Origin of the sequence: Mucilaginibacter oryzae, from assembly GCF_003148845.1 — a bacterium.
In the GTDB taxonomy this organism is placed as follows: domain Bacteria; phylum Bacteroidota; class Bacteroidia; order Sphingobacteriales; family Sphingobacteriaceae; genus Mucilaginibacter; species Mucilaginibacter oryzae.
The window spans coordinates 1-105,651 of record NZ_QGHA01000014.1; the positions used below are offsets into that span (position 1 = coordinate 1).

Sequence of the window (105,651 nt, forward strand, 5' to 3'; positions counted from 1 at the left end):
CATACATTTAAGAAACATCTCAAAAAAGTACTCTCCGTCTACAAGGGTGCCCCTAAAATTATAATTGTTTTAGACAATGTTGCTTATCATCATGCAAACAGGATAAGCAAATGGCTGGAGATGAACCCTGAGTTGGAGTTGTTTTTCCTGCCACCATACAGTCCCGATTTAAATGCTGTAGAAAGAGCCTGGTGGTATATGAGAAAAAAGATCACTCATAATCGATACCTTAAGACGCTCAAAGAAAGAAAGGCTGCGTTTTGGAAAATGTTCTCTCACTTTCTTAAGCCTAATGATGAACTGAAAAACGTTTGTGAAATAAATTATTAGACTTAATGTAAAGCTGTCTGATTTCAAATGACTTATACAAAAGTAGGAAATAAAGAGGTAGCCTAATGTTTCTGCCGAAATTTTTGACACCGGGGTTAACGCTTTCATCGCTAATTCCGGAGCTCCGTGAGATATTACTGGCTTCCCTTTCAAACTCACTAAAATTAATAACTGCCTTTAACCCACTCCAACTTTTAATACTTATCCGAAATATCTATAAAAACGATCGCTGTTGTTTTACAGAACAGCTTTGGGATGCTTAATTTACGTGGGAGTAATCTTTCCCTTTGCGAAATGCATTGTCATTTTTCAGAAGAATATCCAAACTTATCTTTGTATGCTTCTTCAAAATATAAGCGCAAAGTGCATATTCGTTCTGTGTCGATATGGTTGATATACCTGTGAAACATTTGCTCTGAACTGTGTCCGGTAGCTCCCATCAACAGCGCGGTGGGAATTTTTCCGTAGAAATTTGATGCAAAACTCCTTCTACCAATGTGGCTTGTTACTGCCTGCCATTTCGGGATTATTTCTGTGGATGCTCTAAAACCTGTTCTCTTGCCAACACTTACCAGGTTATCAATACCGGCTAAGCGCACCACTTCTTTGATAAGTTCATTATAACTTTTAGGAGAAATTTTTTTGGGGAAATCCTCGCCATTATTTGATTTGATTATCTGGACAGCGGGATGTAACGGAAGCACCACGTTTTGCTGCGTTTTCTTTTGTATAAACGAAATACATTCTTTTCCGGCTATGAACTGGATCATCGTTTTATTGAATTCCATAAAATCAGATACACGTTGCCCTGTATAACAGCTGATAATCAGCCAATCCCTTGCGGCCTGCAGGCGGGGAGCCAGCTCCATCCGTTTAATCTTCACCAGTTCGTCTTCCGTTAGCGTAATAAAGGGTTTTCTCTTATCTGGTTTAGGCAATTCAAGCTCATAGGCAAAGGTTCGGACGCCCCGTTTCTCCATGTGGTTGAGAACCGTTTTGATGAAGTTGATTGTTCGATAAGTGGTGCTATTGTTATATTCTTCCCTTTTACAAAAATTAATGAATTCACTAACGAAAGCTGCATTGACGTTTTCAATCTTCAGCGATCGCATTCTATCTCCTTCGTAACGCTGTAACAAATTCAGAAAAACGTTATATCGTTTAAGTGTTGATTTGCAAATAAGATGAGACCGGGAGGAAATATAATTTTTTATGTTCCACAAAAGACTTTCCGGCGAATCTTTTACTTCATTGGAATGCAACTCTTTCCTTATGCGGCTCGTTAAAGCCCTTACCGATACCTTTTCAAAAGCCCAGCCTATTGATTCAAGGTAAGTAGAAACACTTATCCGCAATCTGTCAAGGCGTTTATTGAGTGTCTTGCAAACTTTAAGATAAAGATTGTTAGGGCGTTGTTTTTGCTCGTTCCACAGTTCTTTCTTAATGCGGAGCGGGGTAAGTAACTGATAAACTTGACCTTCGGGGCCCAGGATCTGCAATAGAATATTACAAGACGCTGATTCGCCGGTCAACTTAAATGAAAATGTAACCATGAAGTCGTATCGTATTAATTTACAGCCAATTTAGGAAGAAAATTGGTCTATTACAGACTACTGAAGGATGGGCGAATATAGAATTTTATTTATTTATACAAAAGTTAAAACGCTCTTTCTTAGTTAATTTCATTAATAACGCTTTAAAGGCTTCCGCACACGTTTTCCCGGCATTTCAACAATTGTTAAAAATTAAGTGTCTCAATCACAAGTAATAAAAAGTGAAAAAAAGTCTGTAATAGACTACGACTTTTAATTGAAAGGAAAATAAATCAACAAAGGATAGGCGCCGGGCCCTAATCGGAGGAGGAGGCAGCAGGGCGTTGTAATGTCGCTATCCGACAAAAACTAATAAATAAGCTATTATTCATGGACAAATTTTGCCAGGGAAATGGTGTTGTAAACCAAACCTTTTCAGTACTTCATGTAGACAGCGATATGCTGATGCGAAAAATACTAAAAAAAACAGTTCCGGATAACTTTTTCCGGCTTGATTCTGCCGCTGATGGCAGGGAAGCTTTCCGGTTGCTGGATCAGAACCAATATGATATCGTCATTACAGAAATGCATATGCATTTTGCTAATGGGTATGAAATTGTTAACAGGATACTTTGCAATTCACCGCGAAGTACCGTGATTATAACCTCCAATATGAGCTTTTTTCATATTCGCGACGGGTTAGATATTCCGCGGGAAAATTATTTTAAAAAGCCCCTGGTGATTGGAAAACTCATGGAGCGCATAAAAGCTGTATTAGTACCCAAATATGAGCCGATTAACGGATCAGGATTGGAAAAGCTTTGCTATGAAGAAGTTCAAATCCCTGTTCCGGTGTTCACCGATGATGAAGTTTTTTCGGCCGTGAAAGGCCGCGTTACCAGTGTTATGGGAGTGCCGATTGAAATGGCGGTGCCCGAAGAAACTTCTCCGTATTATACATGGGCTGCGGAACCGGAGAAGGTAGAAGTAACAGCAGAGCTGCCCGTCGGTATCCCAGGCGAAGAGATAGTTATCCGGCGCCCCGTTCCAATCGCTGATCCCGCTATCTCCGGTAAGAGGTGGTGGTAAACCTCAAACTAAACAGATCACAATTAAAAATGCCAATATGTATACAACCCAATCCTTTCCAAGCCTTTTGCAAACAACCAATGCCTCACTAACCAACACAGCAAACTCTTTACTTAGCGGTTTAAAAATCCACTTTGGGCAGTCCTGGTATATTTGCGGTAACCTGGCCTTAAACGAAGGCCAAAACCCACGCAGGCCGCTTAACATTGGCCCCGCCACACCCGAATACCAACTGCTTTTCCAGGCGGCGCTGCTGATCGCGAAAAACGGAACAGCGATGCCGATGGCTGTTACCGTTGGCTTTCCCAACAGTACCTATCGCCTTTATAAAGATCTTGCACAGCAAAAACTTTTTGGCCGTCACCAAATTGAATGGGATCCGGGGGTTTACGGCGGAGATGCGACCGAGCCGGTTACTGTAATGGTTGACCAGGTAGAAGTATTGCCCGAGATTGTAAGCTGTATGATAGCCTTACGCAGGGGGCCTCATCAAATTAATGGCGCTTTCTTTGTGCTGAGCCTGGGGTTTGGTACGCTGGAAACAGGCCTGAGTACAAACGAGGGTGTTGTGGAGAGCGCGATGATGAGTGTGCAGGGAGTGCACTATGCTGTAAATATTATGCGGGAAGAGTTGCAGCAGACGCATGACCTGGCCTTTAAGAATGTACAACAACTGAACGAAGCTTTCCGTGACGGGTATCTTTTTATAAACCGGAAAAAGACTGATCTGAGCGGATTAAGAAAAAGGGCCATCCAGGCTTACTATACAGAGATCGTATCACCGGCCCTCCATATCGTTATCAGTGACAGAAATCTGAATAAGACCAACAGAATATTCCTGTGTGGCGGAGGTGTTTATTATAACGACCTTTTAGAATGCATTACACAGGAGTTTGGAGATATTGCTGATATCCGTGTTGCAGAAGAACCTGAAACACTGGCAGCGAAAGGTTACCTGCTTAATTCTTTACGTTTTACCGGAGACGGCTCCAAAACCCCTGTAGGCATTGATATGGGCAATATAGCAACGCGTGTAACGCTGCTTAAGCAAGAATAATTAGTTATTCCAAAAACATCAGCCCTTAAGATACATTTTCTATCATGACTACCCCTACTTTCTTTATCACTATTATTCAATACATCATTCTAAGTTCTCTTGTGGGGACGTTTGTTGTTTATACAGCTATTGCTGTAAAACGAAACCGGGACGCAAGGAATCAGCGCAAGCAGGAAGAATTGAATCAGTTAATTGTGGAGAAGATTTTGCCTCAATTTATTGATGAGCATTCTGACGACGAGCATGCGGCACTCTTTTTAGATCAATCCGTACTGGACGAGCTGTCTGGTATGGATAAAAGGAACAGGCAATTGCTGATAGATACCCTGATCAGGCTCCGCTGGCATGTAGCCGGTACCAATGCCCTGATCCTGCAAAAGATCTATGTATTGCTGGGGCTTAATGAGGATTCGCTCCGTAAAATAAGATCTAAGCGTTGGTCGGTTAATGTTCAGGGGCTTCATGAACTTACATTGATGGACTACGCCATATCCGATATCGATATCCTCCGCTTCAACCTGAGTGACGTATCGGAACTGCGCTCGGCAGCGCGAAGCGCTTTTATGCGTTTCAGCAAAAACGAACCTTTTCGCTTTTTTGATGAGGTGCGCGATCCGCTGAGTATTTGGGATCTGATCGGTTTCTTCCGGATACTCGACCAGTCAAACGATGCCGCCAAGTCTAATTTTGCCAACTGGATTCGCTATTCACGTAATAAAACGGTTGTTATTTGCTGTATGAAGCTTGCCGCGCACGAACAGAGCGCAGAAGCCATTGATAGTATAGAAGGGCTTCTGAATGTCAATGATCATACACTGCGTTCACATGCCATCAACGCGCTTGGACATTTGCAGGCTGTACATACGCAGGAGCACCTGATCAGGATCTACCCTAACCAACCCATCGAATGCCAATGCGAAATCTTGTTCGCACTGGGCGTATTCGGTACGCCAGCGGCTATTGAATTCCTGAAAGATCAGTTCCTGGAAACCCTTGATTTTGAAATTGAGAACCATGCGGCAGGTATACTGGCCAAACTGATACGAAAGGGACAACTGGCATGGCAAGCCCACAACCTCCAAAACCGCAAACAGCGCGTATTGAACTATTATTTAAATGAATGTTAATTAAACCAGGATATGATCCAACACATAATAGATATTTTTCAATGGTTTATCTTCTCCTATAGTACCGTCACAATGGCCGTTTATGTTACGATGGCGGTTCTCTCCTATAAACACATGCGGCTTTATTCGAGGAAGAATATTGGGTATTATACCCAGAACGTTATCTCAAGCCCCTTGTCTCCCGGAATTTCTGTGATCGCCCCTGCCTACAATGAAGGCCTCACGATCATAGACAATGTTTTTGCGTTGATGCACCTTAATTACCCTTTATATGAGGTTATCATTATTAATGATGGCAGTACCGACGACACGCTGGAGAAACTGATCAGCCGTTTTGATCTCCGGGAAGTTGATCTGCCCTACCACGAGCGGATCAAGACACTGCCCGTTAAACGTTTTTTCCGTTCAAGGGATAAGGCCTACGACAAACTGCTGGTGATTGATAAAGAGAATGGCAAGGGTAAGGCCGACGCGTCAAACGCGGGTATCAATGCATCAAAGTTTGACTACTTTCTCTGTACAGATGTGGATTGCATCCTGCATGAGGATACCCTGTCGCGCCTTATGCGGCCCATCCTTGACGAGAAAAGCCGGAACAGGCTTAAAGATATACAGGTTATCCCCGATACGGGCTATATCCATGTAGAGGATGGCCAGCGGCAGGTGATTGCGGTTGGGGCACCGTTGCGGATGATCAACTCGTCTGATGTGGATAACGGGGTTATTACCCGGTTTAGGCCGCCAAGTAAACTGCTGCCCCGTTTCCAGGAGCTGGAGTACATCCGGGCTTACCTGCTATCCAAAATGGCCTGGAGCTCGGTTAACTGTGTTCCCAACGTATCCGGCGGATTAGGCCTTTTCGACAAGCGTATCGCCGTAAAGGTAGGCGGTTATGATCCCCGCTCATTTGCCGAGGACATTGATATCGTAACACGCATGAGCGTATATATGATCCAGAACAACAAACGTTATGCTATCCGGTATATCCCCGTATCGCTTTGCTGGACCGAAGGCCCCCAAACGCTTAAGGTATTCAGCAGGCAGCGTGTACGCTGGGCGCGTGGCCTGATTCAGATCATGCGCCTGCATAGCCATGTTTTGTTCAATCCAAAGTTCAAAAGGCTTGGGATGGTTGTTTTCCCTTACAATTTCCTTTTTGAATTTCTTGCCCCGATGCTCGAAACAATAGGGCTGATATTTTATATCTACCTGATCGCCATTGGCGCCATCAACTGGAGAAACACCTTCATCTTACTTTGTTTCCTCTACATGTTTTCGGTGCTTATCAGCGCTATTGCCGTATTGTGGGATCAACTGACCGAACGTCATTATCGCAAAACTACAGAGGTGATAGGCCTTTGCCTTACGGCCTTTGCCGAACCGTTTATTTACCATCCCCTCATCGTTTTTTTTAGTTTGAAGGGCTATGTTCAATCCCTGTTCAGGAAAAAGCTGGTTTGGGGCAATATGCAGCGGAAAGGCTTCTCATCATCAACAGTAATAACAGACAAAGCATAAACCTACCCATATTTATGAGGCCTACCTATTTCTTTATTATTACAATATGTTTCCTGTTGCTGGGAAATATACTCTATGCCCAAACCTGGAACTCTGTAAAGGCTGAAAAGCTTTACCAGCAGGGCCTGGCCGAAAGCAAAACTAAACAGCAGGCAAAAGCTATCCCTTTATTGGAAGAAGCGGTAATGCTTAACCCAAAACATATCGACGCACAGGTTCTGCTTGCCAAATTATATATGAACGCGAAACGCTATGATCAAACTATAAAAACAGCGCAACTGGTTATCAAAGCATCTCCGAGGTATGAAGATGTTTATTATTACATCATCGGAGCGTGCCTTTCTACCAATCACAACGAGGATGCGCTAAAATACACCGACCTGGCGCTTACTTATTTTCCGCAGAATAAAGTTTTCGCTGTAAAAAAATTAAATATCCTCGATCTGTTGAAAAGTTTTCAGGATGGCGACTCCTGGGCGCAATCGCTGCTCCGGCAATATCCTACAGATCAGGGTGCCAGGCAATCGGTAGCCGGGCATTATGAGGCCAAGGCCGATTGGTATACCCGGAATAACCTGAGCGACATGGCCAGGAAGAACTATGAAAAGGCCTTAGAACTTGTACCTGCCAACAAGGACCTGGTAGATAAACTGAACGGCCTGGTTTCAAAGGGAGGCGACACCGATGCCAAGATTGCCAAGGCAAATGAGGCCCTGAACGCTAACAGTAAATCGTACCAGGCCCTTTATTATAAGCTTGGTTTATTACAGGAAGCCGGCCGTTACGCCGAAGCGCTCGACGTTTTGCACACCATCTTACGGTATTATCCCAATGATAAAAAGGCGAATATACTGAACACTTCCCTCCGTAAGGAAGCCGCATCACATTACCAGAACACCCAGGCTTATGCTTTATATCAATCTGTTCTTGATCAAAACCCGAATGATCAGGAGGCTTTGCAAAAGGTGATCGGTCAGGCTACCTCAATGGGCGATTTGAACCAGGCACTTTACCGGGCAGATCGCGCTTTACAGCGCGAACCCGGGAACAATCAGTTGTTAAGACAAAAGATGGCACTGGAATATCAACTTCATCATTACAAAGCTGCAGCCGACCTTGCCGCCAGGCTTTATAATGCAAACAGTGACAAAACCTTCAAGTCGGAGGTGATGCAGACCATTAATTCATGCGGTAATTATTACTTACAGCAGCAATCGGCAGATAGTGCGCTTATCTATTACAAGCGGGCACTTTTACTGGAGCCCGGAAACCAGACAGCCTTACAGGGGCGGATTAATGGTTTCATGCTAAAGAATGACCTGAACCTCGCCTTAAAGGAACTTGACGGAGCAATTGAACTTTATCCGGCCAATGCGGCCTTTAAGATCAAGAAGGCAGGTATTCTTGCCCAGGCCGGTAAGATCCGCGAAGCTGCCAAACTCAGCGAACAGCTTTTTAAGCAGAACCCGGACGATCCGGAACTGCGTTCATTATACCTTGACCAAAGGCTGGCCGCGGCGAATGCCTGCATCCTTGCCGAGGCATATGACGAAGCCGAAGGTTATTTACGTGAGGTGTTGAAAGAAGACACGGGCAACAGGGATGCACTGAATTACCTTGTCAATACACTTGACCTTCAAAAACGTTATACCGAAGCGCTCACTACTGTAAACCTCGCATTAACCCGCTATCCCGATGACAGGGATTTTCTGCAAAAAAAGGCATCTGTACTATATAATGCCCGGCAATATGCATCTGCTGGCAAACTGGCCGGAGCACTTTACGGGGAGTTTCCGTTTAATGTTAAGTACAGGCAGATGGCAGGCGATGCCTGGATGGCAGCCGGTCAGGACTACCGCAAAAGGAAGCTCGCGGACAGCGCGCTTTTCAGCGTTGAGCGTGCTATAGCCATCAAGCCTGCAGATTCGGTGGCGTTGCTGTTGAAAACAAATATACTGATAGAACAGCGGCGGTTCGGGCAGGCACTTGGCACCGCGGATGAAGCGCTGCGCCGCTACGAGTATGCCGAACCATTCTTATTGCGAAAGGCGATTATACTGGATAGCCTTAAACGGTACAGCGAGGCAGCAAACTATGCCGACACCTTAAATAAGCGCTATAATACTGTTAAGAACGAAGATTACGCGGCACTTTTGCGTGGCAAAACCCTGTACAATTCATTTGGGCTATCGTTGTTGAACAGCTCGTTTTCATCGGTGGATGGCGCAAGCGCACCCACTGCTTATAACATAGCTATGCTGGACTATAACCGCAGCGATACCGGGAAAATCAGTTACGGCGGTGCCGTCACCTTTCTTGGCCGTCAGCAGGGCACAGGCGTTATGGCGGAGGGCAACCTAAGTTATAAGTACAGCAAAACACTTTACTGGACTGCGAGCCTGGGCTTATCCAACAACGTGATCCTGCCAAAATACAGGATAGCTTATTCGTTATTGCCAACGTTTGGCAATGGAATAGAGACGGAGTTCGGTGCCCGCTATTTTGAAGTTGCCGGCATTAGCGTTTTATCTGCAGTAACCGGCCTGGGTAAGGAATTCGGGCCTTTTGGTGTTAATACCAGGCTATTCGGCATCTTACAAAAAAGCAACGCGTACTTTGCATTTACTGCCCTTGCCCGGTATAACCTGACCGAGCAGGATTTGCTGCAAGCGAATTTTGGGTTGGGTTCATCGCCAGACGATATCAACAGGCTGATCACTTTCCCGAGACTTCGCGGAATACTTAGCCGAACCGTAGGGGCATCCTACAGGCGAACATTCAGCTACCGCACCTCTATCGGGCTGGCAGGTAACTACACCAATCAGAAGATCACCGATAATTCTTTTTATAACCAATATGATCTGCAATTATCGCTTCGCGTCAAATTCTAAACGTTGAACATCATGAAAAATACAATTCTGATCTTAGGTGGAGACGGGTACCTGGGCTGGCCTTTGGCCATGAAACTGGCCCTGAACTATCCGGACCAAAAGATTATCATTGTGGACAACCTGTGGCGCAGAAATACTATCGGGAAAATGGGGTTTGAACCCTTGTTGCCTGTTCCTGAGCTGCCGGAGCGCATTTCCGCCTTTCGGAAGCGTCATGAAGCCGCCAACCTTTATTATCGCTTTGCCGATGTCTGTTCGGCCGAGTTAGATGACCTGATTGCCGCTGAACGTCCGCATACCATTTACCACCTGGCGCAGCAATGCTCTGCTCCTTATTCGATGATGAGCATGGAGAGCGCCCTGTATACGCTGCGAAACAATGAAGAAGGTAATATGCGCCTGCTATGGGCTGTGCGCAGGCATATTCCGCTGGCTCATATCGTTAAATTAGGATCTTTCGGTGAATATGCCAAAGGAGGTATCCCCGTTGCTGAAGGCTATTTTCAACCGGATTACCGGGGGATGTCTTCCGGCCAGAACATGCCTTACCCACGCGCGGCCAATGATGTATACCACATATCTAAAATCAACGACTCTAATTATGTCGGGATGGCTTCGCGTATGTGGAATTTGCGTATTACGGAAGTGATGCAGTCTACCGTGTTCGGTGTGCTGACAGAAGAAATGGCGTCAGACCCCCAGTTGCGTACGCGCTTTGATTACGATCCTGTTTTTGGTACCGTTACCAATCGTTTTATTATGCAGGCGGTGAGCGGGAGCCCGCTTACCATTTATGGCCGGGGCCACCAGCGTACCGGCCTTATGGCCCTGCGCGACGCTATCAATTCATTGGCCCGTTTTGTATTGGAGCCCGCGGCTCCCGGGGAACACCGGGTGATCAACCATGTTACGGAAACCCATTATTCGATCAATGAACTTGCTGCGGATATCGCCGGGATTGCCCTTGAAGCCGGAATTGTAGCACGATTGGAGCACATTGAGGATCTGCGTAAAGAAGATGTTGATACTAAAGCCGTTTATGAGGTAGAAAGTTCATTGCAAGCTAACGACGCTTTTCATAGCGACTTTCGCAGCGTGATCCGGGAGACCATTGAAGTACTGCAAAGCTGCAAAAAGCCGTTGCCCGAGGATTATTTTATACCATCAATTAGTTGGGCAGATATGTTAAAGCCGCATGAAAATAACGTAGCTAAAGCATCTGAAGGTGCTGATGAGTGGTATTGGGAAAATATCCGCAAAAAGCATTTTGATTCGCCTCAACTAAATCTTAATCCAGGCTGCCTGGGTACATTAGCTGATTTCGGCAGCGGTAAGTTCCTAAACGTAAATTCCGGTAAATTAAGGGGGAATCCCCTGGCGCAATATGCCGGTTCGCGTAACGCCTATAAAAAGGTGAGGAAGGAATGCGAAATCCTATGGCCGTCGCCCGGTTATCGTTTGACGGTCACCTACAGTACATCGCAAATGATGAACCTGGTTGCGCTCACTATCCTGCGTAAATTTCAGGAGAGCAGAAAGGGGCCTTTTATTGTAGTAACCAGTATGCATGAACATCCAGGCGGGATAGGCCCGTTTGAGCAATTGCCGGAGTACGAGGTTCATTATCTTGACGATGCCACGCTGGAAAACCCTCGTTGGTTGCTGCCGCAGCTACAGTTAATGCAGCCTGATATCGTACTGCTGTCACATACCTATTATGATACAGGCAAGCAGGCGCAGGATAACCAAAGTTTAAAGTTTATTAAAGATGCTGCGCCCAACGCATGGCTTATCCTGGATGTTGCCCAATCACTGGGTATTCATGAGATACCAATCGGGGTAGCCGATCTTATCACCGGGAGCGCGCATAAATGGCTATTTGGCCCGAACGGAAGTGGTTTAACCTGGTTAAAACATTCGTTTGCCGATTGGCTGGGTGCATTATTCTGGAACGGCCAGCAACTTTTTGAGGAAGAAGAGAGCCATGGGTTCAGTTTGCCTGGCGGGCAGGATTTTCAGCTTTATGCCCAGTTACACCAAAGCCTTGAGTTGTATCGTAAAACCGGCCCCGAAGCCATATGGTTAAGAAGCTGCGAACTTAACGGTTTTGTAAGAGTTTGGATGAGTAAGATTTTTACAGATGCAGGTATTGATTATTACTTTCCTGAGGATGGTCCGCTTCCCTGCCTGGTAATCGCATTCCCTGATTATGATCCGTTTCCATTATATCTCTACCTGCATAGCATGAACATCCATATCAAATGCATTAAACGCCGCCGGCTGAGCAATGGCGAAACTGTAAACATGCTGCGGATAGGCATACCCTATTATGAAACGCGCGAACGCCTGAGCCGGTTTTTACTGCAGGTTGAAGCATTTTTATATTCTTCATTGCCAGCGTTACCACAACCTTCCCTGATTGCCGATCAATGCTTATGATAACATCCCGAACACTCTTTGCCCCGCTGTTCCTTTCAATAGGTTTATTGATACAGGCCTGCCATGCCGGTAACCTCCAACTGGTTATCGGCGGAAAGCCGACGGCAGACATCGTGCTGCCGACAGCGCCTACGCGGGTCGAAAAAACCTCGGCCCTGGTTCTGCAGGATTTTGTAAAGCGTATAACCGGCGCTACGCTGCCAGTATTATCTGCACCAGGCAGCAGCTTTTCGCATCATCTGTTTATCGGCGATGCGGCAGTACGGGCAAATCCGGAAAAGGTTAAGGCTTTAAAAGCCGAAGGTTATGAGATAGTTGCGCATCAGGGCAGCCTTTACCTTTACGGAGGTTCAGGCAAAGGTATTTTGTATGGTGCTTATGAATTGATAGAGCAACAGTTCGGCGCCAGGAAGTACGACCAGTTACCGGCAACGGTTACCAAAAAAGCGGATCTGGATGTACCTCCAGACCTGCATATGCGTTATGAACCCGCGTTTGTTTACCGGGAGTCTTTTTACCCGCCCTCGGCTGATAAAGAATACCTGGATTGGCATCACCTTCAGCGTTTCCAGGACCTTTGGGGCGTATGGGGCCATACTTTTTTTAGGATGGTTCCCCCTGAACGATATTTTAAGGATCATCCAGAGTATTTCGCCTTAAATAATGGCCGCAGGCAAGCCACTCAGCTCTGCCTTAGTAATCCGGATGTACAGGCCCTGGTGATAAAATACCTGAAAAGGGAAATTGCCGGGCACCCGGATGCTTTGTACTGGTCTATCGCGCAGATGGACGGCGGAGGGTACTGTACCTGCGGGCGCTGTGCAAAAGTTGACGCGGAAGAAGGCGGCCCCCAGGGTTCAATAGTTCGGTTCGTGAACGGTGTAGCCGCCCACTTTCCCGATCAGTTTTTTACAACACTTGCATACGGTTATTCTGCCGAAGCACCGAAGCTCACCACTCCCGCCAAAAATGTTTACGTGATGTTGAGTACTATTGACGCTACACGGCAACAGCCACTGGCTTCCGATCCGCGGGCTGCTGCATTCCGCCGGCAACTGACTCAATGGTCAAAGCTTACATCCAACCTTTTTGTTTGGGATTACACCACACAATTTACAGCCTACCTGTGCCCTTTCCCTATTTACGATCATTACCAGGCCAATATTCAGTACTTTTTAAACCATGGTATCAAGGGTGTTTTTGAACAGGGTAGCGGAGAAACACTGAGCGACATGTCGGCCTATGCGAGTTATATGCAGGCCAAATTACTATGGGATCCCTCGGTTACGGCTAAGAATGTGGAAGCGGATTTTTTGCAGGGATATTACGGAGCAGGCGGAGTTAAGGTTAAGCAATATATCGATCAGTTGATTGCAGCCCGGGATGAAACTGAAACCCCGCTCGATATCTACAGCAACCCGGTAGCGCACCGGAACGATTACCTCTCGGCGGAAATGATGAGGCAATATAAAACATCCTTAGCCGGAGCACTGGAGGCAGTGAAGGGAACCCCATTATTTACGCAGCGTATCAATACCTTACGTTTGGGCTTAGAATATGTTGACCTTGAACAGGCCCGCGCATATGGCGTTCACGAGGCTGGCTATCTGACAAGGTTACCTGATGACACCGGGCAGGTAAAGCCCGGATGGATGGAACGCGTACAGCGTTTTGTTGATGACGTGCAAAAAGCAGGAGGCACTGAATTCTCGGAGACCGGCGGGACACCGCAAAATTATATACAAAGCTGGACGGACCTTTTGCGTCAACCCCATCACGCCTCATTAATCATGGGCGTAATACCGGTTTTGTCGCATCCTTTCATACCGGATTATCCGGCCAACCGCGCGATGACACTAACAGACGGAGTACCCGGCGGAAGGGATTATAGCTATAACTGGTTGCTGTTTGAGAAAGGCCCCCTTGTAATCACTTTTCCGGTTAAGCACACTATAACTCCGGCAAAAGCGGGAATAAATTTTTTGTTCGACCCTGCCCACTATATCTTTTTGCCGGATGAGGTCCGTTTGGAAGGTTCGGCGGACGGCGAAAAATACACACTTATTGCAGAACGACAATTGAAAGCCGCCGTTAACGAGCCAATTAGACCTGAAATACACCCGGTCGATTTTATGTTGAAGGGACAACCGTTTTCCTACCTGCGGGTAACCATCCGGTTTCCCGACCGCCTGCCCGACTGGTTTAAAGGAACGAGGCAAAGAAAACCCCTGATTGCAGTGGATGAAGTGAGCGTAGAGTAAAAAGCGCTCAGGCAAAAGAATTAATTATTTGACCTATTGATTGATAAACCATTTGGATAGCCAATGTAAAATTTTCCCGTTGCTAAAAAATAAGCATGCGAAAGTGTTGTGCCGTAAATGTAGTTCCGGCATGGATAGAATTCGCCGCCCGGCTTTGGCAAGAAAGTTTCTGTCTTGGCTACCGCTACGACGATACTATTGCTACACATGTAAGCGCAAAAGGTGGGCAAAGTTGCCAAAGGAAAACAGCTATTCATAGCTTACTGTTAACATTTTAGCTACAGGAGATGATTGCCGATATGCTGGATTTTTTGAAAAGGACTCTAAGTGTTGGCAGCGTTGGTCAAAACATCGGCTTTTATACGGTTATTGTAATATTAGTTAAAATAATCGTCTCACAGCATAAGCTGTTAAAGAAAAAAAACAAGCGGTAACAGCCCCGGATACGCTACTGTCTTTTAATTTATATTTAAAGAATGTGTTATGCTTAAACCTAAAAAATCACTCATTGCCATCGTAGACGATGACCAACTATATCGCAAAGTATTACACTTTGTACTGATCAAAGAAAATTACAAGCTGGCTTTCGAGGCGGTAAACGGGGCTGACTGTATTTATATGTTGAAACAAACATTTAACTATCCCGACCTGATCATCGTTGATGTGGAAATGCCGGTAATGGATGGATTTGAAACGGTTAAAGCAATCAGATTAAACTGGCCGTTTATTAAGATCATCAGCCATTCATCAGTACTTGATCCGGGTGTTAAAGATAAAGTGATCGGTTGCGGGGCAGATGCCTTTGTTATTAAAGGCCAGCAAAGTATGAATATTTGTGAAGCGATTGAGAAAGTGCTTGGAGGCGCATGATATACCGGCAGGTTTTGAAAATATTAAATAACTTCTGCATCTGATAATAATGATTATTTCTGGAGACGTGGCAGAAACTCGTGTTACAGGTGGCACCTGTATTTAGCCCTACGCATAGTTGCTACACGTTCAGGATTAGGGGGAATTTAGAATAAGGTAATCGGGTTAATGATTATTATAATTACGATCATTAATAGATCCCAACTTTTCTCCTTGATCCTGAAAATCTATGCAAGAGTGAGCACAGCCGCACCCATCCCCGGGGACAGTATTTGTTTTAGGCACCCTGTATCAGGAACGGGGTGGTTTTATGGTCGCGGCGGTCTATCAGTTCCAGGCCATGGGCGACGCCGACGCCGAAAACCTGAAGAACCTGGCCAGATTCTTTTTCGCCAGCCTGCTCGACACCGAACTTTATGTCCTGGAGATCCCGCGCGGTTCCGCGTTGTTTCCCCAGGAAGCACAACGTATCTTTGGAACCGCAGGATATGAACGAGCCGTTTAATCTACCCATCAATTACCAGGGCGAAGAACTTGAACTCAAAGCCCGCTTCGAGCGCTGGGGTTATACCCACCGCATGGCCGTGCTCATCGGCGAAACGACCGTGACCTTTGAACCTGATGAAGAAGGGGGGACCGGGCGCTGGGTAGCGGCGGGGTGGAAACCGGTTTGCTGCAGGCGATCGCCGCGAAATTACAGCAGCTTGGCTGACCATCACCTCAAATAAGCGAACACATCGGCCGCGATCTCTCCATCGCTCGCTGCCACCGAAAAACGCCAGAGATCGAACTGCTCCGGGTCATACAACAGTACTGACGCTTCATGCGGCCTCCGCTCGGTCGCAAAAGGCTTCAGATCGCGGATCATCAGCAGTTCATAGACCCGGCTTCCGCTGCCCACCGAAAAATTAAAAACTTCCTTCCTTTTTTCGATCGCGCTATCCCGGCTGAACACCTGGAAACTTTTGATCATGGTTGCCAGCATCCCGCGGATCAGCGTGTCGGGGATATTCAGCTTCTCCAGATCAGCTACTTCCTGAAAGTCATGCCAGTCGCCCTTGTCGGTTAGGGCCAGACCAACCTGTTGCAATTGCGGCCCGTAAATAAAGAGCTCGATAACGGCGCTGGTGTCTGCGTAATTGATATCTGCATGACCAATGATCAGATTTTTTACGACCAGGTTGTAAGAAATCAACCGGGGGCTTTTTTAATGTAATATTTCCATAAGCAAAGGTGAGCGACTTATGACTGACTGAAAAAATATTTTTAAAAATATGATTTTGTTTATGAAAATATTATATTTACCACCGTAACCGGTTATTTATTAATCGGTTAGCGACCTTAAACTTGTCATATATGAAAACACCCGTTATGATTCGGGCTGGCGTTAGCACTGTCGCGCCGGTTACCGCTTTCCGCCAAATTTCAGGATCCCAAAGTCTTACCCTTTTAATTGATCGGCCATGCAACTGAACGCCGGACTCGACGATCAGATCGGACTGGTCAGCCCCGGGACGATGGGTTCGCTGGCACCCAGCTACCCGGTCGAAAGACAATTGATGCATAACTGGTGTTGGGCGGCCACAGCGGTTTCCCTGCGCCGATTCTACCGGGATATGAACATACCTAACCAGCAGCAGTTCGTTGCGCAGGTAACGCAGCGGGGGATCTGTGCCTCGGGGCCGCTTAATCCGTACTGTGACCTGACCCATGATCTTGGGGATGCCGTCTATGCCAGCGGGCATTTGAGCAATCCCTATCCATCTGCATTGATTCCGAATGATGTGATCAACTTTATTCAGGGAGGTGCCAGACCGATCGTTTGCCAGATGTACCTTCCCCAGGGGAGCCTGGGTATAGGCATCGGACACGCCGTGTCGATCATCAGCGCCCAGCCGGACAACCAGGGCGGCCTCAGCGTTTGGGTGGCTGATCCGGGAGACGCCGCTATACTTCATATGAGTTATAACCAGCTGCGCAGTAACTACCGGAACTGGGGCGGGCAGTGGTTGCGTAGTTATACCACACATTGATCAACATGTCAAAACTTACGACCCATAAAGATAAGACCGTTACCTGGCGTCTGTTGCGCCAGGTCAAACACCTCATCCGTACCGGACGGCTAAAAGTAACAGATATAGAAGAAGATCAGCTGCGCGTCGCGGCGGTCGTCCGCAGTTATCAACTCGGGTCCGCCGGAACCGACGGTAGGTTACCGAACGCTCCGGACGGCTTCCGGCTTTTGCTATCCCAGGGGCAGGAAGTTAAAGCGGCGCTGGACTTTCATTACAAAGGCGCCCGTTTGTTCTTTACCCACATGGTCATCGGTCATCAACTCGATGAATTCGTTACTGCACTTAATTTGCTGGAAGAAACCTATCGTTCGGAAAAAAAGGTCTTTGAAGTGGCACATGTCGATATCCCGCTTGCACACCAGATCCACCTCATCGCTTCCAGCGCATCAAAGCAACGTTTATACCGGCTGGCTGATGGAGCGATCCATAAGATCTCAGACCGGCACTTACAAAAAGAGACCGATCGACTTCAAAAACGCAGCCAACCCATCACCGCTATCTCACATACCATGTCATGAAAACCGCACGCACCTTCATCCTTATCACCTTGCTGCAACTGATCTGTTTAGGATCGTCATTTGCTCAAACCACCATTGCGAAACAATCCGCTGTTTATGAAGCTATCGCTTTGCTGAATGCCAGACATCACATTAAAGGTGTTATCCTGCCTGACGTTACCGGAATGGCAGGGAATTCCTCCTACCAGGTCATCGACCCGTTGACCGGTCACGTAGACAGGGGACTGAGCGGCGCACTGCCTGCTGCCTATACCTGCGATGATGCCACAGCAACCGACATCATCCGCCAGATACTGGCCCGTAACGCCGGACTGCCGACAACAGCGACACCGGCCCAGGTACAAACGGCCTACCAGAACAATCAGTTTTTTACAGCGCTATTGACCGGAACGACCGTTAACTTTGCTGCTAACAGCAACAACCTCGCTGCAAGCATGACCGGGGTTTATGTTGATCCGCGGGCCGGCAGTGTGGGAAGCAATTTGCTGAACAATCTGGCTAATGGCACCGCTGATTTTCTGATCAAGCGCGCCGGTGAAGAGCTATCGATAGCTGTTTTTCAAAAACTAAAGGATTTTTTAGCCAAATACCCGGAGTTCGCGGTGTTGTTCCCTAAGACGACCGCACTGATCAAACCGGTCATTCCCTATGAATATGCCAAGACCTTGAATGCATTGAAAGCAGCACTTCAGGAAGATCTGAGCAAATTAACGGGTAATGTGCAGTACCTTTATGGGATACCGCGTTACCAGCTGTTGAATGAACAAGTGCCGGCGCTGACCCTCGTATTTTCTTCAACGGCGGTGATCAATGAACTGCACGGCAGGAATGGCCTGAGTAAAACCCTGCATGACCTGGACACCTGTACGTTTCTGAATGCCGCCAACAATTATGCGAGCTTTGTAAAGGTCTTGAGCCTGACTTCTGATGCCCTGCGCAAAAGAGCTGTTACCGATCCGGACAATGGCGATTACAACTATATCAGCCTCTCGGAGATCGACCAGTTAACGGGTAAAAATACCGCTAATAAAGCCGAGCTGCTCCGTTACCTGCTCGGTTTCCTTTATCAATCGGGACAGACCATCCCGGTTTACAGCGCAACGGGCAGTCAAACCGCGGGCCAGCTGATCAGCAATTGGGCGACAGCGAGCGATATCAATATTGCCGCCCTGCTGGATAAAGTAGGTGCCAGCGCAGGAAAATTACAGGAATTGACCGACCAGTTGGCGGCATTGAAAAACCAGGATGCCGGCACCGGTCAGATCACCGGTAAAGCCGTGTTTTCAACGGAAAGGTTTACCGCCTACAACCAGTTGCTCATCACGGCGCTCCAACTGTGCGAGCCTTATGTAACGAACAGCGCTGCGCCGACACAATTCCAGCAGGACTTCAAACTGGCCTGTGATTACTGGCCGCCGTTCTCCAGCGGCGGCGTGGACCTGATCAACGCGATCTCCCAAAAGAACTACAGCCTGGCCGCGAAGGATCTGGGTAATTTGCTGGACGTGGTTACCCAATTTTTAGATAGCAAAAAGGATGATAAAACGTATGTGAATACGGTAACGACCGCGCTGCAAACCGACCTGAACGGTCGTGTCGCGACAATTACAGCCAGCATTACAACGCTTAACCAACAGATCGCCAATCTTAAATCAACAGCAGCCCCGGCTGGCGCTAACCAGAACACTGTCAATTCGCAGATACAGCAATTGCAGGTCAGCCTAAAAAAACTACAGGACCAGCAAACCATAGTGTCCACCGAGAGTAAAGACGCTAAGAATGTCATTTTTGCTTTATCGAAGGTGATCGAATACTACCAATTATTGGCTGCATTGAGTGAAGCCAACAACAGCCAGGAGGTAGAAACCTTACTCGAAACTTACGCACTTCCGGCCGGCAGTTCGCGCGTAAAAAAAGAAACAGACTTCAATATTGCGGTTAATGCCTATGTCGGCGGTTTCTTTGCGCGGGGATCGACCTTAGGTCAGGGCTTTAGTAACCAGTATGGCTTCACCGCGCCGATCGGCTTTACGATCAGCCATGGCATGGGCAAGGTCGGGAGCCTCAGTTTGCTCGCAGCACCATTCGATATCGGCAGCGTGATCCAGTATAAACTAAATAACCAGGGTGCTTATGAGCAGGATATCAACCTTGCCGGATTGGTATCCCCCGGTGCACATTTCGTCTATGGATTCCCATTTTACTTTCCGCTTTCCTTTGGGATCGGTTGCCAGTGGACCGCGCCGCCCACCACACCGGTCAACCAGATATCCCTGTCCCCGCATTTTAACGCTTTTATTGCGGTAGATATCCCCTTATTCAACTTAAGTGTAATTAAAAAGAAACCATAAAAACCGGCATAAAACAATGGCAAAGAAAAATGATGGACCGGAGCAGCCGGTTACTGGAGATGAGCAGGTAGCAGCAGCCCCTCCGGCGAAAGCTGCGGGTGCGCCGGCCAAAAAAGGAGCGGCGAAGACCCCATCCGACACACCGGAGATCCGTGCCCTGCAGATCCGCTTCAATTTTTACAAGTGGTTTCTCGGCACTTTTCTGATCGGTGCTTTTACCACGGTGACGACCTTTATCTTAAAGGAATATGAATTTAAGTTAAAGACCCGGCAGGCGGAAAGCACCTACCTCAAACCGTACCTGGATAATTACATGAAGTTGTTCGGGAAGAACCTTTTAGGTTATGATCGCGCGGCCGATATGGCCAAATTCCTTTCCTGTTCGGTGGTCGATAAAGACTATAAACAAGGCTGGAACGATCTTTTTGAGTACTGTCAAAAAAGGACGACCGAGCTGAAAGCCAAGAATGATTCGATCACCCGGGATAGTATCGAAAATTCGAAAAAGATCATGATCCTGAACACGCAGGCGCAAAAGATCAATGCGGCAACCGGTAATCCCTCGCCCAAGGCAGAAGCGCAACTACGCCACATACAAGACTCGCTTACTTCGCTGCGCAAGGAACAGGCTTCTTTGGTCGCTGAAAAAACCGGGAACCTGAACAAGATCGATCCCCAGCTCACCAATCAGGCCGTTACCGCACAGGGAACGCATGTCGTTCCAAACCCGGTGCCGCCGATCACCGCCCCGGCGACCGATAACTATGTCAGCATTTCCGACACGAGTAAATTTATCTCGAAGAACTATGCCCAAACGTTCGGCAAGGTGTTCCAGATCGGTGTGAATAGTGTGAGCCCGGGCAAGGAAACCTGTAATATCACCTTATATAGTTTAGAAAATGGTAAGTTCAAAGTATTTAAGGACGATGTTGATCTTGACCTTCTTTCACAGACGTCTTACTATTCGCCGGACCGTCAATACCGGTTCGATGTACAGGTTGTTAAAATGTACTCGTACAGGCTAAGAAATTACGCGACCTTCCATGTGATCGTTTCCAAAAAGGCGTCATGACGCGTGGGGAATTTGCGTTTTCCGATTTTATTTCCCTAACTTCGGAAATTAGCCCCATGTGTCATGCCCCGTCTTCGTACCCTGAGCGATGCCGAACTGACCGATCTGCTCCGGTCGGGTGACCATCTCAATTAAACAGCGACATATCTTCGATATCATCCCAGCACCCCAAGCAGGATTGCAGCTCCTTTCCATAATACAACCATATGCTTCCCTCAGCTTCCCTGGTGGATGATAGGTTAAATGAGTATTAGAAATAACGTTTGTTCTTAAAGATTAGTCTCGCCAATAATCAGATTGGTGTAATAAACTGTACTATTCTGGCCGCTTGAACTACTTTTATTAAAGCAGCCAATTGCATTTCATAACATCATGACTTCTATTTCCCAGGGCGCTAACAGCCCGCTTTTTTTGCCGTCGGATGCCCGCTTTTGTGCGCAATAAAATATGAAAAGAATGATCGCTCAATCTTAAATATCAATTTATAGATCAAGATTTTGTTGTACAGCAAAGGCGTAACCTGAAAAGCCTATAGAGTAAGGACAAACTTTTAAAACTACAAAAAATGAAAAATGAAAAACCTATGGAGATCAATCCATTACAACTTGACAAAGAAACCATTGCTAAACTAGATGAAATGCAATTGCAGGAAATCGCTGGTGGCGTTGGCGTTGAAAGCGTGGGCGTTGTTTCCTGCGGTGGCGTGGGAAACTCATGCGCTGCCGGGACCAGCTGCCAACGCGGTGGTTCTTGCTAATTACACTTTTTTAATATGTCCGGGATGGTCCTCATTGGATTATCCCGGCATATTATTTCTTAGCTTGATCGGCGGGCGGTTTACTGTGCGATTGACTATTAAAAATCTGAAAATACACTCGGTAGCAACTATTCAACATAACCTGTGTTTCGGGTTTTACCTGTAACGCGAACTACCCTGGTATTCATGATGACAATCAACAACCGTCGCCTGATAAAAGATGCGCGGAAATATTTTTTGAAAAATTCAGTGACCGGTTCCGGGGTTTTCATTTATCGCTATACCATGAATCAAAGCTATAATTTCTATCTATTGAGAACCCCTTGCTTCTCAATGAACAAATTAAGAATTTTAAATGAAACAATAGATAATGCCCATATCCTTAATGATTTTGATTGTCTGAAATCTTTTTTTTCTGACGATCTGTTTGTTGAAGCTATCTATCTGGCATCAAAAGACCTTTATGATATACTAAATCAGTGGCTTGATGGTCATCTTGATGATGCCAGGAAAGTTTTCAGCCTGATGCTAACTCTGCATAAATATTACGTTAGAATGTGCACCAGGCCTGTACCTTATGGTACGTTTGCATTAATTAGCAATGGGGTAATTGATGGGAACCCCACAAATATCGATTATTCTTCTCGAAAAATTATAAGGAGATCAAGAGTCGACAACGGGATCACCGGTAAGATCATAGCCGGCCTTAACTCCATACCTGCTGTAAAAAGGCACGTACTGTTTTATCCTAATGATACCATATTAGCCATTGACGGGAAATACCGATATAATGAGTTCAAATATAAGGGTAACCGCAGAGAATATTCATTATCTGCCCTGAGCATAAACAGCTATATTGAAGTGATCTATCAAGCAGCAAAGAAAGGAAAAACCTTTGATGACCTTGGTGCTGTTCTACAGTCTTTAAATCCTAGACTGGATTGGAAAGACATTGCAGTTTTTTTGGATGGATTGATAAAGAACCAGTTTCTGATAAGTGAAATCGATATAAAACCGACCCTTAACAGTCAGATTGATTATCTGATTGAAAGGCTGTCCTCTGTAAGTGAAATAGCCGAGACTATTTCAGTTTTAAAAAGGATACAGATTGAGTTGATTAACAACCAAGGGATATCCACTTATAAAAATGTAGAGCATTTGCTCCAAAAAATCGGCTGGGATCTAAAAGGCGCAATAATTCAGACCGACAGCTACGTTAGTGTTCCAAACACATTGAATTCTTCCCTTTGTGACGAAATAGTAAAAACCGCGGAAGAGTTATCGCAAGTGGCGCCATTGTATAGCATGCCTGCCCTGGAAGAATTTAAAAAGGACTTCATTCATAAATATGAGAACCAGGAAATCCCTTTACTCGAATTAATGGATCCGGAGATCGGTATCGGTTATGGACTGGCCAAAAGCGGATTGATTGAAGATCTGCCACTATTAAATAAACTCCAGGTTCCTGTTCTCAAAAACACTGCTAAAGGCACTTCTGATGCAATGGATTCGTTTGCAGACATGAAAATAAAGCAATATTATAGGTCAGGAGCCTACGAACTTGAAATAACATCTGATGAAATAGAAATTCTAAAAAAGCAATATCGGAATCAAAGCCGCGCTACATCATCGATAATAATAGGGAACCTGATTGGTGCTTCTGCTGAGGCGGTTGACCGGGGAGAATACCAATTTTTGGCGAAAAGGATTAATACTCCTCATGTAACTAAAATCTTCGGCAGATTTGCTGTGGATGATGCCGTATTGACAGCCAATCTTAGAAAATGCGCAGCAGATGAACAGGCTGCAAATCCTGATCTGTTAATGGCGGAACTCATCCATGTACCTGATGACAGGTTGGGGAATATTATTCAAAGACCAGTAATTAGAGAAATGGAGATACCCATACTATCCCCATCGTCTTTACCTGAAGAGGGACGGATCGCGCTCACCGATCTTGTCGTGAAAATCAAAAACAACAGAATTATATTGAGGTCTCTAAGCCGGGATAAAGAAATTTTTCCACATATATCAAACTCGCTGAATGCAACCAATACGCTTGCTGTTTATAAATTCTTGCAAGCATTGCAATATCAGGATCTTCAGTCGGGATTTGACTGGGAATGGCGCATCTACGAAAATGAGCCGTTTCTACCAAGAATAAAGTACAAGAAATTTATTGTGAGCAGGGCCCAATGGTTTTTAGGTAAGCTTGGTACCACGGAATTAAAGCAAAAGGACTCAGACCCTGCTTCAGTCATCAATAGGTTGAGAATCTCTCATAACCTCCCACGTTTTGTTGTACTTCAGAATTTCGATAATGAACTGATTCTGGATCTTGACACATCTTTCGGTATCCGACACCTTTATGACAGTGTTAAGCTTCAGGATACCAAAATTCTGGAATACATCGGGAATCAGGAAGACTGCATCATCAGCGATAAAAATGAAAAGTATTTTAGTGAGTTGTTGATCCCTGTAAAAGGACAACAACTACAATACAGCAATCCGTCTGGTTTCCGCAAAACCGGGTTTCCCCAGCATTCCGTCGGACTGCAAAAAAATTACCCGCCAGGTAGTGACTGGATTTATTTCAAAATATACATGGGGAATTCTACAGCGGACAGATTACTGGTAAGATCAATTAACCCGATAATCGAAAACCTGATAACTGAAGGACTGATCGAAAAATGGTTTTTTATTCGATATCACGATCCATACCCGCATATACGGCTAAGGTTTTTTAATGCTCAAAATATGAGTTTTTGGCACGCAGTTGTTGACGCAATCAACAATGGTATCAGGGTATTAACGGAAAATAGGGTAATCAATAATTACACGCTGGAGACTTATAAACCGGAATACGAGCGGTATGGCACAGAAACGATGCCTTTAGCGGAAAGCTATTTTTTCAGGGACAGCGAAACAGCACTTCAGGTGATCGCAACCGTCGACCGATTCAGATCTGAAGAATTGCGGTGGATCGCCTGCATCTATAGCGTCGATCAATTACTGACAGATTTTGGCTATTCAACTATTACAAAAGTGAAACTCTTAGAGTCGCTTTACAATAGCTTTTTTGAAGAGTTCAACCACGCTAAAACATCCAAAGAAACGAAACTGGAAATGTCCCTGAACGATAAATACAGGATCAACAGACGACTCATCGGAGAGGTCTTTGACGATCTGGCTAGCAGTGACGGCATAGCCGAACTTAAACTGATTTTTCTTAACCGAAGTAATACCACCGCAATGGTGATTGGAGAATTGAAAAATGCCATTTCATCCTGTGAAAACTATACTCAACTCCTTGATAGTCTTGTTAGCAGTTTTATACATATGTCGTTAAACCGCATACTATTAGCCAGGCAAAGAAACCAGGAATTAGTGATCTATCATCATTTATTTAAGTATTACAAAACAGCTTCTATACTACATAACGAACAGGTACGGATGCCTGCATAATTTAATTTTTGTTAATGCGTATGGGAAAGTTCAAATTTTACAAGCAATTCGATAACATGGATTGCGGCCCTACATGTTTAAGAATGATCTTAGGTTATTATGGCCGGTCTTATCCGATCGATCATCTGCGGGCTTTATGTGGAATGAATAAAACGGGGGTTACTTTCTTCGGTCTTCGATCAGCGGCCATGAAGCTGGGTCTTAAAGCGGAGGGTTTTCGTGCGACGACTGATATACTTTTCAATTTAAGTTCTCCCTTGATCATCCATTGGAACGAACGACATTTCGTTGTATTGTACAGGATCAAGCGCAAAACGGATGATGTGAAGAAATGGAAGTTTATGGTCGCAGATCCAGGACATGGCTTACTATCTCTTGATTACGAAGAATTTATCAACTCCTGGATTGGCAACAAGATGTCAGGATTTATGCTGGTTCTAACGCCCGAAACAGATCCGAAGATCGGTGGATTTGAGAACAATAAGCTGAATATCGGGGCTGCAATAAAGAACTACCTGGGACCTTACAGGAAACATTTCTTCCACGTCCTGTTAAGTATGCTTCTCGGAAACGCGTTGATCCTGGCGTTACCATTATTGACTCAGAAGCTTGTTGATATTGGTATTTCCGGTCAGAATATCAATATTATAACATTGATATTGATTTGCCAACTCTTCATATTTATTGGAACGGCGTTATTTGATATCATCAGGAACTGGCTTGTATTGCATATCAATATCCGGGTTAGCCTAACGGTAATTTCTGATTACCTTAATAAGTTAATGCGCCTGCCCATGATGTTTTTTGACACCAAAAATATAGGTGACGTAACCCAGAGGATTAATGATCATAGTAAGGTCGAAGCATTTCTAACCGGCTCTGCACTCAGTACTTTTTTTTCCCTGACCAACCTGGTCATTTTCGCCATCATGCTCTGTCTGTATAGTGTCAAACTATTGATCATTTTTTTATTGGGCTGTACACTATCTGTGCTTTGGATCGTATATTTTTTAAATAAGCGCAAAGAATATGACTACATCAGGTTTCAATTCCTCCGTGAAAATCAAAATGCTGTATACGAAATCGTCGAAGGCATTCATGAAATAAAAACAAACACCTGGGAACAGGGAAAAACCAGTAACTGGGAGAACATTCAAGGGAAGCTGTTTTTGATCACTTCGAAGATTCTCGCCCTCGAACAGATCCAGGAAATAGGGTCTAACACACTGAACCAGCTTAAAAATTTCTCGCTGTCTTATATAGCGGCCATTGCCGTCGTCAAGGGCCATCTGACCATTGGTGAAATGTTAAGCGTTTCGTTTATCATCGGTCAAATGAATAACCCCTTAAGTCAGCTGATCAACTTTTTTAAGAGTATACAGGATGCAAAAATTTCGTTTGAACGGCTAAATGAGATACAGTATCTGGACGACGAGTATACCCTTACACAAAAACATTCAGCGCGGATGACTCAAACCGGAGATATTTCCCTGAATATTCCCGATATAACCGAACCCGGCATCACCATCAGCGGTGTTGGTTTTCGTTATGGGCTCGACAGTCTTCCAGAAGTCATAAAAGGTTTTAATTTGTTGATTCCAAAGGGAAAAACAACAGCCATAGTGGGCTCCAGTGGAAGCGGAAAAACTACTTTGTTAAAACTTCTGCTTAAGTTCTATGAACCATCTTCCGGATCGATCACGATTGACGGACAGGACCTGATTACCATTGACCCATCTAAATGGCGGAGTAAATGCGGCACGGTTATGCAAGATGGCTATATCTTTTCTGACACGATCTCCAGGAATATAGTTCTGACTGCGGATCCATCCGAGATCGATCTTCAGAAATTAAATCATGCGATCAAAGTCTCAAACCTTGAAGAATTCATTAGCAGGCTTCCCCTTGGCCTGCAGAGCATTATAGGTAACGCGGGGATGGGTATAAGTGGCGGACAAAAACAGCGTTTGCTGATCGCGAGGGCTGTATATAAAGACCCTGAATATCTTTTCTTCGACGAAGCAACCAGTGCGTTGGATGCCAACAACGAGTCAATTATCATGGATAATTTCAGAGGAGTGTTCCACGGTAAAACCGTGGTTATCATTGCTCACCGCTTAAGTACCATTAAGAATGCGGATCAGATTGTCGTGGTTGAGAACGGGGAAATCATGGAAAAAGGGAATCATTTTGATTTATTGGAAAAAAGGGGGAGATATTACGACCTGATTAAAAACCAGCTTGAAAACGATGTCTTATTAAATCAATAATCATTTACTATGCCTGAAGTACTTATATTCGATAAAGTCAACAACCTTAAACCTAATTTCATTGTCAGATGGGGGCTTTTCACGATGATAATTATCGTCTTGATTGCGATGCTTATCGCCTGGAATTTTGATTGCGTGTTTCAATTGGCAGGTGAATGTCAATTGAAAAACAACACTCAACAAGGATCAATAATTGAATGCATGGTAGATAGTAAAACTTTAAATCGTTTTGGATTTGAGATGATGCATCGCAAGGTAAGTTTCACCGAAGACAAAATCATGTCACAAAAGTATTCAGGAAAAATCATTGGAGCAAAACAAAATTTATTACTGGTTAAGATGGACTCCATTGGCAATAATACCACAGGTATTCTGAACGGCTCACTCTTCCGGGATGGAAAAAAAAAGATAATTCAGATCTCCATAGAAGACTTAAATCTATTTCAGATCCTATCCCTTAAAGCAAAAAGCAAATGACAGATAAAAGCTTTCAAAAAGAACATATGTTCAAAACGATCTCTAAAATCGCTCTTTCTCTGAACTCAAATTTGGCGCTTTTTAATAACAATATGTCGCTGGACTCGGGGAGGACAGGTGCAGCTCTTTTTCATTTCTATTATGGACTGTTCCTTGAAGACAGTCAATATTTGGATTCGGCAAGGGAAGTATTCACTGCAGGCATGGCTGCATTTGATATAAAACAGTTCGTTAAAGTATATTCGTCGGATTCTCTTGATAACCACCTGGCGGGTATCGGTCGTTTCGTAGAGTTCTGCAACAGGCATAAACTCTTGGAAATAAATGTCAATTCCTACCTCGAGCAATTAGATAATGCGCTTGCCGGACTCATGCGCAGCAAAATCACTATAGGGGACTTCGATTATAACAGTGGGGCAGTAGCGTCAGGATATTATTTCCTAAGCAGGTTATCCTCAAACGACAAAGTGAAGGTAAATCTCTCTGAGCTGGTTCATGGTATTGCTGATAAGGCCATTCAGGATGACGAGGGACACTGGTATTGGGAAAGCCCGACGTTATACCGAAATACCTATTTCGGGATTTCACATGGTTCAGCGATGATCATTTCAATTGTGGGAAGTCTGGCTGAAAAGGGGATTGAAACAGCTTTGTGCCTGGAAATACTGGAAAAGTCAGTTCCTTTTGTGCTGAAACACAAAAGACAAGTAAAATACGGGCATTTTCCGATAAGTAATGGCGATGAATCATTCGACGAAAAACCATTCTGCATATGTTATGGCGACCTTAGTGTTGCGTTATCATTGGTGAAAGCACGGCGATTCATAAAAAATGATGACTTGGATGATATAATTCATAAAATCCTTAAAGAATCCTATGAACGAAAACCTGGTATTTACCCGAGGGATGCAAGTATAACTTATGGCGCAGCAGGCCTGGCAGAGATGTTCAACGCGCTTTTTGATTTAACAGATGATCAGGAATGCCATAAAGCTGCCGGGTATTGGTATCAGGAAATTCCGCGATTTGCGAGTTACGAAAATGATTTTGCTGGCTTCTATAGCATGACTACCAAGGAAAAAGATTTTTGGAACCTTTCATTCGGCTGGGGAGTTGCAGGTATTGGCATCACTTTAATGAGATATTTAAAGCCGGAGCTTCCGGCATTCAACGAACTATTAATGATCGCGTAATATGACCATTCATCAACTCTTAGATCAATTATCGGAAAATTTTAAATCATTTCCGCCATCTTCTACTAAATCCACCATGCTTTATGATAGCGTTAAATTACAACGCATTCTTTTAGGTAAGGAAGCAGCCGGAGTCTTTAGTGATAAGGAACATGTGAACAAATTGGACACGATCAGCGGCAAATTTGGAAGCCTGACATCTGTTATGCATAAAAATCCGGAGGAAGGGTACGCCGAATACAAATTATTTGAACAAGCCGACCTACACCAATTAGAAGAATACGATTATTTATATGTAAAACAATGGGTTTTATCGGTTGAAGCATTATATTACTATAAAATAAAGGATTTTAAAAGGGCATTTAATCTCACTCTGGAGTGTATTTCACTTTGCGATATGATGATCAGCATGGGCATGACCACCCTCGTTTTAAGACTGATTGAGCAAAATAAGAACCTTGCCAGGATATATCTTGCGGGAGGAAATTTGCAAAAAAGTTGGAAGTTCGAATTTGAGATCCTGAATTACCTTTTCAACGGCGAGCAAACCATGCTATTCGGAATGACTATCCGGGAACCACGAATTTGGACTTCTATTGAATATATCCGTGAAGGGTATGCTTACGAATATGTCAGAGGACTTATCCACTCTATAGTTAATTCAAAGCAAAATGAAAATGATAAAGCAGCAATGTTTTACGAAATTTTCAACGACCTGACATTTGTTGTGAATACCCCGGACCGAAAGATCATCAGGGAATGGCTGAACTTGTTTGCGTCATATTATGCAGAAGACTACCTAGCTTTTCTGACGGAACTTACTGAGTTGTTGCAAGCAGAAACAACTCTCATTTATGATATCCTGAAGATATTAGCACTTATTCAGGTTAAAACCATCATTGAAAAATCCAACTACCTGCTTTCAGAAGAATTATACAGCAAGATCAATCATTACAGTGAAACGGCTATTACAGCTTATGATTACCTCAAGCCCTTGATCTACAAACCGGGAAAGACAGCAAAATCTCATGGGAATCAGTCAGGGATCCTTTTTCCCGAAAGTGTGTAACATTTGCAGTTACCTTGCCTTTAATTAAATGTATCTTCAGATCCGTATGTCTTTCGGAATACATCGTTTACAGGAAATCACCGAAGAAACATCTTCGGTCACTTAATAGTTGTGAATGTCCGGTCGCAACTCATGGCCCCGGATATCCGCAGCTGAATGCTAACTCTTAAGAATGCCTAATATGCAGTGGCGGAAACTCGCTTTGTAATTTGTAATAGTTTTGTAATAATGTATTGTTACATCTATTGCCGTACTCCGTTGAGAAGACAAATTTCTTAATCTCAACGGAGTAAATACTATCGTTTTTTACAGATCATCCTGGCAGACTACCAAATCTTTCAAATCCGCCCGCTTTCCGATCCAACATAACACATTATTTAATAACTACTTATACCTTCCAAAATGTGTGACCGCTATTGTTGTGACAGTGATAGGGTCAGTCTCATGCTGGCCAGCGCCGGAAAAATTGGTTTGATATTGTGCAATAACCTTGATCTTTAAGTTTTTCAATTTTTTTGTTTTCATAATTTGATTTGCTTAGCTTTCAAGTTTATTTTATTAGAGTTAAATGAAAAATAATATTACACCTACTCTGATATAATAGATACCAAAACCGATAAACAATTAATGAAAGCAATACCAGCTAAAACAATCAGAAATCATCTCATTTGCTGGGTGTTATTTATAACATATGAAGTTCTTGTAAGCTATTCATTCAGTAAAAAGCTGTCTAATTTTTTTGATTATTCGGGTCATTATCTGATTAATATTCTGCTATTTTATTTCAATACATATGTTATACTCACCAGGGATTCAAGAAGATCGACAAAGGGCAAACTATTGATAACCATCATCTATGTTTTGCTGGAAATCGGCGGCTACATCATTGTTAAATACCTGCTTTATGAGCTCTTACTTTATTTTCAGATCTATAAAAACAGGCAAGGGCTGTTTGGATATTTTTTCATTGCGGAAAGCATATGGCGGGCCATATATTTTATCGGTTTGAGCACCGGTTACTGGTATTTCATGTCGGCCCTGAAACAGCGTGCGGAAATATCTAAGTTGATCGAACAACGACTCCTGGAGAAAATTGAATTTGAGGAATTGGAAAGAAAGCTGCTGGAAACCGAGAACAGTTTTCTTAAAGCGCAGATCAACCCCCACTTCTTTTTCAACGTACTTGGCTTTATACATAATCAGGTCAAAAAACATTCTGGTCAGACTGCAGAAACGGTAGTTTTATTAGCTGATATCATGAGATATGCGTTGAAGAAGCCCGAAGAAGACGGTAAAACACCTATTGAGAAAGAAATCGAACATATTGAAAATTACATTGAGATAAATCGCTTACGCTTCGACCACAAAATCAATATCGAATTTGTTCATCAGGGAGAACTTTCCGGTGTTAAAATAATCCCGCTGCTACTAATCACTATAGTAGAGAATGTTTTTAAATACGGAGATCTTGCAGACCCGAAATATCCAGCGATGATCACCCTTAGCTCAGAAGACGGAAATATTCTTTTCCGGGTCAGTAATAAAAAGAATTATGCAAAATATCAATTTTCCCATGGTATAGGAATGGATAACGTGAGGAAAAGACTATCTCAAAGTTATCCCGACACTTTTGAGCTGAATGTTGACGACAATGCCCGGGAATATACCTTAACCTTATCTATCAAATCCCAATGATTAATTGTATTATTATAGATGACGAAGCCTACTCCATCGAGACCTTAACAGATTATATAGACAAAACTGCTGGTTTTAATTTGATCGGGGCATTTACCAATCCGATACAGGGCGTAAACGAAATCGCGAAAGGGTTGAATCCGGATCTGATCTATCTTGATATCGATATGCCGAAACTTACAGGCTTTGAACTCGCTGGGCTGCTACCTGAGGGGTTGCCCATCATTTATATTACTGCATTCTCAGAATATGCGCTACCTGCCTTCGAGACGAATGTTTACGATTTCTTGCTAAAGCCGGTATCCTACCAGAAATTTTTAAGATCGGCCATGAAGATCAAAGAACGCATAAAGCCGATCGCCCATAAACAGCTCGCTAAACCCGATTACTTTTTTATCAACCCTGGAACAAAAGGAAAGATGATAAAATTATCATTCAGCGAAATCGTGTATGTCGAAGGCCTAAAGAATTACATTATTATCCATTCCGGACTAAAAAAACATACAACCTATCTCACAATGGCCGAAATCGAATCTGCATTGCTGGATGGACCCTTTCTCAGGATACACAAATCTTATATTGTTAACCTAAATAAGATACAGTCAATTGATGGAAATATGGTGGCCGTTAAAGATGCTGTTTCTCTTCCTGTCGGGGCGAATTATAAAGCCAGTCTAATGCAGGTTATCAATGAACATGCTATTATCTCCAAGAGAAAGGACAATTAACTTTTGTTTCTTGACAACATCATCGTATAATATTTTTCCAGCAAATAATAAATTACAAACTCCTGCCGGCGTTGTTCTTCCATGAATAATCGGTTTAAATGCATGTGGATAATATCCGTGAACAAGGATAGTCTCATCTGTGAACTCTCCCCGGAAAGGCTGACATTCAATGATCTTATCTGATTGAGCAAAAGGCCGAACTCTAATTTGTTCAACAGTTTCGTCTCTCCGGCCCCTTCGAGGGCGTCACTTATCAGCCCCTTACATTTTCGGAATTTCTGATTTAAAAGAACACGATGTGGTTTGTCAATAAATTCTTCCGAAAATCGGCATACGATACCATGGGTGATTTTTTGCCGCTGCGGTAGGTCTGGTGATAAGATCAGCAATATATGATGCACCATCAACAGTACGGTTCCCAAACTAAAGTTGTCGATCCGGCCATTACGATAATGCCGCGCGAATTTCATTGCGCAACGACTACTTGATTGAAATATATTTTCCACCATCGGATAATGGTCAATTCCATACCGTTCCAACTCCGGGCTATAGGTATCGAGCTGTATTAAAGACAAAGCCCCGGATTGGTACAACTTATTAAAAATAGCATTAAAAATGGGTATGGCTCTCCCCAAATGCTTCCGGTCTAAGCGTATCCGGATCCTCAAATGTGGCATAGGGTCATAATAACGGATAAAAAACCATTGATTGAGCAATTCTGACCTGGAAAGTTTTCGAATCAAATCGTATAGTGGCTTTTCAATAATCTTTGTCAGCGTAACTGGTGCCCCGTATAATTTGTAGTATAACCATTCATCTCCCGGGATATGGCCTCTTCCGATCCTTTTCGGATAACCTGTTGGGGGAGCGGGGACAGGACTGTAAACATTATCCCGATTAATGATACAAGCGACCATCTCGTTGGCCAATGACCTACCGTTCATATCCTTGATCATGGTAGATTCAGGCAAAATAGCCTCCTTTAATGTCAAAGATGTTTTATTCTTGATCATACTGATAAAAAGAGCAGTAGCCCCCACCCATTTTTGATCAAAAAAAATTTCGTTATCCTGATCTGATATTGTAAAGCGGGTGGCCAGATTGATTTGGGACCAGAGTTGTTTACATGCTATTTCAGGTTCGGGGCTATAAAAAATCAAATTCAGTTCGGAATGCCCGATAACCCAGGTTGCCCTGCTGATAATGCAAAATTTATAGACAAGACGTGGATAAAAACTAAGGCCAGGGAACAACTTTAAAAAGCTGAATGAAAAGTCACTTTTAACCGATTGGTACTGAAGGTCGCATAAAAACCGGAATATCGATAGATCATGCCTGTTGTAATTAAATGCGCTGCTGAATCTTGGTATTATTACTTTATTGAGCTTTCTGGACCGTAATATGATTTTATCGTCCACTACACTAATATACAGGTCATCTAAACCAATGTTTCTATGTGACTCAACCGAAGGCGCTAACAGGATCGAGATCTCATGTTCATATGTTTTATTTCTGGTGACCACATTGGCCGCTTTTCCGTCTATCATAGCGGAAACCTCTGCGAAGACCACCTGATCGTTTATCTTTTGCTCTTGACTGACTATCTCATTTGTATAGGCCTCCAGATCCTTATTGAACACAGCGAATCTTGCCGGCAAAGCGGCCCCGGAAACACCGCCAACCTTCTCCATAACAACAAACTCCCCTTTTAGCTGGAAAAGCACAGAAAAACTTGGTGGGAACAAGGAATTGGGAAGAGGCAGCATGTCGAGATCGTTATCGTTAAGGGTAATAGATTCATATGGCTGCGCCTGCTGTAATTTCTTCACCAGGAGCTGATGTAGCGGTCCGAAGGTCGGATTACCCTCCTGATAAACTGGTTCATGATGAAGATCTTCCAATAAGATATTGTCTGAGATTTTAGCAGCCAGGTCAGCATAGCCAATGCCCAACTCTGGATCAAGAGCATTTGCCAAAGAAACGACCTGCTTATCAAAACGAGCTAAAAAATCTTTTTTGAATTTTTTTAACGCCGGCGGCTGATCATTAGATGAAAGTCTATCAAGGCACATTAACCCCTCCATGATTTTTGCCTGGTACTCTTCCGGGAGGCAATTATTAAAAGTTGCAGTGGAATTTACATAGAATTTATTGAGCGGATGCCGAGGGCGAAAATTCCGCCCAATCTCCAATATCTTCATCAGCGGAATATTTCCCTGCTTATATGGCCGGCTAAATAAATCGATAATTTCCATTCGCTGGCTATCCGACATCCCGGATCTGTCAAGTAGTGTAAATAATTTCAAAAAATAGGGCTCGCCAACATGGCGCGGTACTAATCCTTGATAAAATAAATTGCCGTCGATCGCCTGTTTAATAAAATAGGCTGCTTCATTGCTGTCGACACCCTGATCGACGCAATATTGAACCAACTGCTGCTTCGTCCTTTCTTCCCGGCCATATATCAATATTTTCGAAAGAAAAGAATTCCGCTCAAGTGAATTCAATTGAAATCGGTTTCCATTAATATCCTTTATAAAACTGATGTAACGATAGCCATTCGATACTCTGTAAATGGTGTTGTTTGCTAGATAAGTCTGAAGGTCGTGAACGCGCGTTGCCTCATCCCTATATATATTTAATAATAATGGGAAGTCGGGGTAAATGTAAGCACTACGACTTAGAGTCTGAACAGATGCGCCATGGTTTTTCCCCCAGCTTATGATGCCCGTCGAGGCGAAAAGCCCGAAAGGTGTGGCACGGAAACATAAACGATTATAATACTTCTTTAAACTTGTTCTTACCTTTTCCGGAAGATCATCGTAAACAAAATCCCGTTGGTGAAGTTCGCTGTGCAACGTTTCGCTCGCAAAAAAAATAGCGTGTTGAAATCTCCGTTCTTTGATGATCACGCGCAAATCGTCGTAATTGAAATCGTCAAAGGACTCGTTGGCCGTTCTGACGAAGATCTGCTGATGAAAACTTAAATTCATTTCTTTAGCTGAGAAATAGCACTTGGTTTAGGGAAAAATAACGGAAATGTTGATAGCTACATGAAGGCTTTTTTTTAACATTTCATGATATAGCTGGTATCGAAGTCCGGAACTGGGACGCCCTATCATAAGAGATTAATCATATTCGGAACCATTAATAAGTTCCAGTTGATTGCCGACAGATCAAAGCCTTCCTGTTGCATCATCGTTTCCTAATTTCTTTTTCACGTCTTTTATTTGAGACTTTCCAAACGAATAGATAAGACCTACCCTGATCCGACGGCTATCCGACGAGGTGTATACTTCGCTGTTTAGCAGTCCGTAATCACTCATCGAGTGGTATTTTAGCCGTTTAAGTATTTCTTCACCTGATAACGTAAATTGGAGCTTCGAAGAAATGTTAAATATCGCACTCGCATCTAAATTCCCATATGCTTTAAGCTTGGTCAAACCTACATTACCAGCAGAAACGTAGTACGCGTTAAGAGCAAACTTTATTTTTTTTGAGAAGTTAAATGTCTGGCTGTTATTTGCGATAAAAAAATAAGAGTTCAAGCTTGATCGCCCTGACAGCACAGTGCCTGATGCGGAATTATGCCCGGTTGAAATGCTTTGTCCCAAATTCCACCATTTAAAAATGTCAAGGGAATAATAAGTATTCAGTGAAAATTTGTTCGCCGAATTTAGATTTTCAAAAGCAAAGGTAGTAATTTGATTGCCTGCATCTTCGTCGACAGGTAACTGAAAAAAAGGAGCGGTAGTATGGGTATACTCAAGGGATACATTGAGATTTTTGATCCTGACATTTCCAGTAAATGTGTGATCATAACTCGGTTTCAGGTTTATATTTCCCTGCATGATCGTATACTGATCGGTAACGACCTTGTAAGGCAGTAACTCTTGATATGGAGGGCGATTGATGAATTTCCCATAGGACAAAGACAGCGAATAGTCGTTATTATATTGATGGTTCCATTTAGCATTAGGGAAATAATTAATATAATTATAATTCTTCAAAGAGAAACCAGAAGTAGTTGTGTTTTCTATCCGCATTCCAAAGCTTAAATTGTCCTTTTTCCAATTTTTACTGTATATGCCATATCCTGCGATTATCGTCTCCCGTAAGTCCGTGTTCGTCGTGTATCCGGCGATGCTGTTTACGCTGGTCATTTCGGAAACGCTATAACTTTGAAGATTATGGGAATCGGTGTTTTGAAATTTACCGCCAGCTTCAAGGGTTTGATTACCATTAAATTTCCTAACATAATCTGCTTGCCCGATATAGATCTTTACTAACGAGCGCCCATAAGTTTGATAAGGACTGATGTCTTTCTCAAAAGCGCCTTCGCCGTCATACAATTTAGGAAATGCCGACTGATTTAATGTCAGTTTGTATGGAGTATACGTAAAGAGCATCGAGAGGTCGTTCTTTGCTGAATCTGTAAGTAGGTGATAATTTATATTATAATTAAAAGTGTAACCGTCATTTTTAAATAAACTATTCGTTCTGACTATTGAATCGGGAACTACGCTAACGCTTCTGAATTTAGCCATTGCGTCAAAATTTCCCGGTGTGTGATTAAGACGTCCATAAATCTGGATGCCGAGGGTCTGATCCGAATTCAACTTATAATCAGCTCCTAACTGGACGGAATAATTGTTATTTTTATACAAGCGTCTTGTACTATCCTGAAGCCTCTGAATTACCGGGCCGCTACTTTCCACCCTATTGTTATCATCCAGATAATATTCGTTAGTATGTCCGTATGAAGTCCGGCCAGTTATGGTGAATTTCTCGCTTTTGTAAGTTACGTTCGCAGATACTGAACCTGAGTTATAAATACCTTGGGAATCGTCTCCGATCAGATTACCGGTAAAGCCCACAGTCTGCCTTTTCTTGGTGATAATATTAATGACAGCTCCATAGTTGGCGTCATATTTAGCGGAGGGTTGGGTGATCAACTCAATCTTTTCAATATCATTGACTTTAAGATTGTCTAAAATATCAGAAGTTGCAACGCCGGGAACCGGCCTTCCATCCAATAGTATCAGCGTGTTCTTATCTTCGAGTTTGACCTCTTTAGCTGGCGTCACCCTGACAAATGGCAGAACTTTCAACAATTGCAGTGAACTTGAAGTAGCCATTGTACTATTGGAAACGTTGACGACATAACGATCTCCCCGGTTCTCTATTGGAGGGATTTTTGCTATTACAGTTACCTGGTCCAGCTGTTTGGTTGAAATAGTTACAGTGATGTCGGGCAACTGTAGCACCTTTCTGTTGGAAATTGTCAACGGGATTGACAGGCTGTCCATTCCTACCTGTGTGACGTTTAACAGGTACGCCCCTGCTTCCTGCACAGTAAGATTGTAAACGCCCATCGTATCCGTATGTGTTGACTGTATCACCCGCCCGAGTTCCGGCTTTACGATACTTACGGTCGTGTAGGCAATGGGTTTGTGGTTGACGTCGACGATCCTGCCTTTGATCTGGTAATTTATATCCATCCCGCTCCGTTCGAGAAGAATGTTATCACCGATTTGCCGAAAGGAAAGAGATGTGTTCTTTAATAGTTCCTCCAGCGTTTGCGCGATAGTCCTCTTCCTGTTTGGAAGGTTAAGCTCGGTTAAGGTTTTGATATCTTCTTTGCGATAATAGAAACGAAGGGTTGTTTGTCCTTCGATTTTTTTCAATCCAGTTAAAAGGCTTTCATTATCCAACCCCAAGGTAACCTGATCACTATTCATATTCTGACCTTTTGCAGAATTTGCCAACAGCAATTGAATACTACTTAATATGATGAATGTTATGAGTACACTTATACGCATTAACTGACAGATGATTTGTTTATTTTGTATTTTCCAGGCGAAAAGGAGATCGCATAATCTCCCCTTCTTCCGCAATTTTGCAGAAATATTCATATTTTTAAATGTTTTAAGTGACTCAGATTCTTTAAAACCCCGATTTTCTCGGGTAGCCCGTAGACCGATGCCAGTCGGCCTGCGGGCTATTTTATCCTGCCTTGAAGATAAAACATGGTATAGATCGTTAGCGCTTTTTCATTATTGCTGTTGTTAGTTACATCCGGAACCCTCTATTATAATACTGCCATCCGGCTTGGTTTCAAAAGTTGCATGATTAAATGCACAGATCACTTTTAAAATTTCATCCAATCTGTCGCCCTTAATTGATGTTCCGGAAAAACGGCAATTTTTCAATTGCTCATTCCGAAAACCGATCTTCACATTAAAATGCTTTTGTAATTTCAGCGCTGCATCTGCAAAACTTATATCATCAAAGTTGAAGGAATTTTGTTGCCAGGCGACTACGTTACCGATATCCACATTTAACCTAACAAGCTCATTTTTTAAGGTATTAAATTTGATCTGCTGGTTAGGTGTAAGTACGCCTAGTAACTTATTTCCGTTTGCCACACTTACTTTGCCGCTATGTACGGTCACCTCGACAATGTGATTACGTTTATCTTCCTTGACATTGAATGAAGTACCCAGCACAGTTGTTACAACATTCCCCGTATGAATGATAAACGGCCTGGACTTGTCGTGTATAATATTAAAATATGCTTCTCCTAAAAGATAAACTTCCCTTACTTTTCCGTTAAATATCTTTGCATACCTTAATGCGGAACCGGCGTTCATCCATACTCGGCTTCCATCAGCAAGGATTATTTGTTTTTTTGTCCCGTTAGGTGAGTAAATTGTAGTCAATTCCACCGGATGGCGTCTGGACTGGAGTAAAGGCCAGAATAAATAGGTAAAACTCGCGATTACCAGAATAGCCGCCGCCACTGCTGTCCCAAACCGAGACCACGACCTTTTTAGGTGTACGACATCAGGTGTATGAACTGTATTATTGATATCGCGAAATACGCTCGAAAGCCATTCGGCTTTTGAGACAGAATTTAGTCGCGACCATTCTGAATGAAAGTCATTGCTTTTATCAAGCCAATTTTCTATTTGCGCATTTTCCTCTTTAGTGGAAGTTCCGTTAAGATAGCGATCTAACAATTTATTTGCTTGTCCACGACTCATTTTTCACCTGTGATTTGCCAGTAGTCGTTTGGACAGCTTATTAGTACTATATAAAAATAAAATATTTTTAGTCTTTATTGAAGCGACCAAAATACAAGGGCGATTGACGACGCCGCAGCGAGCGATTGACGCAAATGTTTTAACGCTGAAGAAAGTTGGTTTTTAACCGTTTGCTCAGAAACTCCCAGACGTTCCGCAATTTCAGGTATAGTGAGATTATCTTCACGGCTCATCATATATACCTCTCTTACTCTGGGCGACAATTCCTTCAGAGAATACTGGATTCTTTCCTTCAATTCTTCAGCTGCGATTTTTTGTTCTACCGGTGTATCCGTATAATTTTCAAGCCTTTGCAGCATCGCAGCATATTCTTCCCGGGTTATATTTTTTCTGATTGTATCGACAATACGATGTCTGGTTATTTTAAACAAATAAGCCTTGAGGTGACTGTCCACTTGAATGTTTTTCCGCTCAGACCAGAGTCTAACAAACAAATCATGAATAATATCTTTCGCGTCATCAAAGTTGAAAAGTTTCGATGAGGTAAAATCTGTCAGTGTTTCCGCATAACGTATGTAAATCTCCTCAAATGCACTTTCGTCATCTTTTTTCAGCAGATCGATCAATTGCAGGTCCGTTAAATTTTTATAAGTCGCCATTGTTTTCCTTAAACGAAAATACTATTAATCATATAACTTGCGAAGATTTAGCTATTATTTACGTTAATAATAAATAACAAAATTGGGCCACCTTGTGTATATAGCGCCGGGAGGGATGAAAAAAAGCCAAAAAACAGAAGCAGTAAAGAAAATATTAAAAAAGCAAACCAACAAATCCGGCTATGCGGTTGCGGCAGGCGACTCCGTTACACCGCGCGCTCCGGGTTCCATTTCGCCGCCAGCCTCGCCACCGCGCGTGCAGGAGTGTAATCGTTCCTCATACACACCTGCCTTTCCAGCCCGCAGGTTATCGGTTAGTCACAGCACCGAAGTCACAAAATTAGCTACGCAGGAAAATCGTCAAGGGTATATAAACCACGGCTATTGCCGTGGACCTTGACAATTTTCCTGCTAACAGCTCAGGTTGTTTAAGCGGTGATATGACTGGGTGTGTTTGTGATTATTGGGCCAGTCGGCTAAGATTGTAATAGCCATATATCTAGCTATATAGCTACACCGATATAAATTGTCAGTTTTATTCTCCGCAAATTTGCGGAGAATATAGCCATGATTCTCCGCATAAATATAAAACTGACAAGATGTACTATCTTTTATAAAACTATATTCACAAATCAAATCTGACAACTTATAAAAATACACAACTGTCAGATCAAATAGTCGCTATTACATTTATAACCACCTCTATTAGGACCGATATTTTCAGAATTATCATCGTCCCGATTAAATCCTCGATTTTGCAGCTCTCTATCATGTTTAGCTATGACATCGTTAATACTAATACTTACGTGCTGCCATCTTAAGCTTTTATCTTTAAGAATTACAGGAACGTTAAAATCAATATCATTGTGATAAAGAAGCGAATTACGAGCTTGAGTACGATTCACATTAGGATATTTGCTACAGTAGAACTCCAGTATGTCATTATATTCAAATTCCTGAAGTAGATAATGAATATCAATAAAGTCCTTTATTCGTTGTCCGCTATGAACTATTGCATTTATTTTCATTGCGGCGATATCTTCTAAAGACATCATTCGAATTCCTTGAATGGTTTCGATTTGTTTAACCGCCGGGTATTTATGACTGATCAGGTCAAAGTCCACATCAAAAATACTTCCACTAACGTAGTTGCTTTTTTGCCTTCTGATTAATGCGTTGTATTGTTTTTCCAGATGCGACGCTAATTTTACGGCATCAAAATCTCCGGTATTGAAAAGATCAATATCAATGGATTCTCTATGGCCCAGCTTTAATGCTAAAGCGGTTCCGCCAACAAGGTAAAAAGATTTGAATTGCTGATCACGCATCAGCTTGTAGATTAGATCCAGTGTCCCTGGTTTAACTGTTTCTTCGTGTAACATTTGAGCTCAGTTTTGCTCAACTGAAAATATTCACAAACAGCTTCTACAGTCATATCGGTTAAATAGTTGATTTCTTCCTTTAAAGCGTGGATCAGATTATCCTGGCCATAAAATCGTATTATCTCTTTCCAATCTGATTGATCGCCTTTATTAAGCACCCGCTCAATAATAGTCAGTCTTGACCGTCTCCAATCAATTTTATCAAACTCAAAGTCCCAGAATAATACGGGCGATAGATTGGGTCTGCTGATTTTCTGTATCAGAGGCTGCCGTTCTATTTTAACCTCGTCATTTTCGAATGGGATCTTTTTTTTAGAAAGATAATTATTAAGGGTATGATAATTAAAATCCGGGTAGCTATCGCAAAAACCTTTCAGACTTGAAAATACATCAATATCAATGCCTGCAAAACGTTTCCATTGTACCAACACCACCCTTTTATTGATTTCTTTTATCATACCCAAATTTAACCAATAACTATACAAAGTGCCTAATATTTGTGAATATTTGTCAATTGAAGGTTAGTAGTTAGTTAATTGATGATAACTTGGTCTTAAGTGTAGCCATATCGGAACTGATCTTATGATCCATTACTTTAGCATAAATCTGTGTAGTTTTAATGCTGGTGTGACCCATCATTTTCGCTACACTCTCAATCGGAACGCCGTTATTAAGTGTTACAGTTGTAGCAAACGTGTGTCTGGCGATATGGAAGGTCAGTAATTTGGCAATACCACACAAGTCGGCAATTTCCTTTAAATAGGCATTCATTTTTTGATTGCTCATTACCGGTAGCAATAGGTCATCGACAATACATTGCGGATTGTCTTCGTATCTTTCGATTACTTTTAACGCTGCCGGCAAAATGGGAATGCGAGATAGGGTATCTGTTTTCTGGCGGTTAGTGTAAATCCACAGATCACCATCGATCCCCTTAACCATTTCAGAACGTTTAAGCTTCTTAACATCTACATAGGCAAGTCCGGTGTAACAGCTAAACAGAAAATATCCCTAACCAATTGCAGCCTTTCTACGGGAAATTGCTTATCCGCAATCGCTCTCAATTCTTCTCTTGTCAGCACTACCCGATGAACTTTCTTTGTTTTGGGTTTATAATTCAGATAGGGATCAACTGTAAGCCAGCCATTTCCTAAACAGATACGGACAATCTTGCCCAAGTTTTTAATATACTTGATCGCCGAATTATTCGCACACCTACGCACGCTCCGCAGGTAGTATTCAAAGTCATTCAGGAATTCAAAATTGATTTTGGTGATAGGTATATCAGATACATTATACTGCCCTTGCATGAAATCTTTAGTATGCATTAAGGCCGTTTCGTAACGCTGCAGTGTGCTCTTCTCAAATTCCTGTCCTACCAGGCTGCGCATCTTTTGATTATGATCTTCAAACACGCTAATCAAGGTGCGTACCTTTTCTGTTTTACCAATAAATAAAGCGATTTTTGAGACTTTCGGCGGTAACCATTTCGTCATTAGCCGTCATCCATCGATGAATCTCCTGGGCTTTGGCTTGTAAAGTGTCGAGATAAGAGTTTAGGGTTCGAGCGTCTTCTTTGGTGCCGATAGCACGGTCTGCTTGTGTATTCCAGCGGGATGGGTCGCAAGTTTTGCCGGTTGAGGCTTCAGCTCTTTGACCATCAACGGTAAACCGCAGATAAATGGCTACAGGACCGTTCTTGTAGGTAGAGCGCTTCTTTAAATAAAAAAGCAAATTGATGTTAGTTCTCATTACAAATGAATTAAATAGTGAAACAAAATTGATTATTCCATCATTTGCAATCAAGATGTTCACTCGCTGAACATCTTCTATATCAGTTACTTATGGTGTTTCTGGTGAGCATTTTTTTAGCTTTAATATGCTCACCGAATTGCTCACCTTTTTTATGCTAAAACATGCATATTTTGGTGTTTTCGGACAAACAAAAAAGCCTGTAAATCGATGATTTACAGGCTTTTAGTCAATTTTGACATTGCTTTCTGCGGAATGGACGGGACTCGAACCCGCGACCCCATGCGTGACAGGCATGTATTCTAACCGGCTGAACTACCACTCCTCCCATTTGGGAGTGCAAATATAAAAATCATTTCACTTCATACAAAATCTTTTTTAAAGAAAAACTATCAAAATATCAGACCCGGTTAAAAGTCTTGTTCAGCGACAGGTTAAAACCTTTATTATCAGTAACCAATCAAACACATGGAAACATCCGGAGGTCTAAAAAATCATCGTACCTCAAAACTAAAATACCGGCTCCCGACGTCGCCCCAATCAGTTATTCCCTGCACCACGCCGATATATTTTCCTGGGATATCTGATGTGTAAAATGATACCTGGTTTTTCTGTTGCAATCCGGCTTTAATTTCCGGCGCCCAGTAAAGTGTGGTTCTGAAGTCGGGTAAATGGCTTTTTAAGGTACTGGTATCATAAACAGGCGCATAAAACTCCCGCTGAAGCTGCAGCCCTTCATAATCAAGCACAACAGCATGCGGATCTATTTCTACACCCCCAAGGTCGCCTTTATAGGTTGTGAAACTTAAGATCCCCTCATGTACCGACGGCCCCCAGTAGTATCTGTAGGGTACATCTTCAAGCTTTCTTACCTTTAACGGATCAATGGCCATCACTTTATCAATATTAAACACAGGCACATCATCCAGCAAGACCAGGGGATCGCCGTCAAGGAATCCGTTACCGTTAAGCACTTTGATATGATATCTTTTTTGCGATCTGGTAACCCATACTTCCCGCACATACTCCCTCAGCACCTCCTCCATAGTGGTAAAGCGCGTGTAATTGTCTAACAGGTAGGTTTTATAAGGCACTGCATAAAAACCGGAGCTATCAACTCCGGGGTTAAAAAAGTTCCTGATCTTGTTTCCCGAATAAGTATTTTGAACCTGTACAGCAAGGCTATGCTCTTCAACAGCCCGTCGCATAGCGGGAAGCAGTTGAAATTCAGGTTCACTATAAGCAGATATCTGTTCAGAAAAAGGACTAAAAATATCAATGCGGTAAGTCGAGTCGCGCTCGGTATTGGTTTGGGCTACTATTTCGCCGGGGCCATAAAGCTGCGTTGTGTTAAAGGTGATTTTACCGGTGCTATCGCTGTTGGCAGCAAACAGTTGCACTCTTTTGCCCGGAACGCTTAAATAAGCTACCACGTCTTTTAAAGGGGCGCCGGCTACTGTGCTGCTGATCTTTCCGGTTATCAGGTGGCCATCATGCTCGGGTAAAAAGGTAAATGAAGGCGTTTTATTGTTTAAAATATTATCCCATTGAAAACGCCGCCAGCCCTGCGATAACATCAGGTTATCCAATGCTGCATCGGCCTCGGCTCCGGTATTCATGTAATAGGCCGCCGAGTCGATATTTCCACGTAGATCCGACCGAAGCCACAGATAGCTGAATATTTCACCCTCGTCAACCTGTTGCAAAGAATCAACCCGGTAAACAGACATAGACAGGTTTGCAGCCAAAGGCTTCCCGGCAGGGTCGCTCGCCGAAACATTAACGTTTACCTTTTTACGCAATGCATATTCCGATTGATCAGCCTTTGCCTCGAGCATAAGTTGCTTTTTGGGGCGTTTAAAATAAAGCCGTTCACAAACCGGGCGTTTAGCTTCATCAAAAATTGTAAGGTGCGATATACCCTCGCCCAACCTCGTTTTATCAAAACTGAAACGGGCTGTGCCATCGCTCACTACAGCGCTTTCGGCCACTGTAACGGTTTGTCTGGTATGGGCCACGAGATATATCGCTCCGGCGTTAACGTTTTTTGTTTTTACGATAACCTCGAGCTTTTCGTCGCCGTTGTTCAATGCCATCACATAACCCGCTTTATTAATAGCGGGTAGGTCTTTTTTAACCGAGGCGCTTTTGTCAATTTTTACAATGGCTTTATAGGTATCACCGGCCACGGGGCTAAACAAAAAGTTCCCCATGCCAAACTTTAAAGGGCGAAAGCGTAAAACGGTATCGTTGCGCTGGTTTACTATAACCCCACTAAAGTTATTGACAGCGCCGTTTGGGTTACTCACCTTAAAAGCAACTTTACTGGTAATGCCCTCAATCAGGTTGCCACCCTCCGGAAAAAACTGTACTTCATAGCTTGCTGTCACCTTTACAGGGGCGGGCGGTGATTTGAGCGGGTTAACAATAGTTATGCTTTTTTCAAAATAATAACCGGCATCAAAGTTTTTCATCCAGTTAGTGTAGGCTCGCAGTTTATAGTTGCCGTTAACAAGCGAGACAGGGATGTATAACGACCCGCTTCCAAGCCCTTTATCAACCGCAATTTTGGCCTGCATTACCGGGTTTTGTTTACTATCAAGCACATCAACATAAGCAACCTTACTTAAATCAAGCGGCTTTTGGTTATCTGCGTTAACGATATAGGCTTTAAACCATAAAATTTCGCCGGGCATATAAACGCTTTTGTCGGTATGTAAAAACACTTTTTCCTGAACGGCGGACTGATAATATTGATCAGCGCTTTTTACAATTTGATTGAGTACCTGCGCAAAACAATTTGCCGGTAAAAACAATAATACCGAAAACAAAAAAGCTATAGTTTCAACAACCTGTATAATTTTCTTCATAGCCCTAAAGCTGTTTTTTTTATTTTAGAGGATATATCCTGTTTTAGTTATCATTTTTTTTCGATCCAGAATGGTGGTGTCTGAACATTCCCCCTGATCCTGCAATCGGCACATTCTCTCGTTGAATAAGTATAGCCAATAACTGAAACCCGAGATGTTATCTGATCAACCGGGATAGCCCCGCCATTAATAATCATACTCAAAACATCGTTAGACCCTGTTTTAGGATTGGAAAATAATGCAGAATCCGGCTTGCCACAATTATAAGGATAGGCTGTTAACCACTGCTTCGGCAAATCAGCGTTATCAATAAACACCCGTTTGGTTTGAACATTGGCAATGCTGATGTAGCCAATAACCGGTTCGGCCATGTTTTTGAGATTATGAATGTTCCCGGTTAATTGTGATGGCTGGGCATCAAATATACTGCCCAGTTGCTCTGTGTTCTTTTTCAGATTTTCCCAAAATTGGTAGGCTTCTTTAGTTAATGTATATTGTTTAACCTGTATGGTATATCTCATTCCAATTTTTTCCGATTCGGGGGCAATTGTAGTAATAGGCTGCTGAAAAATAACATCCTGGCTCAGCTTAGCCGATGAACCTATCACTATTGTGCTCGATTTGCTGCCGGCGAAACAATAATAGCTTTGCTCGGCAGGTGTTCTAAAAACTACCTCTTTTTTGGTTTGATCAACCATAAATGATGATACATATCGCGCATGGAAGCGCCATGTTTCGGCATAGGACCATCTATAATACCTCGAACTATTGGTAGCATCATGTGTGTTAACATATATCTGCAACTGGTTATTTTTCACCGCGAAGCCCACACTGTCAACCGGAGGTGTTCTTTTTACCTCTACATAATCTGAAGCGTATTCGTTACCATCGCCGGTTGTAATATGCAGGCGATATTTTTTGGTTACATCAAGGTTAAGCTGCGTAAGCGCATAATAACCGTTGCCCTGAGGTACAAGCGGAAAACTTGCTCCTTCTTCTCCCTCAACCTTAACCTCGCAATTATCAACTCCGCTTGTTTTGGTACTGGCGGATATATTTACGGTTTTACTTAACCTAACGATGGTTGAATCGTAGCCATTATTGATTACTGCTTCTACTACAAAGTAACTGTTAGGGGCGGTAATTGCACCGGGATTGTAGGGCTTTTTACAATTGCCTAATACCAGTATCGTTAAAAGGCCTGCCCAAAAACTATATTTCTTTATTATCTCCATCACTTAAAATCTGATATTGTAGTTAATAAACGGTATTGGCTTAGCAAAAATGGATAGTTTGTAACCGCTAATTACGCCGCCCTGCTCCGTAAAATAAGTTGAATAGGCGTTTTGCCTGCCGGTTAAATTGTAAACGCCGATAGTAAACGAGTTATGAGTAAGCTGATGCACTTTGTGATTACCTTCAATATTCATCGAAAAATCTGAGCGGAAATAATCTGGTATTCGATAAGCATTCCTGTCCGAATAAAATACACGCTCCGAGCCGCCATACTCATATTTGGCAATAGGCAGTGTTATTGGCCTGCCAGTACTATAAGTTAAATTAAGCGAAACGCTAAACCGGTGCGAAAAGCGGTAATTGCCTATAAAATTAAAATCATGCGGTTTATCAAAATTGGCGGGGTAGTAAGCGCCGCCGTTAATCAATTCGCCGGCATTGGGGTCATTTTGCCTTAAAAAGGTACGCGAATAGGTATAGCTTATCCAGCCGTTAGCTTTACCGGTGGTTTTCTTAATTAAAAATTCAATGCCGTAAGCCTTGCCCTGGGTACCTATAACATCGGTTTCAATGTGGTGGTTTAACACTAGGTTGGCGCCGCTTTTATAATCCAGATAATCTCTCAGGCGTTTATAATAAATCTCAACCGAGGTTTCGATGGTGTTTGATTTGAGGTTATGGTACAAGCCCAGTGATACCTGGTCGCCATATTGAGGTTTGATATTGGGATCGCTCAACTGCCAAACATCAGTAGGAGCAATGGCTGTGGTATTTGATAACAGGTGGATATATTGCCTTAAAGTATTATAACCGCCCTTTATTGATGTATTGTCGCCCACCTGGTACCTTGCCGAAACCCTGATTTCGGGCCCGGAATAGGTTTTAATAAACTTACCACCGGTGTAGTTGGTACTGTCCAAAAAGTTTGAACTTGTTTTAGGAAGGTTGGGGGCGTAATTGTAAACAGTTTGCGGCCCCAGGTAATTATATATCGAATAGCGCAGGCCGCCGCTTATAGAAAAATCCTCGTTAACATCAAATTTATCACCTAAGTACAAGGCGCTTTCCAGGGCCTGCTGCGCGGCTACAACATCCGGAGCTACTAATGATTGCGGGCCGTTGGGCTGAAAATTGCCGGGATGAAGTTTGTAATAAATAGAGCTTACGCCAAAATCGATGGTGTTTTTACGGTCATGATAAAAAGTGAAATCGGCTTTAAAATTTCTTTGATTAACATCAAAGTTAAGCTTGTAAGCATTTACCGGGTTTACGGTGCTGCCGATATCATATTGATACCTGTCTATCCCGGCTGTAATTACGCTGAATAACTTATTGTTGAAATTATGCTTCCACTTCAGGTTGATGTTTTTATTACTGTAGCCGTACGAAGTATCGCTGTTGAGTTTGAATTTATCTTTGCTGAGGTAAGTAGTTAAATACAGGCTGTTTTTATCGTCAAACTGGTGGCTGATATCGAGGTTAACATCATAAAATGAAGCCTGGCTGTGCTTGTAGGCATCGGGCAGCAATTTTAGTAACCAATCAGAATAGGTGGTGCGGCCGCCAAATGAAAACGAGGTTTTATCTTTAATGATAGGCCCTTCCATATTGAGCCTGCTGGTTATTAAACCTATACCTGCCGAACCCGTAAATTTCTTTTTATTACCCTCGCGGTTGGTAACATCCAGTACTGATGATAAACGGCCGCCAAAGCGCTCGGGGATACTGCTTTTATACAATTCAATATCCTTAACAATATCAGGGTTAAAAGACGAAAAGAAACCGAAGAAGTGCGAAGGGTTATAAATGGTGGCGTCGTTCATCAAAATAAGGTTCTGATCGGCCGAGCCGCCGCGCACGTTGAAGCCCGTTGTGGCCTCACCTACTGATTGTACGCCCGGTAAAGTAAGCACTACGCGCAATATGTCCGCTTCGCCAAATACGGTGGGCACCTGCTTAATGCTTTTTATATCCAGTTTATTAACGCCTAACTGTACATTACGAACGTTTGCCACCTTTTCGGCCGATATTTTCACTTCCTTCAGGCTGGTAACCTGCTCCTTCATCTCGATGATGATTTTACCATCCGAGTAAAGCACTATTTGCCGCCGGGTATCGCGCATGCCAATCCCCCTGATGCTTAGGATTTGCCGCCCTTTTGGTAATTTGATGGTGAAATAACCAAACTGGTCTGTGGCCACACCTGTTTTGGTATTGGTAACATAAATACTGGCTCCCACTATCGATTCACCCGATTTTGACTCTTTTACATAGCCCGAAAGCGTAGCCATACCCGGTTCAATGGTATTTGTTTTGACGCCTATTTCGTATAACTTGTTTTCGGTAGTGGCTTCGGGTATTTTCTTATCCTTATCATTAAACGCGTTGTCGGCCTCCACCAATGAGTTTCCGGTATTGGCCGCCGTGGCATTTGCCGGGGTAATATCAAAATAGCCAACGGCCAGTCCGGTTTGTATTTCACGTCCTTTGGTTAAAAAAACCTGCTGTTGTTTGGTGATGGCATAGCCGAAGCCTGTATTTTTAAAAGCAAGAGCAAGCACGGCCTCCAGCGGTTTATCGGTTACCTGTACAGTAACTTTTAAACTATCAAACTGTGCTGCATCATAAAAAAAACGGTAACTGGTTTTTGCCTCCAGTTCGGTTACAAACTGATCGATAGTAGCCTGCTGAAAGTTTACGCTGATTAATTTTACCGGGTTCTGCTGGGCATAACCAAGTTTTATGATTGTCAAAAAACAGAAACTCAAAAAGTAAATTTTTTTCATCCGGGATGGTTAATTTTTTATTGCATCAATACACATAAAACCGGTTTTGCCAGGCAATTTTTTGCTTTAGTTTTCAAGCTCATCATAATGTTTAACAATAGCGATCATCGAAGTTTCCGGGTTATTGCGATAATCGATATGATTTGTCTTTATAAACCTGTTCAATTCCTTTTTCCGGTCTTTAAACAAGGAAAGCAGCGAGCTTTTCCCCGAAAAGCGAAAATATTCGTCGCCCCTTTTTAGATAGTAATCTTCAGTTGCTGCAAAAAAAGTTTCGAGTGAGGTATTTCCGGTAGTTGTCTGTATGGATTTCGACCTTTTGGCAAACAGGGTTACATGGCGGCCGGCAAAAAGCTGGTCGTAAAATCCTGTAGGCACCTTTTTTGCGCCTGCTAACGAATCGGCTTTAATTCTTACAAAATAATGGCCGAGCAACGAAAAATCAGTTACGCGTTCGCTAAGCAGCGATATTTTGGTGAAGTTGTTATAGAGCAAAATAACCAGAGCGTCTTTATTCAAGTCGTACAGCATGGGTACATTGCTGTAATCGGTCCGGTCATATTTTACACGGCCCGGTCCGAACGCGCTTACATCAAATACATAAGCATTACCTTTTATATAAGGCGGATAAAACTCATACTCTGGCCCATTGTACAGGTGCGATTGTTTGCCTATTGCTGTATAATACCCGGCAATTACATGGTTAATCCCGGCACTATCCGTAGCTGTTTGTGCCGATACCTTACCGGTTAAAATAATGCCGCAGGCGAAGATTAAGGTCAGGAGGTTTTTTTTGATCATTTATGCGCTCATAAAACCGGAAATTACATGACTTTGAGATAATTAAAAAATAAGCGCCGCTAAAAAATGTATTAATTGTGTTACAAGGCAGTAATAACAAGCGGGTTAATAAATTTAAACCAGGCTCTTCACATCCCCCTGTGTATTTAACATCTTTCTAAACCATAAACCTCAAAATGCCTTTTTAGTGCTTTTATTGGCTTTAAAATTAACATGTTACTAAATTCTAAACCGAAAATCCGAAATCCGAAATCAAAAACTTACTTTAGCAAACTTTTTATAAAACATTGTTATGCTTAGAACTCATACCTGCGGCGAATTAAATATCAGCCATTTAGGCCAAACCGTTACTTTATGCGGTTGGGTACAAAAATCGCGCGATTTGGGCGGTACTACTTTTATCGACGTGCGCGACCGTTACGGTTTAACCCAATTGATATTTAACACCGATACCGATGCCCAGCTGCGCGAAAAAAGCCGCGGCCTTGGCAGGGAGTTTGTAATTAAAGTAACCGGTAATGTAATTGAACGTACAAGCAAAAACACCAAAATCCCTACCGGCGAAATCGAGATCGCTGTAACGGATATCGATATATTGAACGCGGCTAAGCTGCCGCCCTTCCTGATTGAGGATGAAACTGATGGGGGCGAAGAGCTTCGCGCCAAATACCGTTACCTCGATCTGCGCCGTAACCCGATCCGCAACAACCTGGTGCTTCGCCACAAAATGGCGCAGGAGGTGCGCAAATATTTAGATGCTTTAAACTTTATAGAAGTTGAAACGCCGGTACTGATCAAATCAACACCCGAAGGCGCGCGCGATTTTGTGGTGCCCAGCCGCATGAACGCGGGCGAGTTTTACGCCCTGCCACAATCACCCCAAACATTTAAACAATTGCTGATGGTAAGCGGCTTTGACCGTTATTTCCAGATCGTAAAATGTTTCAGGGATGAGGACCTGCGTGCCGACCGCCAGCCGGAGTTTACCCAGATTGACTGCGAACTATCCTTTGTGGAGCAGGAAGATATCCTGAACATTTTTGAAGGGCTTACCCGTCACCTGTTTAAAACCGTAAAAGGGATTGACCTGGGCGAGTTGCCACGCATGCTGTATTCAGATGCCATGCGTTTATACGGGTCAGACAAACCCGACCTGCGTTTCGGGATGGAGTTTGTTGAACTGAATGATATTGTTAAAGGCAAGGGCTTCGGCATTTTTGATAACGCCGAACTGGTTGTTGGTATCAATGCCAAAGGTTGTGCCAGCTATACCCGTAAACAGGTTGATGAACTGACCGAATGGTTAAAACGCCCTCAAATTGGTGTAACCGGTATGATTTATTGCCGCTACAACGAGGATGGCACCCTGAAATCATCGGTAGATAAGTTTTATAACGAAGATGAGCTGACCAACTGGGCAGCAGCTTTCGGCGCTGAAAAAGGCGACCTGATGCTGATCCTTGCCGGTGGTGCTGATAAGGTGCGCAAGCAACTGAACGAACTGCGCCTGGAAATGGGCAACCGTTTAGGACTGCGCGATAAAGACACTTTCGCGCCGCTTTGGGTTATTGATTTCCCGCTGTTGGAATGGGATGAGGAAAGCGGCCGCTACCATGCCATGCACCACCCCTTCACCTCGCCAAAACCCGAGGATATTGCCCTGTTAGATACCAACCCGGGAGCCGTTCGCGCCAACGCTTACGATTTGGTGATTAACGGTACCGAAATTGGAGGCGGTTCTATCCGGATCCACGATCGTACCTTGCAGGCCCTGATGTTCAAACACCTCGGTTTTTCGCCGGAAGAGGCACAGAAACAATTCGGCTTCCTGATGGATGCTTTTGAATATGGCGCACCTCCGCATGGTGGCATCGCTTTCGGTTTCGATCGTTTGGCATCCATATTCGCCGGTCTGGATTCGATCCGCGATGTGATCGCCTTCCCTAAAAATAACTCAGGTCGCGATGTGATGATTGATTCGCCCTCAACCATTGCCGAGGCACAAATGACCGAGCTGAAAATTAAAACAACGGTTTAATCAATATTTAAAAATCAATTTAGTTATAAGTTTGTAATTAAAATTGTAAATTGTCGTGTCTATGCCTAAATACACAATCCCAGATCTATTTGTACCTGGCTTTAATGAAATAGCTTCGTTAAACGATGAGAAATTAGAAGCCATTCTTTTAGCTATAGAATCTTTAAAAATTGGTGATGGCCCAGAATTTCTATCTTCCGTTTTAAAAGAAGCGAAAATTCTAAATGGCATAGATGTCTACGAGATTTCTATTACTATATTCAGCATCATTAATCTAATTTTTGATGATGAGATTGACGATGTCGAAAGCCTTTTAGACGATCTGATTTTATCTTATAAAGATCATGCGACCGGAAGAAAAAAACTTCAATTAGATAAATTAAAAATCAATCTATTCTCGTTATTATCAAATAGATCGAAATTGAATTTAACTATAAAAGCTCTTAAACTTGGTGTCGAATTCGAAAAAACATTCTCAAAAAGCAGAATATTTACAGACATACGCGTTGTTTTTGGCCCGGATATAAAAAATGATAAACAGTCAGCGCTCCTAATACATAATCTTCAATTAGAATATAAAAAGAATGGTTCGGATAAAAAGTTATTCATGACCATGGATAGCGATGATTTAAGAAATCTTAAAATTCAAATTGAGAGAGCTTTAGAAAAAGAAACATCTCTTAGAGCGACAAACAACATATCCTTCATTGACATAAATCTATAATTATGAATGAAAAGATTGCTGATATGCACATCCCACAAATCCGAATAGATCGAAAGAAAACCGATTTAAGAGGTAATAATATGTATTCAAAAACTCCTAATATTTTTAAATCAGAAGATTATCATTCAAGAGCTAAACAGTCGAAAATTGGTATTTTTGATGAAAAATACAACGGAAAAACTAAAACCAATTATTCGCATATAAAAATTGGAAATTGGGAATTTGAATATCCTAATGCAATAGAGAATATTATAACTGAAATTAAAAGGTCCTTTTCTCTTTTGGATATGAAAGACAGTTGGGATGATGAGGGCGCAGTTGCTGTTAATATTGATACCTGGATAAAGGCTGCTATCTTCTTGTACAACTATGCTCAATATCTCTATGTGAATTCCAAACATCAAAATGTTTTAATTGAACCAGACATCGCTCCTGTTAACGACGGCTCTATCGATTTAACTTGGCGAACTGAAAAAGCGCGTTTATTAATTAACATCAAACCTAAATCCTTGGACCGTGTAAGTTATTATTGTGATTTATATTCAGATAAAGATTTCTCAAAAGGGAATGTTTCCTCAGAATCCATTAATGAAGGCTTTGCTGGATGGTTAAACTTTTTCATTAAACCGAATGTGGGAAATTGAAGATATTCCTCCGTCCAACAAACTGTATGTAAGGGTTCATAAAAACAATATAAATCCAAAAACAGCAGAACCGAGGCCAGCTGCTTTCAAAAATACACCAGAAAAAGGACCAGATTTATCAAGTGATTGGGAGAAACACTCAACGCCTCAAAGCAGTCGAGATTTAATTGGAAAACAGTTTAAATATGGAACAGAAGCATTCAAAAATCCGAATGATTTTTTCATTGTAAGTTTTACATGTGAGAAGCTTTCATGTATTAATCCTCCCCAGTCGGTTCAGCACACGCCCCAATATAACAATCCTGAAATAGTGGGAGAGCCAAATAACCGAGCTCACGCGAGCATAATTGGCGATAAAAGCGACGAAGAAATCCGATTAAAATTTATTGATATCTACAATTGGGAAATTAAACCAAATATCTAATTAGATGAGGTTGAAAAAATATATCCTTTTATTAAGCGTAATTATCGTAGCCCTAATCAGTTCGTGCGATAACTCGGTAAAGGAAAACCAGGCGAGGCAGGCCGCCACCGACGATTCGCTGATCCGTGTTTATCTGAAAGCCAACCCGCAGATCAAAGCAAAAAAGCATCCGTCGGGTATCTATTTCCAGATCCTTTCTGAAGGTAAAGGCGAACATCCTAACGAAAATTCGCTGGTTACCGTAAATTACACTGCGGCTATGCTTAACGATATGGTGGTTGACAAAGGCAGCGGCTTCTCAAGCTCGCTCGACAGGCTGATCAAAGGCTGGCAAATCGGCATCCCGCTGGTAAAAGAAGGCGGCTCTATTTTACTGATCGTGCCATCGGGCCTGGCTTATGGGGCCAACGGCGTTGGTCGCATCCCCGAAAACGCTGTATTGGTTTTTAACGTCGATTTAACAGAATTTAAGTAAAAACCTTAAAATAATATACAGTTTGTAGCGTTTAGCTGCTTTTAACCGTCAGGTTAATTAGCATATATAACTATTAACTAAATGAAGAAATTCTTATTATTCGTATTCGCACCCCTGGTGATCCTTGCTTCATGTTCAAAAGATAAATTCGACGCATCCAAACAGGCAGCGGCCGATGATGCCGCCATTAAGGCCTACATCGGTACAGATACCGCTTATCATGCCACTGCCGATGGGTCGGGCGTTTATTATAAAATGGTAACCCTGGGTACCGGCGCTCGTCCAACTTTATCATCAACCATTAAAGTAACTTACACAGGCAAATTGCTTGATGGTACAATATTTCAATCGGCAACTATTACCAATCCGCTGAGCGGTTTGATACAGGGCTGGCAATCTGGTTTGCCATATGTGAGGATGGGTGGGCGTGTTATTCTGGTTATCCCTTCAAGGGCCGGTTATGGCAATAATGCACAAAGCGGCATCCCTGCAAACTCCGTGTTGGTATTTACTATCGATCTGCTTAATATTGTTAATTAGTTTTACCTGCCCGCTGTTTTAACCTGCCATGAGAAAAACCCTGTTACTGTTATTATTTGCATCATCGCTGGCGCTGGTATCCTGCTTTAAAGATAAAGCTGCCGATCCGCAGCAGATTGTTTTGAATGAGGATGGCAATATCAAAAATTACCTTGCCGCGCATCCCGAAATCAGCGCTACCAAAGATACTTCAGGTGTTTATTATCAGGTAATCAGTCCGGGGTCGGGCACACATTCCGGGCCAAATGGCGTTATCACCATTGATTATTCGATGCAATTGCTTAGCGGCGTTACTTTTAGCGGTCAAACCGGTTATAAGGGCAAACTGTCCGATTTAATAAAAGGCTGGCAGATCGGCATTCCGCTGATAGCCGCAGGCGGCGAAATCCTGCTTATTGTTCCTTCGCGCTATGCCTATGGCACGGCCGGCACAAGCCAGGTTCCGCCAAATTCCACCGTGATATTTGATATCAAGCTTAAAAATATTGAACAATAACAAGAAGGCCATCCTAAAAAGATGGCCTTTGTTGTTAAACGTTAAATACTTTTCCGCCGTTGTTGATGTTGTCACCATAGCCGTTAACATAAGGACAAAGGCCATTCAAAAGTTGAGAGGAAAGGTATGATTCACTCCCAATGACCTACTGTGTTTAGATTCCCCGTAGCGGATACCTGTTTGTAGAAGATGCAGGCAGACAATCTTTTTGCCTCGTAGAGGCTACCCTCTTCAGGACATTTATAAGCATGGTTTATAGGTAGCCTCTACGAGGCAAAGGGCCCTTTTATCTTTATCCTACAAACAGGTAGCGCCTAACGGCGCATTAGAAAATTTACAGCAGCATAAGTTAAAGGCTATGGTGACAACATCAACAATGGCACCAGCTTGGAAAAACACATTTTCAAGAGAGGAGTTTAAACGTTTACGCCAATATATTCTCTTAAGTTAACGGCTATGGTGTTTTCACCGCACCACTTTTGGGGGTAGATTGTTGTCGTTTTAATTACTGAAACTTCTTAAGATCATGTGGTACGGTGAAAACACCGACCACAAGCTTAAAAATATTGAGCAATAATAAAAAGCCATCCTAAAAAGATGGCCTTATTATTATTGCATTACCAAAGCTCCTTTAGCCTTTCGCCGCTAAAAACTATCTTTGCACTGTGAGCGAGAAAACCATCCTTAAACTGCAGCTACCTACCGACCCGCTATGGGTTAAAAATGTGGTGGAAAGCAATATTGAAGAGCTATTGACTGACCATGCTTTTTGCGAACAAAAGGCCGCCAGCAATGCCATTACCCTCATTGTTCAAAACCCCAACCTGAGCGAGTTGGTACAGGAAATGGCGTTATTGGTACAGGAGGAAATGGATCATTTTAAGCGGGTGCACGACATTATACTGGAAAGGGGTTACATTCTGGGCCGTGAGCGCAAGGATAATTATGTAAACGAGCTTCGGAAATTCATTATTACCGGGGGCGGCCGCGAAGCCCAATTAATTGACCGGCTGCTGTTTTCGGCCATGATTGAAGCCCGGAGCTGCGAACGCTTTAAAGTACTTTCTGAAAACATAAACGATTCTAAGCTGGCCGAATTTTATCATGAGCTGATGATCAGTGAGGCCACACACTATTCCATGTTTATCCGCCTGGCCAAAAAATACGCCGAGGAAATTGACGTTGAGGCCCGCTGGAAGCAGTTTTTAGCATATGAAGCCCAGGTGATACAGAATTACGGCAAGAGCGAGACGATACACGGGTGATTAAGAAGTCGGAAGTCGGAAAGTCCGGAAGAAAAAAATTCAATCCCTTCATCATCTTAGCTCTTTCGGACTTTCCGACTTCCGGACTTTCCGACTCAAAACTCATCCACACAAAACTACCAATTACCGATACCCGCTTTTATTACTGTAACATATTGTGTTACTTTATAAAATGTCGCGTTTTAAAGCTTTTTCGGTTGTTATACATATTGCGGGTTGGCTGTTGTTTATGGCCTTCCCGCTGCTATTTTTGAACAACCGCGGGCAAAACACAACTATCCTTACCTTTTTAAAAGAACCTGCTTATTGGGTTTTCTGCACAACGTACATTGTTCTTTTTTACAGCAACGCGTACTTTTTTATCCCGAAGTTTTTCCTTACCAAACGGTACTGGATCTATAGTGCCATTGCTTTGGTGTTATTGGTTTGTGTGTTTCTGCTTCGCCCTTTCGAGAAATTGCTCCAAAGTAATGAAAACGGCCCGTGGCGTAAGTTTCGCCTGGAAATGGCCGAACGCGCTAAGTTTGAAAAGCCGGAATTCAGAGACACTACATTTTTTAAATCGGGTCGTTTTAATCCGCCCCCGTTTCCGTCAGATAGTGCCGCCCGATTCTTTCGTCCGGAATTCAGGCGTCCGCGCCCTTTTGATAGTATCAGTTTGTTTATATTCCTCATGATCATGGCGCTGAGCACCGCTATAGTAACCGTACAGCAATGGCAGCAAACCGAACAGCGCGCCGCCCGCGCCGAAGCCGATAAAGCCAACGCCGAACTTTCATTTTTGAAAGCGCAGATCAACCCTCATTTTCTGTTCAATACCCTCAATAATATATATACCCTCGCTGCCATTAAGGATGATCATGCCGCCGACAGCATCATGAAGCTATCAAACATTATGCGTTACGTTACTGATGATGCTACGGAAGATTTTGTACCGCTGCAAAGCGAGATCGACTGTATCAGCGATTATATCGAGCTTCAGCGTTTGCGCATTGGCAGCAATACCATCGTTAATTTTAATATTGAAGGGGATACCGGTATCACGCAAATAGCGCCGCTTGTAATGATGACCTTTGTAGAGAATGTTTTTAAGTACGGCGTAAGTAAACATGAACCATCCGCTATTGATATTCGGGTGCATGTAAACGGGGAGAATATTTCATTTTATTGCAAAAACCGGGTATTCGCGGTAAAAAACAGCGATTACCAGCGCACAGGCATCGGCATAAAAAATACCAAACAACGTTTGGAGCATTTGTATCCGGGTAAACACCTGTTGAATATCAGCAGCCTGGGCAATGAATATATTGTGCAGTTAACTTTACACACATAAATTATGGCGTTGAAATGCATAGCTATTGACGACGAACCGCTGGCTCTGCGGCTGATTGGCGAATATGTATCCCGCTTTCCGTCGCTGCAACTGGTAAAAACCTTTGAAGACGCGATATCCGGCGCCGAATACCTGAAAACCACACAGGTCGACCTGCTTTTTTTGGATATCAACATGCCCGATATTACGGGGATTGACCTGGTGCGTTCGTTAAAAGACAAACCGATGGTAATATTTACCACCGCCTATAAAAATTTCGCGTACGAAGGTTTTGAACTCGAAGCGCTCGATTATATTTTAAAACCGATAGATATCCGGCGCTTTACCAGGGCGGTTGAAAAAGCGGTTGATTATTACAGGTACAAAAACAAAGCTGCTACGGATGAAACCGAAGAAAGCCTGTATGTTTATTCGGAGTACAGGATGGTAAAAATTGAACTGGGCAGTATCGAGTATATTGAAAGCATGGAAGATTACATCAAGATCCATATCACCAACAATAAAACCATCCTTACCCTCATGACGCTTAAGAAGGTTTTGGAAAAGCTACCTGCAGGCAAATTTCAGCGCATTCACCGCAGCTACGTGGTAGCGGTTAACAAAGTCCGCTCTATTCAAAACCGCAAAGCAGAACTTGCAAATATTCAACTCCCTATAAGTGAAAGCTACCTTGATTTTATAAGGCACTGGAAACAAGGATAAATCAGCTTACAAACTGATCAGTCCCTTTGCTTTTAGTTTGTCAAGATAAAGGTCTATCTCCCAATCGCCCATACCAAAAATAGCTTCTGTTTGCCAGAAGGCCGCGTAGATAGCGGCTTTGGTCCCGGCTCCGGCATTATAAATATCAAGCAGTTTTTGTTCGAGGTAGCTAAGGCCATCACCGTTAATTTGCAGGCGTTTAAGGTGTGCCATTAAAGCTGGTTTAAGCAGCGGCATGCCTCCCCAAAAAGTGTTTTCGTTAAGCCATTTTTCCAATCCTGCCTTGTCATTGCCCACATATAATTTCCATGCATCAGCTGCAAGCCCCAGTTCCCATTCGTTCAGGCGCTCGCGGGCATCGTAAAGTTCTTCAAATTGCCGCCCGTTAAGTTCGCCCAGGCCCTTTTTATTGCCAAACTGCACACAATCGGCCAGGCAAACCAGGTAAATCGCCGGTGCCGACATATCGGTTTTTAACGTAAGCATTTCGAGTACGCCCAACAGGTTTACCTGGCAGTGCAAATCAAACTCAAACCAAAGGTTAATCTCCGTGTAAGGGCCGTTCAGTTTTTCCAACTCGTTCAGCACTTTATGTTGATAATCATCCTCCGGCGCATTGAAGGTGCGGCCTATCCAATCGCGGCGGGCATTCCAGAAAGCCGCCGAAAGGATATCTTCCCGGAGCGGACCTTCAGAAAACACTTCGCGCCAAACCATAACATCGCCCTCAAGGCCGGTCTGTTCAAAACCATCTAAGGCGGCATCGCCGTTTAAAATATGGAGAATGGAGTTCATAAAGGCTAAGGTAAAAATAAAACACCGGCCCCAGCCACCTGAAGGTGACGCTTTTTGAATTGCTTAAATTATGATGACACAAATTGATATTCCTGGTCAAAACCAACAAGCCCCACCTGGCGGCGGGGCTGTCGCATAATTAACTATTTATAACTGATTAAAAAATCCACTTTATCAGGAGCAACCCATTGAGTTACCGCAATTGAGGCACTTGTAGCAGGTGCCCGAGCGTACGGTAGTATGCCCGCAAACATTGCAACCCGGGGCATCGCTTTGCACACCCATACTTAAGTCGAAAGATAAGCTTTTTCTTTGGGTATTTGCAACATTATCTACGTTTAACTGGTTACCGGTTGTCGGCGCGTAAACATTCGTCTCATCAGTATTAAAATCTGCATCATCCATTTGCGGGTTACCTGTTACTGCGTTGTTTTCGGTAAGCACATGCACCAGGTCGGTACGGTTCTGGTACTCATAACCCAGCATCCTGAAAATATAATCGATGATGGACGTGGCGCTTTTAATATTAGGGTGGCCAATCACCATACCAGCCGGTTCAAAACGGGTAAAAGTGAATTTCTCTACATACTCTTCCAACGGCACACCATATTGCAGGCCTACCGAAACAGCAATGGCAAAGCAGTTCATCAACGAGCGGAAGGTGGCGCCTTCCTTGTGCATATCCACGAAAATCTCGCCCAGGGTACCGTCCTCGTACTCGCCGGTACGTACAAAAACATTTTGCCCGCCTATGTTGGCCTTCTGCGTAAAACCACGGCGCTTATAGGGCAGGTTTTTCTTTTCAACCACCCGTGATAGCTGGCGCATAAAGGCCGTGTCCTTTGATTTTTCCATGATAGCCATGGCGGCTTCAATAACCTGCTCGGGTGTCAGATCGGCCAGTTTTACATTAGCCGCTTCGCCTAAAACTTCCTCTACCGTATCCAGTTTATCATCGGCTTCATCCTTAACATCGGATTTGGTTGACAGCGGCTGCGACAGCTTACAGCCATCGCGGTAAAGCGCGTTGGCCTTAAGGCCCAGTTTCCACGAAAGCTCATAACAATCCTTAATTTCATCAACCCGGGCCTCGTTAGGCAGGTTGATGGTTTTGGAGATAGCTCCCGAAAGGAAAGGCTGCGCGGCGGCCATCATTTTGATATGCCCGTGAGCATGAATGTAGCGTTCGCCTTTGGCACCGCATTTATTGGCGCAGTCAAAAATAGGGTAGTGTTCCTGTTTCAGGTACGGGGCGCCTTCGATGGTCATGGTACCGCAAACATATTCGTTAGCTTCGGTAATTTGCTTTTTGCCGAAGCCGATAGCTCTCAACAGGTTAAAATCAGGCGCATTGTATTGTTCAGGCGTTAGGCCGAGGCGTTTCAGGCATTCTTCGCCCAGCGCCCATACATTAAACGCGAAACCGATTTCGAAGGCCGAAACCAAACCCTTTTCCACTTTCTCTATCTCATCATCGGTAAATCCCTTGGCTTTAAGCGTATCCATGTTAATATGCGGCGCGCCCTTCAGCGTAGCAGCTCCTTTGGCATAGTTAACTATCGCGGTAACCTCGTGCTCCTGGTAACCCAAATTACGAAGGGCTTCGGGCACGGCCTGGTTAATGATCTTAAAGTAACCTCCGCCCGATAGTTTCTTGAATTTCACCAGCGCAAAATCGGGCTCAATGCCGGTGGTATCGCAATCCATTACCAAACCAATAGTGCCGGTTGGAGCTATTACGGTGGTCTGCGCGTTGCGGTAACCATATTTTTCGCCCATTTCTACCGCCTTATCCCAGGCATTGCAGGCTGCCGACAGCAGGTAATCCGGGCAAATTTTCTGGTCGATACCCGGAGGGGTTATTTCCAGTGCCTCAAAATTTTCTGTCGAGTTATAAGCCGCATAGCGGTGGTTGCGCATCACCCGCATCATGTGTTCTTTGTTATCATTATAGCGGCTAAATGTACCTAATTTGCGGGCCATTTCGGCCGAGGTGGCATAGGCAGTACCGGTCATGATGGCGGTAATGGCGCCGCCAATAGCGCGGGCTTCATCACTATCATAAGCAATACCGCTAACCATCAGCGCCGAGCCTAAATTGGCGTAACCGAGGCCAAGCGTACGGTAATCGTAGGATAGCTGCGCTACTTCTTTAGAGGGGAACTGCGCCATCAGTACGGATATTTCCAGCACGATGGTCCACATGCGGCAGGCATGTTCAAAACCTTTTACATCAAACACACGGGTTTGCGGGTTAAAGAAATGGGCAAGGTTGATGGATGCCAGGTTGCATGCCGTATTATCCAGGAACATATACTCAGAACAAGGGTTTGACGCGTTGATACGCCCGCCTTCCGGGCAGGTATGCCACTCGTTAATGGTGGTATCAAACTGTACGCCCGGATCGGCACAGGCCCATGCTGCAAAAGCGATATCGTCCCATAGCTTTTGCGACGAGATGGATTTAATAGTTTTCCCGCTCATCCGGCTGGTCAGGTTCCAGGCCGAGCCTGTTTTTAGCGCCTTGAAAAAACTGTTGGGGATACGCACCGAATTGTTTGAATTTTGCCCAGATACGGTACGGTAAGCCTCGCCCTCATAATCCGACGAGTAACCGGCAGCTATCAGCGCCGCCACTTTCTTTTCTTCCTCAACCTTCCAGTTTACAAAACCCTCAATTTCGGGGTGATTCAAATCAAGGCAAACCATTTTAGCCGCCCTGCGGGTTGTACCGCCCGATTTGATGGCACCGGCGGCCCTGTCGCCAATTTTCAGGAACGACATCAGGCCCGACGAATAACCTCCGCCTGATAATTTTTCGCTTTCACCGCGGATTTTAGAGAAGTTGGTGCCCACGCCTGAGCCGTATTTAAAAATGCGGGCTTCGCGCACCCACAAATCCATAATGCCACCCTCGTTCACCAGGTCGTCATCAACCGAAAGAATGAAGCAGGCATGCGGCTGCGGGCGCTCATAGGCCGATGTTGATTTGCTTAGCTGTTCTGTTACCGGATCGACAAAATAATGTCCCTGCGGTTTACCGGTAATTCCATAGGAATTATGCAAGCCGGTATTGAACCACTGCGGCGAATTTGGCGCGGCCAGCTGCCCGATAATGGTATAAACAATTTCATCGTAAAATATTTCAGCATCCTTAGCGGTGGTGAAATAGCCGTATCGTGTTCCCCAATCCTTCCAGCAATTGGCCATGCGGTGGGCAACCTGTTTGATGCTTTTCTCGGATCCTGTACTACCGTCGGGCTGGGGGACCCCTGCCTTGCGAAAATATTTTTGAGCGAGAATATCCGTTGCCACCTGCGACCAGCCCGCGGGCACCTCCACGTCGGTCATTTCAAACACGGCATCGCCCGAAGGGTTACGGATTACCGACGATCGTTTTTCATACTTAAACAGGTCATAAACGCTTATCCCTTCTTTACTAAAATAGCGTTCTGTTTTGAGGCCTTTTCCTTCGCCCGCAGCGGGCATTTTCCTGGTAACGTTTTTAGCCATAGCTTTTCCTAATGATGATAAAACTTAAACGAGTAAATGCAACACTAAAAAGGTTCAGGGGTTTTAATTCAAAGCTATCAGTATGCTGAATAGCATACCAGCCGGAGTTTTCCACAGGGCTTAAATAAACGGCCCTGATTAAACGTTATGCAATAAAAAATACTGTTTTCTAAGGCCTTGTCATGTTAATAACTCAAAAAAATAGCTGTCAATACGCAGCGGGCGGATATTTTTTTAACATGCCGGGGCGCGACCGGAAAACGAAAATCTGTTATTATAGGGAGGTTGGGATTTTACTTACAAAATAGTCGCGGCAGTATACTGCAAGTGTTTGCACCAGCTAAGCTATTGTTAATTAAGTCAGAGACTTAGTTAATTTTACACCATAGGTTACGCTATATCTAAATTGGCGGAAGCTACATAGTTTGTAACCAAACCAAACAAAGCATCTTCAAAAAAAAATGACACAATGATCTAATGACTTCAATGACTGATATGTGTATATTCACGGCAAATTTTGAGGTATGACACTTTATAGCTTTTTTAAAGAAGCCCATTCGGGTTTCAGGTATGTTGTTATCATTTTGGTATTGCTGGCCATTGTACGCGCCTTTATGGGCTGGCTGGGTAAAGGGCCTTATGGCGAGGGAAACCGCAAACTTAACCTGTTTGCTATGATCTCGGTACACACCCAATTTTTGCTGGGCATCATTTTGTTTTTTATCAGCCCCATGGTACAGTTTGGTAAAGAAACCATGAAAAATCCTATCACCCGCTACTGGACGGTTGAGCACTGGGTAATGATGGTAATCGCTATCGCGCTAATCACCATCGGCCATAGCAAATCGAAGAAAGCTGCTCTGCCAGAGGCTAAACACAAAGCCGTTGCCGTGTTCTATTTGATCGGTTTGATCATCATCACTGCGGGTATAATGCTTATTCCGTAGTAATTCTATGTAGCTAATAGGATTTAGCAAATAAAAAAGTTTACAAAAAATTTGACAATTCAAATTTCTTTATAAATTTGTGACCACGATGATTAAAAACACACATAAAAACAGCTGGTGGCACCAATTAAATTGGCAGCCGGCTCGCGCTTTTTGATCAGAGACAACTAATCAATTGTGAACCTAAATAGGAAACCCGGCGACCCCAATTCGTCGGGTTTTTTTGTTTTAAGATATTTTGAAATAACATGAGCACATTTAAAATTACTACTACTTATAAAAAGCTCCTTGCCGATACCACTACCCCGGTAAGCATTTATCTGCGCCTGCGCGATGTATTCCCAAACTCGCTGCTGCTGGAAAGTTCCGATTACCATAGCCGCGAAAACAGCACCAGCTACATTTGCTGCGAACCATTAAGCGGCATTGTGCTGAATAAGGGCATCCTCAAAAAAAGTTATCCCGATGGCAGCCAGGAAACACATGAGGCAGGCACATTTGATCTGATAGAACAACTCAACGCGTTTACCGGGAGCTTCGAAACAGATTCGATGCCGTTAAAAATGATCACCAACGGTTTGTTTGGCTATTTTACCCACGAGGCGGTTGAGCATTACGAAACCATCAAATTAAAACAAAGTGATGATACCACCCGCCAGATCCCGGTGATGCAGTACCATATTTACCGCTACATCATCGCTATCGACCACTTCAAGAACGAACTATACATATTCCACAACCAGCCCGAGGGTGCGCCCACCAACGGCGGTATCGAGAAACTGGAATACCTCATCAAAAACAAAAATTTTCCCGAATACAGCTTCAAAAGCAACGGCGACGAAAAATCAAACCTCACCAATGAGCAGTTTATTGCCATTGTAGAGAAAATGAAGCAGCACATTTACCGGGGCGATGTATTCCAGATTGTACCCTCAAGGGCCTTTTCCCGTACTTTTTTGGGCGATGAGTTTAACGTTTACCGTGCGCTTCGCTCCATCAACCCCTCGCCGTATTTATTTTACTTTGATTTTGGCGATTTCAGGATTTTTGGCTCATCGCCTGAGGCCCAGATCACCATCAAAAACAACGTTGCCAACATATTCCCGATTGCCGGAACATTTAAACGCAGCGGCGATGACGAGAAGGATGCCGAAATTGCCCGTAACCTCGAGAACGACCCCAAAGAATCTGCAGAGCATGTAATGCTGGTTGACCTGGCCCGTAACGACCTGAGCCGCCATTGCGAGAATGTAACCGTTAAGGCTTTTAAGGAGGTTCAATACTACTCGCACCTCATCCACCTGGTATCCCACGTTAGCGGCAAGCTTAAACCCGGTGTATCAGCATTTAAAGTGGTGGCCGATACCTATCCCGCAGGTACATTGAGCGGCGCACCAAAATACCGCGCCATGGAGATCATCGACGAAAATGAGAATATTAAACGCAGTTTTTACAGCGGTGCAATCGGGTTCCTGGGCTTCAATGGTGATTTTAACCATGCCATCATGATCCGCTCGTTCCTGAGTAAAAACAATACTTTACATTACCAGGCCGGTGCAGGTATTGTAGCCGGATCAGTACCTGAAAGTGAATTGAAGGAAGTAGATACCAAGATCTCGGCGTTGCGAAGGGCATTTGAGCTGGCGGAGGAATTGTAACCCCCTAACCCCCTGAAGGGGGAACTATAGTGGTTAATTAAATTTTGATAGATTTTTTAAAGATATATAATACAATGAACGAAAATACAAACACTACTCCTTCAAGCACCCCCTTCAGGGGGCGGGGGGGGATCCTGATCATAGATAACTACGACTCCTTTACCTATAACCTGGTGCACCTGGTAAACGAACTTGGCCTGGAGTGCGAAGTTTGGAGAAACGACCAGTTTGCTATTGAAGAGGTGGAAGCTTTTGATAAGATCATCCTTTCGCCGGGGCCGGGCATCCCCTCTGAAGCGGGTTTGTTGTTGGAGGTAATTGAAAAATACGCGCCTACAAAAAGTATTTTTGGGGTTTGCCTGGGGCAGCAGGCCATAGCCGAAGCTTTCGGTGGTCAGTTGCATAACCTTAACCAGCCCATGCATGGGATAGCCACACCGATTAAAGTGACGGATAGTGAAGAGGTACTGTTTGCCGGTTTGCCCGAAAACTTTAAAGTAGGCCGTTACCACTCGTGGGTGGTAAGCGAAAGCGGGTTGCCGGGTTCATTGCATATTACCGCTATTGATGAAGCCGACAACTCGATCATGGCGTTGAGCCATAAAGAATACGATGTGCGCGGGGTACAGTTTCATCCGGAATCGATACTAACCGAGTACGGTAAGGAGATGATGCAAAACTGGCTTAAGGCGTAGTTTTGAGGGAATAATGATAACTTTGGAAAATTAAGATAATGTCGTTGCTGCGGGGTAGCTCGCAATAACGGTTAGTTTAACAAATTCTCCCTTTAGGGAGTTAGGGGGCTTATGACCATACTTGATAAAATAGTTGCCAATAAAAAAAGAGAAGTAGCTGCTGCCAAAAAACGTACCTCGTACATAGCGCTCGAAGAGTCGGAATATTTTCACCGCGATACTTATTCCTTCAAAGAGTTTCTGCTTGACCCGGCGCGTACCGGTATCATTGCCGAGTTTAAGCGCAAATCGCCATCAAAAGGCATTATCAATGATAAGGTAAGGGTTAGCGCGGTTACTACAGATTATGCTGCGGCAGGCGCGTCGGCCCTCTCGGTACTTACCGACCGTAAGTTTTTTATGGGGCGCAAAGCCGATCTGGTAAAGGCCCGGTCGGTAAATAATATCCCGGTATTGCGTAAGGATTTTATGATAGATGAGTACCAGGTGATAGAAGCCAAATCGTTGGGCGCGGATATCATTTTACTGATTGCTGCTATCCTCAGCCCTGCCGAGATCGACACTTTAGCCAAACTGGCCAAAAGCCTTGGTTTAAATGTATTGCTCGAAGTGCATAACCTCGAAGAACTGGAGCGCAGCATCAACCCTAATCTTGATGCTATCGGCGTAAATAACCGTAACCTGGCCGATTTTACCGTATCTGTAGAAACATCCTACCAACTGGCTAAACATATCCCCGCCGAGTTTATGAAAATTTCGGAAAGCGCTATCAGCGATCCGGAAACTATCCGCCAACTTAAGTTGGCAGGGTTTAACGGTTTCCTCATCGGCGAAACGTTTATGAAACAGGCTGATCCCGGTCAGGCCATGCGCGATTTTGTGGCTCAGTTATAAAATTAATACTTACGGGGTGTTAGAGCCTTGTAAGTATTGTTTCATCAATTTACTTTGATCGGGGTAAACAACTATCATGAAGTTTCAAAGTTATCTGCCATCCCCCCGGCTCCGGCCGTATGTTAAGGAACTGATCATTTCCGAAAATGGCCATGCCCAAACTTATAAAGTATTACCGGGCACGTCCCTTGTGATGGGTTTTCAATATGCGGGTAAATTATCTTATATAAACAGCGATATTCTAATTAACCTGTCTACCGCCGGAGTGACTGGTTTGATGAACTCCTATAGAATATTCAGCAATTCAGCAGGCATAGGCAGTATCCTTGTAGTATTCACCGAAACGGGAGCCTCACGCTTCATCAGGCAGCCGGTTCATGAATTGTTTGATCAAAGCCTTTCTCTTGATCATTTTTTTGATCGCGCTGAACTCAATAAAACCGAAGAGCTGCTATCGATAGCAGATACTGACAGTAAGCGTATTTACATCATCGAGCAATTGCTGGTGGCCCACTTGCAGGAAAGCCGGGAAGACAAGCTGGTTACGGCAGCCATCAACCTCATTCATCAGCATAAGGGAACCATCCGTATTGCCGATCTGGCCCGTAACCTCAATACCAGTCAAAGCCCGCTCGAAAAGCGCTTCAGAAAAATTGTGGGCTCATCGCCTAAAAAATTCTCATCCATTGTAAGAGCTAAAAGCGTAATGGAGTTTTTAAAACAGGGTAGTTGGCAAGGTGCCCTGCATTTAGGGGACTACCATGACCAGGCCCACCTGATTAAAGAATTTAAAACCTACTCAGGCGCTACTCCCGAGCAATATATCAAAGAGCTGCGAAAAATCAGATAAACGATTTTTTACAATAGATCGTTCCCCTGCTCAGGTACTTTTGCTGTACAAAAAACAAATAACATGTTTACAGAACAGCAATTAAAAGCAGCACACAGCAAAGTAAAATCAGGTGCCGATTTCCCGGCATACGTTAGCGAAATAAAAGGGTTAGGACTTTTACGTTACGAGTTTTGGGTAGATAACGGCAGGACTGTTTATTATGGTGCAAATAATCATATTATACATGGTGAACCTAAATATCCCGATATGGGTATAGCACTACAATCTTCGGTATCCGGGTTGCAGTATGCTATTGCTATTCATCAACAGGGCCAAACGGATTTCGTTACTTTCTGCAGGCAGGCGGCGGGTGCAGGGGTTGAAAAATGGGTGATAGATACTGCTGAATTAACCTGTGTTTATTATGATAAATCGGGTAATCAAATGATAGCGGAACCAATTCCGCCCGCGAAAAAATAACATTATTAAACTATAATTTCAAACCTGGCAATTTCATATCCGGGTATTTTTTTAACCCCCTCAAAAAATTATATCTCCAAACGACTTTTATTCATTTTATACAGATTTTTTCGAACAAAATACCGACCTTTTACGTATAAAAGCCAATTTTCGGGTTGGTTAAATTACAAAACAACACCTGCCTTCCGCCCGAAAGCGAGCTCAACGGCATCTTAAATAACAGGAGGCTACTTGCAGTTATCATTATTGTGTATGAAGGGAGACTTATGATTTTATGAATAAGCCATTACTTGTACTATTCTTTTTGCTTATCTGCTCATTTACGGGTTTCTGTCAAAACTGCACGCTAAACGTCACCATAAGTTCATCGGCTAATACAATATGCTCAGGTAGTCAAATTACCTTAACGGCTAACAGTACCGGCGGTATAGGTCCATTTACCTACCTTTGGAACACCGGCGAAAACACGACATCAATTGATGTAAACCGCGCCGGAACCTATACCGTTACTGTAACAGATAAAACGCCGGGATGCCAGCCAAAAACAACAAGCATACAGGTAGCAGCGTCGGCCACACCTGATCCGCCAACGGTAGCCGGCCAGACAGTGTGTCCCGGAACATCTGCTGTACTTACGGCTACAGCTCCGGGCGGTACCTATCAATGGTATGATGCTAATGGTAATTTTTTATTTACGGGTAATACTTATAATACTCCGCCAATAAACGCGACAACTATTTTTTATGTTGAAACCACCATTGGTGGTTGTACAAGTTTTCGCAGCCCTGTAATTGTAGGTGTAACCAGTATGCCCAGTATTACTGCCAATCAGGTATGTTCCGGCAGCCCGGCAACGCTAATAGCCTCAGATGCCGATAGCTATGCATGGTACGCAAATGCGCACGACACAGGCACCCCCTTAAGTAGGTCATCAACATATCAAACACCGCCTTTAGCCCAAACAACTACCTACTATCTGGTGGCTGTTGTTAATGGTTGCGTCAGTAACCCAATTCCGGTAACTGTAACTGTAACTCCGCCTCCTGATAAACCTACTGTTACCGGTACTTATTCGATATGTGCGGGTTCGTCGGTAAACCTCCACGCCGATGGTGCGGGCGTTGTTGAATGGTATGACGTACCTTCGGGCGGAACGCCGGTAATTTCAAGTCCTGATTATACCACACCTGCCCTTGATCAAACCAAAACATACTATGCGCAATCAACCGTTGGCGATTGTGTCAGCGAGCGTACCGCAGTTCAGGTAACAGTTACACCTCTGCCACAAGCCCCGGCTTCACAATCGCCTTCAACATGTTACGGCACAAGTATCACTTTAACAGCTGATGCCAATCCTACCGGAAGTTACGCCTGGTATACCACGGCGGCAGGCGGTACCCCCGTATCGGCTTCAAACAGTTTCCCAACACCGGTATTAACTAACACAACAACATACTATGTACAGCACAGCGACGGCGGCTGTACCAGCGAACGCACGGCGATCACTGTAACTGTTATCCCGGCGCCTGAGCAACCTGTCGTTTCTGAAGGTCCGATTATTTGCTACGGAGCGCAAGTTACCTTAACCGCCACTTCGGCATCCGGAAACATTATTCAGTGGTTTACAACCAAAACGGGGGGAGCGCCGGTGTTTACCGGCGGAAACTTCCTGACTCCACAGCTTACAAAAAATACAACTTACTACGCTGAGGTTTCAGATGCCGGTGGATGCCGTAGCGAGCGGGTGCCGGTAACAGTAACCGTACTTGACGCCATTCCGGAGCCGGTAGTTGCAACTTCTCCTGTTTGTGCGGGCACATCGGTTACCCTAACTGCTACCGGATCGCCCGATGATTATGAATGGTATGATCAGCCTACCGGTGGCAACCTGCTTATTACCGGAGATACCTATGTAACACCTGAACTTGCCACTACTACCATTTATTATGTACAGAGTATTGCCAATGGTTGCGCAAGCCCCCGCAAAGCAGTTACCATAACAGTTAACCCACTGCCGGGAGCTCCCATTGTAAACGGCCCCGCCGAGGTTTGTCCCGGTACATCTGCAGTTTTAAATACCTCTGCAACAGGTACGGTGCAATGGTACGACGCGGCAACGGGTGGCACTTTACTATTTACAGGCAACACGTATACTACATCGCCATTGTTCGGGCAAACAACTTTTTACGCTCAGGTATCAAACGGTAGCTGCATAAGTGACCGTACTCCGTTAACTGTATCTATAACTCCGGTTATTAATCCGCAGTTTCAGTACCCATCCGGTACTTTGTGTACCTCGGGTGCTAATGTAAAGCCGACTATATTTAATCCTGCCGGAGGTACGTTTACCAGTACACCTGCCGGTTTGGTGTTTGTAGATAATAAAACCGGCGAGATCAACGTAGCGGCAAGCGTTCCGCGTACCTATACCGTAATATTTAATTTTGGCGGAACCTGTGCCGCCGCAGCAAGCCAAAAAATAGCAATAGTAACCACGCCCGATGCAAGGTTTACCTATAACGGTCCTTTTTGTCAAAGCGATAATAATCCATTACCGGAATTTGCGGGAGGTGCCAGCGCGGGTGTATTTAGTGCATCATCTTCAAACCTGGTTTTTGTTAATACAAGTACAGGTGAAATTGATCTTGATAAAAGTACGCCCGGTACCTATTCGGTTACTAACACCATAGCCGCCAGTGCAGGCTGTGCGGCAAGTACTTACACCACAAAGGTTACTATTAATGCCAAAGTAGTTGTTAACGCGGGGGGCGACCGCGTTGTCCTGCAAGGATCGCCTGTTCAATTACAGGGCTCCATTCAAGGTGGAGTTAAAACCGGCAGATGGACCGGAGGCGCAGGCACTTTTTCTGATCCAACTAAACCGACAGCTATTTATAAGCCTGCGGCGGGCGAAACTCAGGTTACACTTACTTTAACCTCCGCAGTTCCGGCAAGCCCCTGCGGCCCGGTGAGCGATAAGATGACAATAACGTTTAATCCAGTCCCCCCCGAGCCAACGGTTGACGTGAAACCGGTATGTGTTGGCAGCCCGGCAACGCTGGTGGCAAAGGCGCCGGGTGGCACATATCGGTGGTATGACGCGCCTACCGGAGGCTCCCTTTTACAAACCGGACCGATACTTACCACGGCCCCCCTTACTGCTGATGTTACCTATTATGTGTCGGTTACCAAAGGTGGCATAGTCAGTGCCCGAAAAGCAATACTTGTAAAAGTTATAGCGCAGCCTGCAGCTCCGGGTGTTGGCTCGCCGGTTATTGTTTGTGAAGGCTCATCGGCTACGCTAACGGCGACCGGATCTACCGGAACTTACCGTTGGTATGATTTGCCGGTTGGTGGTAACCTGGTAAAGCAGGGCAATACATTTACCACCGGAATATTAACCGCCAACAAAAAATATTACGTAGAAGCAATTGCAAATGGCTGTTCCAGCCAGCGTACCGAAGCTGATGTTTTGGTAACACCAATACCCAGTATAACCAACGCCACTAATGCCGACGTGATATGCAGCGGCACAGCATTAAATTATACCATAACTGCCGATAGGGCCGATGCATCATTTTTATGGAGTCGTGATGCAGTAAACGGGATCAGTAACCCGTCAGTAACTAATCAAACGTCGGGCATTATTACCGAAACTTTAATTAATACTACAACGGCTGCTATTGATGTTACTTATGTTATAACTCCATTTAATGGTACTTGCCCCGGACAATCATTTAATTATAAAGTGACGGTAAATCCCACACCGGTAATTACCAGTGCCGACCCGCAACCTATATGTAATGGTACAAGTACAAATTATGGGGTAACTTTTAACACCGACGGTACGAGTTTTAACTGGAGTAGGGCCGCAGTGCCGGGTATCAGCAACGCACCGGTTTCAGGACAGGCTGCAGCTACTATAAAGGAAGTTTTATTTAATACTACCACCGAGCCTGTTGTTGTGACATACCTGTTTAATTACAAAACCAGTTTATGCACCGGTGCGCCACGCGAAGTTAAAGTAACCGTTAATCCTGAACCCTCGGTCACGCCGGATCCGTCTAATGGCACTCATATTTGTAGCGGTGAGCCGTTAGGGTATACTATCCACTCAAGTATTCCTTCCACAACCTTTTCATGGAGCCGTGCCGCCGTTTTTGGTATCAGCAACCCTACCGTAAGTAATCAAACCGATGCAACGATTAATGAAGCCCTTGTTAACACTACCGTATTTCAGCTTTGGGTATATTATATCATAACGCCGATAGTTAATGGCTGCGCCGGTAAGCCATATCTTTATAGCCGGCTTGTTTACCCTCCGATAAAAAAACCAGTTGCCAATGGTACAACACCTGTTTGCGAGGGTGGTTCGATAATTTTGGATACTGCGCCGGTTGGAGGAGTTAGTTATCTGTGGACAGGGCCTAACAACTATCAATCAACAGACCGGTCTCCGGTGCTGCACGATGTTACCACTGCAAATGCTGGTGTGTACAAACTTTATCTTAAGGTAAATGATTGTTTAAGTGAGCCATCTGAAGTTAAGATAGACGTAAAACCTACCCCTACAGTAATTCCCGGTAGTTACGGACCGTATTGTAAAACAATACCTTTTATTCAGTTGCATGGACAAAGCAACGGCACCGTTATATGGACCAGCAATGGTGGCGGCAAGTTTTCTGCACCTGATAAGCTTGAAACAACTTATACACCATCGGCAGCTGAACGCGAACAGGATTTTATTACCCTAAAGCTAACATCAACCGGTTACTGTGATCCTGTTTCGGCTATTGTTAAAATTAGTTTTGCTCCAAGCCCCGGCGCTGACGCAGGCCCCGACCAAAATAATATTTGTAATCAAAACCCAATAATTCAGTTACAGGGAAAACAGCTTTCCGGCAGCACGGTAGCCTGGAGTTCAGCCTCTGGCAAAGGCCGGTTTATTCCGTCGGCAAATGTACTTAGCCCTACGTTTGAACCTGATCCGGCCGATGTGGCCAAAGGCTTTGTTAAATTAACACTTACAGCCACCAATGCCGATGAATGCCATACCCGTACTGATGATATCACCATCAATTTTGTGCCGCCGCCAACCGTACAGGCCGATGCCGCGGGCGATACCCGGTATGTGTTGAAAGATCACGTTATCACGTTAAACCCGGTGGTAAGCAATGAAAACGTGAGTTATTTATGGACACCCGCAACCGGCCTGAGCGATAACACCGTTAAAAACCCAACGCTAACCGGCAACGCGGATATTACCTATAAACTAACCATCACCGATATCTCGAACGGGTGTACCAACAGCAGTTTTGTGAATGTAAAGGTTTCGCCAAATATTGTTGTGAAAAATACCTTTACACCCAATGCCGATGGCGCAAACGATTACTGGGAAATTACCGGTTTGGTTGCGTATGAAGATGTAACCGTTGATGTATACAACAGGTACGGTCAGCCGGTATTTCACTCCCTGGGATATCCTAAACCCTGGGATGGCAGCACTAACGGCAAGCAGGTACCATCAGGAACTTATTACTATGTAATAAACAGCAAGAAGGAAAAACTGCGGCTGTCAGGCTATGTGGTCATATTACGATAGCGCCTTTAAGAGAGTTTGGTTAGTGGATTGATAAGACGGTAATATGGTTGCCCTATCTCTGTAAGAGGCTAAACGCGATAAGACTCATTTAAAGAGGCTGTATCATAAATCATTTTACACTCTTGGTGTCGAAATTAAATTTTGTTAAGGTGTAAATAGATCTCAAAATGTAATAAAAAAGGGCAATTTCAAATCGAAAATTACCCTTTTTTATTAGTGACCAGCCGATGTCGAAATTTTATTTGGCCACTGACCGCCAATTTTGATTTATGATACAGCCTCTTTGTTCTCAACTTAAAAATTACGCTTTATGATTTTGTTAATGGCTTGTCCCCAGAAAACACCTAAGGCTTCGGCTCCTTTTTTATTGGGGTGGAGGTAAAAAGTTCCCTGCCTGCCATTTTCAGGGGTAAGGTCAGTAAGGTGATTTTTTTCAAAATATCCGAAAGCTTTGGTATCACCCACAAAAACCCGTTTTGGTTGTGTTGTGGCGTAGCTATCAACCAGGCTGTTAATGAGCGGTAGGTAACTTTGTAACCTGTTAAGGCCTTCCTGCAAATACCGGGCGCCATTATACGTATTTGGGCTGTACCACAATGGATGCTGGAAAATGATGATAGCCCTGGGGAAATCCGTCAGCAGCTTATCGGCAATCGCCTTAATGTTATTCTGATAGGCTTCCGGTGCTACCGGCGCACCATGAGGCCCTTGTATGGCGCTATCATTAGTGCCCAGTTTTATTGAAAATATCAACAGCGCGTTTTTATCTGCAAAACTGTTTGCAGCCTCCTCCACTTTGGCAAAAGTATCGGTGCCCGGCAAAAAATCAAGCGTGGTATAGCCACTATGGCCCTGGTTGCTGAAATTTATAGCGCCCAGGTTTTTTTGTTTTTGCAGATAAGCCACCGTTGTGGCCGGTGGCGCTTCGGTAGCCGGATCGGAAAGCTGCGCACCCTGGGTTATGCTGTTGCCTATAAATACAATGTTAATATCGGGCTTTTTATGCTGCCCATAAACCGAACTTGCAAACAGTGCCAGCAGCACCGCTATGATATAGTTTTTCATTTATTACCCTGCCACTTTAAGCCAACATTCCAAAACATAAAGGCCCATTTATCAACCTGCCCGTTAATAAGCTGCGCGGTACTTTGCCCCGCGCCGTGCCCGGCGTTTGTTTCAATGCGAATGAGTACAGGGGCGGTGCCTTGCTGGTACTCCTGCAAACGCGCGGCAAATTTAAACGAGTGGGCCGGTACAACGCGGTCGTCATGATCGGCAGTAGTGATCATGGTGGCCGGGTACACTCCCGGTTTTAAGGCATGGTAGGGCGAGTACCTGTACAGGTATTGAAACATCTGTTCCGAATCTTCGGCCGTGCCATAATCATAGGCCCAGCCCGCTCCGGCGGTAAATTTGTTGTAGCGCAGCATATCCAGCACACCCACAGCCGGGAAGGCAACTTTAAACAAATCCGGCCGCTGCGTGAGCATGGCGCCGATAAGCAGGCCGCCGTTTGATCCACCCGAAATGGCCAGTTGATCTTTCGATGTATATTTGTTTTTAATAAGGTATTCGGCCGCGGCAATAAAATCGTCAAACACGTTTTGCTTTTTCATTTTAATGCCCTTGCGGTGCCAGGTTTCGCCATACTCGCCGCCTCCCCTCAGGTTAGGCACCGCGTAAATGCCGCCATGCTCCAGCAAAATGATGTTGGAGGTGCTGAATGAGGGCGTTAAGCTGATCCCGAAGCCTCCATACGCGTAAAGCAGGGTAGGGTTTTGCCCGTTAAGCACCGTGCCCTTTTTATAGGTAATGATCATCGGAATTTTGGTTTTATCCCTTGAGGTGTAAAAAACCTGTTTTGATTCGTACAGATCCGGGTCAAATTTCGCCCCCGATTTTTTGTATACCGTTGATTGGCCGGTAGCTATATCCAGCTTAAAAATTGTTGGCGGATACACGTAATTAGTAAACGTGTAGTATGTTTCCTTTTCATCTTTTTTGGCGCCGAAGCCCGAAGCCGTGCCCACAGCGGGCAGGGCAATGGTACGTTCAAGTTTGCCGTTCATATCATACTGCTGTATAAATGATGTGGCATCGCGTAAATATTCGGCGAAAATCTTTCCGCCGCCGGTTGTGGCGCTCAGCACATTCGAAGTTTCGGGAATGAGGTTTTTCCAGTGGGTAACCCCGGGATCGGCGGCATCAACAGTAACAATTTTAAAGTTGGGCGAATAGATATTGGTAAGGATATAAAGCTTGCTGCCCACATTATCAAGCACGCTGTGCTGGTTATCAAAATTATTTACCACGTTAATGATCGGGCTGCCGGGTTTGCTCAGGTCTTGAATGTAAAGTTCGTTGCCGGTTGTTGAAGTAGCGGCGGTAATCACCAAAAAGCGTTCATCTTCGGTTAGGTATGCGCCGATGTACCTGCGCGGGGTTTTATCGCCGCCAAAAATAAGCTGGTCAGTACTTTGCGGTGTGCCCAGTTTGTGGTAATATAATTTATGGTATTGGGTCATGCCCGATAGCTGGCTGCCTTCGGCAGGTTTATCGTAGCTGCTATAATAAAAACCATCTGTGCCGTGCCAGGCCAGGCCGCTGAATTTTACATCTTTAAGGGTATCCCCAACAACGGTTTTGTCGTCCGTTTTAATAACAATAACCTTTCGCCAGTCCGATCCGCCTTCCGAGATCTGGTAGGCGGCCAGCTCGCCGTTCTTTGTAAAATCTATGCCCTGCAGCGAGGTTGTGCCATCCTTCGAAAACTTGTTCGGATCCAAAAACACCTCAGGGGTACCATTGTCGCCAAGCTGGCGGTATAATACGCTCTGGCTTTGCAGTCCGTCGTTTTTATAAAAGTAGGTGTATTTACCTTCCTTAAAAGGGGCGCTGTATTTTTCGTAGTTCCACAAAAATTCCAGGCGCTTATGGATCTCGTCGCGGTAAGGGATCTGGCCCAGGTAGTTAAACGTCACTTTATTTTCTGCCTTTACCCAGGCTTTGGTATCATCGGCCCGGTCGTTTTCAAGCCAGCGGTACGGGTCGGTTACAGTAGTGCCAAAATAGGTGTCGGTAACAGGTTCTTTTTTTGTTTGAGGGTATGGAAGTGTCTTAATCGTCATTTGTGCAAATGTATAGCTGCAAAGTAAAACAGCTGATAACAATAAACAGAGGTTTTTTTTCATGTCGGCTTAAATTACAGGTTACTAAAGATAGCATTCAGGCACTTCAACGCAAAGCTATTTATAGCTTAAAAGGTTAAAAGTTGTTAATTTTACGCCCTTGTGCTGTTTAATTGGGTGTGGCAGCCTATATTAGCATCGTGAAAAAAGCTTTGTTAACCCGCTGCAAACAGCTAACAATAAAGCAATTGTATTAAAAGGCGCATTTAACCGTTGATTTTTTTAAGGCGGCGGTTTATTTATCATTGCGCAGGTATCAATAATAATGCTTTTTTTTACACGTTTTTGCTTTGCATTTAATTACGCGCAACGCAAAACACAGTAATACAGTTACAGAATAAAACATGAAACAAACCCTTACTTTTTTTACAGCAGGCCTTTTAATGCTGATGGCATATACCGTAAAAGCGCAGGATAACAACGATAGCGATGACGAAACCAAGCCAAAAAAACTTAGAAGCTATGTTGGCTTAAGTATGGGTGTATCCTACGCCCTGAGCGATTTTGCAAAAGCTGATTATTATAACAATAAGGCCGGTTTTGCAAACAGAGGAGTTACCTATCAGCTTGACGGTGCTGTTTATTTATACAGGCATTTAGGTGTAGGCTTTACGCTGTCGCACCAGGACCAAAGCAATTTTTCGTACGATGACGACCTGATCCTTTCTAAAGGTTACACTACAGATTTTAAAGCCGACGCAGGTACCGTAACCGCCGATAAACGTTACCGCAGCTATAACTTTTTGCTTGGCCCACAATACACCTTCACCTGGCGCAGGCTCGCGTTTGATTTAAGGGCATCGGCCGGGGCTATTAAAAGCCGCACATCGCCTGTACTTACCATCAGTGTAACAGGCGTTAGCGCCCAAAGCGGCAGTATCACACAAGAAAGTGCTACCGGCTATGCTTTCGCCTACGGCGGCAGCGGCGCCATCCGTTTTGATATGGGTGCAGGCTGGGGTTTATCGCTCAAAGGCAACTACGTAAAATCTGACGGTTATAATGTGGTAACCAATGGGCGCACACTGAATGTTGGCCGCCTGGTAACCAAGCAGCCTATTACCGAGGGCCAAATTGTATTTGGGTTAACCAAAGCGTTTTAATAAGGTATTTCGTTAAACAATAAAAGCAGCCCCGGGGCTGCTTTTATTGTTTAACGGGCTTATAAGCTTAGTTAACGGTAAGCTGTTCGGGTTTATCGGCCACAATTTCGGGCTGGCCTTTAAACATTTCGAACACGCCTGTTACGCAGAGGCTCTTCCCTTTTATATTGGGCAAATCAAGTTTTATTTTGTTACCCTTAACCGCTATGGTATATTTTTGATGAGGGTAAACACCGCCCATGTTAAGCAAGGTGAGCGTATCGCTAACGGTTTTTAGCGAGAAAACGGTATCGCAAAGGGTGCCTGTTTTGCCAAGGTTATTTTTAAAACCAGCCATGGTAAACGCTTTGGTTTGGGCAGATGCCTTCCCTGCAAAAAGCGTCAGCAGCAATACCGGGATCAGAAATTTTTTCATATCCAGCATGTTAGTGTTTAAGGCTTGTATAGATCGCATTTTAAAGAAGTCAAATTTAAGCAATTAAAAAGTATGATAAATAAAGAACGATTACAAAACAGATAGGATAAAACACAAACTAAAAAACATACTTTTTTAATTACCTAAACACGGCTAAATCAAGCCGTCAACATTTCAAAGAACAATCTATTAAAGCTCAATTCCAGCTATAATAAGGTAATAGATTTTGCAGGTGTTTACGGTCTGCGTTTTTGATTTTAAATCTTCAATTACAGCCCTTTCACGCATTATTATTATTAGGGCTAATGTCGTTTCTTCTAAATAAGCTCGTTACTTAACACCTCCTGAGTTTGACACGATTTTAATTTAAGTATCTGATAGTCAATTTATTTGATTATCGCTTTTCGCAATACGGGTTTTTATAAATAGTTGATTATTTGATTGTTAATAAACATGTCCGGTAGGGGGCGAGCGGCGATTACTTTGAGGATGGAGGTAGTTTAGGTAGTTTGCTTTGAGCGGAGGTAGTACTGCTGTCCCGCCTGTTCGACCAGACAGAGCTGCATTTTGTCTAATGTCCTTCTGATCTCGTTTTCCGGGAGCGGTGTGTTGTTCTTTTTTAGCTGGTTGCTTAAAAAGGTTTGAAAAGTATAAGCCATATAACACAAGCAGATATGCCCTTCAGTGCGCTGATCTGTCAGAGGAACATCGGCCTGGTCTCCAGAAAGCTTTTAAAAGTGCGAAAAGCATGTTCTACCTGATACAGGTGTTTGTAATGATCGAGGATGATATACGTATCCAGATCTCTCACATTAGTTGCGATGGCAAGGAAGCCGTCGTATTGCTGGTACCGGTCGACCTTCTGCTGATCAAGCGCGTATTTCTCCTGCTGGTCATTTTAAGGAAGTAATGTGAGGCTTTCTTTTTAAGCAAGGCGGGGGTCTTCTGTATCATTACGCGGCTTCCCAAACACTCATCAATACCGGTTTTCGCAATAAAAGTTTTCAAAATTCACACAAAAACTGCCTCTATTCAATGCATTCTCACTTTTTTACTTTTTAGCTGTCAAACTCAGGAAGAAGCTTAAATTAAAGCTCCTTCCGCATCACGTAGTCATTCATCCAATAATCTCCAATAGGGATATCCTCTTCATAAGCTATAATAAAGCCCATTTTTTCATAAAATGATTTGGCATTATTGTACTTGTTCACATTAAGTTCCAAAACCGTTTTTCCGGCCTCCACCGTTTTTTGGGCTACTTCGTTAATCAATACTTTGCCATATCCTTTGCCTTGTGTTTCGGGCAGGCAGTACAGTTTGTGCAGTTTATATATTTCAGGGTCTTCTTCGCGGGGCGAGTAGGCGGCAAAGGCAACTGTGCGGCCTTCCTCCTCCAACAGCAAAAAAGTGTGCAGGTTTTCAGCTATTTGCCTGCTGATCTTTTCTGCCGAATAGATCTCGCGCAGCATATATTCAATCTGCGCTTCTTTTAAAATAGGGCTGTAGGTTACCCACCAGGTTTTATCGGCTATCTGGCGGATGGTTTCCACATCGTTTACTGTTGCTGTGCGTATGGTGTACATTTTTTTGTTTAGTTGTAACTCGCAAGTCTTAAGTCGGAAGCCTTAAGTTCAAAGTCGGGAATGAAGAGCAGATCTTAACTTAAGATTCCCGACTTCAGACTTCCGTCTTCCAACTCAATACTTCAAGACTTTAAAATTAACTTCTTTCTTCCCAAATCATACAAAGATGCAAAATAGTCTCTACCGCTTTTTGCATATCCTGCACTGATACCCACTCGTGCCTGCCGTGGAAGGCATGTTCGCCGGCAAAAATATTAGGGCAGGGCAGGCCCATAAATGATAAGCGCGAACCGTCGGTACCGCCGCGAATGCTGCATAGTTTCGCGGTAAGCCCCGTGCGGTTAATGGCTTCCATGGCGTATTCCACAATTTGCGGGTTTTTATCCAATACACCTTTCATGTTGCGGTATTGCTGGCTTACGGCTATATCATAGCTTGAGCCGGGAAATGCTTTTAATACATCATCGGCCGTTTTACGGATCACATCTACATGCCCGGCCAGTTTAGCTTCATCAAAATCGCGGATAATAAAATCTATCGAGGCTGTTTCCACGTGGCCCTCCATAGCTACTGGATGTACAAAACCCTGCATCCCTTCGGTATGCTCCGGCGAAAGTTCATCGGGCAAAGCGGCGATAATTTGCCCGGCTATTTTAATAGCGCTTTCCATTTTACCTTTAGCAAAGCCCGGGTGCGCGCTTACGCCCCGGATGGTAATCCTTGCCCCATCGGCCGAAAAGGTTTCATTTTCCATATTCCCGGCGCTTTCACCATCCATAGTATAACCTGCAAAGGCGCCCAGTTTGGCAATATCTACATGATCAACCCCGCGGCCAACTTCTTCATCCGGCGTAAATAGGATCCTGATTTTTCCGTGCTTTATTTCCGGATGATTTACAAGTTGATAACAGGCATCCATAATTTCGGCGACACCGGCTTTATTGTCGGCCCCCAGCAGGGTGGTTCCACTGGCCGTGATCACATCATTGCCCAGCTGGTTTTTCAGATCAGGATGCTCTACCATTTTTATTACCTGCGCGGTGTCATCCGGCAATATCAAATCCTCTCCCTGGTAGTTTTTATGTACAATAGGTTTTACATCTTTACCGCTGCAGTCGGGCGCGGTATCCATGTGCGAGCAGAAACAGATCACCGGTACATCCTTATCGGTATTGGAAGGGATAGTAGCGTACACGTAGCCCCACTCATCCAGATGGGCATCGCTTATGCCCATGGCCAGCAGTTCATTAACCAATAAATTGCCCAGGTCTTTTTGCTTTTCTGTTGATGGGAAAGTAAGCGAAGCGGGGTCTGATTGTGTATCGATAGTAACGTAACGCAAAAAACGTTCGGCCACTGTGAATGAAATAGATGAGCTGAAATTCATACAAAGCTATTATATTAGTAGCGTAAAAAGGCTTGCTGGCCTAAACCGGTGCCAATTGTAAATATTGATTAAAATTATACATTGAAAAAATATTTTCTGCTTTTTGTTTTGCTTGCTGCTTCGGCAATGTCAAAGGCCCAAAGCGGCTTTAACTATTATGAATGGGGTGCTGGTTTCAATCTCGGCGCCACGCGCGGATATGATGATCTTAAAAAGCAGGTATGGCATCCTGCTTACGCTTTAAATTTGACTTATAACTATAGCCCGTACGTGCCTATTGGGCTTGATATACAGTTTGGAACGCTGGAGGGCGGCGGCCTCACACCGGCTAAAGATCAGTTTGGGCGCTATTCAAAAAACAACTACAAAGCGCTGATACTTCATGGCGACCTACAACTGGGCGAAATAATTGATTATGACAACAACACTTTTTTAAGTGCCGTAAAAAACTTTTATGTAGGTACGGGGATTGGCTACATGTCGAACAAAATGGCGGCTATACAGCGTTCGAATCCTCCGGGGTTTGAAATTAATGGTCCCATTGGTGAAACGCATGGTTTTGAGGGGCAAAACAAAAGCACAAACCTTGTAATACCGCTACGCCTGGGTTATGAGTTTAAAATTTATGATGATTACGACCAGGTGGGTTATACGATTACCTTAGGCCTGCAACACGGTTTTACCTTTAGCGAGGGACTTGATGGTTACAACGATGATAAAATAAAATTTAAAAACAACGCGTACGATCAGTTTGTGATCTACAGTGTTGGCTTTAAATACAATTTCGGTAATACCGTATCATACACAAAGCTGGTACGCAATTTCAGGTAAGTGAATATAGAAGAGCTGCGCGATTACTGCCTGCAAAAACCGGGTACTACCGAAGGGTTTCCTTTTGGCGAGGATACTCTCGTATTTAAAATTGCCGAAAAGCTGTTCCTGCTTACCAACCTGCAAACCGGCGAGAGGTTTAACGTAAAATGCGACCCCGAATGGGCTGTCGAGCTCCGCGAGCGTTACCCCGAGGTGCAGCCCGGTTACCACATGAATAAAAAACTCTGGAACACCGTGTACATGAGCGGCTCGCTTACCCGCAAGCAACTTTGCGAAATGATTGATCATTCGTATGAACAGGTGGTGAAAAGCTTACCTAAAAAGATACAGGCGGAAATAGCGGCCCTGTCCTCTCCATAGAAATCTTTTAAACTTTTTTGTCATATTGAGCGATAGCGAAATATCTTCTGCGGATGCAAAGTTGCCTACCGCAGGGCGAACAAGATGTTTCACTCCGTTCAACATGACAAATCGGTCTTTTTGGATAATGAATCATTGCATTTCAGGGCTATCAAATTGGGGATCGTTTACAAAAAATGGTTAAAGCGATCTCCCTGTAAAAATCCCCTTGTACCCATTCGCTTTACCATACTTAAACTATATTTGGGCATTAAGTATTTTATGAAGAGATTTTTATCAGCGCTATTGGTTTTTGTGGTCGCCCTGCAGGCAAAGGCCCAGCTTACACCCTTTGAGTTAAGCAGGGATAAAAACTATACCGCTACCTATGCGCAGGTTATTGATTATTACCGGAAACTGAATGAGCTTTACCCGCAGCAAATGCGGTTAATTAATTATGGCACTACCGATATCGGCAAGCCTTTAACCCTGGTGGTACTTTCGAAAGATAAAGTATTTGACCCGGCACTCATCAAAAAACAAAACAAACGCGTATTGCTTATCAACAACGGTATTCACCCCGGCGAGCCAGAGGGGATTGATGCCAGTATGATGCTGGTACGCGATATGCTGAAAAACAATACCCTGCCTAAAGATGTGGTGATCTGTATCATTGCCCTTTATAATATTGATGGCAGCCTGAACCGCGGCCTGAGCCGCGTTAACCAGAACGGCCCTGAGGCTTATGGTTTCAGGGGTAATTACCGAAACCTCGACCTGAACCGTGATTTTATCAAGGCCGATAGCCGTAACGCTTTGGCTTTTACACAGATCCTCACTGCCTGGAAGCCGGAAACATTTTTAGATAACCATACCAGCGATGGCGCCGACTACCAGTATGTGATGACGCTGATTGAAACCCAAAAGGATAAGCAGAACCCCATACTGGCCGATTATACCACCAAAACCCTCACGCCCTACCTGTACAGTAAAATGAAAAAGAGCGGGTATGAAATGATCCCCTATGGTGCAGGCGAAGAAGGTTTGCCCGATTCAGGTATTGTAAGCTTTTTAGAAACGCCCCGTTTTGCTACCGGTTTTACCGCCCAGCATAACATCATCAGCTATATTACCGAAACGCATATGCTGAAGCCCTTTGATAAGCGGGTATATGCCACGTATGATTTTATGCAGCACCTGATCGCGATCAACCAGCGCGATGCCAAACTGATTGGCGAGCTGAAACGCAAAGCCGATGACGAGGTGAGCAAACAAAAGACTTTTGCCCTGAACTGGGCAGTTGATAACAGCCGGGTAGATACCATTACCTTTAAAGGCTACGAAGCCAGATACAAAACCAGCGAAGTGAGCGGTTTACAGCGATTGTATTATGATCGCGATAAACCCTACACCAAAACCATTAAATATTTTAACACCTATAAAGTAACCGCAACTGCCGATAAGCCGCTGGCCTACGTAATTCCGCAGGCCTGGGGCAAGATCATTGATCTGTTTAAGCTGAATGGCGTGCAGATGAAGCAACTTGCTCATGACACCACGCTTAAACTGCAGATGTACTACATTGCCGATTATAAAACCCCGGCCCGTCCGTTTGAAGGCCATTACCTGCACAGCGGTGTAAAACTAAACCCCGTTGATATGCCGGTTAAATTTTACCGCGGCGATTATGTGGTGTATACTAACCAGCCAATTAACCGTTATATCGTGGAAACGCTGGAACCGCAGGGTGTAGACTCTTTTTTTACCTGGAACTTTTTTGATTCGATATTGAGCGAAAAGGAATATTTTTCGGATTATGTGTTTGAGGATATCGCTGCCGACCTGGTTAAAAAATATCCGTCCATTAAACAAAAACTGGAGGAAGCGAAAAAAGCCGATCCTAAACTGGCCCAAAGCGCCGACGCGCAATTGTTTTGGGTTTACCGCAATTCGCCTTATTTTGAAAAAACATTTTTACGATACCCCGTGGGCCGTATTTTAACTGAAACTAAACTCGATCTCAAATAAATGGAATACCTTCAAACGGCCCCGGTGGCCTGCGTTATTTTTGTAATAACTATCATTACATCGCTCATGGCGTTTTCAAACAACAGCCTGTACGGGCGGATGATGTTGCACCCTTACACCGTTTACCGTGGTAAAGACATCCATACCATTATTACCAGCGGGTTGATCCATCGCGATTGGATGCACTTGTTTTTTAATATGTTTTCGTTTTATTTAATGGGCTTCAATCTTGAGCCGACAATAGGCCACCTTCAGTTTGGTATATTATATGTATTAAGCCTTATACTGAGTGATATGCCCACCGTAGTTAAGCATAAAAACGATTACAACTATTTTAGTCTTGGTGCATCCGGAGCCATAAGTGCTATCATTTTCAGTAATATACTATTTGCTCCGTGGCAAACTATTTATATTTTACCAATCCCTATACCTATCTGGTTTTGGGTATTTGGCGTTTTATACTTAGTATATTGTCATTACGCGTCAAAATACTCGCGCGACCAGATTAACCACGACGCGCACTTTTTTGGCGCAATAAGCGGTTTAATGATCACTGTAGTTTTTAACCACCATATTTTAGGCGATTTTATCCAACAAATTATTTCTGAAGCCCCAGCCCGTTTCCATCTTTAAAATTGCCCTCCGCGTCAAATAAAAAGCTCATGGGTTTTTCGGGATTCCTGATAATTTCCAACAGCAGGAACCCCCAGTTTTTCCAGAAGTTTTCCAGTACCTGGCCGTAGGTTTTGTTCATCCAGTCATCAAACAAAGGTTTGCTGCTGGTACCGCGCAGGGGCAGGGCCTCTATGGATATAACATCCTCTATCGTAAAAATATCATATTCGGGCAGGCGGTTAAACAAATAGGCCGAGTAAAAAAAACGGGCGTTCAGTTCCTCAAACTGGATGGGGTGGAGGGTTTGGCCTTCTATTTTATCCAATGCTTCCTTATGGTAGCGGGCATTGGCACCGTTGTCCTGCAGGCAAATGATCAGGCCAAAATCGTTTACCCGTAACGAAAAAGTCATGGTATTGATCTCATCGCGATAGCCAAAAACATTATCCGCATTATCTACCTTAAATAAAACCAGGCTATAAGGTTTAAAACCATCAAACTCGATGGGTAAATTCAGGCTCTGCAACATCATGTGCAGGTTATTGAATTTATGGATGATGGATTGCGAAATATTAAACTCTTCGCCCTGCGAGTGCTGCAGTTTAATGCCCGCCTGGATCTCGTTAAAAATAATACCGTACAATAATTTCCCGGCCCATTGAAACAGCCTGTCGGGGTTGAGCGCTTTTAAAGCTTCATAACCACCATCAAAGGCGGCGGCTATTTCGTTTTCAAGCGGCTCAAGGTATAGCTCATTCACTTCGGCGGTGCAGGGCAGTTTCAGGTCTTTATAGGTTGCCATGCTTTCGTCAAGCAATTTAAACGGTTTATCTTCCAGCTCGTACCGGCTCATAAGCCATTGCGGAAAAACCTGGATGCGTTCTTCGGTGGGGTTAACGTTTTGCCCGGTGAGGAAGCATTTGTTGTTGCTGAAATTGAAATTAGCGAAGGGTGAATAAATTTGTGCCGGCATGGCCGCAAAGATAAGCACGATTTTAATACTAAAATTTTAGCTTTGGTTTTTAACATGGAACTGACATATCAACCCTACGAGCTTCAGTTGAAGCATACTTTTACAATAGCCAAATTTTCGCGCACCTCAACGCCGGTTATGCTGGTGCAGGTCAGCCATGAAGGTAAAACCGGTTATGGCGAAGCATCCATGGTGCCCTACATGGGCGAAAGCCATGAAAGCGCTGCAGATTTTTTAAGTAAGGTTGACATCAGCCGGTTCAGTTATCCGTTTGATTTTGGGGCGATGATCAGCTACCTGGATAGTATAGCTCCCGGTAACCCTGCAGTTAAAGCGGCCATTGATATAGCCTTGCACGATCTGGATGGCAAACTAAAAGGCAAACCCTGCTGGCAGTTATTGGGCAGCAACCCGGCGCTGATGCCCGTTACCAGCTTTACCATAGGCATTGATACGCCCGAAATGATCATTAAAAAAGTAAAAGAAGCCGAAGGTTTTAAAGTGATCAAGGTAAAACTGGGCCGAGATACCGACAAGGAACTCATCTCCACCATCCGCTCGGTTACCGACGTGCCGCTGTATGTAGATGCCAACCAGGGCTGGACTGATCTGCAGCAAAGCCTCGATATGACTTACTGGTTGCATGAGCAGGGCGTGCGACTGATAGAACAACCCATGCCAAAAAACGATCCGGACAGTAATGCCTGGCTCACCGAACGCAGCCCGGTACCCATTATCGGCGATGAAGCCGTGCAACGTTTTGAAGATGTGGAGAAAGCCAAAGGTGTTTATACCGGCATTAATATCAAGCTCATGAAATCTGCCGGGTTGTATGAAGCTAAGCGGATGATTGATAAAGCCCGTGAACTCGGCTTAAAAATAATGATAGGCTGCATGACCGAAACCAGCTGCGCCGCCCTGGCCGGCTTAGCCACTGCCCCGCAGGCAGACTGGGTTGATTTGGACGGCCCATTTTTGGTGAGCAACAACCCATACATAATGCCGGATTTTGCAGATGGCAAGTACATTTTGAATGAGGATGACGGGTTGGGGTTGAGGTTTTAACTGTGCCGTTCTGGTTGTGGTTTAATATAGCATACCTTTAACTGTTACGGCAAAAATAAAAAGCCGCCGCGCGGCTCCAGCCGCGCGGCGGCAGATAAACTTACCAAGTTTTTAGAACATCGTAAGTCTGAACGCGCCGTTATTAGTTGCTAAACAAATTTTATATCGCGCACAACCCAATTAATACCAGCAACACAAATACACTCAATACCAGGTTCGGCAAAAAGGCTTTACCATGCCGACTTAAATTTAAAACCGAGCGATAAAGAAAAAAAACTATCCCTATCAGCAACACCAATAAAAACAACATATCCACTCCCGGGCCAGCCAGATTTGTTGGTGAAAAGGCACCGCCAAAAATCACCCCCACAATCAGGAAGAGATAAAAATATAACGCCGTCGATAGCTTGTCTATCCTTTTGATCTTTGTTTTTTCGCTCATTGCTATTTTTCGCTTAATATAATTGTGGTACCCTGGATTGTTACGAATTATCGAATTACAACTAATGCTTTAATAACGGGAAAATAACCATTCGTGTAATTCGTTTAATTGTAGCCGACTTAAAAGATAATTCGTGTGAAAATTTCTTTGTACAATTTATATAAATAGGAATAACTATTCTAAAAGCGCTTTTCCTGGTAATGTACCCCGGAGCATATCAATTATGAAAGTTATTTACCATTGCCTCCATTCGTAGGCAATGCCATCTCCGTCGCTATAGTTTTTAGGGTCAAGCCCGGCGGCTATGGTAATCTTATCTATCAATTCGCAGAGTTCTTCGCGCTCTCCGGTTTCGATGAGTGATCCGTCAGTTTCGTCATTGAGGCTGTTTAGTGCCAGCACTGCATTTTTAAAAAGTTCGACCTTTTGGTTTTCAGCGGCCTTTTCACCTGCTTTAATCAGGCCGTCTATCAATTTATCGAAAATAACTTTTGCCTTATCGCAATTTTCTTCGGTGTATTGATCCAATCCATCATCAACCATTTTTCTCCATTGGGTAAAAGGATAGCCCGATTTGCATTGATTTAATTGTTCTTCGTAGGTTATACCATCAGTTGTTTTTGCAGGAACGGATTTATGTTTTTGCGCCGAACCAATGCCACAGGCAGCAAGTAAAATAATTGTTGCGATAATGATTGAACGTTTTGCGTAGAGAATAATCATATTATTTGCGGTTGGGGCCAGGTTTTTTACAAACTCTATTTAGATTAAAATTTGCAGGATAAAAATAAACAAGACATACGGATAATTAACCATATGTCTTGTTTCAGGCAAGAGGTGAATTATTTCGCCCCTTTGCTTTTATTCTCTTTTTGCGCAGGTTGTTGCGCTTCTTTAACTTCTTTCAAAAGCCTAAGCTTTAAAAATATAACCACAGTACCAACAATCATGGCACAGGCCATAATTAAATACTGATGGGTAACAAACATTTTGTAGGCTACAATAAAGCACAGCGCCACACCCATGGTGTACAGCACGTTAAGCACTAATTTAAAGCCCATTTTAGTATACGCTTATTTCCGGGTCAATTTCGGCCTGCCATGCAAGGATGCCGCCGCGCAGGTTGGTAAGGTTGGTAAAGCCCTGTTGCTCCAGTTGCATAATGGCTGCGGCGCTGCGTTTACCGCTGCGGCACATTACCACTACCGGTTTATCTTTTGATATCTTGTCCGATTCGATCAGTACGCCGCCCAGCGGGATCAATACGCCGCCGATGTTAGAGGTTTCATATTCAAAATCTTCCCTTACGTCAATTAGTTGAAAATCTTCCTTGTTATCGATCTTCTCTTTCAGTTCCTGTACGGTTATCTCGTTCATGTTATTTGTAAATTATAATCCAAAGGTAGTTTTTTTCCGCATCAAAAATTTAGGCTTGTTATTTGTAACAATCAATGTATATGAGCGTTTCATACAATATTGACAAAATAATTACTTAATGAAAAAAGTTACACGCTTTTTCTGGTTTTGTTCTGGTGCACATATCGATACCTTAAAAAAATACCCTATCGAGCATAACAAATATGTGGGCATAGGGGCCACTATATTTTTTACAGCTTTGTTCGCTTCGCTTTCGGGCGGATACGCCATGTACTTCGTTTTTAACGGCGACGCTTTCGCTGTAGGTTTTGCCATACTATTCGGCCTGCTATGGGGCACCGCCATCTTTAATATGGACCGTTACATCGTATCCAGCATCAACAAAGAAGGCTCTACCGGGCAGCAGATTTTGCAGGCCTCGCCCCGCGTTTTGCTGGCTATTATGATAGGTATTGTGATTTCGCGCCCGTTGGAACTGAAGATTTTTGATAAGGAGATCCGCCAGAAATTAAAAACAGCTTACCTGAAAGGGCAGCACAGCAAAATTGATACCCTCGAAAAAACCTACATGCAGAAATATGCTATGGAGTTGGGTAAAAATAACGATCTGAAAAAGGAAAAGGATTCGTTAGAGCGCGATATCAACCGTTCACGGTATCAGCTTAACCAGGAGGTTTTCGGCGATAAAACCAATCAAACATCTGGTATTACCGGTTATGGCACTTATGCCAAACAAAAACAGGCTGTATTAGCCGAAAAAGAAGCCCGCCTGAAAACAGTTACCGATAATTTAGGGCAGATGGACCGGTACCTGAGCGCCCGCAAAGATTACGAGGGCCTGAACAGCACCCGGCTTTTCACCGAACACCAGCTGGACAGCCTGGCCAATATAGCGGGCTTTTCCGACCGTAACTGGGCCCTGGGGCAGCTTACCTATAATGAAAACGGCACCCGCGATCTGGATACGTATCTCGCTATCTCATTCATAGGCTACCTTTTTATTTTGTTTGAATGTTTGCCGGTGTTTGTAAAGCTGATGTCGCCAAAAGGGCCTTATGATACTGCCGTAGCCAAAATTGCTGAAGCCAACATCCACCTGGCCGAGCGCGATAAGGAACGCGATATAGCCGTAACCGATAATATTTACGATCATAACCTCGAAACGGATATTCAGCGCCGAAAAAAGATCATCACCTCGCAATCCGACTATGACTTTGAGCGGCATAGTTACGAGTAACAGAATTTCTCAACGCAGAGACGCAATTATGCGTTTCTACGTTGACCTATTGGTAATCTCTGTTGCAATCCTCATCTTGCACGGCATATCATCAAACCTATGTTCGAGCAATTTTCCCATGCAAATTACCACAGCATCTGTGATACACTGGCAGCTAATGATCCTGATCTTTCGCAGATTATTCAAAGCCACGGATATCCACCGCTATGGTCGAGGCCAAACACTTTTGAAACGCTCGTTCACATTATTCTTGAGCAGCAGGTATCATTAGCTTCGGCATTATCCGCGCTAAATAAACTCCGGGAAAGGATACAGGAAGTTACCCCGGCAAGGGTGCTGTTACTAACCGATGAGGAGTTTAAAGCCTGTTACTGCAGCCGACAAAAAACAAGCTATATCCGGTATCTTGCCGGGGCCATCATCAGCGGGCAGATTGACCTGAAGGCGATGGAGCAAATGCCCGATGATGAGATCCGCACACAGCTAACCGCCCTCAAAGGCATCGGTAACTGGACAGTTGATGTTTACCTGATGTTTGTACTGCAACACACCGACGTTTTTCCCATCGGAGACCTGGCAGCCGTAAGCGCGTTGAAACGAATAAAAAACTTACCCAAAGAAACCACAAGAGAAGAGCTGCTGGCAATAATCCAACAATGGAAGCCATACCGAACCGTGGCCGCGATGTTACTATGGCATGATTACCTGGCCCCCCGGCCCCCTAAAGTGGGAGTGAAAAACCCTAAAGCATAAACAAAAACGGCGTTGGCAAAGCCAACGCCGAAAAAATGTGCTTCTCAAAAACACCCCCTTTAGGGGGCGGGGGGGGCAAACAGCCCGTTTCTTTCCTGTTCCTGGTAATCCTGTACGGTTTCAATGGCGTTGTCTATCACATCACTCAGGGCGGTGATGAATGATCCCTGGCGGGCCATGCTCATGGCATGTTTTATGGCATCAACCTCTTTGGGTACCACCTCAACCTGCTTTTCGGCATCTACTGAAAAAATACCCTCTTTCAGCAGGCCGATAATGTTTTCGGCGGTGCGGCCGCGCAGGTGTTTTTCCTGGCGCAGGATAATGTAATCAAACATTTCGGCCGAGATTTTGCCCAACTCGCGGATGTCTTCGTCGCGCCTGTCGCCGGTGCCGGCTATAATGCCGATTTTAAGCGGCGAATCGATATGCCTTAAAAACTCCTTGATGCCGTTATAGCCATCAGGGTTATGGGCAAAATCGATCATGAAACGGAAATCCTTAAACTCGAAAATGTTCATGCGGCCAGGCGTTTGCGATGCCGAGGGGATAAAGGTTTCGAGCGAGATTTTGATATCTTCCGTTTTAAATCCCCATAAAAAGGTGGCTAACGTTGCGGCCAGCACATTCTCGATCATGAAAGGTACCGTTCCCCCAAAGGTAAGCGGGATCAGGATGGTGCGCTGTACGCGGATTTTCCAGTCGCCTTTTAATATGGTGATAAAGCCGTTTTCGCATATGGCCGCTATGCCGCCTTTTTTGCAATGCGCCCTGATGATCGGGTTATTCTCGTTCATGCTGAAATAAGCGATATTGCATTCGGCCTTTTTACCAATGCGCACACAATATTCATTATCGGCGTTTAAAATACCCCAGCCATCTTTTTTTACCGAGTTGATCACCACGCTTTTCACCCGCATCAAATCCTCAAGGCTATGGATATCGGCTAAACCAAGGTGATCTTCCTGGATATTGGTGATCACACCGATATCGCATTGCCCGAAACCGAGTCCCGAACGCAGGATCCCGCCGCGCGCGGTTTCCAGTACGGCAAAATCAACCGTTGGGTCTTTCAAAATAAACTCAGAGCTTACCGGGCCTGTGGTATCGCCCTTCAGCATCATGTTGTTTTGTACATAAATACCATCTGATGTGGTAAAGCCCACGCGGTGCCCGTTATTTTTAACAATATGCGCAATTAGGCGGGTGGTGGTAGTTTTACCATTGGTGCCGGTAATGGCAATGATCGGGATCCTGGCCGATTTACCTGCCGGGTAAAGCATATCTATCACATGCCCGGCTACGTTGCGGGGCAGGCCCTCGCTCGGGGCAATGTGCATCCTGAAGCCTGGCGCGGCATTTACTTCCAGTATTACGCCGCCGGTATCGGTAAGTGGTTCGGTAAGGTTTTCGGCCATAATATCGATGCCGCAAATATCCAGGCCGATAATTTTGGAGATGCGCTCGCAAATAAAAATGTTTTGCGGGTGAACATGGTCGGTCACATCAACAGAGGTGCCGCCGGTGCTTAGGTTGGCGGTAGATTTTACGTAAACCACCTCGCCTTTTGTCGGCACGGTTTCGAGGGTGTAGCCTTTTTTCTCCAGCAGATCAAGCGTGTCCCTGTCTACCGAAATTTCGGTCAGCACATTTTCGTGGCCGTAGCCGCGGCGCGGATCGGTATTTTCAAGGTCGATAAGCTGCCGGATATTCAGGCTGCCATCGCCGGTAACATGGGCCGGTTTGCGCAGGGCGGCAGCAACCATTTTATTATCGATCACCAGCACCCGGAAATCAAACCCGGTAACATAACGCTCCACAATTACCCGGCGCGATATTTTTGCCGCATGTTCATAGGCGGCAACAGCTTCTTCCTCCGTTTTGATATTAATGGAAATACCGCGGCCATGGTTGCCATCAAGCGGTTTAAATACCAGCGGGAAGCCTACTTTTTTTATCGCATCGGGTACTGCCGCGGCCGAGGATATGGTCATGCCTTTGGCTACCGGGATGGCTTGTTCCTGTAATAAACGCTTGGTTTCTTCCTTGTTACTGGCGATATCGACGGCAATGCTGCTGGTTTTTTCGGTCATGGTGGCGCGGAAGCGTACCTGGTTTTTGCCATAGCCCAACTGCACCAGCGATTGGTTGTTGAGCCTGATCCAGGGGATGTCCCTCGCTATTGCCTCACCCACTATCGAGCCGGTGCTGGGGCCCAGGCGGGTATTTTCCCTGATCTCGCGCATCTGCTGGATATCGGCTTCAAGGTTATAATCTTCGCCGGCAATCAGCGCTTCGGCAATGCGCACGGCCGATTCGGCTGCAAAAACGCCAACTTTTTCTTCAATATAGGCAAATACCACGTTGTATACGCCTTTGGTTTTTGTTTCGCGGGTGCGGCCGAAGCCGGTATCCATACCGGCAAGGGTCTGGGTTTCGAGCGCGATATGCTCAATAACGTGGCCCATCCAGGTGCCTGCCTTAACGCGCTGAAAAAAGCCGCCGGGAACACCGGGCGAACAACGGTGACTGTAAAGCGAGGGCAATAATTTTTCGAGCCGCTCATAAAACCCGGGTATTTCGTTACTCGGCCGAAACTCCATTTCCTGCAGGTCCAGGCGCATTTGAATGAGTTTTTTGCGCCTGATGCTCCAGATATTCGGTCCGCGTAGTACCTGTATATTTTCGATCTTCATAGATTGTGATGTTCCGTTTAATTTTGTAGGGTAAATTTCCTTTAAAACTAAAAAAACATAACAGTTCAATGAAACTTTTGATGGCGAAAAGCCATTATTTATTATTAAATCCTGTGTTTGTGCATGTTTTTATCTTAATTTGTATCAGGATGTATTAAGATATTGTAAAAAAATTATGATTGTCCCGAAAGGTAAGCTAATAATTATAGGCGGAGCTGTTGATATGGGGAGTAATGTTACCCTGCAGGAGCATATTTTACAACCTGATTATATCAAATTTTTTGAACAAGGCATTTTACGCCGCATCATCAACGAATCGGCAAAGCAGGAGGGGTCGCAGATTGAGGTGATCACTACGGCATCGCAAATCCCCGAACTGGTTGGTGAAGAATATATCAAGGCATTCGGGCAGTTAAATGTTACCAATGTTAATGTGTTGCACATCCGCAACCGCGAAGACGCGGCAAACAGGGATTATCTTGACCGCATCCGTAAGGCCGATGTGGTGATGTTTAGCGGGGGCGATCAGCTCCGGCTCACAGCCATCTTCGGCGGCACCGAATTTTTACAGATTCTGAAACAGCGCTATCAAAAAGAGAATTTCGTAATAGCCGGTACGTCGGCAGGCGCGGCGGCGGCATCCACCCACATGATTTACCGCGGGCAAAGCAACGCGGCGCTTGTTAAGGGCGAAGTGCAGATCACCGCCGGTTTGGGCTTTATTGATTCGGTTATTGTGGATACCCACTTTGTACAACGCGGCCGCATCGGCAGGCTGATGTATGCCGTGGCTACCAATCCGGGCATCCTGGGCATTGGCCTGGGCGAAGATACCGGCCTGCTTATTACCGAGGGCTACATGATGGAAGCCATTGGCTCGGGTTTAATTATTTTGGTTGATGGCCGTAACATTGTATCCACCAATATTTATGATGTGGAACTGGGTTCGCCGGTATCGATAGAAAATTTGAAGGTGCATGTAATGTCGATATTTGATAAGTACGACCTGGTACAGCACCGTTTAATTATTAAAAAAAGCATGAAGGTTGAAGAAGGTACTTTTATACATGTACCGGGCAGCAACCTGTTACAATAAACCTCTCCCCGGCCCTCTCCAAAGGAGAGGGGGCTTATTTCAAAGTCCCCTGCTTTGGAGAGGATTTAGGTGAGGTCAGCCTGGCCTTATTTATGCGGGTACATCTACTTAAATTATAATTATGAAAATAATTATTCACGGCGGTTTTTTTAGCGAATCGCTTACCAACCAGGAAGTAAAACAGGCCAAACAGGAGGCCCTGAGCGGCATAGTGCAGTTAGGTTACAAGCACCTGCAAACCCATACCGCCTTAGAAACCGTGGTTTACACGGTACGGTTGCTGGAAGATTGCGAACTTTTTAATGCCGGCACAGGCTCGCAAATTCAAAGCGATGGTAAAATACGCCTGAGCGCCGCGCTGATGGATGGTAAAACCCAGCGCTTTTCGGGCGTAATCAATATTGAGGATGTGAAAAACCCCATCTGTGTTGCCGAAAAGCTGCAGCAATATGACGACCGTGTACTGAGCGGCAAAGGCGCCTGCGATTTTGCCATCGAAAACGGGCATGCCTATTATAATCCCGAAACCCCGCAGCGCCGCCGCGAATACGAGCAAAAACTTAGTGACTCGATCAGGCTTGGCACTGTTGGCTGTGTAGCGCTGGATATGCACGGCAACCTGGCCGCGGCAACCAGTACCGGGGGTAAAGGCTTTGAAATGCCTGGTCGCGTGAGTGATTCGGCAACTACAGCAGGTAATTACGCCAATGCCTTTGCAGGGGTTTCGTGTACCGGGGTTGGCGAGGATATTGTAAGCGGATCGGTAGCTGCCAAAATTGTTACCCGCGTTACCGACGGTATGCCACTAATGGCCGCCACCGAAAAAACGCTTGAAGAAATGAAACCTTACGATGGCTTCGCGGGTATTATAGGCATTACTGCCGACGGGCAGATTTACCACTCGGATACGCACCCCTACATGGTTTGGGCCCTGCACGATGGTGAAGTGGAGGTTTTTAACTAAAACCTAAATTTATTTTTTCCGTAGAAAGGTTAACGCAAGGCCTGTAAAATAATTGTAGCATTTAAACGTTTATATTGCTGTTACCTTTTTAGGGTATTGCTTTCTCATTAACAAATAATTACATTTGTTAAGCTGATTAATTTAAAATTACACAGTTAAACCCAGGAAAAAAGCTTGATGAAATATTTCCTACTCATTGTTTTGTGCGCTGTTGGCTTGAACGCATCGGCACAGTGGTACAAATACAACCCTTTTCGTAAGCATACCCGTTATCCGCAGGTTGAAGGTCCGGTTAACCATTCGGTGGCCGCTTTGCCAACTATGGTATTGACCAGGGTAAAAATACCGCTTTCCACCATTGAGCGTACGCCTTATGTAATGGCTATGATCGAGGCATCGGTGATGAAAACAGCGCAGCACAATATGCGTTTTCATGTTTATAACGCCGCCAGCTACAATTTTAGCGACCTGGCCCAGATGTATATGAAGCAAAAACGCCTGGCCGAAGCCAAATGGTTCCTACTGCAAAGCATCACCATATCGCGCCAGCAAAACGATCACAGGCACACCATTGCCAACCTGATGGACCTGGCTGCTGTAAAAGCTGATTATGGTGATTATGAGCAAGCAAAAAAAGATCTGGCCGAAGCCCGCCAACTGGCCGAGAGCAAAGGCCTGAGTTATGATCTTGCCCAGGTTGAAAAGAAAACGCGCTATTTACAGGACACCAAGTTTAAACCGCTGCAGTCGGTAACCCGTTTTCCGGAAACTGCCGAGGCCACAACGCAATCGGGTAACAAATAATTTTTGTAACAAAATCGTAAAATGGTGTTACCTGCATACTATAAGTAAAACATAATCGTAATATTGTCATTAGTTATTAAGAGACAGCGTTTTGACTGTCTCTTTTTTATTTTACATTAGCAAACTAATATTAGGCACAAGTATTGATGTTTTACAACACCCCCCATTTAACCACTGTTAAAGATATGTTTAAGAAGCTGTATTTATTATTGGTGCTTGCCACCGCCCTTGCCTGTAAAGCATCGCCCTCAAAACCGGTTAAAGTAACAGGATCAAATGATCTGCAGCCCGATGAGCAGCAAAGCATTGTATGCAAGCAGGTTGCAGCGCTTATTGCAAATTATAACTATAAAAAAGTTGAACTGAATGATTCGGTTTCGGCTATTATTTATGACCGTTATATCAAATCGCTTGATGAAAACCACAGCTATTTTTTAGCTTCAGACATTAAGGATTTTGAAAAATATAAAACCGTGCTTGATGATGATATTAAGGCAGGCAACCTGGCCGACGCTTTTTACATATTCAATGTTTTTCAGAAAAGATACATTGAGCATGTAAAATATTCGATTGAGCAGATCAATAAAAGTTTCGATTTTAATAAAACCGAGACTTTTGTTTACGACCGCGACAAACTGCCGTGGATAGCTACCCAGGCCGATATGGACGCCATGTGGACCCAGCGCGTTAAGTACGACCTGCTGAACCTGAAGCTGGCTAAAGATGATATGGCCAAAAACAGGGAAACGCTTAAAAAACGTTATGAAAACCTGTTAACCCAAACCAACAAGCTATCTAACCAGGACGTTTTTCAATATTTTATGGATGCCTTTACCGAGGCCATAGACCCGCATACCAATTATTTTAACCCATCAAACGCGGCTAATTTCAACATCGAAATGACCCGTCAGGTAGAAGGGATCGGCGCATCGTTACAGGTGGAGAATGAATATGTAACCATCAAGACCATTGTGCCGGGCGGCCCTGCCGATAAAAGCCACCAGATTAGCGTTGACGACCGTATTGTTGCTGTAGCGCAAGGCAAAACCGGGGAGTTTCAGAACATAGTAGGCTGGCGTGTGGATAACGCTATCGCCATTATCCGCGGTACCAAAGGCACAACCGTGAGGCTGGAAATACTGCCGGCCGGGGCCAACGCATCAAGCAAGCCAAAAGTGGTGGAGATGGTGCGCGAAAAAATCATCCTGAAAGACCAATCGGCCAAGAAAGAGATCCGCACCTATAACAGCAACGGTAAAACGGTTAAAATCGGCGTGATTTCGATCCCCGCGTTTTATATCGATTTTAACGACTATAAAGCAGGTAACCCTAACTATAAAAGTACCACACACGATGTTAAGGCCATACTCGATTCGTTGAAAAAGGAAAACATTGATGGCCTGGTGATCGACCTGCGCGAAAACGGCGGCGGCTCATTAATGGAAGCTATTGAACTTACCGGCCTGTTTATCAAAACCGGTCCGGTGGTACAGGTGCGTGATACCAAAGACCAGGTGGAGGTTGATAAGGATGAAGACCCGGCGGTTACTTATACCGGTCCGATGGCTGTTTTGGTTGACCGTTTCAGCGCTTCCGCGTCTGAAATTTTCTCCGGAGCTATACAGGATTATGGTCGTGGTTTAATTTTAGGTACCCAAACCTATGGTAAAGGTTCGGTACAAAGTCCTATTGATCTGGATAGGGTAATAGGCTCATCGCTTCGCAACAGAATTGCGAGCGTAGTTGGTGGCGCTAAAAAAACAACTTCAACCGGTAGCCAAAGCACTTATGGCCAGTTAAACCTTACTATCGCCAAGTTTTATCGCATCAGCGGTAATTCAACCCAACATAAAGGCGTAACCCCGGATATTTCGTTCCCATCGGTTATTCCGTTGGATAAATATGGTGAAGATACCGAGCCATCGGCTATGCCTTTTGATATCATCGCCAAAACCGACTATACTAAAATCGGCGATTTCAGCACCGTACTGCCGCAGCTTAAAAAACTGCACGATCAGCGTATGGCTACCAGCGACAGCTACAAATATTTACTGGAAGATATAGCCGACTTTAAAAAGCACGATGCCGATGACAGTATCTCGCTGAAAGAATCGGATTTGAAAAAACAGCGTGATGAAGATGAGGAAAAAGCTTTCACACGCAACAACCTGCGCCGTGTGGCCTTAGGTTTGCCCGCCCTTAAAAAAGGCCAGCCTAAACCGAAAAACGAGGACCTGGATTTTGTGAAACGCGAAGCAGGCCAGATCATGACTGATTACATCAGCCTGGATAACAAGCTTACCAGCGTTGGTTCGCAGCCTGCAAACTAAGCAGCCCGATAAATAATTTACAGCCCGGCATTGAGAGATGCCGGGCTTTTTAATTGATACACGAATGCCCTGCATGTTGGCGATGATTTTATCGAATTACACGAATTAAATAATACCGGGATTAAAGCAATCGTGAATTAGAACAATCCTGTTGCTATGTGCAGGTTATTTTATTTAGGCAAATAAATTCGTGTAATTGGATTCAATTCGAATCATTAGTGCAGAAAATAAGTAGTGCAAAAAATTAGGTACGGATGCGATTGGAGGATTTAGTGTCATATTATAAAACCCTCTCAGCTAATACTGTATCAATTTGTAACTTTATCCCCTAATACAAAATTTAATACTGTGTTGAAAAATAATATTCTGATTGTTGATGATGTGCATGCCATATTTATGGAAATGGCCGAAGCCAAAGGTTATACCTGCGATTACCGTCCGCTGATTAAGTTGGAGGAAGTTATGCAGATTATAGGCGATTACGCCGGTTTGGTGATCCGTTCAAAATTCAGGGTTGATAAAACCGTGCTTGATGCTGCTACCGGTTTACAATTTATAGCCCGCGCCGGTGCCGGGATGGATAATATTGATGAAGCTTACGCGCTTGCCAAAGGCATCAACCTCATCAACGCGCCCGAAGGTAACTCGGATGCTGTTGGTGAACATGCCATCGGTATGCTGCTTTCGCTGATGAATAACCTGAACCGTGGCGATGCCGAGATTCGCAACGGAGAATGGAAGCGTGAGGCCAACCGCGGTTACGAACTGAAAGGGAAAACGGTAGGTATCATCGGTTACGGCCATATGGGCAGCAGCTTTGCCCGCAAGCTATCGGGCTTCCAGGTAAATGTTATAGCTTATGATAAATATAAAACCGGCTTCAGCGATGAATATGCCCGCGAAGTAAGCATGGAAGAAATTGTGAAATACAGCGATGTGTTGAGCCTGCACATTCCCCTGACCACCGAAACCAACGGACTGGTGGATGATGAATACCTGTTCCATTTTAAAAAACCGATATTTTTCCTGAATACCTCCCGCGGCAAAACTGCCAAAGTGAGCGCGGTACTGAACGCCATCCGCAACGGGAAAATTTTAGGTGCCGGGTTGGATGTGCTGGAAGTGGAAAAGTTCCCGTCGCTGGCAGAACAAACCTGGTTTGAAGAGCTGAAACAAAGCGGTAAAGTACTGTTAAGCCCCCACGTTGCCGGCTGGACATTTGATTCGTACCGGAAAATCAGCGAGGTAATGGCGGAGAAGTTACCAGTCTTAAATTAGGGGTTCATAGTAAAAAGCTTTGAGCTTTCAGCATTCTGCTTTAAGCTTTTTATCCCCTATTGTTAACAATCTTTTTTTGAATTGTAAGCCTATTGCCCCAACTTCGCAATCCGAATTTTGATTATGAGTATTCATTATAAAATAATAGCCGCGGAGCTTTCTGTGGCCGAGAAGCAGGTAACTGCCACGGTTAAATTGCTTGATGAAGGAGCGACCGTTCCGTTTATTTCCCGCTACCGCAAAGAGGTTACCGGCAGTTTGGATGAGGTACAGGTAACTTCCATCCGCGACAGGGTACAGCAGCTCCGCGAACTGGATAAACGCCGTGAAGCCATCCTGAAATCGCTTACCGATATGGGCAAGTTAACGCCCGAACTGGAACAACAGATCAACGAGGCCGAAACCATGGTAACGCTCGAGGATATTTACCTGCCATACCGCCCTAAACGCAAAACCCGCGCTACCGCGGCCCGCGAAAAAGGCCTGCAGCCTTTGGCCGATATAATCCTCCAGCAGCAAAACACCGATCCTGAACTGATTGCTGCCGAGTACATCAGCGATGAAAAAGGCGTTGCGGGCATTGAGGACGCTTTGGCCGGTGCAAGGGATATCATTGCCGAAACCATTGCCGAGAATGTAGAGGTGCGCACCAAAATCCGCGAGCTTTTTGTAGAGAAGGGCACTTTTGCATCGAGGGTGATAGAAGGCAAGGAAGAAGCAGGCATTAAGTATAAAGATTACTTTGAGTGGAGCGAGCCGGTTAAATCGGCGCCATCGCACCGTGTACTGGCCATGCGCCGAGGCGAAAAGGAAGAAATCCTGTATCTGGACCTGAAACCGGAAGAAGACGATGCGCTTGAAATATTGGAAAGCAGCTTTGTGAAGGCTAATAATGCCGCCGCTGCCCAGGTACGTTTGGCTATAACAGATGGCTACAAACGTTTGCTTAAGCCATCGATGGAAACCGAAGTACGTTTGCTCACTAAAAAGAAAGCAGACGAAGAGGCCATACGCGTGTTTGCCGAAAATGCCCGCCAGCTTTTGTTAGCGGCCCCGCTTGGCCAGAAACGCGTTATGGCGATAGATCCGGGTTTCCGCACCGGCTGTAAAACCGTTTGCCTTGACGAGCAGGGGAAGCTATTGGAAAATACCACCATTTACCCGCATACCGGCGCAGGCCAGGCGCGTGAAGCTGAAAAAACTGTTGAATACCTTTTCAAAAAATATAATATCGAAGCCATCGCCATCGGCAACGGTACGGCCGGCCGCGAAACGGAGGTTTTTGTGCGCAAGCTGGATTTGCCGGGAGCCGTTATTGTAATGGTGAATGAAAGCGGAGCATCAATCTATTCGGCATCTGAGGTGGCGAGGGAAGAATTTCCTGATTATGATGTTACCGTAAGGGGAGCGGTATCAATAGGCCGCCGTTTGATGGACCCGCTTGCCGAACTGGTAAAAATCGATCCAAAATCTATCGGTGTTGGTCAGTACCAGCACGATGTTGACCAGAACAAACTGCAAACATCGTTGGATGATACGGTGATCAGCGCGGTGAATGCTGTGGGGGTAGAGCTGAATACCGCTTCGAAGCAGATTTTGGCCTATGTATCGGGCCTGGGACCTCAACTGGCACAAAATATTGTAGAGTACCGTAACCAGAACGGAGCCTTTAAGCGCCGCGATCAATTGAAGAAAGTGCCGCGCCTGGGCGAAAAGGCTTTTGAGCAGGCTGCAGGTTTCCTCCGTATCCGCGATGCCGAAAACCCGTTAGACAGCAGTGCCGTACACCCGGAACGCTATGGTTTGCTGGAGCAAATGGCAACTGATATGAAATGCACTGTAAAAGATTTAATGAGCAACCCTGCTTTACGCAAAAGTATCCCGCTGCAAAAGTATACATCCGAAACTGTAGGTTTGCCAACCCTGAACGATATCATGGCCGAACTGGCTAAACCGGGCCGCGACCCGCGCGAGCAGTTTGAAGCTTTCAGCTTTACCGATGGTGTAAATGCTATCGGCGATTTAAAAGTTGGAATGAAATTACCGGGTATTGTTACCAATATCACCGCTTTTGGGGCTTTTGTTGATATCGGCGTTCACCAGGACGGCCTTGTGCATTTAAGCCAGATTACCAACCGGTATATCAAAGATCCGAATGAGGTGCTGAAAGTACACCAAAAAGTTGAAGTAACGGTTACGGAGGTGGATGTTAACCGCAAGCGTATTGCCTTATCCATGAAAGAGAATGAAAAAACCGCGCCGGATCAGCAACGCCGTAATGACGATCGCAGGCCACAGGGCGGCGGCAATAAGCCAAACTTTAATACCAAACGCCAGGACCGCGAACCTGAAACCGATATGGCTTTGAAACTGGCCGCATTGAAAGGCAAGTTCAAGTTGTAAGGCCTCACCCAACCCTCTCCGGAGGAGAGGGCTTTTAGACCTTTTAAGTCTCCCCCTCCCGGGGGAGATTTAGAGGGGGTTAAAAATAACGCCCCTATCCCGGTAAACCAGGGTAGGGGCGTTTCAATAAGTTGAGTAAAATTTATTCCAGCGTTATCTGCCTCCTGATGCTTTCTTCGAGCGAGATGAAGGTTTCGGTGCGTTGTATGCCGCGTACACCCTGAATCTGCTCGTTTAAAACCTCGCGCAGGTGGGTGGTATCATGGCATACTATCTTCGCGAAGATGCTCCATTCGCCGGTGGTGTAATGCAGCTCAACAATTTCTTTAATTGTTTTAAGCTGCTTTACGGCTTCGTTATATTGTGATCCTTTTTCAAGGTAAATACCGAGGAATGCGGTGATATCATATCCTAACTTTTGCGGATCAACCTCAAGGCTGGCACCTTTAATTACACCCATCTCCTCTAACTTTTTCATCCGCACGTGTATGGTTCCGCCAGAAACAATCAACTCTTTAGCTATCTCGGTATATGGAGTAGTAGCATTCTTCATTAATATTGATAAAATCTGTATGTCGAGATTATCAATTTCTAAATTTTGAGCTTTTCTGTGGGACATAAATTTGAATATCTATATTGAAATACAAGTTTAATTAAAATTCGATTAAAAATAAAATATTTTTGTTGAAATATTTGCAAGAAATAGATAGTCCTATTAAATTTGTAACAAGCAAAAGGGAAATGCTTACTGTTCTTTAAACGAAAAACAATGTTGGGTGGTGAAATTTTTGGCAGACACACCTCCTTGTCCCGGTGGCGGAGATCATGGAAAACCCGTAAGGGCTAACCACTCTGTGAAGGTTCGAATCCTTCCCCAACAGCAAGTTTAAGTATAAAGCCATAAGTCGGAAGTCGAGAGACTTTAGACTTAAAACTCCGAACTTAATACTTACAACACTGTAGGATGGTGAAATTTTTGGCAGACACACCTCCTTGTCGCGGTGGCGGAGAAATTGGGAAACTTTTAGCAATAAAAATAACCACTCCGTGAAGGTTCGACTCCTTCTCCTACAGCTCTTCTCATAATTTAGGTTTATAATTGGTTAGTAAAGGCCCCTGCCCATCAGGGGCTTTGCTGTTTTAAAGGCTTTTGTAAAATGGTTTTCTTAGTTATTTTGTACTTTTCATTATCCCGAAAGCATGCCTTAATTTCTTTTGGGGGTATAACTTCCCAGTTTTAATAGCGATCCTGAAATAATCTACTTTTTAAGGATAAGATAACGTGAGTTCGGGATAAGAGAAGAAAACAATCGCCGAATAGTTTTTATTTTAACTATCTGAATTTCAATAAGTAAGCATATTTTGTTA

The 105,651-nt window shown here is 44.2% G+C and carries 82 protein-coding genes, 2 tRNA genes and 1 pseudogene; 54 read left to right on the forward strand and 31 right to left on the reverse strand.

From position 1 onward, the window contains the following. Positions 1-330: transposase (locus LX99_RS22340; protein ID WP_109609853.1), on the forward strand; the 330-nt coding region annotated here is incomplete at its 5' end. A gap of 302 nt (positions 331-632) precedes the next feature. Here the strand turns inward: LX99_RS22340 and LX99_RS22345 are convergent. Beyond that, on the reverse strand, positions 633-1,883 hold the full coding sequence (locus LX99_RS22345) for a phage integrase SAM-like domain-containing protein (RefSeq protein ID WP_109609854.1): 1,251 nt from the start codon (positions 1,881-1,883) through the stop codon (positions 633-635). Between the two features lie 369 nt (positions 1,884-2,252). On the opposite strand from LX99_RS22345, the gene LX99_RS22350 reads away from it, so the two are divergent. The 9 genes from LX99_RS22350 (at position 2,253) to LX99_RS22395 (ending at position 15,842) form a co-directional block, all read left to right on the forward strand. Next, positions 2,253-2,951 (forward strand): response regulator transcription factor, encoded by a 699-nt coding sequence (locus tag LX99_RS22350; RefSeq protein WP_109609855.1) that lies wholly within the window; start codon positions 2,253-2,255, stop codon positions 2,949-2,951. A gap of 16 nt (positions 2,952-2,967) precedes the next feature. Next, positions 2,968-4,008, forward strand: coding sequence for a ParM/StbA family protein (locus LX99_RS22355; RefSeq protein WP_407937414.1), 1,041 nt, complete (start codon positions 2,968-2,970; stop codon positions 4,006-4,008). Positions 4,009-4,052: 44 nt separating this feature from the next. Then, entirely contained in the window at positions 4,053-5,135 is a 1,083-nt protein-coding gene (locus LX99_RS22360) for a HEAT repeat domain-containing protein (protein ID WP_146203193.1), read from the forward strand. 12 nt (positions 5,136-5,147) lie between these two features. Continuing rightward, entirely contained in the window at positions 5,148-6,653 is a 1,506-nt protein-coding gene (locus tag LX99_RS22365; RefSeq protein WP_109609857.1) for a glycosyltransferase family 2 protein, read from the forward strand. 14 nt (positions 6,654-6,667) lie between these two features. Next, a complete protein-coding gene (locus LX99_RS22370; RefSeq protein WP_109609858.1) occupies positions 6,668-9,544 on the forward strand; it encodes a tetratricopeptide repeat protein in 2,877 nt (958 codons plus the stop codon). Positions 9,545-9,556: 12 nt separating this feature from the next. Next, positions 9,557-11,983 (forward strand): aminotransferase class V-fold PLP-dependent enzyme, encoded by a 2,427-nt coding sequence (locus LX99_RS22375; RefSeq protein ID WP_109609859.1) that lies wholly within the window; start codon positions 9,557-9,559, stop codon positions 11,981-11,983. Next, positions 11,980-14,244 (forward strand): DUF4838 domain-containing protein, encoded by a 2,265-nt coding sequence (locus LX99_RS22380; protein WP_170122772.1) that lies wholly within the window; start codon positions 11,980-11,982, stop codon positions 14,242-14,244. Before LX99_RS22375 ends, LX99_RS22380 begins: the two co-directional genes overlap by 4 nt. Before the next feature lie 483 nt (positions 14,245-14,727). Beyond that, a complete protein-coding gene (locus tag LX99_RS22385) occupies positions 14,728-15,114 on the forward strand; it encodes a response regulator (RefSeq protein WP_109609861.1) in 387 nt (128 codons plus the stop codon). Between the two features lie 416 nt (positions 15,115-15,530). After that, a complete protein-coding gene (locus tag LX99_RS22395; RefSeq protein WP_146203194.1) occupies positions 15,531-15,842 on the forward strand; it encodes a hypothetical protein in 312 nt (103 codons plus the stop codon). Here LX99_RS22395 and LX99_RS22400 read toward each other — a convergent pair. Next, positions 15,830-16,309: a hypothetical protein gene (locus LX99_RS22400; RefSeq protein ID WP_109609864.1), complete on the reverse strand. Its 480-nt coding sequence runs from the start codon at positions 16,307-16,309 to the stop codon at positions 15,830-15,832. The genes LX99_RS22395 and LX99_RS22400 overlap by 13 nt on opposite strands. Positions 16,310-16,859: 550 nt before the next feature. Between LX99_RS22400 and LX99_RS26505 the strand changes: the two genes are divergently transcribed. The 12 genes from LX99_RS26505 to LX99_RS22460 all read left to right on the forward strand — a co-directional run bounded on the left by LX99_RS26505 (position 16,860) and on the right by LX99_RS22460 (position 32,784). Further along, positions 16,860-17,147 carry a hypothetical protein gene (locus LX99_RS26505; RefSeq protein ID WP_407937413.1) on the forward strand — a complete coding sequence of 96 codons (288 nt, stop codon included), beginning with the start codon at positions 16,860-16,862 and terminating at the stop codon, positions 17,145-17,147. A gap of 5 nt (positions 17,148-17,152) precedes the next feature. Beyond that, the gene (locus tag LX99_RS22410; RefSeq protein ID WP_109609866.1) at positions 17,153-17,707 is read left to right on the forward strand and encodes a hypothetical protein; all 555 of its coding nucleotides are present in this window, start codon (positions 17,153-17,155) and stop codon (positions 17,705-17,707) included. Then, complete coding sequence (locus LX99_RS22415) at positions 17,704-20,058, forward strand: hypothetical protein (protein ID WP_109609867.1); 2,355 nt, start codon at positions 17,704-17,706, stop codon at positions 20,056-20,058. Before LX99_RS22410 ends, LX99_RS22415 begins: the two co-directional genes overlap by 4 nt. Before the next feature lie 16 nt (positions 20,059-20,074). Further along, entirely contained in the window at positions 20,075-21,130 is a 1,056-nt protein-coding gene (locus LX99_RS22420) for a hypothetical protein (RefSeq protein WP_109609868.1), read from the forward strand. Positions 21,131-21,695: 565 nt separating this feature from the next. Then, positions 21,696-21,887 carry a class I lanthipeptide gene (locus tag LX99_RS22425; protein ID WP_109609869.1) on the forward strand — a complete coding sequence of 64 codons (192 nt, stop codon included), beginning with the start codon at positions 21,696-21,698 and terminating at the stop codon, positions 21,885-21,887. A 186-nt stretch (positions 21,888-22,073) separates the two neighbouring features. Continuing rightward, positions 22,074-25,352 carry a lantibiotic dehydratase gene (locus LX99_RS22430; RefSeq protein WP_109609870.1) on the forward strand — a complete coding sequence of 1,093 codons (3,279 nt, stop codon included), beginning with the start codon at positions 22,074-22,076 and terminating at the stop codon, positions 25,350-25,352. 20 nt (positions 25,353-25,372) lie between these two features. Next, positions 25,373-27,622 (forward strand): peptidase domain-containing ABC transporter, encoded by a 2,250-nt coding sequence (locus LX99_RS22435; RefSeq protein WP_170122773.1) that lies wholly within the window; start codon positions 25,373-25,375, stop codon positions 27,620-27,622. Between the two features lie 9 nt (positions 27,623-27,631). Continuing rightward, positions 27,632-28,099 carry a hypothetical protein gene (locus tag LX99_RS22440; protein ID WP_109609872.1) on the forward strand — a complete coding sequence of 156 codons (468 nt, stop codon included), beginning with the start codon at positions 27,632-27,634 and terminating at the stop codon, positions 28,097-28,099. Then, on the forward strand, positions 28,096-29,292 hold the full coding sequence (locus LX99_RS22445) for a lanthionine synthetase LanC family protein (protein WP_109609873.1): 1,197 nt from the start codon (positions 28,096-28,098) through the stop codon (positions 29,290-29,292). The genes LX99_RS22440 and LX99_RS22445 overlap by 4 nt, the downstream gene beginning before the upstream one ends. Before the next feature lies 1 nt (position 29,293). Then, positions 29,294-30,361 carry a hypothetical protein gene (locus tag LX99_RS22450; protein ID WP_146203195.1) on the forward strand — a complete coding sequence of 356 codons (1,068 nt, stop codon included), beginning with the start codon at positions 29,294-29,296 and terminating at the stop codon, positions 30,359-30,361. A 627-nt stretch (positions 30,362-30,988) separates the two neighbouring features. Next, a complete protein-coding gene (locus LX99_RS22455; RefSeq protein WP_109609875.1) occupies positions 30,989-32,056 on the forward strand; it encodes a sensor histidine kinase in 1,068 nt (355 codons plus the stop codon). After that, on the forward strand, positions 32,053-32,784 hold the full coding sequence (locus LX99_RS22460) for a LytR/AlgR family response regulator transcription factor (RefSeq protein WP_109609876.1): 732 nt from the start codon (positions 32,053-32,055) through the stop codon (positions 32,782-32,784). Before LX99_RS22455 ends, LX99_RS22460 begins: the two co-directional genes overlap by 4 nt. Here LX99_RS22460 and LX99_RS22465 read toward each other — a convergent pair. From LX99_RS22465 to LX99_RS22525, 14 genes are all read right to left on the reverse strand, one after another. Next, positions 32,781-35,777, reverse strand: coding sequence for a lantibiotic dehydratase (locus LX99_RS22465; RefSeq protein WP_109609877.1), 2,997 nt, complete (start codon positions 35,775-35,777; stop codon positions 32,781-32,783). The genes LX99_RS22460 and LX99_RS22465 overlap by 4 nt on opposite strands. A gap of 183 nt (positions 35,778-35,960) precedes the next feature. After that, complete coding sequence (locus LX99_RS22470) at positions 35,961-38,699, reverse strand: outer membrane beta-barrel protein (protein WP_109609878.1); 2,739 nt, start codon at positions 38,697-38,699, stop codon at positions 35,961-35,963. Between the two features lie 153 nt (positions 38,700-38,852). Beyond that, positions 38,853-39,830: a FecR family protein gene (locus LX99_RS22475; RefSeq protein ID WP_109609879.1), complete on the reverse strand. Its 978-nt coding sequence runs from the start codon at positions 39,828-39,830 to the stop codon at positions 38,853-38,855. 74 nt (positions 39,831-39,904) lie between these two features. Beyond that, positions 39,905-40,489: an RNA polymerase sigma factor gene (locus tag LX99_RS22480; RefSeq protein WP_109609880.1), complete on the reverse strand. Its 585-nt coding sequence runs from the start codon at positions 40,487-40,489 to the stop codon at positions 39,905-39,907. A 665-nt stretch (positions 40,490-41,154) separates the two neighbouring features. Further along, entirely contained in the window at positions 41,155-41,871 is a 717-nt protein-coding gene (locus LX99_RS22490; protein WP_109609882.1) for a nucleotidyl transferase AbiEii/AbiGii toxin family protein, read from the reverse strand. Further along, on the reverse strand, positions 41,829-42,329 hold the full coding sequence (locus LX99_RS22495) for a DUF6922 domain-containing protein (RefSeq protein WP_109609883.1): 501 nt from the start codon (positions 42,327-42,329) through the stop codon (positions 41,829-41,831). The genes LX99_RS22490 and LX99_RS22495 overlap by 43 nt, the downstream gene beginning before the upstream one ends. A 70-nt stretch (positions 42,330-42,399) precedes the next feature. Next, positions 42,400-42,813 carry a site-specific integrase gene (locus tag LX99_RS26400; RefSeq protein WP_342769436.1) on the reverse strand — a complete coding sequence of 138 codons (414 nt, stop codon included), beginning with the start codon at positions 42,811-42,813 and terminating at the stop codon, positions 42,400-42,402. A gap of 26 nt (positions 42,814-42,839) precedes the next feature. Beyond that, positions 42,840-43,367 (reverse strand): phage integrase SAM-like domain-containing protein, encoded by a 528-nt coding sequence (locus LX99_RS26405; protein ID WP_342769437.1) that lies wholly within the window; start codon positions 43,365-43,367, stop codon positions 42,840-42,842. Beyond that, entirely contained in the window at positions 43,315-43,623 is a 309-nt protein-coding gene (locus tag LX99_RS26410) for an Arm DNA-binding domain-containing protein (RefSeq protein ID WP_342769438.1), read from the reverse strand. Before LX99_RS26410 ends, LX99_RS26405 begins: the two co-directional genes overlap by 53 nt. A gap of 251 nt (positions 43,624-43,874) precedes the next feature. Beyond that, a tRNA-Asp gene (locus LX99_RS22505) sits at positions 43,875-43,948 on the reverse strand. A 169-nt stretch (positions 43,949-44,117) separates the two neighbouring features. Next, positions 44,118-46,493 (reverse strand): MG2 domain-containing protein, encoded by a 2,376-nt coding sequence (locus tag LX99_RS22510; RefSeq protein WP_109609884.1) that lies wholly within the window; start codon positions 46,491-46,493, stop codon positions 44,118-44,120. A gap of 50 nt (positions 46,494-46,543) precedes the next feature. Continuing rightward, entirely contained in the window at positions 46,544-47,728 is a 1,185-nt protein-coding gene (locus LX99_RS22515) for a DUF4249 domain-containing protein (RefSeq protein ID WP_109609885.1), read from the reverse strand. A 3-nt stretch (positions 47,729-47,731) separates the two neighbouring features. After that, the gene (locus LX99_RS22520) at positions 47,732-50,515 is read right to left on the reverse strand and encodes a TonB-dependent receptor (protein WP_109609886.1); all 2,784 of its coding nucleotides are present in this window, start codon (positions 50,513-50,515) and stop codon (positions 47,732-47,734) included. Positions 50,516-50,581: 66 nt separating this feature from the next. Then, the gene (locus tag LX99_RS22525) at positions 50,582-51,316 is read right to left on the reverse strand and encodes a hypothetical protein (RefSeq protein WP_109609887.1); all 735 of its coding nucleotides are present in this window, start codon (positions 51,314-51,316) and stop codon (positions 50,582-50,584) included. A 292-nt stretch (positions 51,317-51,608) separates the two neighbouring features. On the opposite strand from LX99_RS22525, the gene aspS reads away from it, so the two are divergent. The 10 genes from aspS (at position 51,609) to LX99_RS22575 (ending at position 59,957) form a co-directional block, all read left to right on the forward strand. Next, positions 51,609-53,354, forward strand: coding sequence for an aspartate--tRNA ligase (gene aspS / locus LX99_RS22530; protein WP_109609888.1), 1,746 nt, complete (start codon positions 51,609-51,611; stop codon positions 53,352-53,354). A 61-nt stretch (positions 53,355-53,415) separates the two neighbouring features. Then, the gene (locus LX99_RS22535; protein ID WP_109609889.1) at positions 53,416-54,078 is read left to right on the forward strand and encodes a hypothetical protein; all 663 of its coding nucleotides are present in this window, start codon (positions 53,416-53,418) and stop codon (positions 54,076-54,078) included. 2 nt (positions 54,079-54,080) lie between these two features. Then, positions 54,081-54,722, forward strand: coding sequence for a hypothetical protein (locus LX99_RS22540; RefSeq protein ID WP_109609890.1), 642 nt, complete (start codon positions 54,081-54,083; stop codon positions 54,720-54,722). Next, complete coding sequence (locus tag LX99_RS22545) at positions 54,709-55,146, forward strand: hypothetical protein (RefSeq protein WP_109609892.1); 438 nt, start codon at positions 54,709-54,711, stop codon at positions 55,144-55,146. Before LX99_RS22540 ends, LX99_RS22545 begins: the two co-directional genes overlap by 14 nt. A gap of 4 nt (positions 55,147-55,150) precedes the next feature. Continuing rightward, entirely contained in the window at positions 55,151-55,621 is a 471-nt protein-coding gene (locus tag LX99_RS22550; RefSeq protein ID WP_109609894.1) for an FKBP-type peptidyl-prolyl cis-trans isomerase, read from the forward strand. An 81-nt stretch (positions 55,622-55,702) separates the two neighbouring features. Continuing rightward, the gene (locus LX99_RS22555) at positions 55,703-56,161 is read left to right on the forward strand and encodes an FKBP-type peptidyl-prolyl cis-trans isomerase (RefSeq protein WP_109609897.1); all 459 of its coding nucleotides are present in this window, start codon (positions 55,703-55,705) and stop codon (positions 56,159-56,161) included. 28 nt (positions 56,162-56,189) lie between these two features. Next, positions 56,190-56,657, forward strand: coding sequence for an FKBP-type peptidyl-prolyl cis-trans isomerase (locus tag LX99_RS22560; RefSeq protein ID WP_109609899.1), 468 nt, complete (start codon positions 56,190-56,192; stop codon positions 56,655-56,657). 665 nt (positions 56,658-57,322) lie between these two features. After that, positions 57,323-57,922: a tRNA-(ms[2]io[6]A)-hydroxylase gene (gene miaE / locus LX99_RS22565; protein ID WP_022829731.1), complete on the forward strand. Its 600-nt coding sequence runs from the start codon at positions 57,323-57,325 to the stop codon at positions 57,920-57,922. 172 nt (positions 57,923-58,094) lie between these two features. Beyond that, complete coding sequence (locus LX99_RS22570) at positions 58,095-59,255, forward strand: sensor histidine kinase (RefSeq protein WP_109609901.1); 1,161 nt, start codon at positions 58,095-58,097, stop codon at positions 59,253-59,255. Positions 59,256-59,258: 3 nt separating this feature from the next. Continuing rightward, positions 59,259-59,957 carry a LytR/AlgR family response regulator transcription factor gene (locus tag LX99_RS22575; RefSeq protein ID WP_022829733.1) on the forward strand — a complete coding sequence of 233 codons (699 nt, stop codon included), beginning with the start codon at positions 59,259-59,261 and terminating at the stop codon, positions 59,955-59,957. 6 nt (positions 59,958-59,963) lie between these two features. Here the strand turns inward: LX99_RS22575 and LX99_RS22580 are convergent, their stop codons facing one another. Continuing rightward, the gene (locus LX99_RS22580) at positions 59,964-60,752 is read right to left on the reverse strand and encodes a DUF1835 domain-containing protein (RefSeq protein ID WP_109609903.1); all 789 of its coding nucleotides are present in this window, start codon (positions 60,750-60,752) and stop codon (positions 59,964-59,966) included. Between the two features lie 174 nt (positions 60,753-60,926). Next, positions 60,927-64,265 carry a vitamin B12-dependent ribonucleotide reductase gene (locus LX99_RS22585; protein WP_211319076.1) on the reverse strand — a complete coding sequence of 1,113 codons (3,339 nt, stop codon included), beginning with the start codon at positions 64,263-64,265 and terminating at the stop codon, positions 60,927-60,929. A gap of 524 nt (positions 64,266-64,789) precedes the next feature. Here LX99_RS22585 and LX99_RS22590 point away from each other — a divergent pair. The 7 genes from LX99_RS22590 (at position 64,790) to LX99_RS22620 (ending at position 75,373) form a co-directional block, all read left to right on the forward strand. Next, positions 64,790-65,212 carry a cytochrome B gene (locus tag LX99_RS22590; protein WP_109609905.1) on the forward strand — a complete coding sequence of 141 codons (423 nt, stop codon included), beginning with the start codon at positions 64,790-64,792 and terminating at the stop codon, positions 65,210-65,212. Positions 65,213-65,460: 248 nt separating this feature from the next. After that, entirely contained in the window at positions 65,461-66,870 is a 1,410-nt protein-coding gene (locus tag LX99_RS22595) for an anthranilate synthase component I family protein (protein ID WP_109609907.1), read from the forward strand. A gap of 74 nt (positions 66,871-66,944) precedes the next feature. Continuing rightward, positions 66,945-67,565, forward strand: coding sequence for an anthranilate synthase component II (locus LX99_RS22600; protein WP_109609909.1), 621 nt, complete (start codon positions 66,945-66,947; stop codon positions 67,563-67,565). 111 nt (positions 67,566-67,676) lie between these two features. Further along, on the forward strand, positions 67,677-68,459 hold the full coding sequence (gene trpC, locus LX99_RS22605) for an indole-3-glycerol phosphate synthase TrpC (protein ID WP_022831502.1): 783 nt from the start codon (positions 67,677-67,679) through the stop codon (positions 68,457-68,459). A gap of 76 nt (positions 68,460-68,535) precedes the next feature. Then, on the forward strand, positions 68,536-69,309 hold the full coding sequence (locus LX99_RS22610; RefSeq protein WP_211319077.1) for a helix-turn-helix domain-containing protein: 774 nt from the start codon (positions 68,536-68,538) through the stop codon (positions 69,307-69,309). A 63-nt stretch (positions 69,310-69,372) separates the two neighbouring features. Next, positions 69,373-69,771, forward strand: coding sequence for a DUF1398 domain-containing protein (locus LX99_RS22615; protein WP_109609913.1), 399 nt, complete (start codon positions 69,373-69,375; stop codon positions 69,769-69,771). Between the two features lie 274 nt (positions 69,772-70,045). Continuing rightward, positions 70,046-75,373 carry an Ig-like domain-containing protein gene (locus LX99_RS22620; RefSeq protein ID WP_109609916.1) on the forward strand — a complete coding sequence of 1,776 codons (5,328 nt, stop codon included), beginning with the start codon at positions 70,046-70,048 and terminating at the stop codon, positions 75,371-75,373. Between the two features lie 294 nt (positions 75,374-75,667). On the opposite strand, the gene LX99_RS22625 is transcribed toward LX99_RS22620, so the two are convergent. Both LX99_RS22625 and LX99_RS22630 read right to left on the reverse strand, forming a co-directional pair. Next, positions 75,668-76,438 (reverse strand): GDSL-type esterase/lipase family protein, encoded by a 771-nt coding sequence (locus tag LX99_RS22625; protein WP_109609918.1) that lies wholly within the window; start codon positions 76,436-76,438, stop codon positions 75,668-75,670. Further along, positions 76,435-78,501 carry a prolyl oligopeptidase family serine peptidase gene (locus tag LX99_RS22630; RefSeq protein ID WP_245927993.1) on the reverse strand — a complete coding sequence of 689 codons (2,067 nt, stop codon included), beginning with the start codon at positions 78,499-78,501 and terminating at the stop codon, positions 76,435-76,437. The genes LX99_RS22625 and LX99_RS22630 overlap by 4 nt, the downstream gene beginning before the upstream one ends. 404 nt (positions 78,502-78,905) lie before the next feature. Here LX99_RS22630 and LX99_RS22635 point away from each other — a divergent pair, with 404 nt between their 5' ends. Further along, on the forward strand, positions 78,906-79,664 hold the full coding sequence (locus tag LX99_RS22635; RefSeq protein WP_109609922.1) for a hypothetical protein: 759 nt from the start codon (positions 78,906-78,908) through the stop codon (positions 79,662-79,664). 67 nt (positions 79,665-79,731) lie between these two features. Here LX99_RS22635 and LX99_RS22640 read toward each other — a convergent pair whose 3' ends face one another. From LX99_RS22640 to pepT, 4 genes and pseudogenes are all read right to left on the reverse strand, one after another. Next, complete coding sequence (locus LX99_RS22640; protein ID WP_146203196.1) at positions 79,732-80,079, reverse strand: hypothetical protein; 348 nt, start codon at positions 80,077-80,079, stop codon at positions 79,732-79,734. A gap of 419 nt (positions 80,080-80,498) precedes the next feature. Further along, positions 80,499-81,021: pseudogene (locus LX99_RS26550) on the reverse strand (IS1634 family transposase); the annotation flags it as partial. 146 nt (positions 81,022-81,167) lie between these two features. After that, positions 81,168-81,662, reverse strand: a complete 495-nt coding sequence (locus LX99_RS22650; protein WP_109609930.1) for a GNAT family N-acetyltransferase — start codon at positions 81,660-81,662, stop codon at positions 81,168-81,170. 136 nt (positions 81,663-81,798) lie between these two features. Beyond that, a complete protein-coding gene (gene pepT, locus LX99_RS22655; protein WP_109609932.1) occupies positions 81,799-83,049 on the reverse strand; it encodes a peptidase T in 1,251 nt (416 codons plus the stop codon). A gap of 81 nt (positions 83,050-83,130) precedes the next feature. Between pepT and LX99_RS22660 the strand changes: the two genes are divergently transcribed. From LX99_RS22660 to LX99_RS22675, 4 genes are all read left to right on the forward strand, one after another. Further along, positions 83,131-83,880, forward strand: coding sequence for a hypothetical protein (locus tag LX99_RS22660; protein ID WP_146203197.1), 750 nt, complete (start codon positions 83,131-83,133; stop codon positions 83,878-83,880). After that, positions 83,881-84,243 (forward strand): MmcQ/YjbR family DNA-binding protein, encoded by a 363-nt coding sequence (locus tag LX99_RS22665; protein WP_109609937.1) that lies wholly within the window; start codon positions 83,881-83,883, stop codon positions 84,241-84,243. It begins immediately after the preceding gene. A gap of 261 nt (positions 84,244-84,504) precedes the next feature. Continuing rightward, positions 84,505-86,250 carry a M14 family zinc carboxypeptidase gene (locus LX99_RS22670; RefSeq protein WP_109609940.1) on the forward strand — a complete coding sequence of 582 codons (1,746 nt, stop codon included), beginning with the start codon at positions 84,505-84,507 and terminating at the stop codon, positions 86,248-86,250. Then, complete coding sequence (locus LX99_RS22675) at positions 86,251-86,883, forward strand: rhomboid family intramembrane serine protease (RefSeq protein WP_109609942.1); 633 nt, start codon at positions 86,251-86,253, stop codon at positions 86,881-86,883. Here LX99_RS22675 and LX99_RS22680 read toward each other — a convergent pair. After that, positions 86,849-87,838 (reverse strand): hypothetical protein, encoded by a 990-nt coding sequence (locus LX99_RS22680; protein ID WP_109609944.1) that lies wholly within the window; start codon positions 87,836-87,838, stop codon positions 86,849-86,851. The two genes, LX99_RS22675 and LX99_RS22680, sit on opposite strands and share 35 nt — an antisense overlap. 54 nt (positions 87,839-87,892) lie before the next feature. Here LX99_RS22680 and LX99_RS22685 point away from each other — a divergent pair, with 54 nt between their 5' ends. Further along, positions 87,893-88,903, forward strand: a complete 1,011-nt coding sequence (locus LX99_RS22685; protein WP_109609972.1) for a dipeptide epimerase — start codon at positions 87,893-87,895, stop codon at positions 88,901-88,903. A 160-nt stretch (positions 88,904-89,063) separates the two neighbouring features. On the opposite strand, the gene LX99_RS22690 is transcribed toward LX99_RS22685, so the two are convergent. The 4 genes from LX99_RS22690 to LX99_RS22705 all read right to left on the reverse strand — a co-directional run bounded on the left by LX99_RS22690 (position 89,064) and on the right by LX99_RS22705 (position 90,722). Then, on the reverse strand, positions 89,064-89,345 hold the full coding sequence (locus LX99_RS22690; RefSeq protein ID WP_022832026.1) for a hypothetical protein: 282 nt from the start codon (positions 89,343-89,345) through the stop codon (positions 89,064-89,066). A gap of 234 nt (positions 89,346-89,579) precedes the next feature. Beyond that, positions 89,580-90,068: a hypothetical protein gene (locus tag LX99_RS22695; RefSeq protein ID WP_211319078.1), complete on the reverse strand. Its 489-nt coding sequence runs from the start codon at positions 90,066-90,068 to the stop codon at positions 89,580-89,582. Between the two features lie 119 nt (positions 90,069-90,187). Beyond that, positions 90,188-90,406, reverse strand: a complete 219-nt coding sequence (locus LX99_RS22700) for a DUF6358 family protein (protein ID WP_109609946.1) — start codon at positions 90,404-90,406, stop codon at positions 90,188-90,190. Position 90,407: 1 nt separating this feature from the next. Further along, on the reverse strand, positions 90,408-90,722 hold the full coding sequence (locus tag LX99_RS22705; RefSeq protein WP_109609949.1) for a rhodanese-like domain-containing protein: 315 nt from the start codon (positions 90,720-90,722) through the stop codon (positions 90,408-90,410). Between the two features lie 118 nt (positions 90,723-90,840). On the opposite strand from LX99_RS22705, the gene LX99_RS22710 reads away from it, so the two are divergent. Together LX99_RS22710 and LX99_RS22715 are read left to right on the forward strand one after the other, a co-directional pair. Then, entirely contained in the window at positions 90,841-91,959 is a 1,119-nt protein-coding gene (locus LX99_RS22710; RefSeq protein ID WP_109609951.1) for a DUF4407 domain-containing protein, read from the forward strand. 99 nt (positions 91,960-92,058) lie between these two features. Beyond that, positions 92,059-92,712 carry a DNA-3-methyladenine glycosylase family protein gene (locus LX99_RS22715; RefSeq protein WP_109609953.1) on the forward strand — a complete coding sequence of 218 codons (654 nt, stop codon included), beginning with the start codon at positions 92,059-92,061 and terminating at the stop codon, positions 92,710-92,712. A 59-nt stretch (positions 92,713-92,771) separates the two neighbouring features. Here LX99_RS22715 and cphA read toward each other — a convergent pair whose 3' ends face one another. After that, positions 92,772-95,408, reverse strand: coding sequence for a cyanophycin synthetase (cphA, locus tag LX99_RS22720; protein ID WP_109609956.1), 2,637 nt, complete (start codon positions 95,406-95,408; stop codon positions 92,772-92,774). A gap of 175 nt (positions 95,409-95,583) precedes the next feature. Between cphA and LX99_RS22725 the strand changes: the two genes are divergently transcribed. The 6 genes from LX99_RS22725 to LX99_RS22750 all read left to right on the forward strand — a co-directional run bounded on the left by LX99_RS22725 (position 95,584) and on the right by LX99_RS22750 (position 104,283). Beyond that, positions 95,584-96,504, forward strand: a complete 921-nt coding sequence (locus tag LX99_RS22725) for a cyanophycinase (RefSeq protein WP_109609958.1) — start codon at positions 95,584-95,586, stop codon at positions 96,502-96,504. 121 nt (positions 96,505-96,625) lie between these two features. Further along, positions 96,626-97,468, forward strand: coding sequence for an isoaspartyl peptidase/L-asparaginase (locus LX99_RS22730; protein WP_109609960.1), 843 nt, complete (start codon positions 96,626-96,628; stop codon positions 97,466-97,468). 177 nt (positions 97,469-97,645) lie between these two features. Further along, positions 97,646-98,272, forward strand: a complete 627-nt coding sequence (locus LX99_RS22735) for a tetratricopeptide repeat protein (protein WP_109609962.1) — start codon at positions 97,646-97,648, stop codon at positions 98,270-98,272. A gap of 185 nt (positions 98,273-98,457) precedes the next feature. Further along, positions 98,458-100,602, forward strand: coding sequence for a carboxy terminal-processing peptidase (locus LX99_RS22740; RefSeq protein WP_109609974.1), 2,145 nt, complete (start codon positions 98,458-98,460; stop codon positions 100,600-100,602). Positions 100,603-100,953: 351 nt separating this feature from the next. Continuing rightward, complete coding sequence (locus LX99_RS22745) at positions 100,954-101,880, forward strand: 2-hydroxyacid dehydrogenase (protein WP_109609964.1); 927 nt, start codon at positions 100,954-100,956, stop codon at positions 101,878-101,880. A 123-nt stretch (positions 101,881-102,003) separates the two neighbouring features. Next, positions 102,004-104,283, forward strand: a complete 2,280-nt coding sequence (locus LX99_RS22750; RefSeq protein WP_109609966.1) for a Tex family protein — start codon at positions 102,004-102,006, stop codon at positions 104,281-104,283. Positions 104,284-104,425: 142 nt separating this feature from the next. On the opposite strand, the gene LX99_RS22755 is transcribed toward LX99_RS22750, so the two are convergent. Then, positions 104,426-104,902 carry an Lrp/AsnC ligand binding domain-containing protein gene (locus LX99_RS22755; protein ID WP_090532141.1) on the reverse strand — a complete coding sequence of 159 codons (477 nt, stop codon included), beginning with the start codon at positions 104,900-104,902 and terminating at the stop codon, positions 104,426-104,428. Between the two features lie 151 nt (positions 104,903-105,053). Here LX99_RS22755 and LX99_RS25815 point away from each other — a divergent pair. Continuing rightward, positions 105,054-105,164, forward strand: a tRNA-Asp gene (locus LX99_RS25815). Positions 105,165-105,651: the final 487 nt, after the last annotated feature.

What these genes read in the sequence shown, in the direction of transcription:
- LX99_RS22345 (WP_109609854.1), bottom strand. Translation starts at nt 1,883, where the DNA reads ATGGTTACATTTTCATTTAAGTTGACCGGCGAATCAGCGTCTTGTAAT.
- LX99_RS22350 (WP_109609855.1), top strand. Translation starts at nt 2,253, where the DNA reads ATGGACAAATTTTGCCAGGGAAATGGTGTTGTAAACCAAACCTTTTCA.
- LX99_RS22360 (WP_146203193.1), top strand. Translation starts at nt 4,053, where the DNA reads ATGACTACCCCTACTTTCTTTATCACTATTATTCAATACATCATTCTA.
- LX99_RS22365 (WP_109609857.1), top strand. Translation starts at nt 5,148, where the DNA reads ATGATCCAACACATAATAGATATTTTTCAATGGTTTATCTTCTCCTAT.
- LX99_RS22370 (WP_109609858.1), top strand. Translation starts at nt 6,668, where the DNA reads ATGAGGCCTACCTATTTCTTTATTATTACAATATGTTTCCTGTTGCTG.
- LX99_RS22375 (WP_109609859.1), top strand. Translation starts at nt 9,557, where the DNA reads ATGAAAAATACAATTCTGATCTTAGGTGGAGACGGGTACCTGGGCTGG.
- LX99_RS22380 (WP_170122772.1), top strand. Translation starts at nt 11,980, where the DNA reads ATGATAACATCCCGAACACTCTTTGCCCCGCTGTTCCTTTCAATAGGT.
- LX99_RS22385 (WP_109609861.1), top strand. Translation starts at nt 14,728, where the DNA reads ATGCTTAAACCTAAAAAATCACTCATTGCCATCGTAGACGATGACCAA.
- LX99_RS22395 (WP_146203194.1), top strand. Translation starts at nt 15,531, where the DNA reads ATGTCCTGGAGATCCCGCGCGGTTCCGCGTTGTTTCCCCAGGAAGCAC.
- LX99_RS22410 (WP_109609866.1), top strand. Translation starts at nt 17,153, where the DNA reads ATGTCAAAACTTACGACCCATAAAGATAAGACCGTTACCTGGCGTCTG.
- LX99_RS22415 (WP_109609867.1), top strand. Translation starts at nt 17,704, where the DNA reads ATGAAAACCGCACGCACCTTCATCCTTATCACCTTGCTGCAACTGATC.
- LX99_RS22420 (WP_109609868.1), top strand. Translation starts at nt 20,075, where the DNA reads ATGGCAAAGAAAAATGATGGACCGGAGCAGCCGGTTACTGGAGATGAG.
- LX99_RS22425 (WP_109609869.1), top strand. Translation starts at nt 21,696, where the DNA reads ATGAAAAATGAAAAACCTATGGAGATCAATCCATTACAACTTGACAAA.
- LX99_RS22430 (WP_109609870.1), top strand. Translation starts at nt 22,074, where the DNA reads ATGATGACAATCAACAACCGTCGCCTGATAAAAGATGCGCGGAAATAT.
- LX99_RS22435 (WP_170122773.1), top strand. Translation starts at nt 25,373, where the DNA reads ATGGGAAAGTTCAAATTTTACAAGCAATTCGATAACATGGATTGCGGC.
- LX99_RS22440 (WP_109609872.1), top strand. Translation starts at nt 27,632, where the DNA reads ATGCCTGAAGTACTTATATTCGATAAAGTCAACAACCTTAAACCTAAT.
- LX99_RS22445 (WP_109609873.1), top strand. Translation starts at nt 28,096, where the DNA reads ATGACAGATAAAAGCTTTCAAAAAGAACATATGTTCAAAACGATCTCT.
- LX99_RS22450 (WP_146203195.1), top strand. Translation starts at nt 29,294, where the DNA reads ATGACCATTCATCAACTCTTAGATCAATTATCGGAAAATTTTAAATCA.
- LX99_RS22455 (WP_109609875.1), top strand. Translation starts at nt 30,989, where the DNA reads ATGAAAGCAATACCAGCTAAAACAATCAGAAATCATCTCATTTGCTGG.
- LX99_RS22460 (WP_109609876.1), top strand. Translation starts at nt 32,053, where the DNA reads ATGATTAATTGTATTATTATAGATGACGAAGCCTACTCCATCGAGACC.
- LX99_RS22465 (WP_109609877.1), bottom strand. Translation starts at nt 35,777, where the DNA reads ATGAATTTAAGTTTTCATCAGCAGATCTTCGTCAGAACGGCCAACGAG.
- LX99_RS22470 (WP_109609878.1), bottom strand. Translation starts at nt 38,699, where the DNA reads ATGAATATTTCTGCAAAATTGCGGAAGAAGGGGAGATTATGCGATCTC.
- LX99_RS22475 (WP_109609879.1), bottom strand. Translation starts at nt 39,830, where the DNA reads ATGAGTCGTGGACAAGCAAATAAATTGTTAGATCGCTATCTTAACGGA.
- LX99_RS22480 (WP_109609880.1), bottom strand. Translation starts at nt 40,489, where the DNA reads ATGGCGACTTATAAAAATTTAACGGACCTGCAATTGATCGATCTGCTG.
- LX99_RS22490 (WP_109609882.1), bottom strand. Translation starts at nt 41,871, where the DNA reads ATGTTACACGAAGAAACAGTTAAACCAGGGACACTGGATCTAATCTAC.
- LX99_RS22495 (WP_109609883.1), bottom strand. Translation starts at nt 42,329, where the DNA reads ATGATAAAAGAAATCAATAAAAGGGTGGTGTTGGTACAATGGAAACGT.
- LX99_RS26400 (WP_342769436.1), bottom strand. Translation starts at nt 42,813, where the DNA reads ATGGTTAAGGGGATCGATGGTGATCTGTGGATTTACACTAACCGCCAG.
- LX99_RS26405 (WP_342769437.1), bottom strand. Translation starts at nt 43,367, where the DNA reads ATGACGAAATGGTTACCGCCGAAAGTCTCAAAAATCGCTTTATTTATT.
- LX99_RS26410 (WP_342769438.1), bottom strand. Translation starts at nt 43,623, where the DNA reads ATGAGAACTAACATCAATTTGCTTTTTTATTTAAAGAAGCGCTCTACC.
- LX99_RS22510 (WP_109609884.1), bottom strand. Translation starts at nt 46,493, where the DNA reads ATGAAGAAAATTATACAGGTTGTTGAAACTATAGCTTTTTTGTTTTCG.
- LX99_RS22515 (WP_109609885.1), bottom strand. Translation starts at nt 47,728, where the DNA reads ATGGAGATAATAAAGAAATATAGTTTTTGGGCAGGCCTTTTAACGATA.
- LX99_RS22520 (WP_109609886.1), bottom strand. Translation starts at nt 50,515, where the DNA reads ATGAAAAAAATTTACTTTTTGAGTTTCTGTTTTTTGACAATCATAAAA.
- LX99_RS22525 (WP_109609887.1), bottom strand. Translation starts at nt 51,316, where the DNA reads ATGATCAAAAAAAACCTCCTGACCTTAATCTTCGCCTGCGGCATTATT.
- aspS (WP_109609888.1), top strand. Translation starts at nt 51,609, where the DNA reads ATGCTTAGAACTCATACCTGCGGCGAATTAAATATCAGCCATTTAGGC.
- LX99_RS22535 (WP_109609889.1), top strand. Translation starts at nt 53,416, where the DNA reads ATGCCTAAATACACAATCCCAGATCTATTTGTACCTGGCTTTAATGAA.
- LX99_RS22540 (WP_109609890.1), top strand. Translation starts at nt 54,081, where the DNA reads ATGAATGAAAAGATTGCTGATATGCACATCCCACAAATCCGAATAGAT.
- LX99_RS22545 (WP_109609892.1), top strand. Translation starts at nt 54,709, where the DNA reads ATGTGGGAAATTGAAGATATTCCTCCGTCCAACAAACTGTATGTAAGG.
- LX99_RS22550 (WP_109609894.1), top strand. Translation starts at nt 55,151, where the DNA reads ATGAGGTTGAAAAAATATATCCTTTTATTAAGCGTAATTATCGTAGCC.
- LX99_RS22555 (WP_109609897.1), top strand. Translation starts at nt 55,703, where the DNA reads ATGAAGAAATTCTTATTATTCGTATTCGCACCCCTGGTGATCCTTGCT.
- LX99_RS22560 (WP_109609899.1), top strand. Translation starts at nt 56,190, where the DNA reads ATGAGAAAAACCCTGTTACTGTTATTATTTGCATCATCGCTGGCGCTG.
- LX99_RS22570 (WP_109609901.1), top strand. Translation starts at nt 58,095, where the DNA reads ATGTCGCGTTTTAAAGCTTTTTCGGTTGTTATACATATTGCGGGTTGG.
- LX99_RS22575 (WP_022829733.1), top strand. Translation starts at nt 59,259, where the DNA reads ATGGCGTTGAAATGCATAGCTATTGACGACGAACCGCTGGCTCTGCGG.
- LX99_RS22580 (WP_109609903.1), bottom strand. Translation starts at nt 60,752, where the DNA reads ATGAACTCCATTCTCCATATTTTAAACGGCGATGCCGCCTTAGATGGT.
- LX99_RS22585 (WP_211319076.1), bottom strand. Translation starts at nt 64,265, where the DNA reads ATGGCTAAAAACGTTACCAGGAAAATGCCCGCTGCGGGCGAAGGAAAA.
- LX99_RS22590 (WP_109609905.1), top strand. Translation starts at nt 64,790, where the DNA reads ATGACACTTTATAGCTTTTTTAAAGAAGCCCATTCGGGTTTCAGGTAT.
- LX99_RS22595 (WP_109609907.1), top strand. Translation starts at nt 65,461, where the DNA reads ATGAGCACATTTAAAATTACTACTACTTATAAAAAGCTCCTTGCCGAT.
- LX99_RS22600 (WP_109609909.1), top strand. Translation starts at nt 66,945, where the DNA reads ATGAACGAAAATACAAACACTACTCCTTCAAGCACCCCCTTCAGGGGG.
- trpC (WP_022831502.1), top strand. Translation starts at nt 67,677, where the DNA reads ATGACCATACTTGATAAAATAGTTGCCAATAAAAAAAGAGAAGTAGCT.
- LX99_RS22610 (WP_211319077.1), top strand. Translation starts at nt 68,536, where the DNA reads ATGAAGTTTCAAAGTTATCTGCCATCCCCCCGGCTCCGGCCGTATGTT.
- LX99_RS22615 (WP_109609913.1), top strand. Translation starts at nt 69,373, where the DNA reads ATGTTTACAGAACAGCAATTAAAAGCAGCACACAGCAAAGTAAAATCA.
- LX99_RS22620 (WP_109609916.1), top strand. Translation starts at nt 70,046, where the DNA reads ATGAATAAGCCATTACTTGTACTATTCTTTTTGCTTATCTGCTCATTT.
- LX99_RS22625 (WP_109609918.1), bottom strand. Translation starts at nt 76,438, where the DNA reads ATGAAAAACTATATCATAGCGGTGCTGCTGGCACTGTTTGCAAGTTCG.
- LX99_RS22630 (WP_245927993.1), bottom strand. Translation starts at nt 78,501, where the DNA reads ATGACGATTAAGACACTTCCATACCCTCAAACAAAAAAAGAACCTGTT.
- LX99_RS22635 (WP_109609922.1), top strand. Translation starts at nt 78,906, where the DNA reads ATGAAACAAACCCTTACTTTTTTTACAGCAGGCCTTTTAATGCTGATG.
- LX99_RS22640 (WP_146203196.1), bottom strand. Translation starts at nt 80,079, where the DNA reads ATGAAAAAATTTCTGATCCCGGTATTGCTGCTGACGCTTTTTGCAGGG.
- LX99_RS22650 (WP_109609930.1), bottom strand. Translation starts at nt 81,662, where the DNA reads ATGTACACCATACGCACAGCAACAGTAAACGATGTGGAAACCATCCGC.
- pepT (WP_109609932.1), bottom strand. Translation starts at nt 83,049, where the DNA reads ATGAATTTCAGCTCATCTATTTCATTCACAGTGGCCGAACGTTTTTTG.
- LX99_RS22670 (WP_109609940.1), top strand. Translation starts at nt 84,505, where the DNA reads ATGAAGAGATTTTTATCAGCGCTATTGGTTTTTGTGGTCGCCCTGCAG.
- LX99_RS22675 (WP_109609942.1), top strand. Translation starts at nt 86,251, where the DNA reads ATGGAATACCTTCAAACGGCCCCGGTGGCCTGCGTTATTTTTGTAATA.
- LX99_RS22680 (WP_109609944.1), bottom strand. Translation starts at nt 87,838, where the DNA reads ATGCCGGCACAAATTTATTCACCCTTCGCTAATTTCAATTTCAGCAAC.
- LX99_RS22685 (WP_109609972.1), top strand. Translation starts at nt 87,893, where the DNA reads ATGGAACTGACATATCAACCCTACGAGCTTCAGTTGAAGCATACTTTT.
- LX99_RS22690 (WP_022832026.1), bottom strand. Translation starts at nt 89,345, where the DNA reads ATGAGCGAAAAAACAAAGATCAAAAGGATAGACAAGCTATCGACGGCG.
- LX99_RS22695 (WP_211319078.1), bottom strand. Translation starts at nt 90,068, where the DNA reads ATGATTATTCTCTACGCAAAACGTTCAATCATTATCGCAACAATTATT.
- LX99_RS22700 (WP_109609946.1), bottom strand. Translation starts at nt 90,406, where the DNA reads ATGGGCTTTAAATTAGTGCTTAACGTGCTGTACACCATGGGTGTGGCG.
- LX99_RS22705 (WP_109609949.1), bottom strand. Translation starts at nt 90,722, where the DNA reads ATGAACGAGATAACCGTACAGGAACTGAAAGAGAAGATCGATAACAAG.
- LX99_RS22710 (WP_109609951.1), top strand. Translation starts at nt 90,841, where the DNA reads ATGAAAAAAGTTACACGCTTTTTCTGGTTTTGTTCTGGTGCACATATC.
- LX99_RS22715 (WP_109609953.1), top strand. Translation starts at nt 92,059, where the DNA reads ATGTTCGAGCAATTTTCCCATGCAAATTACCACAGCATCTGTGATACA.
- cphA (WP_109609956.1), bottom strand. Translation starts at nt 95,408, where the DNA reads ATGAAGATCGAAAATATACAGGTACTACGCGGACCGAATATCTGGAGC.
- LX99_RS22725 (WP_109609958.1), top strand. Translation starts at nt 95,584, where the DNA reads ATGATTGTCCCGAAAGGTAAGCTAATAATTATAGGCGGAGCTGTTGAT.
- LX99_RS22730 (WP_109609960.1), top strand. Translation starts at nt 96,626, where the DNA reads ATGAAAATAATTATTCACGGCGGTTTTTTTAGCGAATCGCTTACCAAC.
- LX99_RS22735 (WP_109609962.1), top strand. Translation starts at nt 97,646, where the DNA reads ATGAAATATTTCCTACTCATTGTTTTGTGCGCTGTTGGCTTGAACGCA.
- LX99_RS22740 (WP_109609974.1), top strand. Translation starts at nt 98,458, where the DNA reads ATGTTTAAGAAGCTGTATTTATTATTGGTGCTTGCCACCGCCCTTGCC.
- LX99_RS22750 (WP_109609966.1), top strand. Translation starts at nt 102,004, where the DNA reads ATGAGTATTCATTATAAAATAATAGCCGCGGAGCTTTCTGTGGCCGAG.
- LX99_RS22755 (WP_090532141.1), bottom strand. Translation starts at nt 104,902, where the DNA reads ATGTCCCACAGAAAAGCTCAAAATTTAGAAATTGATAATCTCGACATA.